This is a genomic window from Acidisoma sibiricum (assembly GCF_057837225.1).
In genome coordinates this window covers 3,798,467-3,913,809 of record NZ_CM174445.1, presented here as the reverse complement: position 1 = coordinate 3,913,809, position 115,343 = coordinate 3,798,467, and the positions used below count along the sequence as shown (strand labels likewise).

Below are 115,343 nucleotides of genomic sequence, written 5' to 3'. Positions count from 1 at the left end.
CTTTGGGTGATCGGTTCCTATCACAACATCTTCCGCATCGGTGCGGCGCTGCAGGACCTCGGCTTCTGGATGCTGAACGACATCATCTGGCGCAAGTCGAACCCGATGCCGAATTTTCGCGGCCGGCGCTTCACCAATGCGCATGAGACGCTGATCTGGGCGGCGCGCGGCCGCGATTCCCGCTATCGCTTCAACTATCAGTCCATGAAGACCTCGAATGACGACCTGCAGATGCGCAGCGACTGGTTCCTGCCGATCTGCAACGGGTCGGAACGGCTGCGCAACCAGCACGGCCTGAAGCTGCATCCGACCCAAAAGCCGGAAGCCATGCTGCATCGCATCCTGCTGTCCTCGACCGCGCCCGAGGATATCGTGCTCGATCCCTTCTCCGGCACGGGAACCACCGCGGTGGTCGCCAAGCGCCTCAACCGCCATTTCATCGGCATCGAACGCCATCCGGCCTATGTCGAAGCGGCCTGGGCGCGTCTGGCCCAGACCAAGCCGCTGGAGAGTGACGCGATGGGCATCACGCCGTCGCGCCGGGAAGTGCCGCGCATCGCCTTCGGCTCTCTGGTGGAAGCGGGGGCGCTTGCGGCCGGCACGGTCCTCTATGACAAGCTCCGCCGTGTCTCCGCCGTGGTCGGGCCTGACGGCAGCGTCAGTGCGGGCGATCTGCGCGGCTCGATCCATAAGGTCGGCGCAGAGCTGCAGAACGCTCCTTCCTGTAACGGCTGGACCTTCTGGCATTTTGAGCGTGACGGCCGGCTGGTGCCGCTGGATGTGCTGCGCAAGTCGTGAAGCACCGCGCTTCGCCCAATCATGATGCCCGGCCGGCGGACGAGCCGGTTGATATCCTCGTCCTGCATTATACGGGCATGCAGAGCGGGCAGGCGGCGATCGACCGTCTCTGCGACCCCGAGGCCCGCGTCTCCGCCCATTATGTGGTCGAGGAGGACGGCACGGTCTGGCACTTGGTGCCGGAGGATCGGCGTGCCTGGCACGCCGGAGTTTCCTTCTGGCGCGGACATGAGGTGCTGAACGGCCGCTCCATCGGCATCGAAATCGTCAATCCCGGCCATGAATGGGGCTACCGTCCGTTCCCGGAGGCGCAGATGGCAGCGGTCGCGGATCTTTGTCAGGGCATCGTGTCGCGCCACCCCATTCCGCCGCGCAACGTTGTTGCCCATTCCGATATCGCGCCTGACCGCAAGGACGATCCGGGGGAGCTGTTCGACTGGCCCTGGCTTGCGGCGCAGGGGATTGGATTATGGCCTGATTTTGGCACTGTGCCTGTGTCATCCACGATCGACGAGGCGTGCCTGCGCGCCGATTTGGCCGCCTTCGGCTACCCGGTGCCGGAAACGGATCAGGGTGAGGCGGCCTTCGCGACGTTGCTCCGCGCCGTCCAGCGCCGCTGGCGTCCCTCGCGCGTGACCGGCGCGGCGGATGCCGAAACCGCCCACCGCGCGTCCGTGCTGGCGAGCCTTGTGCGGAACGGCGGTTGACCGCGCGGTCTGGCAGGCGCAAGCAGCCCGCCGCCAGACGGTTGGACGGCCGCTGTCATGCCTTTCGGGGCATGGTGGAGGAAAGTCCGGGCTCCACGGAAATACGGTGCCGGCTAACGGCCGGCGGGGGCGACCCCAGGGACAGTGCCACAGAAAGCAAACCGCCTGTGCAAAGGCGCAAGTCTTTCCGCAGGCAAGGGTGAAAGGGTGCGGTAAGAGCGCACCGCCGCTCCGGTAACGGCGCGGGCAGGGTAAACCCCACCGGGAGCAAGACCGAATAGGGGCGGCCGGCGGCGCGTCATGGCAACATGGCGCGTGACGCGAGGGCATTTCCGCCCCGTCGCCCGGGTTGGTCGCGTGAGGCGCTCTGCAAAGGGCGTCCCAGAGGAATGGCCGTCCACGGCCGCGCAAGCGGCCCGGACAGAACCCGGCTTACAGACCGTCTGGCGCTTATTTCCCCCGTCATGGGCTGGCATGGGCGGATAGGCTGCCCGATCATGGGAGATCATGGGTCAGCGCACCCCCGCGGTCTGAAAATGGGCCCCGGTCGGGTTCTCGTTACGATCTCGGGCAGGGGATGACACGTTTTTGTGTCCCCGATACGGCGACCCGGTAAAGCCGGGATCTCACTGTTTTTAAGGAAAAATCTGGATCTTTTTCCAAGTCGTGAGCGTAAATCCCTTTGACGCCCACAGGCACCCATGATAACCCACGGTATCCCATGAGGTGATGGATGCGGAAGCCTCGCGCCTCATCATGATGCCAATGGAGACGCTGCGGCCAGCGCGAATGTGAAGGGGGCCCGATGACGCATTTTCTCGGGAGCCACCTTAACCGGTTGGACGCCAAGGGGCGGGTATCGGTTCCCGCCGCCTTCCGTGGTGCGCTCCGCGCTCTGGATGCGACGACCGAAGGCAGCGTCACCATGATCCTGCGTCCGTCCCACAAATTCCCATGCGTCGAGGCCTGGCCCCAGGCAGTGTTCAACAAGCTGGCCCAGCAACTCGACCGCTATGAGCTGTTCAGCCCTGAATACGACAATCTCGCAGCCGCCATCTATGCCGACGCCTATCCGATCGAATCCGACAAGGAAGGCCGCATCATCCTGAACGAGATGCTGGTGACCCATGCCGGCATCTCGGACAATGTCGTCTTCATGGGAACCGGTCCGACCTTCCAGATCTGGGAGCCGGAGGCCGCCCGCCGCCGTGCGGCCGAAGCCCGTCAGGTCGTCAATAGCAGTGGTCTCACCTTGGGCGGCGGCGCTTTGCCGCGTGTCGCCGTACCGGCGGAGGCGCCGTGATGCAGGCGCAAACCCCCGGCCATATCCCGGTCTTGCTGCATGAAGTGCTGGATGCCTTGAACCCGCAGTCGGGTGAGGTCTATCTCGACGGCACCTTCGGCGGCGGCGGCTATAGCCGTGCCATTCTGGAGCGCGCCGATTGCACCATCTGGGCGATCGATCGCGACCCGCAGGCCATCGCCCGCGGCGCGGCGCTCGCAGCCCATTTTCCGGGCCGTCTGCATCTCGTCGAAGGCCGCTTCGGCGATCTTGTGGAACTGCTCAGCGCCCATGGCGTGGCCGGGCTCGATGGCGTCGTGCTCGATCTGGGTGTCTCCTCGTTCCAGATCGATGACGCGGCGCGCGGCTTCAGCTTCCGCAATGACGGGCCGCTCGACATGCGGATGAGCGCCAGCGGTCCCAGCGCCGCCGATCTCGTGGCGACGCTGCCGGCCGATGAACTGGCCGACATCCTGTATCAGTTCGGGGAAGAGCGGCAGTCCCGCCGCATCGCGCGCGCTATTGTCGCGGCCCGCGCGGAAGCGCCGATCACCACCACGGCGCGGCTCGCCGATATCATCCGCGGCGTGCTGCCGCCCGATCGCGCGGGCATCCATCCCGCCACGCGCAGCTTCCAGGCGCTCCGCATCAAGGTGAATGACGAACTGGGCGAAATAGAGCGCGCTCTGGCGCAGGCGGCACGCATTCTGCGGCCGGGCGGGCGATTGGTCGTGGTGTCCTTCCATTCCCTCGAAGATCGGATCGTCAAGCGCTTCATGACCGAGGCCGCGGGCCAGGCGCCTGGCCCGTCGCGCTACGATCCGCGCGGCCTGCTGCCCTCGGCGGTGGCGGGTTTTTCCCTTCTGACGCGCAAAGCCGTGCGTCCCGGCGCGGCCGAGACGACGGCTAATCCGCGGGCGCGCTCGGCGCGGCTGCGGGCTTTGCGCAGACTTGATGCGCCGGAGATTGCGGCATGATCAGACCTTTTACCTGTATCTGCCTCGTGCTCGCTGCGGGCTCCGGCCTCTACCTTTACCAGGTCAAGCAGCGCGCCTTCGCGCTCGACGCCGATCTGCGCAGCACCTTCCATCAAATCGATATGGCGCGGGAAAAGACCCGCATGCTGCGGGCCGATTGGGCGCTCATGAATGACCCCGAGCGTCTCCAGGCGCTGTCGACCCAGTATCTGACTCTCAAGCCGATGGGCCCGTCCCAGCTGGTGACGCTGGACCAGCTGGCCGCGACGCTGCCGCCGCCGATCCCGCCCGGCACCAAGATCGAACCGACGGTGCCTGACTTGGCGGTGCCGGCTGCCGATCCGACGCATGGCGTGCCGATGGCCTCTGCCGCACCTGCCACGCCCTCGGATGCGCAGGCCGGTGGCACGGCCGTCGCCCTGCTGCAGCCGGCGGCGCCGGTGTCTGCTCCTGCGGCGGACGCCACCGATACGGCTGACAGCGGCACGGATGCGTCGTCCATCTCTTCGTCGGATACGAATCCCGCCGTCGCTCCTGCTGCCCCATCTCATCCGACAGCGGCGGCGCTACCGAAGGTCGCCGCCGCCGTCGTCGCGCCGCGCGTGGCGCATCGCGCGACCAAACGTATCCAGACGGCCGTGGCCAAGCCGAATGGCGGATCGTCCGGCACGGCCCTGGCGGATGCCGCTGTCATGGCCGCGCCGCGACCGCTGCCCCATCACGCGCACCACGCCAAGCCGGCGGCGCCCAATGGTGGCACGCAGTATTTCGCCGCGAATGATACGCCGCGTCAGTCCTATGCCAGTGAGCGGATAACGCCGCCGGCCGCGACCGTCATGTACACGCCGGTCGGTTCCTCCCTCGGCATGGCCTCGGCGGCATCGCTGGCGCCGCCCCGCCCGCTCTATTCCTCCAGCCAGTAGGCGCGCCCCGGCATGAGCGACGCGCCCCCGCCCAATTCAACGCCGAACAACCCATGGGGTCCGCGGTCCCGCAACGGCCACGGCCCGCAGGGAGAGACGGTGCGCGTCACCTCGCCGGACCTCCGCCAGCGGGCCGCGCTTGAGAAAAGCCGCAACCGCCTCATCGCGGTGGCGGCGGTTTTCCTGATGCTGTTCTTCGCGGTCGCGGCGCGCCTGTCCTTCGCGACCATCATCGACCCCATGAAGCCGGCGCCGCGCGTGGTGCAGCAGTTCACCCCCGAACCGGCCGCCGCCGCCACGGCGCCTCCGCCGGGCCGCGCCTCCATCGTCGATGCCAACGGCCAGATCCTGGCGGTGTCGCTGCCGGTCGCCAGTCTCTATGCCGACCCTCGGCAGATGATCGATACCAATTCAGTGGCGCTCGCGCTCAAGAACATCCTGCCGGATATCGACGAGGGTGACATCGCGCGCCGCCTCGCGTCCGCCAAGGCCTTCGTCTATATCGCCCGGCGGGTGTCGCCGGCTCAGGAAATCGCCATCAATAATCTCGGCATTCCGGGATTGTCCTTCCAGGTCTCGTCAGAGCGTCGCTATCCGCTGGGCGATACCGCGGCACAGATCCTGGGCGGCGTCGATATCGACGCCAACGGCATCGCCGGCGTCGAGAAGTATTTCAACAAGCGTCTCAATGACGATACGACGCCGCTCCGGCTTTCCATCGACGTGCGCGTGCAGGCCATCGTGCGGGACGAAGTCGCAAGTGCCGTCCAGATGTTCCAGGCGGTGGGCGGCTGCGGTATTGTTGAGGATGCAAATTCCGGCCAGATCCTCGGCATGGTCAGCATCCCAGACTATGACGCCAACAATCTCGCCCAGGCGACGGATGCGCAACGCTTCAACCGTTGCGCCACCGGCACCTACGAACCCGGCTCGGTCTTCAAATTGCAGACCGCAAGCATGGCGCTCGATGCCAACGTCGTCCACCCATGGGACTATTTTAACACGACGCATCCGATTCCGATCGGCCGTTTCCACATCACCGATTTCGAGCCCCAGCACGCCTGGATGCAGCTCGGCGACATCATGCGTCTCTCCTCCAATATCGGCGCGTCGCGCATTTCCATTCTTGTCGGCAAGGACCGTCAGCGCGCCTGGCTGCAGAAGCTGGGCCTGATGTCGCGTGAGCCGATCGAGCTGCCTGAGGCGGCGATGCCGCAGGTGCAGCCGGCCAGCGTCTGGGGCAAGGCGACGCTGATGACCGTTTCCTTCGGCAATGGCATCGCGGAAACCCCGCTGCATATCGCGAATACGGCCGTCGCCATCGTCAATGGCGGCACGCTCTACAAGCCGACGCTTCTGGCCTCGAATGCCGGTGACCCGCCGATCCAGGGCACGACCGTGATGCAGCCCACCACCTCCGACATGATGCGGCGGATCATGCGTCTGATCGTCACCAGCGGCACGGGTGAATTCGGCGATGTGCCCGGCTACTTCGTCGGCGCCAAAACCGGCACCGCGCAGAAAGTGTCCGAGCATGGCGGTTACAAGAAGCACACCAATTACAGCTCCTTCGTCGCGGCCTTCCCGATCTACGCGCCGCGCTATGTCGTCTATGTCGCGATCGATTCCGGCCATGCGACGGCCCAGACCCATGGCTATACGACGGGCGGCTGGATGGCCGGTCCTTCGGTCAGCCATATTATTGCCCGCATCGGGCCCATGCTGAACGTGATGCCGCGTTTCGACAATGTCGCTGAAATCGACCAGCAGCTCGCCTTGCCGCGTCCCTATCCGACTCCGCCCGGCGCGGTCGGCTACGGCCCCAGCAATCCGGGTGAGCCTGACGATATCGGCGCGCCTGACAAGCCGGCACGGCCGGCGAAGCGCGGTGGCACGGCGCGGGTCGCGCAGGACACGCAATGGGCGGCACCGGCCTCGACGATCAAAACCCTGCGGCATGACGCGATGTATCGTGTCGCGGCGCCGGCATCCTCTGATGCGACTCATTGATCTCATGCAGGGCGCGTACGCGCAGCCCACCCTTCGCCCCGCACGCCCGGCCTATGGCGATGCGCCGCGCGGACCCTGCGACGTGGAGGTGACCGGCATCACCGCCAATAGCCAGGATGTCGGCCCCGGGTTCATCTTCGCGGCCTTGCCGGGCACCAACCGGGACGGGCGCGATTTCATCGCTGACGCCGTGACGCGCGGTGCGGCGGCTATTCTCGCACCCCCCGATACCGCCTGGCCGGCCGGCGTGCCGCCACGCCCGATCATCTTTGACGCGCAGCCGCGGCGCCGCCTGGCGGTGCTGGCGGCAAGCCTTGCCGGCGCGCAGCCGAAACGGATCGCGGCTATTACCGGCACCAATGGCAAAACCAGCTCGGCGGATTTCCTGCGCCAGCTCTGGACGCTGAGCGGGCATCCCGCGGCCTCGCTGGGCACGCTCGGCCTGGTCGCTCCAGGCTTTCCGCAAGGCGCCGGTCTGACGACGCCGGACCCGGTGTCGATCGCCCAGACCATGGCGGCCCTCGCGCGCGCCGGTATTCAGCATGCCGCGGTCGAGGCCTCGTCGCATGGGCTCGACCAGTTCCGGCTTGACGGGCTGCGGCTTTCGGCTGCGGGCTTCACCAATCTGACCCGCGACCATCTGGATTATCACGGCAACATGGAGGCCTATCGCGCGGCCAAGCTGCGGCTGTTTACTGATCTTCTGCCCCGTGACGCCCCGGCCGTGGCCGCCATGGCGCTCGACGAGGAAAGCCGCCATCAGCTCGCCCGCATCAGCGTGCAGCGCGGTCTCAATTTCGGCACGGTGGGCGAGGGCGGCAGTCTTATTCAGCTGCATCACACAGCGCCTGAGCCGGACGGCCAGCGGCTTGACCTCTCGGTCGGGGGCCGCCGGTTTGACGTGAAGCTGGCGCTGCCGGGCCGCTTCCAGGCCGATAACGCCCTGGTCGCTGCGGCCATCGTCCTCCTGCTGGGCGACACGGCGGTCTTCGACCGGCTGCCAAACCTTGTCGGTGTGCGCGGACGCATGGAAGTGGCGGCGACGCTGCCCAATGGCGCGGCGGTTTATGTCGACTATGCCCATACACCGGACGCGATCACGCGCGTGCTCTCGGCGCTGCGCCCGCATACCGCGGGCAAACTCGCCATCGTCTTCGGCGCCGGTGGCGACCGCGACCGCGGCAAGCGCCCGCTGATGGCGCAGGCAGCGGCGAATGGCGCCGACCATGTCATCGTGACGGATGACAATCCGCGCACCGAGGATGCGGCCGCGATCCGCGCCGAAGTCATGACCGGCGCAGCCGGCGCCATCGAAATCGGCGGCCGCGAAGCCGCCATCGCAGCCGGCCTCGCTTTGCTCGGTCCCGGCGACGTTCTGGTCGTCGCCGGCAAGGGCCATGAACAGGGCCAGACCATCGGCCGCGACGTCCTGCCCTTCGACGATGTCGCAGTGGTTCGCCGCCTCGTGGGCGGCTCGGCATGACCGATCTCTGGACCGCCGAAGAACTCGTCGCGGCGACTGCCGGCCGTATGACGCATGCCTTTGCGGCGAACGGCATTTCCATCGACACGCGCACGGTCGCGGCGGGTGATCTCTTTGTCGCCCTGCATGGGGAAAACCGGGACGGCCATGCCTTCGTGCCCGCAGCCCTCGCGGCGGGTGCGGCGGGCGCCCTGGTCGATCATGACGTGCCAGATGCGGGGGCTTCGGCTGCCTTGTTGACGGTCGGCGATACCTTGACAGGGCTGACCGCCCTCGGCCGCGCCGCCCGGGCGCGCTTTGCCGGCAAGCTCGTGGCCGTCACCGGCAGCGTCGGCAAGACCACGACCAAGGAGATGCTGCGGCGGATTCTCGCGGCCGCAGGCCCGACCCATGCCGCCGTCGCCTCCTACAACAACCATTGGGGCGTGCCGCTGACGCTCGCCCGCATGCCGCGGGACAGCCGCTTTTGCGTCGCTGAGATCGGCATGAACCATCCGGGGGAGATCGCGCCGCTGGCCCAGCTCGCCCAGCCGCATGTCGCCGTCATCACCAATGTCGCGCCGGTTCATATCGGCCATATGGGCAGCCTTGCCGCTATCGCGGCGGAGAAGGCTTCCATCCTATCGGGGCTGGCGCCCGGTGGCGTCGCCGTGCTTCCCGCCGACAGTGCAGAATTTTCAATCCTGGCCGATGCGGCGTCAGGTCATCGGGTGATCCGCTTCGGCCGGGCCGACACGGCGGAAGCCCGCCTTTTGGACGTGACCAGCGATGCCGAGGGCGCGTCCATCTCCCTCAGCCTGGATGGCGTGCCGCTCAGCCTGCGTCTTGCTGCCCCAGGCGAGCATATGGCGCTCAACGCCGTCGCGGCCATCGCCGCGGCGGTGGCCTTGGGCGTGGATGCCCACCATGCCTCGGCCGCGCTCGACGGGTTCTCGGCGGTCAGTGGCCGTGGTGCGCGCCGCCATTTGGCGCTCGCCGGGGGTGAGGCGCTGCTGCTCGACGAGAGCTATAATGCCTCCGGTCCTTCGGTGCGGGCAGCCCTTGCCGTATTGGCCCTGCAGCCGGCCCAGCGCCGTATCGCAGTGCTCGGCGATATGCGTGAATTGGGCGAGGCTTCGGCGGCCGAGCATCTGGGACTCGCCCCCGACGTGACCGCCCATGCCGATCTTCTCTTCGCCTGCGGGCCGGAGATGAAGCGCCTTTTCGATATCGTGCCGGAGTCAAAACGGGCGCGCTATGCGGTTGATTCCGTAGCCCTCGCCCCGCTCGTGCTGGCTGCCCTGCGCCCGGGGGATGCAGTTCTGGTCAAGGGCAGTCTTGGCAGCCGCATGGCCGCCGTTATCAACGCGCTCCCTGTCAGAGCCGAGACGGAGGAGCCCCGGTAATGCTCTATAACCTGCTGCTGCCTTATGCGGATCATCTGCATATCCTGAACCTCATCCGCTATTTGACCTTCCGGTCCGGCGCGGCCTGCCTCACGTCGCTCGTCTTCAGCTTCGTCATGGGGCCGCGCGTCATCCGCATGCTGCGCGGCCTGCAGAAGCAGGGCCAGCCGATCCGCCTTGATGGGCCGGAGCGTCACCTGGTGGAGAAGAAGGGCACGCCGACCATGGGCGGCGTTCTGATCCTCAGCGCGCTCACCTTGTCGACCCTGCTCTGGACGGACCTTGCCAATCCTTACGTTTGGTCGACCCTCTTCGTGACGCTGGGCTATGGCGCTCTGGGCTTTGCGGATGACTACCTGAAGGTCTCCAAGCGCAACACCAAGGGTCTCTCCGGCCGGCTGAAACTGGTCGGCCAGGCCGGTATCGGCCTGCTCGCCTCCATCTGGATCATGCTCCATATCGGCGGCCCGCTCGGCAGCGGCATTTCCATCCCTGACTTTAAAAGCGTGCTGATTCCGCTCGGCATTTTCTTCCCGCTCTTCGGCATGCTGGTAATGATGGGCGCGTCCAATGCGGTGAACCTCACGGACGGTCTCGACGGCCTCGCCATGGTGCCGACCATCATTGTGGCAGGCGTCTTCGCCCTCATCGCCTATCTCGTCGGCAACCGCATTTTCGCGGGCTATCTCGAACTGCCCTTCGTCGCCGGGTCTGGTGAGCTGACCGTCTTCTGCTCGGCGCTGATCGGGGCGGGCCTCGGCTTTCTCTGGTTCAACGCGCCGCCCGCGGCCGTTTTCATGGGCGATACCGGCAGCCTCGCGCTCGGCGGTGCCGTCGCCTCGGTCGCGGTCGCGACCAAGCATGAAATCGTCCTCGCCATCGTCGGCGGGCTTTTCGTGGTCGAGACGCTCTCGGTCATCATCCAGGTCTTCTGGTTCAAGCGCACCGGCCGCCGCGTCTTCCTGATGGCGCCGCTGCACCATCATTTCGAGAAGAAGGGTTGGGCCGAGCCTACGATCGTCATCCGCTTCTGGATCGTCTCCATGATCCTGGCGCTGATCGGTCTCGCGACCTTGAAGATCCGATGACCGGATTTCCGGCAAACCTTTTCGCGGGCGCCCGCTACGCGATTTTGGGTCTTGGCAAGAACGGCCTTCCCGCGGCGCGCAGCCTGCGCGCCATGGGAGCTGACGTCACTCTGTGGGATGACGGCGAGGCCGCGCGAACCGCCGCCGCCGCCGAAGCCTTCACCCTCCGCGACCTCAGCACGGGTGATTTCGCTTTCGACGCACTGGTACTGTCGCCGGGCATTCCGCATGACCTGCCTAAACCGCATCCGGTGGCCGCGCGCGCCATCGCTTCCGGCGTTCCGATTCTCAGCGATGCGGAATTGCTTTTTCGCGCCGTGCGTGCCGCCGGCAGTCGCGCCCGATTCGCCGGCATCACCGGCACCAATGGCAAGTCAACGACGACCGCCTTGCTCGCGCATATTCTGCACACGGCCGGTGTGCCGGTCGCGGCCGGCGGCAATCTCGGTCCGGCCTCGCTCGCGCTGCCGCTGCTGCCCGATAACGGCGTCTATGTTCTCGAAATGTCGTCTTACATGTTGGAGCGAATCGCGAATCTCCGCTTCTCTACAGCGGCAATGCTGAATCTGAGCCCCGATCATTTCGAGCGCCATGGCAACATGAGCCGCTACGAAGCTGTAAAGCGTGCAATTTTTGCGCGCCAGACGGCTGACGACGTCGCCGTGGTGGGCATCGATGATGCGCGTTCGGCGGCAATGGCCGACTCGATTGAGTCTCAGGGGCCCATGCGCGTGGTCCGAATCAGCGGTAACGGACAGACGACGGGTGCGATCGCGTTGCCGGGTGAGCACAATGCCCAAAACGCTGCCGCCGCGACCGCGATGGCGCGTGCGCTCGGTCTGTCGGACGCGGCGATCGCCGCCGGCATAGCGACCTTTCCCGGCCTGCCGCATCGTCAGGCGTGCGTCGGCACGCGCGACGGCATTGTCTTCATCAACGACAGCAAGGCAACGAACGCCGATGCGGCTGCCCGCGCGCTCGGCTGCTACGACCGCATCGTCTGGATCGCCGGCGGCATGGCCAAGCCCGGCGGTATCGTGCCGCTTGCTGAGTATTTCCCGCGCATCGCCCATGTCGAACTGATCGGGCGCGACGCACCGCAATTCGCTGAAACCCTGGCGGCCCATGGCGTGCGCTATCACATGGCGGAAACGCTGGATGCGGCCGTGCCGGCAGCCTTCGCGCAGGCGAAGGCGCTGGGCGCGCCGGTCGTGCTGCTGTCGCCCGCCACCGCCAGCTGGGACCAGTTCGCGAGCTTTGAGGCACGCGGTGACCGGTTTGCCGCGCTCGTCGCGGCTCTGCCGGACACGGCGGCGGCTACCACCGTCCAGAACAGGGAGACGGTGTGATGCTGGCGCTCTCCCGCACCGATACCTCGCTTCTCGGCCGCTGGTGGTGGACGGTCGATCGCTGGACGCTCGTCTGCATCGGCACGCTGATCGGCTTCGGCTATGTTCTCGTGCTCGCCTCCAGCCCGGCGGTCGCGCACCGCATCGGCGATCCGCGCGACATGCTGATTTTGAAGCAGGTCGCCTTCCTGGCGATTGCCGGTGGCATCGTCATCGGCGTTTCCATGCTGCCGCCGAAAGGCATTCGCTGGCTGGCGCTGATCGGCACGCTGGCCGCCGTCATGCTGACGGCCTTCACGCTCGTGCATGGGACAGAGATCAAGGGCGCGCGGCGCTGGATCAATATTCCGTTTCTCTCGCTGCAGCCCAGCGAATTTCTGAAACCCTTCTTTGCCGTCGTCACGGCAGGGCTGCTCGTGGAAGCCCGCAAGACGGAGAAATTCCCCGGCCGGTTGCTGGCCGTCGCCCTTTACGCGGTGATCGCGCTGCTGCTGAAGTCTCAGCCCGATATCGGCATGCTGGCCGTCGTCAGCATCGTCTTTCTGGCCCAGCTTTTCCTCGACGGTCTCAATCTGGGCGTCGTCATTGCCGCCTTCGCTATGCTGATCGTGGGCTTCATCGCGGCCTTCTTCCTGATGCCGCATGTCCATATCCGGGTGGAGCGCTTTCTGCATCCGACTCAGCAGACGGCCTATCAGGCGCTCACCGCCTTGCAGGCTTTTGGCAATGGCGGGCTGCTCGGCCGCGGGCCGGGAGAGGGCATGGTCAAGGACATTTTGCCCGATGCGCATGCCGACTTCGTCTTCGCGGTCGCGGGGGAGGAGTTCGGCCTCGTCGTCTGCCTCTTCATCCTCTTCATCTTCGCGGCCATCGTGCTGCGCGGCCTGCTGCGGCTGGTCGCGGAGAACGATCAGTTCGTGCTGCTCGCCGGCGCCGGCATTCTCATGAGCTTCGGCCTGCAGGCCTTCATCAACATGGCCTCGTCCCTTGAACTCATTCCGACCAAGGGCATGACGCTGCCCTTCATCTCCTATGGCGGCTCCTCGGCGCTCTCCGTCGCATTGGAAATGGGCATGCTGCTCGCGCTGACGCGCCGGCGTGTCGCGGGAGAGCGGACATGAGAGGTCCGCGCGTGATTCCCGTGGTGATTGCCGCCGGCGGCACCGGAGGCCATTTCTTTCCGGCCGAGGCGCTGGCGCATGCGCTGGCGGGCCGCGGCTATCGTCCCGTGCTGATGACCGATGGCCGTTCGGCCGGCCGCGGGTCTGAGGCTTTCGCGGACGGCGACCGGCATGTTCTGCCCGGCGCCGGCATCGCCGGGCGTGGCCTTGTGAAGGGTATCCAGGCCACGGTGGCGCTCGCAGCAGGCACCATCGCGGCCGCCAGACTTCTCCGCAGCCTGCAGCCCGGTGCCATCGTCGGCTTCGGCGGCTATCCCTGCGTGCCGCCCATCGCGGCGGCGCGGCTCTCAGGCATGAAGATGCCGGTCATCCTGCATGAGCAGAATGCCGTGCTCGGCCGCGCCAATCGCAGCCTGGCCAAGCGCGTGACGGTGCTGGCCCTCAGTGCTGCCGGCACCACGCGTGTGCCTGCAGGGATTCGCACGGTCGTCACCGGCAATCCGGTGCGGCCTGCCATCGCTGGCCTGGCGGATGCGCCCTATGAGGCGCCGACGCCGGATGGACCGATCAACCTTCTCGTCACCGGCGGATCGCTCGGCGCGCGCGTGCTCAGTGACATCGTGCCGCAGGCGCTCATCGCCCTGCCGGCGGAATTCCGCACGCGTCTCCGCGTCGTGCAGCAGGCGCGGCAGGAAGACGGCGCGCGGGTGCGCGCGGCCTATCAGGCGGCAGGCATCGCGGCTGAGGTCGCACCCTTCTTCGCGGATATGGCGCAGCGTCTGGCCACAGCCCATCTCGTCATCGCCCGCGCCGGCGCGTCCACCACCGCCGAACTTGCCGTCACCGGACGGCCCGCGCTGCTGGTGCCGCTGCCCTCGGCCATCGACGATCATCAGTCGGCCAATGCCGCTATTCTCGAGCAGGCTGGTGCGGCCTGGGTTCTTCCGCAGCCGCTTTTCACGGTGGATGCCGTGACGGCTCAGCTCGCGGCCCTTTTTGCAGATCCCGCGGTGCTGACAGCCGCCTCGCTTGCGGCACGCCGCATCGCGCGCGCCGATGCGGTGGCGCTGCTCGCGGATCTGGTTGAACAGTCTATGGTGCGGGAAACGCAGTCATGAGGGCGCTTCCGCTCACGATCGGGACTATCCATTTCGTCGGCATCGGCGGTATCGGCATGTCCGGCATTGCCGAGGTGCTGCACAACCTCGGCTATTCCGTGCAGGGCAGCGATATCGCGGAATCGGCCAATGTGAAGCGGCTGCGCGGCGAGGGGATCGAGGTTTCGATCGGCCATGACGCGAAGAACCTGCGCCGCGCCCAGGTTGTTGTCGTATCAACCGCCGTGAAGGCCGACAATCCTGAAGTCCAGGCGGCGCGGGCGAAGCTTATTCCCGTCGTGCGGCGTGCGGAAATGCTCGCCGAACTCATGCGCCTGCGCTGGTCGGTCGCCATCGGCGGCACGCATGGCAAGACCACGACGACAAGTCTCATCGCGGCCGTCTTGGAAGGCGCGGGGCTTGATCCGACCGTCATCAACGGCGGCATCATCAATGCCTACGGCACCAATACGCGCCTCGGCGCCGGCGACTGGATGGTGGTCGAGGCCGATGAAAGTGACGGCAGCTTCCTGCGCCTGCCGGCAGTCATCGCGGTCGTCACCAATATGGACCCCGAGCATCTCGATCATTGGGGCAATCAGGAAGCGATGGAGGCCGGCTACCGCCAGTTCGTCAGCAATATTCCCTTCTACGGTTTCGCCGTGCTCTGCGTCGATCATCCGGCCGTGCAGCAGATGATTCCGCGCCTCGCCGATCATCGCATCATCACCTATGGGTTCAGCCCCCAGGCCGATGTGCGTGGCGAACGTCTGGTGATGGATAAGGGCGGCGCCAATTTTGAGGTCGTCGTCACCGACCGGCTGCGCAACCGCCAGCGCCGCATGGGGCCGTTCCGCCTGCCCATGCTCGGCCAGCACAATGTGCAGAACGCACTGGCCGCCATCGCGGTCGGCATCGAAATGGAAATAGGTGAGACCGCGCTCCGCCAGTCGCTTGCCGCCTTCCGTGGCGTCAAGCGCCGCTTCACCAAAACGGGTGAGGTCGGTGGCATCACCGTGATCGACGATTACGGCCATCACCCGGTCGAAATCGCGGCGGTGCTGACGGCGGCGCGCCAGGCCGGCGGCCGCAATGTCATCGCGGTCGTGCAGCCGCATCGCTACACGCGCCTGCAATCGCTCTTCGAGGATTTCTGCGCCTGCATGAATGACGCGGGCACTGTCATCGTGGCGGACGTCTATGCGGCCGGTGAAACGCCGATCCCCGGCATTGACCGCGATGCCCTGGTGGACGGGCTGCGCGCCCGTGGCCATCGCAGCGTTGTGCCTTTGCCGTCGCCCGATCATCTGGCGGAGATGGTCCATGCCATGGCGCAGCCGGGCGACATCGTCGTCTGCCTCGGCGCCGGCAATATCACCGCCTGGGCCAATGCTTTGCCCGCGCAGTTGCAGGCTTTGCAGGGCCCGCCGGCCCAGAACGGCTATCGCGCCGCTTCGGGGGGCGCATGAAGGTCGCGATGAACGCCACAGCAACCGGGGCTTTTGCCCTGCCGGCGCTCAAGGGCCGGGTTGAGGCGCAGGCGATGCTCGGCCCGCTCACCTGGTTCCGTGTCGGCGGCCCGGCCGAATATCTCGTGAAACCGGCTGACGCCGCCGATCTCGCGCAATTTCTGGCTGCGCTGCCGGAAGAGATGCCGCTGACCGTCATCGGCGCGGCATCGAACCTCATCATCCGCGACGGCGGCATTCAGGGCGTGGTCATCCGCCTGGCGCGCGGCTTCTCTGCCGTGACAATCGAGGGCAACGGCGTGATCTGCGGCGCTGCGGCGCTGGACGCGACGGTGGCTGAGCATGCGGCCGCAGCCGGTCTCGGCGGTCTCGAATTTCTCTCGGGCATTCCCGGCAGCATCGGCGGCGCCGTCGCCATGAATGCCGGCGCCTATGGCAGCGACATCAAGGCCTGCCTGGATTGGGTTGAGATCGTCACCCGGCAGGGTGAGCTGCGGCGTCTGGCGCTGGAGGAGCTGCATCTCTCCTATCGTCATTCGCAACTGCCGCCCGGCAGTGTCGTGACCCGGGCGCGGCTGCGCGCCACGCCCGGCGACCCGCGCCTGATCGCCGCCCGTATGGCCGAAATCCGCGACAGCCGCACCAAGACCCAGCCGGTCCGCGCCCGCACCGGCGGCTCCACCTTCGCCAATCCGGCCGGTCAGAAGGCCTGGGAACTGGTCGATGCCGCCGGCTGCCGGGGCCTCACCCGCGGCGGCGCGCAGGTCAGCGATCTGCATTGCAACTTTCTGCTCAATACGGGCGGTGCCACGGCGGCCGATCTGGAAGGTCTGGGCGAGGAAGTGCGGCGCCGCGTCCTCGCTGCGACCGGCGTGACGCTCGATTGGGAAATCAAACGTATCGGGCAAACCCTGCCGCGGGCAGAGGTGGTGGCATGAAGCGCGTCGCAGTCCTTTACGGTGGTATTTCGGCCGAGCGTGAAGTCAGCCTCGTCTCTGGTCAGCAGGTGGTCGTGGCGTTGCGTGAAGCAGGCTATGACGTGGTGCCGGTGGACGTTGGGCCTGATCTCAGCACGCTGATCGCCGCGCTCGACCCGAAGCCGGACGCGGTCTTCAACGCCCTGCACGGTCGCTTCGGCGAGGATGGCGCTATCCAGGGCGTGCTCGACTGGCTGGGCATTCCCTATACCCATTCCGGCGTGCGGCCCTCCGCCATCGCCATGGACAAGGTCGCGGCCAAGGCGGTTTTCGCGGCGGCCGGGCTGCCTGTCGCCCGCCACAAGCTCGTGGATGTGGCAGCGCTGGAAGAGGCAGACCCGATGCCGCGCCCCTATGTCATCAAGCCGCAGAACGAAGGCTCCTCGGTCGGCGTCCACATTATGAAGAGTGGCGACAACCGTCGTGCCGAGATCGCGCGCGGCTGGACATTCGGCACCACGGCGATGATCGAGGAATTCATCCCCGGCCGCGAAATCACCGTCGCCGTCATGGGCGACCGCGCGCTGGCCGTGACCGAAATCAAGGCAGCGCACGAATTTTATGACTATGAATCGAAATACGCCGCCGGCGGCTCGACGCATGAAATCCCGGCGCAGCTGCCGGAAGTGATCGCCGAGCAGGCGATGGATGTCGCCCTTCGCGCCCATCAGGCGCTGGGCTGCTCAGGCGCCTCGCGCTCGGATTTCCGCTATGATGATACGCAATCATCGCCCGGCCGCCTCGTGCTGCTGGAGGTGAATACGCAACCCGGCCTGACCCCGACTTCTCTGCTGCCTGAACAGGCGGCCTATAATGGCATCGACTTCCCGGCGCTCTGCGCCTGGATGGTAGAGACGGCCCAATGCCGCGCGTAGGCAAACGCCCCCCCATCGTCGAGGATCAGGCGCGCGTCGCCCATGCGCGCATGATGGCGAGCGCCTCCGTGGTCGATCGGCCCAGCCAGCGCGACTTCATGATGCGGCGCATCCGGCGCATGACGCGGCCGGCAATCGGCGCCGGGTCCTTCATCCTCGTCATCTTCATGGCGAGCCTGATGCTGCGCGGCGCCAATGAAGGCAGTTCCATGAACGGGCTGCGCACCGCACTCGGGGATATCGGCTCCGTCATGGGGCTCAATGTCCGCAACATCATCATCGACGGGCGCGAAAACACGCCCGAACCCGTCCTGCGCCGGGCGCTGGGCGTGATGATCGGGCAACCGATCCTCGGCTTCTCGCTGAATGACGCGCGGGGCCGCTTGCTCTCGCTCGGTTGGGTCGCGGATGCGGTGGTTGAGCGTCGGCTGCCGGATACGGTGGTCGTGCGGCTGATCGAGCGCGCGCCTTTCGCGGTCTGGCAGGATCACGGCCAGTTCCGTCTGATCGATCGCAGTGGCGAGACGATGGGCGAGCAGGATGTCGGCCGCGCCTCGCAGGAATTGGAATTGCCACTGGTCGTGGGCGCCGGCGCGCCGGAAGCGGCGACCGAGTTGTTCGATGAGATGAAGCCCTATCCCGATATCCGCTCGCGCCTCGTCGGTGCGGTGCGGGTCGGGCAGGAGCGCTGGAATCTCGCGCTGAAATCCGGTGCCACCGTAATGCTGCCGGGCCAGGATCAGGAATCGGCTTTGGCCCGCCTGGAAGCCTTGCAGACCCGCATGCAGCTTCTGGATCGTCCGGTGCAGGTCGTTGATTTGCGCCTGACCGATCGCGTCGTCGTGCGTCCCAAGCTTGTCCCGCCGCCCAGTGCGACGGGCAAGGATGGTTCTAAACCGGCAGCCGATTCCGGCGCCGCGAACAAGCATCCTTGAGGGAGTGAGGACCGTGAACGATATGGCGCGCCGCTCCCTGCCACCGGTTTCGACTGATATCGCCCCGCGCGTGCGCACGCTGCGCACGGGCATCTTTGGTGCGCTCGACATCGGCTCGACCAAGATCACCTGCATGATCGGCCGGGCCGAGGCAGACGGCACGCGCCGCATCCTCGGCTTCGGCTGGCAGAAGGGACGCGGCATCCGTCATGGCGCGATCACCGATCTGGATGAGGCGGAGCGCGCCATTCGCGCGGCCGTCGGCCAGGCGGAGGACATGGCCGATACCAGGCTGCGCGCCGTCACCGTCAATCTCGGCTGCGGCCAGCCCGAAAGTCGTCTCTTCAACGTGCAATGGCCGGTCGGCGGACGCGTTGTCAGCGAAGACGATATCCGCCACGTCGTGCAGGAAGGTCGTCATCGCGCCGAATCGGAAGGGCGCGATACGATCCATATTCTGCCTTTGTCCTTTTCGGTTGATGAAACCATGCGAGTCGAAGATCCGCGCGGCCTGCATTGTGAGACGCTGACGGCGCGGCTGCATGTGATCGATGCGGTCTCCTCGGCGCTGCGCAACCTGCAAACCTGTCTGCACCGCTGTGATCTGGAGATTTCGGAACTGGTATCGGCACCCTTTGCCGCCGGCCTCGCGACTCTGGTCGAGGATGAGCGGGAACTCGGCACGACGGTAATCGACATGGGCGGCGGCGCCACCAGCTTCGCCGTTTTCGCGGAAGGTCAGCTGCTGCATACGGGCAGCACCCTCGTCGGCGGCATTCATGTCACCAATGACATCGCCCGTCTGCTTTCTACCCCGGTCGCCCATGCCGAGCGGCTAAAGACGCTCTATGGCAGCTGCCAGGCGAGCCCGGATGACGACCGGGAGATGCTGCCCGTGCCGCTGGTCGGCGAGGAAGAGCATCAGATCGCCAAGGTGCCGCGCAGCATGGTTGTCAGCATCATCCGGCCGCGGCTGGAAGAGATTTTTGAAATCGTGAAGGACAGGCTGGAGAATTCCGGCCTCGCCCGCGTCGCCGGGGCACGCGTCGTGCTGACCGGCGGAGCCTGCCAGCTTGCGGGTGCCCGCGAGCTTGCCGCTCAGATCCTGGGCAAGCAGGTGCGTCTCGGCCGTCCCGTGGGCTTGCGCGGGCTGCCCGATGCCGCCTCCGGCCCGGCTTTCGCAACCGGGGCGGGCCTGCTCGCCTGGGCTTCGGGCGAAGGCCGCTCGATGCAGGATATCGACCTCGAGACACGGCGTGCGGGTGGCCCGCTCCGCCGTCTGATCTCTTTCCTTAAGGAGCGTGTCTGATGCCGCTGCACAGTCGCGTTGCTTTCACCGCGTTCCCCTCATTCCATGAAGCGCCGGACGGACACGCTCTGCCGGGCACGTTTTTCCAAGGAGACCGCCCATGACGCTGAACCTGACCGTTCCGCAGCAGACCCACTCCGACTTCACGCCGAAGATTTGCGTCATCGGCGTGGGCGGCGGCGGCACCAATGCCGTCGACAACATGATCGCGCTCAACCTGCCGGGGGTTGAGTTCATCGTCGCCAATACCGATGCGCAGCAGCTCATGCGCTCCCGCGCTGACCGCCGCATCCAGCTTGGGCCGACCATCACCCAGGGCAATGGCGCCGGCGGCAAGCCGGAAGTCGGCCGTCTCTCGGCCGAGGAGGCCGAGGCCGATCTCGAGCGGCACCTCGAAGGCGTGCACATGGTCTTCATCACCGCCGGCATGGGTGGTGGCACGGGCACGGGTGCGGCACCGGTCATCGCCCGCCTTGCCCGCAAGCATGACATCCTGACCGTCGGCGTGGTGACGAAGCCCTTCTCCTTCGAGGGCATCAAGCGCGCGCGGTCGGCCGAGGCCGGCATCGCTGAGCTGCAGCAATATGTCGATACGCTCATCATCATCCCGAACCAGAACCTGTTTCGGATCGCCAATGAGCACACCAGCTGGAAGGAAGCCTTCCAGATGGCCGATAACGTCCTCTACATGGGCGTGCGCGGCGTCACCGACCTCATGGTCGTGCCGGGCCTGGTGAACCTGGATTTCGCCGATATCCGCACCGTCATGTCCGAAATGGGCAAGGCGATGATGGGCACGGGCGAAGCCGAAGGCGAAGGCCGGTCGGTCCGCGCGGCCGAAGCCGCCATCAGCAACCCGCTGCTGGAAGACACCAATATGGCCGGCGCCCGCGGCCTGCTGATCAACATCACCGGCGGCGAGGATATGACGCTGTTCGAGGTCGATCAGGCCGCCAACCGCATCCGCGAGGAAGTGGACGAGGAAGCCAATATCATCTTCGGTTCGGCGATCGACTCCACGCTGAACGGCCGCATCCGCGTGAGCGTGGTCGCGACCGGCATCGATTCCGCGGCCATCGAATACCGTCCGAAGCTGGAACTCGCCGCCAGCAACGACCGTCCGTCCCAGCCGGCCCAGGTCTCCGCCCCGGCGGTCGCCGAGATGCCGCTCCAGGCCACAGGCACCACCGGCCTCCAGGCATCGGGCGGCTTCACGCCCGCCTTCACCCCCGCCACGCCGGCCACCTCGCTATGGGCCCAGGGGCAGCAGGCGTCGCCCGTCGCCCAGGCGCCGATGCAGAGTGTGACGCAATCCGCGCCACCGCCGTCTTCCGCACCGTCCCTGCGCTCTCCGGCCGGTCTGCCGCAGCGCCCGGCCAGCACGCGCAGCCTCTTCGCTGAGCCGGTTTCCCGGCAGAGCGAGCCGGCGGCACCGGCCCCTTCGGTCGGCACCAGCCTCTTCAACCGCGTGACCGGCGCCATCGGTAAGCGGGCCTCCGCGCCCGCCGCCTCTGCCGCTCCGGCGCCGGTCGAGCGGATGGAGCCGACGGCGGCGGCTGAGCCGCGCCCGGATGCCCCGGCCGCGCGCCCGTCCCGTCCGGCAGCGGCGGATGAGATGGGGGGCTTGGAAATTCCGGCCTTCCTGCGCCGCCAGCAGTCCTGACACGCGTCCCTGGATCTCGTCATGCGCGGCCTTGAGCCGCGCATCCACCCGATCGAACGCCCGAACGGGTAGGCCCGCGGAACATATCCGCGGGTGACGGCACAGGGAATTCCTGCGGTGAACACGACGACGATGTCTCATCGGCTACCCGCCGCGCGGCTTTCCACGCGGCTGTTTTTTCTTCTGGCGGGCTTCGCGAACGCGGCTTGGGCGCCGATGGTGCCTTTTGCCAAGGCGCGCACGGATCTGGGCACCGCCGCCTTCGGCCTCGTTCTGATCGGATTGGGCATCGGTGCGGCAATCGCCATGCCCGCCATATCCTGGGGCCTCGGACGCTACGGCTCCCGCGGGGTCACCACCGCCGGCGCTCTCCTCGTCGTGCTCGTCCTGCCGCTGCTCGGCTGGGTATCTGACCCGGTCGCGCTCGCCGGCGCGCTGATCGTCTTCGGCTTCGGCATCGGGGCGCTGGACGCTGCAATGAACGCCCAGGCGGTGGAGGTCGAACGGCTCAGTGCGCGGCCGCTGATGTCGGGCTTCCACGGCATGTTCAGCGTCGGCGGGCTGATCGGCTCGCTCGGCCTGACGCTTCTGCTCGGGGCGGGTCTCGCGGTCAGTCTCGCCGCTCTGCTGACGGCCGGTGTCGTGCTGCTGGTCACGCTATGGCGCAGTGGTTCTTTGCTCCGCGGGCTGGAGTCGCCATCGGCCGGCCGGGCGGCTGGGCAGACGGCAAGTCAGCGGGCGCTGCATCCTTTGGTTCTGCTCATCGGTGGGCTTTGTTTTATCGGCTTCCTCGGCGAAGGGGCGGCGCTCGATTGGAGTGCGCTCTACCTGCATGGCAAGGGCCTGCCGGCAGCCTATGGTGGCCTGGGCTATGCGGCCTTCTCCGTCACCATGGCCTGCGGCCGTCTGTCGGGGGATTATCTGACGCGCCGCCTGGGCCGGTTGCCCTTGCTGCGGCTCAGTGCCCTCATCGCGGCGGCCGGCTGGGGGGCTGTGGTACTGCTGCCCGGGCCGGTCGCCCTGCTGGGCTTCGCCCTCATCGGCATAGGTGCGTCCAATATCGTGCCCTTGCTGTTCAGCGCGGCGGCGCGGGTGCCGGGCGTGCCTGCCAGCATCTCCATCCCCGTGATCACCGCCGTCGGTTATGCGGGCATGCTGCTGGGGCCGGCTCTGGTCGGCTTTGTCGCCAGCGCCACCTCCCTCGGCATCGCTCTGCTTATCGTCGGCGCGCTGACCTTAACGGTGTTCGGAGCGGCTCACCGGGTCGGGCGTGAATAGGACGGTATTGCGCCCCGGCTCATCCCAGTGGTGGCGGATGATGTAAAGCGGGCGGCATTTCGTCTCCTCATACATCCGGCCGATATATTCTCCGATCACGCCCAGCGCGATCAACTGGGTCCCGCCCAGGAACAGAATGGCGACCATCAGTGACGGATAGCCGCTGACCGGATTGCCAAGGAACAGCGTGCGCAGAACCAGAAACAGCGCATACAGCAGCGAGGGCAGGGCCACCGCCACCCCGACATAGGAGGCCAGGCGCAGCGGCACCTGGCTGAAGGACGTGATGCCCTCCAGCGCGAAATTCCACAGACGCCAGTAGGTCCAGTTGGTCTGACCGGCATGGCGCGCGGCGCGGCGATAGGGAATGCTGGCGGTCGGAAAGCCGATCCAGACGAACATCCCCTTCATGAAGCGCCGGCGCTCCGGCATCTGCCGCAAGGCATCCAGGGCGGTGCGGGACAGCAGACGGAAGTCGCCGGTATCGGCCGGTATGGCGATATCGCTCAGCCGGTTCAGGCAGCGGTAGAACAGATAGGCGCATGCACGCCTGAGCCAGCTTTCGCCCTCCCGCGCCACGCGCACGGCATTGACGATCTCGAACCCCTCCCGCCATTTCGCGATCAGCGCCGGGATCAGCTCGGGCGGGTCCTGCAGATCCGCGTCGATCGGGATGATCACGGTGCCCCGCGCATGATCCAGCCCGGCGGTGAGCGCCGCTTCCTTGCCGAAATTGCGTGAAAGATCGATGACGCGAAGGTGTGAATCCGTCGCCTGCAGGCGGCGCAGCAGGGCCAGGGTGTCGTCCCGGCTGCCGTCATTGACGCAGATCACTTCCCAGGCCTCGCCGGTCGCCTGCATCACCGGCCGCAGCCTGTCCAGAAAGTTCCCGATCGTGGCTGCCTCGTTATGGCAGGGGGCCACAATGGAGGCGAAGGGAAAGGGCTGGTCGCTGGGCGCGCTGATGCGGGTCATCGTGGGTCACGATCCGGTGGGCCTCTGTCCAGAATTGATACCAAATCATAACGTTCTGGTAAAGAACTGACCTGAGCCTTGGCGGCGGCCGGTTTCATCCCATCTAGGGGGCGATCATCATGTATTGCCGGATGGAGTCCCCCCCTTGGTCGAACGTCTGAACGCGCGTCTTCGTGAAGGCCTGCCGCATCCGCGTGGTGCGACCTGGGACGGGGAGGGCGTCAATTTCGCGCTCTTCTCGGCCCATGCCACCAAGGTGGAGGTCTGTCTTTTCGATGCCGAGGGCGGAGAGGAGATCGCCCGCATCGAACTGCCCGAATATACCGACCAGATCTTTCATGGCTGGATCGGCGATATCGGGCCGGGCCAGGTCTATGGCTATCGCGTCTACGGCCCCTACGAACCCGAACAGGGCCACCGCTTCAATCCGAACAAGCTGCTGCTGGACCCCTATGCCCGCGCCCATACCGGCGAACTGGAATGGAATCCCGCCATCTTCGGCTATCAGATGGAATCCGGCGACGACACCACCTTCGACGAACGCGACAGCGCGCCCTTCGTCCCCAAGAGCGTCGTCGTCGATCCCAACTTCGACTGGAAGGGCGAGCCTGACCGCAACCCCATTTCCTGGGATCACACCATCCTCTACGAAACCCATGTGAAGGGCTTCACCAAGAAGCATCCAGAGGTCCCCGAGGCGCACCGCGGCACATATAAGGGTCTCGGCCATAAGTCGGTGACCGACTACATCCGTTCGCTGGGCATCACCTCAGTGGAATTGCTGCCTATCCACAGCTTCATCAATGACAGCCAGCTGCTGGAGAAGGGCCTCACCAACTATTGGGGCTACAACACCATCGGCTTCTTCGCGCCCGATCCGCGCTACGCGCACGAGCGTGAGCAATCTTTGCGCGAATTCAAGGAGATGGTGGCCCGTCTGCATGAGGCGGGGCTCGAGGTCATTCTCGACGTCGTCTACAACCACACGGCCGAGGGCAATGAGCTGGGACCGACCCTGTCCTTCAAGGGCATCGACAATGTCAGCTACTACCGCCTCCTGCCGGATCAGAAGCGCTACTATATCAACGATACCGGCACCGGGAACACGGTCAATCTCAGTCATCCCCGCGTCATCCAGATGGTGACGGACAGCCTGCGCTACTGGGTAGGGGAGACGCATGTCGACGGTTTCCGCTTCGATCTCGGCACCATTCTGGCGCGTGAGCCGCATGGTTTCGACGAGCAGTCGGGCTTCCTCAAGGCCTGCGGGCAGGACCCGCTGCTGCAAAGCGTCAAGCTGATCGCCGAGCCCTGGGATTGCGGGCCGGGCGGCTATCAGGTCGGCGGATTTCCGCCCGGCTGGGCTGAATGGAACGACAAGTTCCGCGATACGGCGCGGGATTTCTGGAAGGGTGAGGCGTCGGCCTCGGCCCTGGCACCGCGTCTCTGCGCCTCCGGCGATATGTTCGACCGGGACGGCCGCCGTCCGTATGCCTCGGTCAATTTCATCACCGCGCATGACGGTTTCACGCTCAATGACCTCGTGACCTACAACGACAAGCATAACGAGGCGAACGGCGAGAATGGCCGCGACGGCAGTTCGGACAATCGTTCCTGGAACTGCGGCACCGAAGGTCCGACTGATGATGAGGCAATAAACGACCTGCGCAGCCGGCAGCTGCGCAATATGCTTGCGACCCTGATCCTGAGCCAGGGCACGCCGATGCTGCTCGCAGGTGACGAATTCGCTCGCACCCAGCAGGGCAACAACAACGCCTATTGCCAGGATAGCGACATCAGCTGGCTGAACTGGGACATCGAAGACAAGGGCAAGTCGCTCATCGCCTTCGTGCAGAAGCTCACGCAGCTGCGGCATGACTATGCCATTCTGCGCCGCAACCGCTTCCTGCGCGGTGTCTATAACGAAGAGCTTGGCATCAAGGATCTCACCTGGATCAACGCCGCCGGCATCGAAATGGAAGACGGGCACTGGCAGGATCAGGGCACGCGCTGCTTTGGCATGCTGATCGACGGCCGCGCGCAGCCGACCGGCATCCGCAAGCGCGGCGGTGACGCGACCATCCTCATCGTCTTCAATGCCGCGTCCGACGGCGTCAATTTCACCCTGCCGGATTGCGCGGGCGGGGAGGAATGGACCCTTGTCATCGACACCAACCTGCCCGAGGCTGATCCTTCGGTGTTCAAGACCGGCGATGTCTATACCGTGACCGGCCGCTCGCTGCTGGTCTTTGGCCATCCCAACAGTGAAAGCGAAGCCGCATGACCACGCGTGCCCATGCCATGCCCTTCGGTGCGGAACTTCGTGGCGATGGCGTGCGGTTCCGCCTCTGGGCGCCAGGCGAGGATCGGGTGGCGATCGCAATTGACGGGCGTGGGCCCGTGGCCATGGCGCGGCAGGATGACGGCTGGCATGAGTTTGCCGCCATCGGCGCCAAGCCCGGCGCGCTCTACCACTATGTTCTGGCGAGTGGGTTGCATGTGCCCGATCCCGCCTCGCGCTTCCAGCCGCAGGATGTGCATGGGCCGAGTGAGGTCATCGCACCCGACGGTTATGACTGGCAGGACGCAGACTGGCGCGGCCGCCCCTGGGCCGAGGCGGTTATCTACGAGCTGCATATCGGCACTTTCACGGCGGAAGGGACCTTCCGCGCGGCCATCGGCAAGCTTGATCACCTTGCCGGTCTCGGCGTGACCGTGATCGAGATCATGCCGGTCTCGGATTTTCCGGGCACGCGCAACTGGGGCTATGACGGCGTTCTGCCCTTCGCGCCTGACAGCAGCTACGGCAGGCCGGAAGATCTTAAGGCCTTGGTCGATGCGGCACATGCCCGCGGGATCAGCGTCATGCTTGATGTCGTCTACAATCATTTCGGGCCTGACGGGAATTACCTGCCCGTCTATGCACCGCAATTCTTCACCGAGCGCCATAAAAGCCCCTGGGGGGCCGGCATCAATGTCGATGGCGCCGACAGCCGCCCGGTGCGCGACTTCTTCATTCATAACGCGCTGTACTGGATAGAGGAATTTCATCTCGACGGCCTGCGGCTCGATGCCGTCCATGCCATCCAGGATGACGGGCCGAAACATCTGCTTATGGAACTGGCCGAGACTTTGCGCACGCAAATCACCGACCGTCCGCTGCATTTGGTGCTGGAGAATGAGGACAATCGGGCGAGCTACCTGGTGCGCGATCAGAACGGCGTGCCGCGCGATTACTCGGCCCAGTGGAATGACGATGTCCACCACGTGCTCCATGTTGCGGCAACGGGCGAGGATGTCGCCTATTACGCCCCCTATGCGCATGATCCAGGCCTGCTCGGCCGGGCGCTGGCGGAAGGCTTCGCCTTTCAGGGTGAGGCGATGGAATATAGCGGCAAGCCGCGGGGGGAGCCTTCAGGTCACCTGCCGCCCTCGGCCTTTGTCGCCTTTGCCCAGAACCACGACCAGATCGGCAATCGCGCCATGGGTGAACGTCTGACTCAGATTGCGGCGCCGGCGGCAGTGCAGGCCGTCTCGGCTGTTTATCTGCTGCTGCCGCAGGTGCCCATGCTCTTCATGGGCGAGGAAATAGGCGCCACCTCGCCCTTTCTGTTTTTCGCTGATTTTGAGGGCGAACTCGCGGAAAAGGTGCGGGAAGGCAGGCGGGAGGAATTCGCCCGCTTCCCGGAATTCAGCGACCCCGAGACGCGCGAAAAAATTCCCGATCCTCTCGCCGAGACGACCTTCCTGGCGTCGAAACTGCACTGGGATGCGGCAGACCCCGCACGGCAGGACTGGTACCGGCGCATATTGGCGGTGCGCCGGGAAAAGCTGCTGCCGGTCCTGGACCAGATCGGCCAGGGCGGACAGGCTGAGAATCTCGGCGGCCGGGCTATCCGGGTCAGCTGGGCGGTCGGGGAGGGGCGTGCCCTGGTGCTCCTGGCTAACCTCTCCGCACACCCACAGGCAGCTACCGTCTCACAAGACGTTGAGCTGATATGGCAGGAGGGCACCGCGCCGGAGAATGGCCAGCTGCCGCCCTGGTCTGTTCGCTGGATGTTGTCCGCCTGACGGCGAAGCAGCAGAAGCACGGCCGGGTTGCCACGCGATCGTGTGGGTGCCGAGACGATGTAACGTTGCAACACAAGGGTCACATACTGGTCCTGATCCGCCGGAATGGGGATGGATGTGGTGATATTACTGGTCGAAGACGAAACGCTGATTCGCGAGATTATGGCCGAAAGCCTCGCTGAGGACGGATTTGACGTCATTCAGGCGGCAAGCGGTGATGAGGCTATTGCCTTGGCGGACAGTGACTGCGTGCCGATCGATGCGCTGGTGACGGATTTCCATATGCCCGGCGAAACCGATGGGGCAGAGGTGGCCGCTCATCTGCGCATCCTCCACCCGGCCCTGCCTGTGATCATCGCCTCCGGCCGGCCGGACGTCATCGCCCGCTCATGGGACCCTGAACTCGGTTACCGCTTCCTCGGCAAGCCCTATCTGCCGCGCCATCTGCTCGCCATGCTGCGGGATGTTTTGCCCGCCGCCTGAACTGCCGTATCCGGGTTCCGCACCCTCTGCGGCGCCTGGTCCGACTGCCTCGTCACATGTAGCCATCCGGTCACCGCGCAGCAACAATTGGCGACGGCGGCTGGATCAAGACAGGAACAGGACGCGTCCAAAGGTTTCGTTCTGTGACGGATTGCAACATCCGCTCACGAAGCGGAGAGAAAGGCGAGGAAGGCCTCGCAGACAGTCACCTATTCGCCTAGCTGCACTCCCTACGGCATGAGGAGGGGGAGCCAGATGAACCGGTTTATCCGCAGGTCCGGTGAATGTCTCGCTGCGCTTGGCATGGGCCTGGCCATTGCGCATGGCGCTTTTGCGGCCCAGGCCGTCCCCGTAACGGTCACCAAAGCAGAGACCCGAAACGTTCCCGTCTATCTCGACGGCCTGGGCAATGTGCAGGCCTATAACACGGTCGCGATCAAAGCCCAGGTTGGCGGCGTCATTGTCGATCTGCCGGCCAAGGAAGGGCAGGAGGTCAGGAAGGGTGACATCGTTGCCCGCATTGATCCCTCTGCCTATCAGGCATCGCTCGACCAGGCTCTGGCCCAGCGCGCTGAGGATCTCGCGTCCCTGCAAAGCGCGCAGCTGGACTTGGCGCGCTATACCAAGCTCGCGAGCAGCAGCTACGCCCCGGTTCAGCAAGTCGATGATCAGCGCGCCACGGTAGCCAAGGATCAGGCGACGATCCAGGCGGACAACGCCATGATCGAGACGGCCAAGATCAATCTCGGCTATGCCACGCTTCGCGCGCCTTTTGACGGCCGGGTCGGTCTCTACCAGATCGACATTGGCAATCTCGTCCAGGCGAACGGCACCAGCCCTATCCTCACCATCACCCAGGACAAGCCCATCGCGGTGGTCTTCACCCTGCCCGAGGACCAGTTGCCGCAGGTGCAGGATGCGCGCGCCAGGGCGACGCTCACGGTTCTGGTAACGGACAAGGATTCAGGCGCGCCCATGGCCACCGGCACCCTGATGACGCCAGACAATACGATCGCGGCCGCGACCGGCACCATCGCGCTCAAGGCCCGCTTTGCCAATGATGACGATCATCTCTGGCCCGGCCAGTTCGTCAATACGCGGCTGGCGGTAAGGGTCCTGCAGAATGCCGTCACGATCCCCTCCATCGCCGTGCAGCACGGGCCGGACGGGCTTTTCGTATTCCTGGTCAAGCCGGACGCCTCCGTGGCCCAGGTGCCTGTCACCGTGTCCTATCAGGACAGCGGCATGAGCGTGATTTCCAAAGGCGTCGCGGCGGGCGACACGATTGTTGTCTCCGGTCAGTCGCGCCTCTCTGCCGGCACCAGGGTTCAGGGCAAGGCTGTCGACGCGGCCAAGGTGGAGGCTGCCGGTGCGACCGATGACGGCGGCTTCCCCGGATGAGCCGCCGCCCCGGCTGCGTCCTGTCCCGCGCCTGTCCGCCAAAGGGTCCTGAGCTTCGATGAGCATTTCCACGCCTTTCATCCGGCGCCCCATCGCGACCTCGCTGGTGGCCGCAGCGATTTTCCTGGTCGGCCTGGCCGCCTATCCGCTGCTTCCCGTCGCCCCCCTGCCGAACGTGACCTTCCCGACGCTCACCGTCTCCGCCCAATATCCGGGAGCCAGCGCGGCCACCATGGCCTCGACCGTGGCGACGCCCCTGGAGACCGAGTTCGGGCAGATGCTGCCGGGTCTGGCACAGATGACCTCCGTCAGCGTCTACGGCAATACGCAGATCACGCTGCAGTTTGATCTCAGCACCAATCTCGGCAATGCCGAGACCCTGCTGCTGGAGGCGATGAATGCGGCCCAGGGCTCTCTGCCCGCGGATATGCCCAGCCCGCCGACCTTCCGGGCCATCAACCCCTCCGACAGTCCGATCATGATCCTGGCGATGCATTCGGATCAGGCGCCGATCACGGAAGTCGACAACTACGCTGAAAATATCGTCGAGCAGCAGCTGTCCCAGCTGCCGGGCGTCGGCCAGGTCCTGGTCGGCGGCCAGCAGACGCCGTCCATCCGGGTGCAGGTGGACCCGGCGCGCCTCGCCGCCATGGGCATGACCCTGGAGGACGTGCGCAGCGTTCTCGCCAATGCGACGGTCGATGACCCCAAGGGCAGCATCGACGGGCCCAACCGGTCCTTCACCATCTACAATAACGACCAGATGACGACGGCCGCGCCCTATAACGACCTCATCATCGGCTACAAGAATGGCGCGCCCATCCGCATCGGGGATATCGGGCGGGCGGTCGCCGGGCCGCAGAACCGCGAACTCGCAGCCTGGGTCAACAACAAGCACGCCGTGCTGCTGCTGATCTTCAAGCTGCCGACCGCGAATGTCATTTCAACGGCCAATGGCATCAAGGCCAAGCTGCCAGCGCTGGAAGCGTATTTTCCGCCCGACGTGCATCTCGATGTCGTCTCGGACCGCACGCTGACCATCCGCGCTTCGGTCGATGACGTCGAGTTCACGCTCGTGCTCGCCATCTGCCTCGTCGTGGCGGTCATCTTCCTGTTTCTGCGCAATGTCTGGGCCACCATCATTCCGAGTATCACCATTCCCGTGGCCCTCGTCGGCACGCTCGCGGTGATGTATGCGGCGGGCTTCAGCCTCGACAACCTCTCCCTTATGGCGCTGACCATCGCCGTCGGTTTCGTCGTCGACGACGCCATCGTCATGCTCGAAAACATCGTCCGCCATATGGAAGAGGGGATGGGACCGTTTGAAGCGGCGCTCAAGGGCGCGGGTGAGATCGGCTTCACCATCATCTCCATCAGCCTGTCGCTGATCGCGGTCTTCATCCCGCTTCTGCTCATGGGGGGTATCGTCGGGCGCCTGTTTCGGGAATTCGCGATCACCGTTTCCATCACCATCGTCATCTCGGCCGTCGTGTCGCTCACGCTGACGCCGATGATGGCCTCGCGCTTTTTGCGGCATGAGGCGAAGACGCACGGCAGAATTTACAATGCCATCGAACGCATCTTCGACGGGATGGTGAGCTTCTATAGCCGCACCCTCGATGTCGCGCTCCGTTTCCGCTTCATCACCCTGATGATCTGGGTGGCGACCGTCTCGCTGACGATCTTCCTCTACATCATCATTCCCAAAGGTTTCTTCCCGACCCAGGATACCGGCACGATCATCGGGATCTCGGAAGTGGCGCAGGACGCGTCCTACCGGCAGATCTCGCGGCTGCAGCAGCAGTTGAACGCTGTGGTCCTGCAAAACGCCGCCGTGCAGGCGGTGACATCGACCGTGGGCTCGGGCGTCGGCGGTCAGGCGCCCAATGACGGCCGCATGTATATCTCGCTGAAACCCTGGGATCAGCGGAAATACACCGTCATGCAGGTCATCGATCAGCTGAACAAAGCGACGGCGTCACTGACCGGCATTCGCCTCTATATGCAGGCGGCGCAGGATGTCAGCGTCGGTGCCCGCCTCTCGAAGACGCAATACCAATATACGATCCAGGATTCGAACTCGGCCGAGCTTAACCACTGGGCGCCGAAGGTGCTCGCCGCCATGCAGAAGCTGCCGATGCTGCAGGACATTACGTCTGATCAGGAGAATGGCGGCACCACCGTTTCAATGGTGATTGACCGCGAGCGCGCCGCGCGTTTCGGCATTCAGCCTGCAGCAATCGATGCGATTCTCTATGATGCATTCGGCCAGCGTGAGGTTGCGCAGTATTTCACCGGCAACAAGGCCTATTACATCATCCTGGAAGCCAAGCCGAACGAGTTCGGCAAGCTCAGCACGCTCGGCAAGCTTTACGTCAAATCGACCACCGGCGCCGTGGTGCCGCTCTCGACCTTCGTCTCCGTGACCACGGCGCCGGTGCAGCCGCTTGCGGTCAATCACCAGAGCCAGTTCCCCTCGGTCACCATCTCCTTCAATCTCAAGGGCAATGCCTCGCTCGGCGATGTCGTCGGCCAGGTCGCCAAGATGAAGAGCCAGATCGGTGTGCCCGATACGGTGCAGGGCAATTTCCAGGGCACGGCGCAGGCCTTTCAGGCCTCGCTCAGTTCCGAGCCCATCCTGGTCGCGGCCGCTCTCGTCGCCGTCTATATTATCCTCGGCATTCTGTATGAGAGTTACATCCTGCCGCTGACCATCCTGTCGACCCTGCCGTCGGCGGGCGTCGGCGCGCTGCTCATGCTGATGATCTTTGACTATCAGCTGACGGTCATCGCGCTGATCGGCATCATCCTGCTCATCGGCATCGTCAAGAAGAACGGCATCATGATGGTGGATTTCGCAATCCACGCCGAGCGGCAGGAAGGGCTCTCCCCGTTGGAGGCGATCCGTCAGGCCTGCCTTCTCCGCTTCCGGCCCATTCTGATGACGACGATGGCGGCCATCCTCAGCGGCGCGCCGCTGATGCTGGAAAGCGGGGCGGGTTCGGAACTGCGCAAGCCGCTGGGCTTCGCCATGGTCGGCGGCCTGCTGCTCAGCCAGGTACTGACGCTGTACACCACCCCCGTCATCTATCTCTATCTCGACAGGCTCCAGGACGTCCTCTCGCCGAAGCGGAAGCGGCGCCTGCCGCGTCTGGCGGAGAAAATGGCGCCGGTGGCCCAGGCCGGGGAATAGCGGCCATGCCGGGTTGATGCCTCTACCCGGTCGTGGAGACCCTGACCCGGCGGCGGAACCCGTGTTCCCTGACAAGCCGGTATTCGTGCCAGATCAGCCACATCACGCCGAGATCGAAGATCGTCAGCAGGATCATGCCCGGACTGGGCAAAAGCAGAACGCGATAAAGCTGGTAGAGGATGAACAGACTGAGCACGGCGAGCGAGGCCGGATAGGCCCAAAGCTTGCCGCGCAGCAGAGCCGCGACCAGCACGATCTTGGTGAAGCCGTGGCTGAGCAGATAGAGGGCGAAGAAGGTCTTGTTTCCGCCTGAGAAATGATCGGCCCACCGCGTCAGATAGGTCGCGATCATATCATGCGGATCTTCGGCCAGCTCTGCCTGCGTCAGCAGGCCGACTAGGCGCGTGACGGCCTGGGTGCTGATGAGGCTCAGCGCAAGGCCGCCGAGACATTCGACCACGCCATGCAATCCCTTAAGCAGCATGCTGGCCTGGAAAATCTGGTGTATCTGCCGTTCGCTCATGGCTGTCCTTGCTCCGCCCGGCGCATTGCAACGCTCGGGCAGGACAGGTCATGGCAGCGCCAGCTTACCATCGCCTGACATGGTTTCGGGGTGGGTGCGGCCGATCCCTTCATGAAATGGTTTGCCCGGTGCGATATCTCGGAGATGTCGACATTCTGTAAGGTAAACGAAAGCTAAATGAGCCTAAGGACGTTCCAATGACCGTGGGAATGCGCCAATGGCACAGTATGAGGCGAAACGGCTGACCTTCACGCGGGACGTGGCCCTGCCCCTGTCCCAGGTCGCGCCACTCTGTATCCCGCAAAACCTTCTAACAGACCCTGACCCTATCGACGCCGCGGAGGCTGAGGACGCCGAGATCGCCGCGGCCCGGCTGGGTGGCGTGGCCCGGTTCGACTGATCTTACCTGGGACCCCCGACGCAAAAATGCGATAGGCGCGCTCTGCTTGTAAGCAGCCGTCCAGTCTGGGCGCAAAGAAAGGCCGGCGGAATTGCTTCCGCCGGCCTTTTTGTCATCCGCAGAGACCTGAAGCTCAGCCGGCCTCGGCCAGGCTTTCCTTCGCGGCGGCAACCACGGCGTCGGTGGTGATGCCGAACTTCTTGTAGACATCGCCGATCTTGCCGGACGCGCCGAAGCTGTGCATGCCGACAAAGCGGCCGTAATCGCCGATATAGCGTTCCCAGCCGAGTTCGACCGCCGCTTCGACCGCGACGCGGGCCTTGTTCGTGCCGATGACGGACTTCTTATAGGCCGCGTCCTGCAGCTCGAAATGCAGGCGGCTCGGCATCGACACAACGGCCGTCGGGATGCCTTCGGCCTGCAGCACGGCGCGCGCCTCGACGGCGAGATGCAGCTCGGAACCCGTGCCGATCAGCGTCACCTGGCGCGGGCCGCCTTCGGCCTCCAGCAGAACATAGGCGCCCTTGGCGGACTTGTTCTCGGTGCCAGCCTCTTTACGCAGCAGCGGCATCGGCTGGCGGGAGAGCGCCAGGAAGGCCGGACGATGCGGCTGTTCCAGCACCATTTCCCAGACCTCGGCGGTCTCGACCGGGTCACCCGGACGATAGACGCCAAGATTCGGCATGGCGCGCATGGCGGCCAGATGCTCCACCGGCTGATGGGTCGGGCCGTCTTCGCCCAGGCCGATGCTGTCATGGGTCATGACGAAGATCGAGCGGATCTCCATCAGCGCGGACAGGCGGATCGAGGGGCGGCAATAGTCGGAAAAGCACATGAAGGTGCCGCCATAAGGGATCAGGCCGCCATGCAGCGTAATACCGTTGATGGCCGCCGCCATCCCGTGCTCGCGGATGCCGTAATGGATATAGGACCCGATGAATTCGCCCGGATGGATCTCGGTCTGATTCTTCGCCTTGGTATTGTTGGACGGCGTCAGGTCGGCCGAGCCGCCGAGCAGTTCGGGGATCGCGTCGAACAGGTGGTTCAGCACCGCGCCGCTTGCCGCCCGCGTCGCCAGTTCCTTGCCGCTGTCGATGAACTCCTTCCGCGCGGCGGCAATGGCATCGCGCCAATCGGCCGGCAGCTCATTGTTGACGCGACGCTGGAATTCGGCCGGGGCCGACTTGAAGCGCTCTTCCCAGGCGGCACGCTCTTTCGCGCCGCGGGCGCCGATCTCGCGCCATTCCTTCAGCAGGTCCTCGGGGATGACGAAGGGCGGGGAGGGCCAGTTCAGCATCTTGCGGGCGCCGGCGATTTCTTCCTCGCCCGGGGCATCGCTATGCGCCTTGTGGGTGCCGGCCTTGGTCGGGAAGCCGAAGCCGATGATGGTCTTGCAGGCGATCAGCGTCGGGCGGTCGGTGACGGACTGCGCGGTCTTGATGGCTTCGCGGATGGCGTCCGTGTCATGGCCGTCGATTTCCAGCGTGTGCCAGTTTTCGGCTTCAAAGCGCTTGATGACGTCTTCGGAGGTCGAGAGGCTGGTGTCACCGTCGATGGTGATGGAATTGTGATCCCAGAAGCAGATCAGGTTGCCGAGCTTGTAATGGCCGGCAATCGAAATCGCTTCCTGGCTGACGCCTTCCTGCAGGCAGCCGTCGCCGAGGAAGACATAGGTGTGATGATTAACCAGATCGCGGCCGAACTGGGCGCTCAGGATGGCCTCGGCAAGCGAAAAGCCGACGGAATTGGCGATGCCCTGGCCCAGTGGGCCGGTCGTCGTCTCAATGCCCGAGGCATGGCCGTATTCGGGGTGGCCGGCGGTCTTGGAGCCGACCTGGCGGAAGGTCTTCAGATCTTCGATCGACATGTCCTGGTACCCAAGCAGGTACAGCAGGCTGTAGAGCAGCATCGAAGCATGGCCGTTCGACAGGATGAAGCGGTCGCGATCGAACCACTTCGGATCGGCGGCGTCGAACTTCATGAATTCCTTGAACAGGACGACCGCGATATCGGCCATGCCCATGGGGGCGCCGGGATGCCCGCTTTTCGCCAGCTGCACGGCGTCCATCGAGAGGAAGCGGATGCAATCCGCGAGGTCGCGCAGGTGCTGGTCTTTCGGAACCGGAACGGTCTTGATCGCTGAGCCCGGGGTGGCGTCTGCCATGGTTATAAAATCCTTCTTCGCGAGGTCGTCTATGCATGGGTATGGCATGGCTCGGCCTGCGCTGAAACCGGGGGCGCAGGTTTTGCACAATCTTCACAGACACATCTGCGGCCCGGCCTGACGGCCTTGTGTCGCGGTCAGGTGCGGGTTCTGCCGAACAAGCGCCATTACATAAGCACGATTGCCGTCAAGCCGTCTCGCCCCGTGGCGGACCGTATGCAGAGAGCGGGGACGACATTTGCGCTGATCACATATTTTTGTGCTGCGCGGGCGCCTCAAAGCGGGCCCGTCATCGACAGTGCAGACGCCGTGGCGGTGGCGACCGCCCTAAAGATTGCTTGAAATGCGCGGCGGTGAGTTAGTGGCGCCCTCGGCGCCGTCCGGCGTGTCTTTCGAGAACCGGAGCGGAGCGGCTGGGCGAGGCCGTGAGCACCGGACGCGCCGAACGGCGCACCGGATGATCACCGCAACAGCGTTTTGAAAAGTCTCTTAGTTTTCTGGCGTCAGGGTCACCATCGCGAGACCCTGGCGTTGGATGCCAAGGCGCTCGGCGGCACCTTCCGAGAGATCGATGATACGGTGGCTGGAATAAAGGCGATCCGTAATGGTGACGACGACCGAGCGGTCGGTGCCCGGAACGCGCACCAGCACCTTGGTGCCGAAGGGCAGGGTGGCGTGGGCGGCCGTCATTTCATGCATATTGAAGATGCGGCCGCTGGAGGTGCGCCGGCCATTATGCCGGCCACCGTAATAGGAGGCGACACCGGACTGGATCGCGGCGGTCTCAATCCCTGAGGCCGTAGCGGTGCTCGCATCCTGGGGCTCGGTAAAGCTCGTCAGATGGACGGAGGAGCCGATCGTCTTGCCGCTGGACGGATAGGAAATGTCAGCGACGGCTGGGTTCCAGCCATCGCTATCCGACCCATGGGCAACGGCGACTTGATGCCCGTGGACATGGCGCATGGCCAGGTGCCGAAACTTCACGTGGCGATTGTGGCGCAAGGTGGTCATGGCGACGCGGGTCTTGGCATGGCGGGTAACCGCGGCCGTCGTCCGGGCGTGATGCAGGTTTTTCTCCTGCGTCGTCGCGGCATGGGCGACTTGATGGCCGAAAGTGATCATCAAGATCGGGGCGAGAGAGAGCGCAAAGCGCGACTTCATCCCAGGTCTCTCCTTTTTGGGGGAAGCAGCAGGACGCACTTCCCCATGAGATCCGGTGGCATCGCAAAGCGGCGATACGGTGCGGATCAATCTTGTGCGACCCGTTAAGGTCGTCTCGAAGGAATTTCCGCTAAGGCCTTGTGAGTAAAACGAATCGCGGAATCGAGAGTGAAAAGAATTGTCAGTCACGTTCGTGATAATGCGTAATTTTCTCGACGATGCAAGCGAAACTCGGCGAATGAACGCGAGCAAGGTGATCAATAATGCCGACCACCACGCTAAGTTGTTCTTGTCAAAGGGCAAGTTTACCTCGCCACATTTCCGCCTTGATTGATTGGGCGTTAATTAGATTTTGATTTGACTGGTCAACAGTCTGTCACATTTGTGTCAGATCTCGATCTTTGCCATGCGACTGTTCGCCAATGCTGCTCAAGTGCTGCGCGATGCTGCCGCGCGCCGGCCGGCATTGCCAGCCAAGTCCCAGAAGGGCAGAAAGTCGCGGTTTTATTGTGCTAATCTGCTCGTTTAGTTCCGCTTTGTTCTGCAGGCTCACTGATGAATATCGAGTTCGATTCCGCCGCCGCTGACCTGCGCACGGCAGCCCTCGCGGCCCGCAATGCCGCCCGCCTGCTGGCCCGTTCCAGCCATGAGGCGCGCATCCGCGCGCTCCGCGCGGCCGCGGCGGCCTTGCGGGTGCGCATGCCGCAGATTCTCGATGCCAATGCCCTGGATCTCGCGGCCTATGAGGGCGCTGCCTCTCTGCGGGATCGCCTGCGCCTCGATGCGAAGCGCGTCGAAGCCATGGCGGTGGGCCTGGAGGAGATCGCGGCACTGCCCGATCCGCTCGGCCGCGTGCAGACGCAGTGGACGCGCCCGAACGGCCTGCAATTTCAACGCATATCCACACCGATCGGTGTTATCGGCATGATCTACGAAAGCCGGCCGAATGTCGGCGCCGATGCGGCAGGGATATGCATTGCCTCGGGCAATGCCGCCATCCTGCGCGGCGGATCGGACAGTTTCCATAGCGCCCAGGCGATCCATGCTGCCATCGTCGATGGTCTGCGCGACGCCGGCCTGCCGGAAGCGGCGGTCCAGATCGCACCCAATACCGACCGCGCCTTCGTCGCGTCCATGCTCAGGGCGGCCGGGCTGATCGACCTCATCATTCCGCGCGGCGGCAAGGGTCTGGTGACCCGCGTGCAGGCCGAATCCCGCGTCCCCGTGCTCTCCCATGCCGAGGGCCTGTGCCACACCTATATCCATGCCGCCGCCGATCCCGCGATGGCGCGGGCGATTCTGAAAAATGCCAAGATGCGCCGCACCGATGTCTGCGGCGCGACCGAAACCCTTCTCATCGATGCTGCCATCGCGCCCAGCCTTCTGCCCGCAATCGTGGCGGACCTCGCTGCCCTCGGCTGCGGCTTCCGGGGCGATGAGCGGGCGCGGGCGATTGTGCCGGGCCTGACGCCTGCCAGCGAAGACGATTTCAGGACGGAATGGCTCGACAAGATCCTGTCCATCGCGGTCGTCGATGGGGTCGAGGCGGCGATCGACCATATCGCGCGCTTCGGCAGTGAGCATACCGAGGCGATCATCACCGAAGACGCTGTGGCCGCCGAGCAGTTCCTGGCCGGCACGTCCAGCGCGGTGGTGCTGTGGAATGCCTCCACCCAGTTCTGCGACGGCGGGGAATTTGGTTTTGGCGCCGAAATCGGCATCGCCACGGGCCGCCTTCATGCCCGCGGACCGGTCGGCGTCGAGCAGTTGACCACCTTCCGCTATCAGGTGCGCGGATCGGGCCAGGTGCGGCCCTGATTCAGCGTCCGATGCGGGGCGAGCGGGACGCCGTGCCGCAGCACGGCGACCGGCGGCGCATGCGCGTCGGTATCCTGGGCGGGTCCTTCAACCCGGCGCATGAGGGCCATCGTCATGTCGCAAAGCTCGCACGCCGCCGCTTCGCCCTCGATCAGGTCTGGCTGATGGTGTCCCCCGGCAATCCGCTCAAGCCCGCGCGGGGCATGGCGCCTTTTGCCGAAAGGCTGGAATCCGCCCGGGCGATTGCCGATGGCCGCCGCATTGTCGCGACCGCGATCGAGGCAAAGCTCGGCTCCCGCTATACCTGGGTGACGCTGCGGCGCCTGCACCGACTGTTTCCGCGGGTAGATTTCGTCTGGCTGATGGGGGCGGATAATCTCGAGGATCTGGCGCGCTGGCAGCGCTGGAAGACCATTGCCGCCGATACCGCCCTTGGGGTCCTGCCGCGGCCGGAGCATAATATGGAGGCTCTGGCAGGACGCGCCGCCCATCGCCTGCGCCGCGCGCGCCTGCCGTCCCGCGCCGCCTCTCGTCTTGCCGCAGCCCAGACCCCTGCCTGGATTTTCTTGCCTGCCGCGCAAAATGCGCTATCCGCAACAGCGCTACGTGCGGCGAAGTCAGCAGCCTCCGCCACAGGGGCTGTCACAATCGATGCTGCGACGCGCAGCGCCACAAATGGAGAAGGCCAATAGCCCGCAATCCGACCACCGACCCGGCTGCACCGCGCCGCCGCGTCGCTGCCCCCAAGGTCACGGTGACCCCCGGGACCCCGTCCGCGCCGGCGACGCTTCGCAAGAAGGCCGTCATCTCGGGTCCGCGCGCGAAAAGCCGCAAGCTTGCCGCCCAGCCGTCAGACCTCGATCGTCTCCAAGCCCTCATCGTCACCAGCCTGGAAGACGACAAGGGTGAGGACGTCGTGACGCTCGATCTGGCCGGAAAGGCGAGCTTCGCCGACCGCATGATCATCGCGAGCGGCCTCGCCGACCGTCAGATCAGCGCCATGGCGACCCATTTGCAGGAAAAGCTGCGCGACCAGGGTTTCGGCCGCGTGCGCATCGAAGGCGAGGGCGGTTCCGACTGGGTGCTGATCGATGCCGGCGATATCGTCGTCCATCTCTTCAAGCCGGACTCGCGTGAGCTGTACGGCCTGGAAAAAATGTGGGGCGCCGAGCTGGACGAGGCGAGCGAGGGCTGAGCCCGCCGATCGTCCCGTGATGCGCGTCATGGCCATCGGCCGCCAGTCCCGCGGGCCGGAGGCGGAGCTTTTCGCGCGTTATGCCGCCCGTCTGCGGCCGCCGCTGGCGCTGACGGAACTGCCGGACGGTCGCGGCGCGCCGGTCGAGATCAAGCGGCGCGAGGGCCAGGCGCTGCTCGCGTCCCTGCCGCCCCAGGCTTTTGTCGTCACCCTTGATATGGATGGCGCCACGCCGGACAGTCCGGGCCTCGCGAAGCTGCTTTCCGGCTGGCAGCAGCAGGCGCGTCCGATCTGCTTTCTGATCGGGGGCGCGGAAGGGCTGGATGGCAGCGTCATCAGCCGCGCCGATGCCACGCTGTCTCTGGGCCGGCTGACCTGGCCGCATATGCTCGTGCGCGTCATGCTCGCCGAACAGCTGTTCCGCGCCCATAGCATCCTGACCGGCCACCCCTACCATCGGGAGGGACGGCCATGATACCAGCAGCCGAAGTCTGACAACGGAGATCTGCCCCATGACCGACCACCTGCCGCGCCCGGTAATGCTGGTGATTCTGGACGGATGGGGATGGCGTGAGGCGAACGAGGACAATGCCGTGCGCCTGGCGCACACGCCGACCTTTGACCGGCTGTGGGGCAATGGACCGCATACCTTTCTCAGCACCTCGGGCGAGGATGTCGGCCTGCCGGAAGGCCAGTTCGGCAATTCCGAGGTCGGCCATCTGAATATCGGCGCCGGTCGCGTGGTGATGCAGGATTTGCCGCGCATCACGCGCGCGACGCGCGACGGCTCGCTCGCTCAGAATGCTGAATTGCTTGCTCTGATCGCCAAAGCCCGCGCGGGCTCGGGCACCGTTCATCTCCTCGGACTGATCTCCCCCGGCGGTGTGCATGCCCACCAGGACCATGCCCTGGCGCTCGCCAAAATCCTCACCGATGCGGGGCTTTCTGTCCTCATCCATGCCGTCACCGACGGGCGCGACACGCCGCCGCGCTCGGGCGCCGGCTTCGTCGCCACCTTCGAGGCCGCGCTGCCCCAGGGGGCTCGGATCGCGACCCTCAGCGGCCGCTATTACGCCATGGACCGCGACAACCGGTGGGAACGCGTGAAGCGCGCCTATGACGTCATCATCGCGGCCCAGGGTCCGCATTTCGGCTCCGCCGCTGAAGCCATCGCCGCCGGCTACGGCGAGGATCTGGGCGACGAATTCCTTCTCCCCGCGGTGATCGGTGACTATAGCGGCGTGCAGCCGGGCGATGCCCTCCTGACCTTCAACTTCCGCGCCGATCGCACCCGCCAGATCCTGATGGCGATCCTCGATCCGGCTTTTGACGGGTTCGACCGCGGACCGCTGCCGCCCTTCGTGGCTGCCGCCGGCATGACCCAGTACAGCACCGCGCTCGATGCCTTTCAGCGCACGCTTTTCGCGCCGATCGGCATGGATGACCTGCTCGGCCAGGTCGTGGCCCGCGCCGGCCGCCGCCAGCTGCGCATGGCCGAGACCGAGAAATACCCCCATGTCACTTACTTCCTGAACGGCGGCAATGAAGTCCCAAATGAGGGTGAGGAGCGCATCCTCGTCCCCTCTCCCAAGGTCGCGACCTATGACCTGCAGCCCGAGATGTCGGCGCCGGAACTGACCGCGAAGGCGGTGGCGGCGATCGACAGCGGGCGCTTCGATCTCATCATCCTTAATTTTGCCAATCCCGATATGGTCGGCCATACCGGTATTCTGGAAGCCGCGATCAAAGCCGTGGAAACGGTCGATACCGGCCTCGGCGAGATCGTCGCGGCCGTCGCCCGCCAGGGTGGCGCGCTTTTCGTGACCGCCGATCATGGCAATTGCGAACTGATGCGCGATCAGGTGACGCATGTGCCGCATACCGCGCACACGCTCAATCCGGTGCCCGCGATGTTGTTCGGCGCGCCGGCGGGCACCACGCTCGCCGCCGGCCGGCTGGCCGATATCGCGCCCACCCTGCTGGCGCTGATGGACATCGCGCAGCCTCCGGCGATGACCGGCGTCAGCCTGCTGCGGAGCGCGGCCTCTGCCACGAGCCCGTAGCATTTCCATCCGCCCAAGCTTCGGTCTGGTTCTGCCGGTCGCCGGCTTGCTGGCGGCCAGCCTGATTATGCCGGTGCTGGCGGCCAGCCCGCCGTCCCAGGCGGATGTCAAACGGGCGCAGGCGCAGCGTGCCTTGCACCAAAGCCAGGCGGAGGCGGCGCGGGCCCGCGCCGCAGCCCTCGCCGCCATGCAGGCCAGCCTGTCGCAGCAGCGGGTGCAGGCCGCCGCCCGGCTGCGCGCGGCGGAGGAGGCGACGGCGGCAGCGGCAGACCGCATGTCCGATCTCGCCGCGCAAAAGAAAAAGGTGGCGACTGCCTTGGTGGCGCGGGCCGCTGCCTTCGCGCCCATGCTGCCGCTGATCGAGCGGCTGGCGCTCTATCCGTCCGAAACGCTGCTCGCGGTGCCGGCACCCCCGCAGAATACCCTGCGCGGGCTTCTGGTCCTGCAGGGCCTGTCGCGAGAAATCGGCCGCCAGGCAACCGCCCTGAAGGCGGAGCGTGACCAGCTCGACAGCCTGACCGCCGCTATGGAGGCGGCCGCGCCGGCTTTGGCCCAGGCGGAATCGGTGCAGGCGGCCCAGGAAGCGGCGCTTGATGCGCAGATCGCGAGCGCCGCCGCCGATCGTCAAAGTGCGGAAAGCGACGCCGCCGCGGCCGATCAGGCGGCGGCCCAGGATGCGACGCGCGCGCAGACCCTGCAGGACGCCATTCAGCGCATCGCCGCCGCCCGCGCGGCGGCAGCGGCGCGGGCCGCGCGTGCGGCGCGCCTGGCCGCGCGGGCCGGCAAGGCGGCGGTGGCGGCGCGTGCCCAGGCCCAGGCGCAAGCGCTGGCGACGTCGGCCGGCAACGGCCTCGGCAATCCCAGCGGCCAGATCATGGCGCCGGTCGCGGGCAAGCTCGTGCGCGGCTGGGGTGATCAGACCCTGGCGGGTCCGGCGACCGGGCTGTCCTACGCGACACCGCCGGGCGCCCGTGTCGTTTCTCCCTGCAGCGGCAACGTTCTCTTCGGACAGCCCTTCCGCAGCTATGGCTTGCTCATCATCGTCGATTGCGGCAAGGGCTATGACTTCGTGCTCGCCGGCCTTGACCGGCTCGACGTCAGCGTCGGACAAAGAGTGCAGTCGGGCGAGCCCGTGGGTATCATGGGCGGGTGGAACCCTTCCCAACCCGCGGTCAGGCCGAAGCTTTATATGGAATTACGGCGGGATGGGACTCCGGTGAATCCTACGCCATGGCTGCGGGCGCAGGGTTGATTGTTGACCGATTTCCTCCCCACACTAAGCCCATCTATGGTGACGACCGACGCCCTCCGTTGCGCTAGTCTGTCGTCTCTCCGCCCCACCACCGCGCCCCTGGGGGCGGCTTTAGGAAAGTTCGGATGAAGTTTCGCTCTGGCTTGCTGATCGGTTCGGCGTTTGTGGCGGGTCTCGCTCTGGCACCCGCGTCCAACGTTCTTCTTCATCGCTTCGGGGCCGATCTCGGCATGTCCCGCGCTCTGGCTGCGGAGGATAATGCCTCTGGCACCTATCAGCTGCTCAGCCTGTTCGGCGATGTGTTCGAGCGCGTGAAGGCGGATTACGTCACTCCGGTGAACGATCAGTCGCTCATCGAGAATGCCATCAACGGCATGCTGGCCGGGCTTGATCCGCACAGCGCCTATATGAATGCCCAGCAGTATCGCGACATGCAGGCGCAGACCGATGGCGCCTTCGGCGGTCTGGGCCTTGAGGTGAGCCAGGAAAACGGCTTCATCAAGGTGATCAGCCCGATCGACGGCACGCCGGCGGCCAAGGCCAATATCAAGCCGAACGATCTCATCATCGCGATCGACGGCAAGTCCGTGCAGGGCCTGTCGCTCGATACGGCGGTCGATGAAATGCGCGGGGCCCCCGGTTCTAAGATTTCGCTGACCATCAAGCCGGCCGATAAGCCCAAGCCCGTTGTCATGACGCTGACCCGCGAGGTCATCAACGTGCCGGCGGTGCATTCCGAGCTTTACGGCGATGTCGGCTATATCCGCCTCTCGGTCTTCAGCGAGAATGCCGATCAGGGCATCCGCGACGCGCTGAAGAAGCTCAATGCCCAGTCCAAGGGCAAGATGCGCGGCTATGTTCTGGACCTGCGCAACAATCCTGGCGGCTTGCTCGATCAGGCGGTGGCCGTCGCCAATGACTTCATGAATACGGGCGAGATCGTCTCCACCCGCGCCCGCCACCCTGAGGACAGCGAAGTCTGGAGTGCGAAGCCCGACGGCGACGTTGCGGGCAACCTGCCCATGGTCGTGCTGATCAATCCGGGTTCGGCCTCGGCGAGTGAGATCGTCTCCGGCGCGCTGCAGGATAATCGCCGCGCCATCATCCTGGGCGAGCGTAGCTTCGGTAAGGGATCGGTCCAGACCGTCATCCCGCTGCCCGATAACAGTGCCATGCGTCTGACGACGGCGCGCTACTTCACCCCCTCCGGCCGGTCCATCCAGGATCTGGGCATCACGCCTGATATTCAGGTGGCCGAATCGGCTGAGGCAGCGAACGCCATGCAGCCGCTGCGCGAAAGCGATCTGCAGCACGCCATGCTGAATCCCAACAGCAAGCAGCTGCCGCCGCTGCCGCCGCGCACCGACCTGCCGTCGATCGCGAAATCGATTCCGAAGCAGCCGCCCGCGAACTGGCCGAAATTCGACCCCACCAAGCCCACGACAGACTTCCAGCTCCAGCAGGCGCTGAAAGTGGTCGACGCGATGCGGCCCCAGGACAGCGCCGCGAACTGACCACCGCCACCGACCGAGGATCGCCGATGCGTCCCGAAGATCTGCCCTATCGTCCGAATGTCGGCGCGGTCCTGTTCAATCGTGCGGGGCGCATCTTCGTGGCGCGCCGTGCCGATTTCCCGAATGCCGAGGGGCCGCCCGGTGGCTGGCAGCTGCCGCAGGGCGGGATCGACGAGGCGGAAGATCCCCGCGTCGCGATCTTCCGTGAACTGGGCGAGGAAATCGGCACCGATCGTGCCGAAATCCTCGGCGAGCATCCCGACTGGCTGCAATATGACCTGCCCGATCATCTGATCGGCAAGGCGCTCGGCGGCCGCTACCGCGGGCAGCGGCAGCGCTGGTTCGCGCTGCGCTTCACCGGCGAGGACAGCGATATCCGCCTGGACCTCGATCCGCACCCGGAATTCGACGCCTGGCGCTGGGATGATTTGGTCAACCTTCCGTCACTTGCGGTTGGCTTCAAGCGAGATATTTATGCGGTGCTCGCGACATCTTTCGCGCGCTTCGCCACCCCGGCCTGATCCTCTCCCGCAAAGGATAGAACGCTCATGAGCATCGTCACGCTTACCGCGGCCGACGGCCATCAACTCTCTGCCTATAAGACCGGCCCCGCCGACGCCACCATGGGCCTGGTCGTGGTGCAGGAGATTTTTGGCGTCAACAATCACATGCGTTTCGCGAGCGATACGCTGGCAAAGGCCGGTTTCGCGGTCATCACCCCGGCGCTGTTTGACCGTGTCGAACGCAATGTGGAGCTGGGCTACACGGCCGAGACCGTGCAGAAGGGTCTCGACCTCCGCGCCGGCATCTCCGAAGAGCAGGTCATGCTGGATATCGAAGCCGCCGCCGCCGCGCTCGGCGTCGCCGCGATCGGCATCATCGGCTATTGCTGGGGCGGCACCATCGCCTGGTGGGGCGCGACCCGCAGCAAAAGCTTCAAGGCCGCGGTCGGCTGGTATGGCGGCGGCATCGCCGCGACCAGCAGCGCCACCCCGCATTGCCCCGTGCAGCTGCATTTCGGCGCCGAGGATCACGGCATTCCGCTGACCGATGTGGACGCCATCCGCAGCGCCCAGCCGGGCGTCGAGATTTTCGTCTATGATGGCGCCGATCACGGCTTCGGCTGCGAGGAACGTCCGAGCTTCAATCAGGCTGCTTTTGACCTCGCCCAGGCCCGCAGCCTGGACTTCTTCCGCAAGCATCTGGCCGGTTGAAACACTGTGTCCCGTCATGCCCACGCAAGTGGGCATCTTCTTGACTGCCACAGGCCATAACGCGCTGCGAATGGCACTCCGCCGTCAGAAGATACCCGCTTTCGCGGGTATGACGGTGTCGAAGGCGTTGTTTTTGACGCCTGATTGGCTTAGCCCCTGCGTTTAGGCTGCGGATCGGCGGCCAGGCAGGAGCGTCAATGAGACTACCCCGTGTCGTCATGTGGCAGCGGATCGCCGAGATCCTGACGGCTGAGATCAGCGCCGGGCATTTCCCGCCGGGCTCCCGTCTGCCGACGGAGACGGCGCTGGCAGACCGGTTTGGCGTCAATCGCCACACCCTGCGCCAGGCGATCGGTGCCTTGTCGGATGCCGGTCTCGTCAGCGTGCAGCATGGCCGCGGCACCTTCGTGCGGCCAGCGCCGGTCATCGAATATCCGCTGGGCACGCGCACGCGCTTCAGTGAAATCCTGTCCCAGCAGAGCCGCCTGGCCGATGGCGAATTGCTGTCGTCGCGCGAAGGGCCGGCCAGTACCGAGGTCGCGGCGGCGCTGGGCCTGGCACCTGACAGTCCGGTTGTCATCCTCGAAGTCCTGCGCCGGGCGGACGGGCAGCCGGTCAGCCTGAAGACCGCCCATCTCTCGGCCGACCGCTTCCGCGGCATCGACGCCGCGTTTCGCGAGACCAACTCGCTGACGGCCGCTTTGCGCCGCTTCGGCGTAGCGGACTATACACGGCGCAGCACGCGCATCTGGACCCGCCTGCCGAGCCCGGAAGAGGCCGTGCTGCTACACCAGAAAAGTTCCGAGCCGGTTCTGGTCATGGAGACGGTCGATCAGGATACGGACGGTCAGGCCATCGAATTCGGCCTGGCGCGTGCAGCCAGCCAGCGGGTGCAGATTATCGTCACGACGTGACCCGCCGCGTCATGGTGTGAGGCGACCGATCGCGGGATAAGCCAGCCTGACAGTGCAAAGCTTTAGGGGTCACGATGAGCGAGCCTAATCCCGCGGCGCTTGCCCCTGGCGAACTGCCGAAACAGCCTGAACGGCCGAAGCTCTTCGAGATCATGGGGCCAGGGCTCATCACCGGCGCATCCGACGATGACCCAAGCGGCATCGCGACCTATTCCCAGGCCGGGGCGCAGTTTGGCTACAGCCTGGGCTGGACCCTGGTGCTGACCTATCCGCTGATGTGCGCCATCCAGCAGATCAGCGCGGAAATCGGGCGGGTGACGGGCCGGGGCCTCGCCGGCAATCTGCGCCGTCACTACCCCGCTTGGCTGCTCAACGCCGTGGTCTTTCTCTTGGTCGTCGCGAATACCATCAATATCGGCGCTGACCTTGGCGCCATGGCGGCGGCTCTGCGCCTGCTGATCTCGGGTCCGCTGCTGGTCTATGTGGCGGGTTTCGCGTTGCTCTCGGTGGGTATGGAGATCTTCCTCCGCTATTCGCGCTATGTCTCGGTTCTGAAATGGCTGACCCTGTCGCTGTTTGCTTATGTCGCGACGGTATTCGTGGTCGGCGTGCCCTGGGGCACCGTGCTGCTCCATCTCGTCGTGCCGCATATTTCGCTGCGGGCGGACTACCTCACCGTCGTCGTCGCGGTCTTCGGCACCACGATCAGCCCTTACCTGTTCTTCTGGCAGGCGGGGGAGGAGGTCGAGGATATGAATGAGCGGTCGGACAGCAGCTCTCTGCTGGACACGCCGGCCGCAGGCCCGCGCGAAATGCGGCGCATCCGTATTGATACCTATGTCGGCATGGGGATTTCCAACCTCGTCGCGCTCTTCATCGTGTTGACGACGGCCGCGACGCTCAATGCCCATGGCATCACCAATATCCAGACCTCCGCGCAGGCGGCTGAGGCGTTGCGGCCCTTAGCCGGCCGTTTTGCCTTCATCGTCTTTGCACTGGGGATCATCGGCACCGGCCTGCTGACGGTGCCGGTTCTGGCGGGGTCTGCGGCCTATGCGGTGGGGGAGGCGCGGGGCTGGCCCATCGGCCTTGCCCGCCGGCCGCTCAAGGCGCGGGCCTTCTACGGCACCATTGCCGCCGCAACCCTGGTCGGTGCGCTGCTCAACTTCACCTCGCTGGACCCGGTCAAGGCGCTGTTCTGGAGCGCCGTGGTCAATGGCGTGGTTGCCGTGCCGATCATGGTCATGATGGTGCTGATGGCGGCGCGCCGGGATGTGATGGGTAACTTCGTTCTCGGGCCGGTGCTCAAGGCCTTGGGGTGGCTCGCGACCGCCGTCATGGCACTGGCGGCTATCGGCATGTTCGCGACCTGGGGTGCCTAGAGGCTTGCTTCTACGGAACCGTCCATACCGCTTGGAGCAGATCCTGGCCGGATGGAATCATCCGACCAGGTAAAGATGCTCGTAAAAACAATAATCTAGAGTGTTTTCCCTGAGCGTAAGCGAACAGGAAGCGCTCTAAGGCGTTTCGACCTTCGGTCGACCATCGTGCGGACCAAGCGGCCGGTCGGGAGGATTAACCCAGCGTTCAGGGATAGTCGCCTCATAGGTCGCGTTCAACGGATAGCGTATCCGGTTCTCGGTCGTTGGCTCACCGATGACGAGCAGCCGGACTTCAACGGGCGTGTTGTTCAGGAATGTGTGCGAGATTCCCGTTCCGGGCGGGAAACCGACCGCGTCACCGGGCCGCAGGCGAACAAGGTGGCCGTCGATCCAGGCGTCTGGGGTGCCCTCCAGAACATATACGAACTCTTCCAGCGCGCTTTCGGCATGTGGATACGAAGTCCGGCGGCCGGGAGGAAGACGCTCGTGGTGGATTCCGATCCGTCTCAGCCCGAGCTTTCTGCCCAGAGGTGCATTGATCGCGAACAGCTCGTCATTGTCCGGGTAGTGAGCGTCGTCAGGCCCCTCCAACTCCGACCAGTGCCGGATGAAGTCTGGTCGGTCCATGGATGTTCTCCGCCGATAAGGCTCGTCCTGAGCCCCACGCCTGATTATGAAAGTCTATCTCAACAGACATCAGAGACGTATATTGCGGCCTCGCGGTCGTCAAACACCGGGAGGCTAAGCGAGGCTTCGTGTGCCTGCGTCGGCCTTGGGTCGTCGCGCATCCTTCGTCTGGGCCACCCGGTTGCCGCATCTGGTGCGCGGCTACGAACACCTGCCTGCCATCGTCCGCGGCCTCCATCTTGTTGCATTCGTCTGCATCTCGCTCTGCGGACAAACTTTATTTGTTTAATCAGGATCTGATTCGCGGTTTGGTTCGATCGTTGACGCGGTTCAATCCAAGCCGATCAGACCCTGAACCTTTTCACCGTCATGGGCGGATGACCATGAACCATGGTCCGGTTTTCATCTTCGGCACGCATCGGTCAGGCTCGACGATGGTCGAGCGGTTGTTGAATTGCCATCCCGATCTGGTGATCTGGGGTGAACATGGAGGCATGCTTAATCACCTGCTGGCGCTCGATACGGCCATGCAGTGCTATCCCCCTCTGGTCACCCCGATTGCGGAGAGGGGGCTGGACCGGTTTCTGAAAAACAAGACGGCGACTGCCTTCAACCCCTGGCGCACCACCGTCTCCCACCACGCCACGCGCACCATGCTGCGCGACTGGCTGATTGAGACCTTCACGCGCGGCCTGACCCCTGCCCAGCGCTGGGGATTCAAGGAGATTCGCTATGGCGGAGAGACGATCACCCGGTTTTTGATGGATCTGTTTCCCGAAGGTCGGTTTCTGCTTCTTCACCGTGACCTCACAAGCCTCTGCATCTCGAATATCCTGTGTGAGTGGTCACTCAAGCGGCTGCAGGCAATGGGGTCTTTCACGCAGGAGGTGGAGGCGAGGCAGGTCGTGGCAGACTGCGCCTATGCGATCGCGGCCATGGAGGCGCGCCTGGCCGCATCCCGTCGCGCCGCCGGGCCTGCCGCATTAGCCCTCGATATCGCGGACCTTCCTGGTCAGACTGAAACACTATTTGCGTTCCTAGGACTGGTGATGACAGATCAAGTCAAGTGGGCGTGCCGGGATGTCCTGGATACCCGCATAGGCAAGACCAATAAAAACCGCGCGCTGGGCCTGCTTGACCGATCCTTCATCGCGCAATGGGCGCAGACCTATCTGGCTGACGCACAGCGATCAATCGCGGCGCAGGGCCTGAATCCTGGCCGGCTAATGGCCCAGACAGGCCCTGGCCGATATTGCTTTCTGGTCGGCGATCACGACATGCGCGGCAGCGGATTGAGCAGCATGGGCTGGGCTCTTTAAACAACACCGTCAAGTGACACTGTCACGCCGGGCCACAGCACCTGCGCCTCCGCCCGCGTGTAATAGCCGCGTGCGATGTCCCGTTCCACGAGGGAAGCGGGCCGAAGCCGCGGGTCGCCGTAACCGCCACCACCCGGCGTCATCACCTCTACCCGATCCCCGGCCGTCACGCGGATATTCTGATCCTTCGACAGATGCTCCGGCACATAGACCTCGCCATCGCGATGCACGCGCACCACGTTGCGCGCGCCATCCTGGCCGCCGAGTGCGCCGGGAGGGCCGAAGCGGCCATGATCCATCACGAAACTCGCCGTCGCCTCTCCGCGCAGGATTTCGATCTCATAATGCACGCCGAAGCCGCCGCGATGCTGCCCGGCCCCGCCCGAGCCCTCGCGCAGCGCGAAGCGGCGGAACAGGATGGGGAATTTCTGCTCCATCACCTCCACCGGCGCGGTCTTGGAAATGCCGATGGTGGAACAGCCGTTGGTCAGCCCGTCATGCAGCAAATTGCCGCCATAGCCGCCGCCGGAGATTTGATACATCACATAGCCCGCGCCCTGTTTGGGGTCGAAACCGCCGAGCGCGAAATTGCCGGAAGAGCCTGCGGGTGCGGCCGTCACCTTGTCCGGTATGGCCTGCACCAAAGCCAGGAACACCGCCTCCGCGATGCGCTGGGAGACTTCCGCCGCGCAGCCTGAGACGGGGCGCGGATAGCGCGCATCCAGGAACGTGCCTTCGGGACGCGGCACCACCAGGGGTGCGAAAGCGCCGGCATTCAGCGGCACATCGGGAAAGATATGCCGCACAGCCAGATAGACGGAGGAGAGCGTCGTCGCGAAGACCGAATTCATCGGCCCCCGGCAGGGCGGGCTGGATTTCGAGAAATCGAAATGCAGCGTGTCGTCCGCCTTGGTCATGGTCAGCGCGATGCGCAGCGGCTCATTCACGATGCCGTCGGAATCGACGAAAGCTTCGCTCGCATAAACCCCGTCTGGGATCGCGGCGATCTTGGCGCGCATCAGGTCGGCGGCCCGCGTCTTCATTTCGGTAATGACCCCGGTCACCGTGCGCAGCCCGTGCCGCGCGATCAGCTCCGCCAGCCGCCGCTCGCCGATCTTGAGCGCGGAAACCTGGGCCTTGATATCGCCGATGCGTTGGTCGGCGACGCGGATATTGGCATTGATGATGGAGAGGATTTCCTGGTCCATCTCGCCGCGCTTGAAGAGTTTCACGGGCGGCAGGCGCAGCCCTTCCTGCTCCACTTCGGTCGCATGCGCCGAAAAGCCGCCCGGCGTCATGCCGCCGGTATCTGGCCAATGGCCGGTATTCTGCAGCCAGCAGAGCAGTTTTCCGTCATGGAAGAAGGGCATGGCGAAGCGCACATCCATCAGATGCGTGCCGCCGAGATAGGGATCGTTGACGATATAGATATCGCCCGGCTCGGGTGCCGCGACCCGGCCTTCCCGGATCAGGCGGGTGATCTCTCCGGTCGAATACTGCATGACGCCGACAAAAACCGGCAGGCCGAGTTCCCCTTGCGCAATCAAGGCCCCGGTTTCGGCGTCGTAGATGCCGTCGGACCGGTCATCCGCTTCCGCGATCACGGGCGAGAAGGCCGCGCGTGAAAAGGCCAGATCCATTTCGTTGCAGACTTGCTGCAAGCCGGCTTCGATCACGGCCAGCGCCAGCGGGTCGGTGCTGCTCGTCTCGGCATCTGCTGCGGCCGGGCTCGCGGGGGCGATGCGCAGATTGCCGATCCCATCCACCCGGAGCTTCGCACCCGGCTCGACGAAAATGGTGCAGTCCGCCTGTTCCAGCACGGCGGGCCCGGTCAGTTCCGCCCCCAGCGGCAGGGCATCGCGGGCATAGAGCGGACAATCGACCCATGCGCCGCCGGCAAAAACCGGGCGGCTGCCGGTGCGGGCGCTCGCCACATCGGCGACCCGCGCCTTGGGGTTCAGCAAGGCCGCGACAGGAAAAGGCTTCCGCCGCCCGGTGACGGAAGTATTGAGGTTGACCAGCGTCGCGCGGATCTCCGGCATGCGGATCTCGAACCGCGCGAAATAGGCCTCCTCGAACAGGCTTTGCAGCGTCTCGCGGCTGACCGCGGCATCAGGAATATCGACCCGGATGAGATGTGTCTGGCCACGGAACTGCATATCCGCGGAATGACGGATTTCGGTCGCCTCAATCTCTCCCTGCTGGGCGGCATTGATGGCAATGCCGCGGGCGCTCTGCTCGGCGAGCAAACGGTGAACCTCCGTCATCTCTACCGCATCCAGCGGCTGGTTGAGCGTATTGACGAAATCCTGGCGCAGGTCGGCCACCAGACAGCCCAGCGCATTGGTCAGGCCCGGTCGCGCCGGGATGAGCACATCAGGGATGCCGAGGTCGGCCGCAAGGGCCACGGCATGCAGCGGCCCGGCGCCACCGAAGGCGAACAGGGTCAGCGCGCGCGGGTCCCGCCCGCGCGAGAGCGACACCATGCGGATCGCGCCCGCCATATGGACATTGCCCAGCGCGATGACGGCGGCCGCGGCCTCGTCGACGGAGAGGCCAAGCGGCGTCGCCAGCTTCTCCTGGAAGATCGCGCGCACATCCGCGACGCTCACCCGGTCGGCCCCGGCAATGCTCAACTTGGCCGGGTCCAGCCGGCCAAGGATGAGATTGGCATCGGTGATGGTGGGCTCGCGCCCGCCGCGGCCGTAGCAGATGGGGCCGGGGGTCGATCCCGCGCTATGCGGTCCCACCCTCAGCATCCCGGCCGCATCCAGCCAGGCGATGGACCCACCCCCGGCGCCGATGGTGCGGACATCGACCATGGGCACATGAATGGGGAGGCCGTAATCGATCGTCAGTTCCGCCGAAACTTCCGGCAGGCCGCCGCTGATCAGCGCGACGTCGCTCGAGGTGCCGCCCATGTCATAGGTCACGGCATCGCCCACGCCGGATTGCAGCAGAGTGGTCGCCGCCGCAATCACGCCCGAAGCCGGACCCGACATCACGGTCTTGGCGGCGTCGCGCGCGGCAAGGGGGGCGGCAATGGTGCCGCCATTGCCGTTCATCACCAGCAAATCATGCTGGAAGCCTTCCTGCCTTAACCCTTCGGTCAGTCGCTCCAAATAACGATCGAGGACAGGCTGCACGGCGGCATTTACCGACGCCGTCGTGCCGCGCTCATACTCCCGATATTCGGACAGCAGGGCATGGCCCAGCGTAATATAGGCATTGGGCCAGAGATCGGCGGCGATGCGGCCGGCCGCCAGTTCATGGGCCGGATTGGCATAGGCATGCAGGAAATGGATGACGAGGGCTTCGCAGCCCGCGTCGCGCAGCGCGATGACGGCGCGGGTGACGGCCGCCTCATCCAGCGGTGTCAGAATCTCGCCCGCGGCATTCAGGCGCTCCGGCACCTCCAGCCGCAGCTCCCGCGGCACCAGCGGCTCGAAAACGCCGAACAGACCATAGGCATGGGGTCGCGTGCGGCGGCCTACTTCCAGCGTATCGCGGAAACCCTGGGTGGTAATCAGGCCGACGCGCGCCACTTTCCGCTCCAGCACGGCGTTCGTCGTGACGGTGGTGCCATGGATCAGCAGGTCGAGTGCGGCGGGCGTGGTGCCGGCGGCCCGGATGCCCTGCAGCACGCCCTCCGCCTGATTGGCGGTGGTCGACGGGACCTTTGCGAAATGGACTCGGCTGCCGCCCGCATCCTCCTCAAAGAGCAGCACGTCGGTGAAGGTTCCCCCGACATCGATTCCGGCCACCCGTCGCGTCATCGGCCACTCCAGATCGTTTGTATGCGAACGATTAAAAGCCAGCTGAAGGGCGGGAGCAAGGGCTTTGTCTGTCAACGGTCAGCAGTGTCCAATACGCCGTTGTCCCGCTTCTTTAGTTTGGCTAAAGCCGCGCCCCATGCCCGACCTTAGAACCCTCTTTCGCCAAAGCGGCAAACGTCAGCGCGAGATCGCGGAAGCGGTCGGGCGGAGCGAGGGTGCGGTCAGCCAATGGGTCAGCGGCGATCGTGAAATTCCGGCCGAACTGGTGCTGCGGGTGGAGCTTTTCACCGGCATTCCGCGTCACCATCTGCGACCCGATCTGTGGGAGAAGACCATGCCGAACGCCGTCACCGCGGCCACTCTGGCGGCGCCGGACCTGACCCATCTCCAGCGATTGGAAGCCGAGAGCATCCATATCATGCGGGAAGTGGCGGCCGAGGCCGAGCACCCGGTGATGCTCTATTCCGTCGGCAAGGACAGCGCCGTGATGCTGCATCTGGCCATGAAGGCCTTCGCGCCCGGCAAGCCGCCCTTTCCCCTGCTGCACGTCAACACGACCTGGAAGTTCCGGGAAATGATCGCCTTTCGCGACCAGCGCGTGCAGGAACTCGGCCTTGAACTGCATGAATGGATCAACCAGGACGGCGTCGCGCGCGGCATCAACCCCTTCGACCATGGCGGTTCCTATACCGATATCATGAAGACCGAGGCGCTGAAGGCCGCGCTGGATCATTTCGGCTTCGACGTCGCCTTCGGCGGCGCCCGGCGTGACGAGGAGAAAAGCCGTGCCAAGGAGCGCATCTTCTCCTTCCGCGCGCCCGGCCATCGCTGGGACCCCAAAAGCCAGCGCCCCGAACTTTGGAATCTCTACAATACTCGCAAGAACAAGGGGGAGACGATCCGCGTCTTCCCGCTCTCCAATTGGACCGAGCTGGATATCTGGCAGTATATCTACAAGGAAAGCATCCCGATCGTGCCCCTCTACTATTCGGCGCTGCGGCCGGTCGTGGAGTATAACGGCATGACCGTCATGGTCGATGATGATCGCATGCGCATCCCTCCGGGCCAGACGCCCGAGATGAAAAGCATCCGCTTCCGCACCCTTGGCTGCTATCCGCTGACCGGTGCGGTCGAAAGCCGGTCGGATACGCTGCCCGAGATCATTCAGGAAATGCTGCTGACCACGACAAGCGAGCGCCAGGGCCGGGCGATTGACCGCGACAGTGCGGCCAGCATGGAAAAGAAGAAGCAGGAGGGGTATTTCTGATGGATATGCAGAACGACCTCCTCGCGACCGATATCGAGGCCTATCTCCGCCAGCATGAGCATAAAAGCCTGCTGCGCTTCATCACCTGCGGCTCGGTCGATGATGGCAAGTCAACCCTGATCGGCCGGCTTCTCTACGACAGCCGCATGATCTTCGAGGACCAGCTCGAGGCTCTGGAGGCTGATTCCAAAAAGACGGGCACGCAGGGCGCGGGCATCGACTTCGCGCTTCTGGTGGACGGTCTCGCCGCCGAGCGCGAGCAGGGCATCACCATCGACGTCGCCTACCGCTTCTTCGCCACCGACAAGCGCAAGTTCATCGTCGCCGACACGCCCGGCCACGAACAATATACCCGCAACATGGTGACCGGCGCCTCGACAGCCGATCTGGCCGTGATCCTGATCGACGCGCGCCGCGGCGTACTGACGCAGACGCGGCGCCATTCCTACCTCGCCTCGCTGGTCGGCATTCGCAATATCGTGCTCGCCATCAACAAGATGGACCTCGTCAATTACAGCCAGGAGGTCTTCAACCGCATCCTGGGCGACTACATGAGTTTCGCGGCCGGCTTGTCGCTTGAGAATATCGTCGCCATCCCGATGTCGGCCCTGGCCGGGGACAATATCACCGAAAAAAGCGGCAATACGCCCTGGTACAGCGGCCAGCCTTTGCTCGCACATCTGGAAACGGTCGAGACCACAACAGCCGATCGCGGCGGCGCCTTCCGCATGCCCGTGCAATGGGTCAATCGCCCCAACCCCGATTTTCGCGGGTTCTCCGGTCTCATCGCGGCGGGCGCGGTGAAGGCGGGAGACGTGGTGCGCGTCATGCCATCGGGCCGGGAAAGCCGCGTGTCGCGCGTTTTCCTCGACGGCGACATGGCGGTGGCCGTCGCCGGCCAGTCCGTCACGGTCTGTCTGGAAGACGAAATCGACTGCAGCCGTGGTGACGTGCTGACCGGTGTGGACGATCCGATTGAGGTCTCCGACCAGTTTGAAGTCACCATCGTCTGGATGAATGAGACGGCCATGCTGCCCGGGCGCAGCTATCTGCTCAAGCTCGGCGCCCGCACGGTCGTCGCCGCCATCACCACGCTGAAGCACAAGGTCAATGTGAATACGCTGGAGCAGGTGGCGACCAAGCAGCTGGTGATGAACGAAATCGGCCTTTGCAATGTCAGTCTCAGCCAGCCCGTCGCCTTCGACCCTTATGCGAAAAACCGGGAGACGGGCGGCTTTATCCTGATCGACCGCTTCACGAATGAGACGGTCGCCGCCGGCACCATCCATTTCGCCCTCCGCCGCGCCCAGAACATCCACTGGCAGGCGATGGAGATTGATCGCAGTGTGCGGGCCACGCAGAAGGATCAGAAGGCCTTCGTGCTGTGGTTCACGGGCCTTTCGGGCGCCGGCAAGTCCACCATCGCGAACCTGGTGGAAAAACGCCTGTTTGAACTCGGCAAGCATTCCACCCTGTTGGACGGCGACAATGTCCGCCATCGCCTGAACCGGGATCTGGGCTTCACTGACGGCGACCGCGTGGAGAATATCCGCCGTGTCGGCGAAGTGGCGCGGCTGATGACGGATGCCGGGCTGATCGTGCTGGTCTCCTTCATCTCGCCCTTCCGGTCGGAACGGCAGATGGCGCGAGAACTGATGCCTGAGGGTGAGTTCCTGGAGGTTTTCATCGACACGCCGCTCGCCTTGGCTGAGGCGCGTGACCCGAAGGGCCTCTACAAGAAGGCGCGGGCCGGGCAGATCAAGAATTTCACCGGCATTTCCAGCCCCTATGAGGCGCCGGAGAATCCTGAACTGCATATCGACACCACAGAACTGACCTCGGAACAGGCGGCTATCCGCATCATCGACGCGCTGGAAGAGCGCGGCCTGCTGCGGGGCAATGCGGCATGAGCGGGCTTGTGGGGGACACGCTCTCGCTCACGGACCTGCTCGCGTCCCTCCGGCCGGTGGCTGAAGCGGCTGGGCGCGCGGCGCTCGTCTTCTATGGTGACCGTGCCGGCGTGCGGGAGAAGGCCGACGGCAGCCCGGTGACGCTGGCGGATGAGGCGGCGGAAGCCGTCATCCTGCCGGCGCTGCGGGCGCTGACGCCTGATATCCCCGTGGTCTCGGAGGAGGAAGTGGCGCAAGGGCTCGGGCCGTCCCGTGTTGGGGCGCGCTTCTGGCTGGTTGATCCGCTGGACGGCACCCGCGAATTTATCAGCGGCAATGGCGAATTCACCGTCAATATCGCGCTCATCGCGGATGGCCGTCCGGTGCTGGGCATCGTCGTCGCCCCTGCACTGGGCGAGACCTATGCCGGCGCCGAAGGCCGTGCCACGCTGACGGATGCCAGCGGCGAACGCCAAATCGTCTGTCGCCCGGTGCCCGCGGAAGGGCTGACGGTGGTGGGCTCCCGTTCTCATGGTGACGCCGCGGCGATGGAGGCTTTCCTGAAAGGTCGCAAGGTCACGTCCTTCCGGGCTGCGGGCAGCTCCCTGAAACTCTGCCTCATCGCGCGCGGTGAGGCCGATCTCTATCCGCGCCTCGGCACCACCATGGAATGGGATATCGCGGCGGGCCATGCCGTGCTCGTGGCGGCCGGCGGCGGTGTCAGGACGACGGACGGTAAGCCCTTCCTCTATGGCAAGCCGGATTTCCGCAATCCGCATTTCGTCGCCCATGGCGCTGCCGGGGTTTAAGACCACGGAAAGCCGTTGACAGGGAATTGACCCCCGACCCATGATCGTATGCATACAAACGATCAAATGCGGGCAGGGTCATGCGGCGGGGCGGCGGAACAGGATCGCATTGTAGCGAGGATCAGCGCCCTTGCGGCCGCTGACGCTCCAGGTCAATGGCCAGCGCCACGTCCTGACGGTCGCGGATGACACGCCGCTTCTCTTTATTCTGCGCAACGATCTGGGTCTGAACGGTCCCAAATACGGCTGCGGCCTGGGCGAATGCGGGGCCTGCACGGTGCTGGTCGATGGTGTCGCGGCGCGCGCCTGCTGTCTGCCCGTAGGGCTGGTCGAGGGCCGCGCGATCACCACGCTCGAAGGTCTCGGCACCGCCGAAAACCCGCATCCCGTACAGGCCGCCTTCATCGCCGAGGAAGGCGCCCAATGCGGCTATTGCCTGAACGGCATGATCATGACGGTGACGGCCCTGCTGGCGCGCAACCCAAGCCCTGACGATCACACGATCGCTGAGGCGCTGCGCTATAACCTGTGCCGCTGCGGCGCCCATGTCGAAATTCTCCGCGCCGCCAAACGCGCGGCCCAGATGATGGCCGCCCCATGACGGAGAAGCGCAGAACGGCGGACTACCTCGCGGACGCCCGCCAGCTTGTCGTGGTGCGCGACAAGCCGGCTGCCACCGGCCCCGATGATGTCGAGATCTTCGTCATCGTCGCGGCCGACGGCCGCGTCACCGCCTTCAACGGCCATGTCGATCTCGGCACCGGCATCGGCACCGCACTCGGCCAGATCGTGGCGGAGGAGCTGGACGTCGCGTTTCCACGCGTCTCCGTGGTGCTGGGCGATACGGCGCGCACGCCCAATCAGGGCCCGACGATCGCGTCAGAGACCATCCAGATCACCGCCAAGCCGCTTGCCCGTGCGGCCGCCACCGCGCGCGCCGTTTTGCTCGCCCGTGCCGCCGAGCGCCTGGATGTGCCGGCCAGCGACCTGAGCATCACCGATGGCGTCGTGACCCCGCCGGCGCCAGACAATCGCGCGCTCTCCTATGGCGATCTGATTGGCGAGGACCGCATTGTGGTGCGGTTCGACAGGGAAGCCCCGCTCAAGCCTGTCGCGGACTATCGCGTCGTCGGGCAGAAGGCCGCGCGGGTTGATCTGCCGGCCAAGGCCACCGGCGGGCTCGTCTATGTCCATGACGTGCGGGTGCCGGGCATGCTGCACGGCCGCGTTGTGCGGCCACCCTATGCCGGCGTCGATGCCGGGGATTTCGTCGGCACCAGCCTCATCGAGGTTGACAAGGCCTCCATCGCCGATCTGCCCGGCATCGTCGCGGTCGTCGTCATCGGTGATTTCATCGGCATTGTGGCCGAGCGGGAAGAGCAGGCGGCGCGTGCCGCCGAACGTCTCCGCGTCCTCTGGAAACAGACGCCGCATCTGCCGGACCTCACCGATATTCCGACCGCCCTGCGCGCCAATCCCAGCACGCCGCGCGAACTCATTCATCGCGGCGATGTCGAGGCTGCCCGCGCCCAGGCTGCGCAACCGATGGACCGGACCTATGTCTGGCCCTATCACCTGCATGGATCGATTGGGCCGTCATGCTCGGTCGCGGACTGGCGGCCGGATGGGCTGACGCTGTGGTCGGGCACGCAGAATCCGCACATGCTGCGCGCCGATCTCGCTAAGCTCATGGGGCTGCCAGAGGCCCAGATCGACATCATCCGTCTGCAGGCGGCCGGCTGTTACGGCCGCAACTGCGCCGATGACGTCGGCGGCGATGCCGCACTGCTGTCCCGCGCCGTCGGACGGCCGGTGCGCGTGCAACTCACGCGGGAGCAGGAAACGGCGTGGGAGCCGAAGGGTACCGCGCAGCTCATGGAGGTGCGCGGCGGTTTGACGGCCACGGGTGATGTCGCTTCCTATGACTTTTCCACCCGCTACCCCTCCAATGGTGCGCCGCTGCTCGCCTCTCTGCTGACCGGCGTGGTGCCGCCGGTGCCGCTGGTGCTGACCATGGGGGACCGTACCGCGATCCCGCCCTATCAGTATCCCGCGCTGCGTGCGACGGCTCATGACATGGCGCCCATCGTCCGCGCCTCCTGGCTGCGCGGCGTGTCCTCCATGCCGAATTCCTTTGCACATGAAAGCTGGATCGATGAGGCGGCGGCCGCGGCAAAGGCCGATCCGATCGAATACCGCCTGCGTTACCTGGCAGATCCGCGCGCCGTCGATCTGGTCAAGGCCATGGCCGCGCGGGTCGATTGGGTGCCGCATACCGAACCCGGATCGTTGGGCGGCGAGGGCGACATCCTGCGCGGTCGCGGCTTCGCCTATGCGGTCTATGTCCATGGCCAATTCCCGGGCGTGCCGGCGGCATGGTCCGCCTGGGTCGCCGATGTCGAGGTCAATCGCGTGACCGGCGACGTTGCACTGACAAAGGTGACGGTCGGCCAGGATTCCGGGCTGATGATCAACCCGGCCGGGGTGCAGCACCAGATCCACGGCAATGTCATCCAATCCATCAGCCGGGTGATGAAGGAAGAGGTGAGTTTCAACCAGATCGCGGTTGAAACGCGCGAATGGGGTGGCTACCCCATGATCACCTTCCCCGAAATTCCGCCCATCGACGTGCTGATGATGGACAAGCCGGAGGAACCGCCGCTGGGCGTGGGGGAATCAGCCTCCGTCCCCAGCGCCGCCGCCATCGCCAATGCCATCTACGACGCAACCGGCGTCCGCTTTCGGGAGCTGCCCTTTACGCCGGAACGGGTCCGCGCCGGATTGGAAGCGGCTGGTGTCGCACCGCCGCCATTGCAGGCCGCTTTGCCCGCGCTGCCGCCCGCGAAGAAGCGCGGCTTCTGGGCCGGTCTCGGCCTGGGGCTCGCCGGGCTGATCGGTGTTGGCACGCTGGCACTGCCGCTGCGCGCGGCGATCGATCCGATCGCGACCCCGGACCCGACGCTCTATTCGCAAGCGACCATCGCGCGCGGCAAGACGCTAGCGGCTGTGGGCGATTGCGCGGTCTGCCACACGGCGCCGGGCGGCCAGCCCTTGGCCGGCGGTCTCGCGCTCGAAACGCCCTTCGGCACGGTCTATAGCGTCAACCTGACGCCAGACGTGAAGACGGGCATCGGCGCCTGGTCCTTCGAGGCCTTCCGCCGCGCCATGCGGGACGGCATCGGGCGGGACGGGCGGCATCTCTACCCGGTCTTTCCCTATGATCACTTCACCAAGACGACGGACGACGATCTGGAAGCGATCTACGCCTATCTGATGGCGCAGCCGCCGGTGGTCGCAAAAGCGCCCGCGAACAGACTGTCATTCCCGATGAATATCCGGCCGCTGATGGCGGCTTGGAACGCGCTTTATCTCAAGCCCGGCGCCTACCAGCCTGACCCCGCGCGCTCCGCGGATTGGAACCGCGGCGCTTATCTGGTCGAGGGCCTGGGCCATTGCAGCAGCTGCCATACGCCGCGCAACGCTTTGGGGGCTGAGATTGCAAGCCGGCGTTACGCCGGTGGAGAGGCAGAAGGGTGGGAGGCACCGGCGCTGTCCACCCTGTCGCGCGCGCCCATCCCCTGGAGCGAAGCTGAGCTGTTCACCTATCTCCGCACTGGCTTCTCGCCCCTGCACGGGCCGGCGGCCGGACCCATGGCGCCGGTCATCCATGAATTGCAGGCGCTGCCCGATGCCGACCTGCGTGCCATGGCGCATTATCTGGCAAGCGATCTACCCCCGGTCTCGGCTGAAGCGGAGAAGACAGCGATGGAGGCGGCGGACGCGCGCAATGCGGGTGCCATGCTGGCCTCCGCCGGCCCCGGCGGGCGCATCTTCCAGGGCGCCTGCGCCGTCTGCCACGCGCCATCCGCGCCGCCGCTCTTCGGCGTGAAGCCGAACCTTGCCTTCAACAGCAATCTGCACAGTGACCGGCCGGACAATCTGATTCGCATCATCCTGGGCGGCGTGCCGCAGCCGGCGGTGGCGAGTACGGGACCGATGCCGGCCTTTGGCCCGGTTCTGTCGGACAGCCAGATCGCCGATCTGGTGCAGTTTCTGCGCCGCCAATATGCGCCCGGCCAGCCGGCATGGCCTGATCTTGACCAGACAATTTCGAAACTGCGTGCCAGCACTGCCCATGCCGGCCCGTGAGTAGGAATGAACGAAACCATGGCTGATCCTGCCGCCACCATTCGCTGTGATGCCTGCCCGGTCATGTGCAATATCCGCCCTGGCCTCGCCGGCGCCTGTGACCGCTACGCCAATGCCGATGGCTTGCTCGTGCGTGTTGACCCGCTCCTTCTTCTGGAAGCGGCCGAGGCCCATGGCACGCCGATGGTCTCTCTCCAGGCGAGCGAGGATTGGGACGGCAGGCTGGTGCGTGGCGCGGATACCTTCGTCACCGCCATCGGTGCCGGCACTACCTATCCTGATTACAAGCCCGCGCCCTTCATCGTCTCTACACCGGTGGACGGTGTCGATATGGTCACCGTCGTAACGGAAGGCGTGTTCAGCTATTGCGGTGTCAAGGTCAAGATCGATACCGACCGGCATCTGGGCGATGAGCGTGCCATCGTCCGCGCCCAAGGCGAGCCGGTCGGCCATGTCACCACCGGCGAATACGGTTCACAAATGCTGTCCTTGGGCGGGGTCGGGCATCTGACCGGCGGCAGCAAGAAGGAAGGCCGCGTCACGTGCGAGACGCTGCTGGCTCTGTCGAACAAGCAGGCGGTCGAACTCACCATTGATGATGGCGCGACCGTCGTAGTCCAGGCGGGGCAGGCGCCGATCGTCAATGGCGTGACCGAGACGCGCATGCGCGTCGGCTGCGGTTCGGCCACCATCGGCATCTTCGCGCCGCAATGGATCGACAAGGTCGATGAGGTCGTGGTCGTCGATGACCATATCACCGGGGTATTGTCCGAGCATCAGGGCGGCAAGCTTCTGGGCGTGCAGCCCACGGGCATTCGCATGCGCGGCCGCCGTTCCACCCCCGGCCGTTATTTCCAGGTCGCCCATCCCGGTACCGGCTGGGGCGGCACCGATATTTCAGACCCGCTGTCGATCCTGGACCCCTTCGATCCCAAACATGCGCGCCCCGGCATCCGCATGCTGATGGTCAGCACCACCGGCGAACATGCGGGCTATTACGTGCTTGATGATGCACTCCACCCCGTCCGGCAGGACCTGCCGCCCGAGGTGCAGGATTCGGTCGCGCGCATTGCTGAGAATTGCGAGCCCGCGCTCTGCAGCGTGCTCTTCATCGGCGGTGCCGGCGGGTCTTTGCGCGCGGGGGTCACGGATAATCCCGTGCGTCTCACGCAATCGGTCGGCCGTAGCATCACGCGCCTCACCTGCGGCGGCGCGCCGGTCTATCTCTGGCCCGGTGGCGGCATCACCTTCATGGTCGATGTCCTGAAGCTGCCGGACAATGCCTTCGGCTATGTGCCGACGCCCGCACTGGTGGCCCCTATCGAATTCACCCTGCCGCTGGCCGATTACGCCGCCATGGGCGGCTATATGGATCATGTGCGGCGGGCGAGTGAGATTGACGCCGCAACACCGCATCGCTTCGTCCCGCAACTGCCGGAGAATCCGTGGCCGCTATTGCCGCTGACACAGCACTGACGGTGCCCGGTCGTGCGGTGGCAAAGCTCCTGCCGCCGTCCGCCGCCGGCGCCATCCCGCGCCTGCATCTGCAGGACGGGCCGATCGACCTTGTCATCATGGCGGAGGCCGATCCGGCAGCCGTTGAACTGGCCTATCGTGCGGCCCGAGACCGTTTCACAACTGTGCTGGACGAGCTTTGTGCCGAACTGCCTCTGCTGCGGGCAGGCGTGTCAGCCGACAGTCCCTGGCCTGCGGGCGCCGTCGCGCGCCGCATGCGCGCGGCCGTCGCGCCGCTCGCGGGTTGGGGCTTCATCACCCCCATGGCCGCCGTCGCTGGTGCGGTCGCCGAGGATATCCTCGCCGCCATGTTGGCGTCCGCATCGCTCGACCGGGCGGCAGTGAATAATGGCGGGGATATCGCGCTTCACCTCGCACCCGGCCAATCCATCGCCGTCGGCATGGTGGCGAAGCCGGAACTGGGTGCCATAGACCTTTTCGGCCGCTTCACGCTGACGCATCGCGATGCGGCGCGGGGCCTGGGCACCAGCGGCCGTCATGGCCGCAGCTTTTCGCGCGGCATCGCGGATGCCGTCACCGTGCTGGCCCGCACTGCCGCCATGGCGGATGCGGCAGCGACGGTCATCGCCAATGCGGTCGATCTGCCCGGTCATCCGGCGGTGCAGCGACTGCCCGCGCATAGCATTCAGCCTGACAGCGACTTGGGTGATATCCTGGTCACGCGCGATGTCGGGCCGCTGTCACGTTCGGACGTGTCAGACGCCTTGGCGCGTGGCCTGGCTGTGGCGGACAGGCTGCGGGCCGAAGGGCTGATCGAACGGGCCGCTTTACATCTGCAGGGCGAAACCTGCGCGACAGAGGAAACCAACCATGGCTGACATCGAATTGCGCAAGCGTCTTCTGACGGTGGAGGAGATTTTCCACGAGGGCGGTCCGGTCGCGGCGGTGCCGCTGAAACGCGCGGCGGCCATCAGCGTCATCGCCAATCCCTTCGCCGGCCGCTATGTCGAAGATATTGCTTTCTTCATGAAGACCTTGGAGCCGCTGGGCGTCGAGATGGCGCAGGCACTCGTGGCCGCCCTGGGGGGCGATCCGGCGGCCGTGCAGGGCTACGGCAAAGGCGCCATCGTCGGTGCCGCAGGTGAGTTGGAGCATGGCGCGCTCTGGCATGTGCCCGGCGGCTACGCCATGCGCGCGGTGCTGGGGGACGCGAAAGCTATCGTGCCCTCGGCCAAAAAGGTCGGCGGCCCCGGCACCCGGCTCGATATTCCAGTGACCCATATCAACGCTTCCTATGTGCGCAGCCATTTCGACGCGATCGAGGTCGGCGTGCCGGATGGTCCGCGCGCCGACGAACTGGCGCTGGTGCTGGTCATGACGACAGGCGCGCGCATCCATGCCCGCGTCGGCGGCCTGGCCGCGGCCGAGATTCGCGGTGAGGATGGCCTGCGATGAGCGATCCCGGCAGCACGCGGCTCGCCATCCGCAAACTCGTCACCATCACCGATGAAGTGCTGGTGGAGATGGGACAGCCCGTCAGCCCGCCCACACGGCGCGCGGCGGCCATCGCCGTCATCGCCAATCCCTTCGCTGAAGGCTTTCAGACCGAGTTGACGGACCTGTTCGATATCGGTGCCGAACTCGGCCGGATGTTGACGGAACGCGCGGTCGCCGCGCTCGGCATCGCGCCGGACGCGGTCGAGAGCTACGGCAAGGCTGCGATCGTGGGGGAGGCGGGGGAGATCGAACATGCCGCCGCCATCCTGCACCCCAAGCTGGGCGCCCCGATGCGCAGCGTGCTGGGCGGCGGCGCTGCTTTGGTGCCCTCGGCCAAGAAGCGCGGCACCCTGGGCACGGTCATCGACGTGCCGCTCGGCCATCGCAATGCCGCCTATGTGCGCAGCCATTTCGACGCGATGGAGGTCAGCATCGCCGACGCGCCGCGGGCCAATGAAATCCTGGTGGCGGTGGTGGTGACCGATAGCGGCCGGCCGCTCGCCCGCGTCGGTGGTCTGGCCGCCGCCGATATCGTCGGCCAGGACGGGTTGCGTTAGCATGTCAGACGCTGCGGTCGCGGCTGCCTATGTGCTGGATGAGCAGATCGGTTTTCTGCTGCGGCAGGTGACGCAGCGCCATACCACGATCTTCGCGCAGCGGATCGGCGACGGGCTGACGCCGATGCAATGGGCGGTGCTGGCGAAACTCCATGACATCGGCCGCATTTCGCAGGCAGCCCTCGGGCGGGCGGTCTGCATGGATGCCGCAACCGTCAAGGGCACGGTGGATCGGCTGGAGGCGCGAAGCTTGGTCGTCCGCCTGCCGGATGCCGAGGATCGGCGCAAGCTCCTGGTTGATCTGACACCGGAGGGGCGGGACGTCGCATCCCGCAACCTCGCCGCCGCCGCCACCATCACGCAGGAGACGCTGGCCCCGCTGACTGCGGACGAAAGCGATCGTCTTTATGCGCTATTGGCGAAACTCGTTTAACCATCACACGTAAAGGGCGGCCATTTCGCGCCACGCCCCGGCGCGGTGCGCTCGCCCGTCCCAGAAATGCAGCTGGTGATGGACATGTTTCTCACCCAGCAGACGGCTGAAATGGAGATTGTTGTCGAGGAACGGGTCAGCCCGGCCGATGGCGAGCGTAATATCCAGCCGGCGCAGCTGATCAAGCCGCCAGTCGCAGGCGAGGCCCGGCAGGAAATGCGTCGGCGTATGGAAATAGATCGTGTCGTCATAATAGCCGTCGAACAGGTCTCCGAAGCTTTCAACCTGCATCGTCAGATCATAGCGGCCGGAAAAGGCCACAAGCTTGCGGAACAGATGCGGGTGTCGCAAAGCGAGGCTCGCGGCCTGGAAGGCGCCCAGGCTGCAGCCCAGCGCGATGGTGCAGTCATGGCCATTATTCCAGGCCATCATCGGCAGCACTTCGTGGAGTATGTAGTCCTCGTAGGCGGCATGGCGGCGGATGCGCTCAGCCGGATGCCTTCCCTGATCGTAAAAGGTCTCCCGCGCCAGCCCCTCGATGCAATACAGCTGCAGATGTCCGGCATTGACCTTGTCGGCAAGCCGCCCGACGAGATTGAGCTGCTCGTATTCCCAGAAGCGGCCATCCCGGGTCGGAAACATCAGCACCTTTGCCCCGGCATGACCGAAGATCAGCAGCTCCATGTCCCGATGCAGCCGTGGACTATACCAGCGCCGGTAATCTCGCTTCATGCCGCCCCAAAGAACTGCCTGACTGTGTCAGTGAGGAGGGCTTGTTGCTCCTCCATGCCAGGATAGTCGCAATGGCCGGCATCCAGAATAAATGTTTCATGATGCTTTGAGGTGGCCAGTGCATTCGCCACCGCAAACTGGCAGGGCGGTGCGACGGCGGGGTCGAAGCGGGCGACAGCCGTCAGCATGGGCCCGGTGATGCGGGTGGCGGCCGTCGCCGCATCAAAGAAAGCGAGCGTCTCCGCCACCTCGGGATGGGTCTTGCGGTAGGTCTGCACGGCAGTCGCGCTGCCGGTCGTGGGCAGCGCCAGCCAGAGCGGCATCGCGCCGAAGGTCGGCACTCTCAGATGCCCGCGGACGATGCGCCGGTCGAAGGGGATGGCGAGCGCGCCGATGCCGCCGCCGAAGCTGATGCCGCTATAGCCGATCCGGCCTGCGGTCTCGGGATAGAGCCCCGTCAGGACAGTGACGGCCAGCCACAGATCCTCGACGCAGCCACCCAGGATATAGCGGTCCGGCTTGTCGATATCATGCAGCACATGCCATTGCGGATCGCTCGAGATCGGTGGCCGGCTGCTGCGCGACAGGCCGCGGAAACAGGGAAACAGGATTGCCGTCTCCGTCACTGGAATGTCGAAATCCGGCTGGTCGCGACCGCCGTAGCCGTGGCCCACGATCAGGCCGCGCCTGACCGCGCCTGTGCGCGGCAGCAGCAGCCAGCCGCCGATGGGGAAGGCGCCGGTCGAGGTATAGGTGATGTCGAAGACACGCCAATCGGGGTGGCGTGTGGCGCTTTCGCTTAGGCGCGGCTGCGGGTCGAGCGCCAGGGCACGGGCATAGCGCGCCTGCCAGAAGGCGTCGAAGCCGGGTGGCGCGGCCGGCGGCATGACCGCCCGCAGCGCCGCAAGCGTAAACCCATAGGTCGGGTCGAAAGGGTAGGGGTGGCTTGTCGGAATGCTCATGAGCGGGTGCGGTCACCATGCGATGGACAGGCTCAGCCTCTCGGCTAAGCCTACTCCGGCGATAGCATGGTCAATGCGGAATCATCCAGGTGAAGACATATTGCTGCAGGAAGGCGAGGATGCCGACCAGCAGCGTGAGGAAGACGCTATGCTTGAAGGTCCGGGCAAAGACCTCGCCCTCGCGGCCGACAAGATCGGTGACGGAGACGCCGGTCGAGATATTCTGCGGCGAAATCATCTTGCCCATGACGCCGCCCGACGAATTTGTCGCGGCAAACAGGATCGGATTGAGCTGCAGCTGATTGGCGGCCACCACCTGCAGATTGCCGAACAGCGCATTGCCGGATGTATCCGACCCCGAGAGAAAGACCGCGATCCAGCCCAGAAAGGCCGAGGCGATCGGGAAGAGCAGGCTGCCGAGCGACGCGACACCCTTGCCGAGCGTATAGGTCATGCCGCCGTAATTCATGACATAGGCCAGGGCGATGATGCACATGACGGTAAAGATCGCGAAGCGCAGCTGGATGAAGGTGCGGCCGAAGCAGCGCAGAAAATCACTGAAAGATACCCGCAGCAGCAAGGCAGTGATGATCGCCGAGACCAGAATGGCGGTGCCGGTCGCGAGTGGCTGAAAATCCCAGATCGCCGCATAGGGTTTGTTATACAGCGTGATGAAGATGGCGTTGTTCAGTCCCGGCCAGGGGATCTTCATCTCGCCGATATGGAAGATCTTGAAGCTCGTCCAGATGATGACGACGGCCGAGACCAGCGCCCAGGGCAGCCAGCCTTGCCAGCCGGAAATATGCGTCAGCCGTCCTTGCGTCGCCGCATGCTGGCGCATGGTGAAGCGGGCGTCTGGCGCCGGCTTCCAGACCTGCAGGAAGGAAATGGAGATGATCAGCGAGACGAGTGAGGCGAGCACGTCGGTCAGTCGGTAATCAAGAAAGTTCGAGGTAAAGAACTGCGTCACGGCAAAGCTGCCGCCGGCCACCAGCAGAAGCGGCAGCAGCGCGCGGACGGAGCGCCATCCCCCGAAGATGAACATGACATAGAAGGGCAGAAAGAACGCAAACAACGGCAATTGCCGCCCGACCATGGCGCCGAGCGAGACGTCATGCAGATGCGTCACCTGGCCCAGCACGGTGATCGGCACGCCGAGCGCGCCATAGGCGACGGGCGCGGTATCGAAGATCAGCGTGTAGGTCAGCGCTTCCAGCGGGCTCCAGCCGATCATGATCAGGATGGAGGAGATGATGGCGACGGGCGTGCCGAAACCCGCAATCCCTTCCAGCAAGGCGCCGAAGCAGAAGGCGAGCACGATGAGCACGACGCGCCGGTCATCCGGCAGATGCTCCAATATCCAGTCGCGGAAGGCATCGAAGCGGCCGGACAGGACTGCGATATTATAGATCGTGAGTGCGGCGACGACGATCCACATGATCGGCCACAGCGCGAAGACGCCGCCCGCGATTGCCGAATTCACCGCGAGTCCGGTCGGCACCTGCCAGAAGATGATCGCGACCAGAATGCCGACGATCAGCCCGGCGAGCGCCGCCTGCCAGCCAGGGCGGCGCAATACTCCCAGCAGCACCAGGACAACCAGAATGGGCAGCGCCGCGACCCCGCATGATGCGGCAAGGCTACCACTGATAGGCGTGAGCAGTTGGTGGAACATCGCCCTGGCGCTCCCGTGTCGCGGCTGTTGGATCAGCCGCTGTGATTTTCATTACAGTGTGTTTATTAAAATACCTTTGCAAGTCATCCGGCGGACGGCAAGTGATATATTTTTACTTGCTCAGATGTGACCCGGTCAGGTTTGACCGAGCAGGTTTCGCTCCGCCAGATTGCGCATCAGGGCGCCGATGCCGAAGGTCCAGGGTGCGGCGGCTTCGGCATAGGTGACGGTGTTGACCAGTCTGCCAAGCTGCGGGGCGGAGATGTCCACCCGGTCGCCCGTCTTATGCGTGAATCCCTGGCCCGGCGTGTCGCGGTCCTGAATGGGTGCGAAGAGTGTACCCAGAAACAGCATGAAACCGTCCGGGTATTGGTGATGTGGCCCTGTGGCGTGGCTGACCAGTTCGGCTGGGTCGCGGCTGATTTCGCTCATGGAACTCGCGCCCTCAAGCACATAGCCGTCGGACGCGCCAGTAACGCGCAGCGCAATCTCAAGCTGCCGCACGTCATCAAGCGAAAAACCCTCATCGAACAGGCGGATGAAGGGGCCGATGGCGGAAGAAGCGTTGTTGTCCTTGGCTTTGCCCAGCAGCAGGGCGCTGCGGCCCTCGATATCGCGCAGATTGACGTCATTGCCGAGTGTGGCGCCCAGAATCTGCCCACGGCTGTTGACGGCGAGAACCGCTTCAGGCTCGGGATTGTTCCAGCTCGACTTTTGCAGAATGCCGATCTCCGAGCCCAGGCCGACAGAGGCGAGGACCGGAGCCTTGGTGAAAACCTCGGCATCCGGGCCGATGCCGACTTCCAGATATTGTGACCAGTAGCCCGCCTCCATCAGCACCTCCTTGGCGCGTGCCGCCTCAGTCGAACCGGGCTTGAGGTCGCGCAACTGGCCGCCGATGGCATTGCTGATCTGGACGCGGATGGTCGCCGCGGCGCGGAAATCGCCGCGGGCGCGCTCTTCGATGACGCGTTCCAGCATGGAGCGGGCGAAGGTGACGCCACAGGCTTTCACCGCCTGCAGATCGCAAGGGGCAAGCAGGTAGGGCGCATCCCGCCGGCCCGCCAGGCTATTGGCGATCACCTCGGCGACCGGGAAGCTGCGGGCGGTCGGTACCTCGCGCACCGCGCTCAGCAGGTCGTCGCGCTCCAGCAGGGCAGAGACGGTGGGGCCGGCCGCCGTGATATCGGCCAATTGGTCGCCGCGCAGATGCACGATGCAGGGGCCGCCAATGCTGGGGTCATAAACGCGGCCGATCAGCGTCGCGCTCTCGTGGTCCTGGGGCAGATAGTCGTCGTCCGTCATCGCTCGTTCCTCCCGGTAGCGCTACCTTGGGCAGCCTCTCTTGCCCCAGAGCTTGGGAGTCTTGGGCGCCGCTGGCAAGCCTCCGGGGTCATGAAGGCTTGCGCAAACGTGCAATACGCCAGGACCGCATGCGCATAAGTGCGGCATCATATGCCGAATATATTTGACAAAGGTAGGGTTACGGGCTGTCCCTCTGGAAACCTTTATGGTTTGCTGATTGCATCAGACGCAGGTCATGCGCAGAGGCACGAGGAGGACGTCGGCCATCAGAGCCGAGCAGATGGGGCGGGCATTAGCATCGGGCGGGTCCGTCCGTGCCGCGCGACTGTCCATCGCGGCAGGACTATAGATCAAGAATAATAAAAGACGCCTAGAAGTAAGAAACGGTCAAAAGATCAGAGAGGGACGTCAATCATGAAGAAGATCATCACGCCCGTATTGGGACGCCGTCAGGTGGCAGGACTTGTCGGCGGTGGCCTGCTTGCCGCAGCGCTGCCCAAAGCCAGCTTCGCCGATACCGAAAAAGTCATGGCGACCGTCGTCAAGATTCAGGGCGTGCCCTGGTTCAACTTCCTGCAGAAGGGCCTGATCGAAGGCGGCGAGAAATTCCACCTCAACACCTCCATGGTCGGGCCCGTCACGGTCGATCCCGCGCAGCAGGTGCGTCTGGTGGAAGATCAGATCGCCAAGAAGGTCGACGTGCTCGGCCTCGTGCCGCTGGATGTGAAGGTGCTGGCACCGGTGCTCGCCCGCGCCCAGGCCGCCGGCATCATCGTCATCACCCAGGAAGGCCCCAATCAGGACGGCCGCACCTGGGACGTGGAACTGCTCGATTCGGTTGTCTTCGGTGAGATGCAGATGAAGGCGCTCGCCCAGGATATGGGAGAGAAGGGCGAATACGTCATCTATGTCGGCACGCTGACGACGCCGCTGCACAACAAATGGGCCGATGCGGCGATCGCCTATCAGCTCAAGAACTATCCCAATATGAAACTCGCCACTTCCCGCTTCCCTGGCGCGGATGAGATCGACACCTCGGAACAGGTGACGCGCGAAGTGCTGCAGGGCTATCCGAATGTGCGCGGCATTCTGGGCTTCGGCTCCAACGGGCCGATCGGTTCCGGTAATGTCGTGCGTCAGCGGCATCTGCAGAAGAAAATCTCGATCGTCGGCACCGTCATCCCATCCCAGGGCAAGCCGCTGATCGACGCGGGCGTCATTCGCCAGGGCTTCCTCTGGAGCCCGAAGGATGCCGGCTACGCCATGGTGGCGGTCGCAAGCCTGCAATTGCAGGGCGCCAAGTTCGAGACCGGCATGGATATTCCGGGCATGGGCAAGGCGACCGTAGACTCGGCCAATAAGCTGATCAGCGTGGATCGCATTCTGTCTTTCGACAAAAGCAATATCGACAGCATCATCGCCTCCACCGGGCTCTAAAGATCGCCACACGTGCCTTGTACGACGTCGCCCCCGGGCTTGACCCGGGGGTCTACTCGCCTCGGTAGATGCCCGGGTCATGGCCCGGGCATGACAGGGTTTGGCTGGACGGTAGGAGTGGACGCTTGCCCGATTTCATAAGCCTGACGGGAATATCGAAGCATTTCGGGGGCGTCACCGCGCTGGACAGCGTTGATCTGACGATTGCCGCCGGAGAGGTGCATTGCCTGGCGGGTGAGAACGGCTCCGGCAAATCCACGCTGATCAAGATCATCTCCGGCGTGCAGCCCCCGGATGCGGGGGGTGAGATCGTCATTGACGGCGAGCGTCACACGCATCTGACGCCGGCGGAGAGTACGCGCATCGGCATTCAGGTCATCTATCAGGATCTTTCGCTTTTCCCGGATCTCACGGTCGCCGAGAATATTGCTTTCGCGCAGCATCTGCGTGGCTTTCGCGGCGCCAGCCACCGGCGCCTGCGCGCGCGGGCCGAGGCGGTCATCGCCCGGCTTGGCGTCTCGCTCGATCCTGAAGCCTTGGTCGGCGAACTCTCCATCGCCCAGCGTCAGCTCGTCGCCATCTGCCGCGCGCTCGCCGCGGAAGCACGGCTTGTCATCATGGACGAGCCGACCGCCTCGCTCACCCGCTCTGAAGTCGATACCCTGCTCGAGATCACGCGGGAATTGAAGCGCCGCGGCATTGCCGTCGTCTTTGTCAGCCACCGGCTGGATGAGGTGATGGAAATCGCCGAGCGCGTCACGGTGCTGCGCGACGGCCGCAAGCTTGGCACCTGGGATGCTCAGGAAATCACGCCCAAGCGGCTCGGCACGCTCATGACCGGCCATGAGTTCGACTACAAGATCGATGTGCCGGATCTGTCGCAGGCGCCGGTCGTGCTCTCCGTCAAAGGCCTTTCCCGACGTGGGGATTTTGAGGATGTCAGCCTCGATATCCGCAAGGGTGAAATCCTGGGCGTCATCGGCCTGCTCGGCTCCGGCCGAACGGAGCTGGCGCTGTCGCTCTTTGGCATGCGCCCGGCTGATCGCGGCGAAATCCGTCTCAACGGCGCGCCCGTGCACCTCACCTCCAATCGCGCGGCGATCGACCAGGGTATCGCCTATGTCTCGGAAGACCGGCTCTCGCTCGGCCTGGTGCTGGAGCAGCCGATCGCCGCGAATATCGTGCTCTCGACGCTGGACAAGCTGACGGGCGGCGGCGGCTTGCTGAGTGGGGAGCGCACGCGTACAGCCGTGCGCCAGGGGATCGAGCAACTCGGCATCAAGGTCTCGGACCCGGAAAATCCGGTGCGGACATTGTCGGGTGGCAACCAGCAGCGCGTCGTCATCGCCAAATGGCTGGCGACGCAGCCGCGCGTGCTCATCCTCGACAGCCCCACTGTCGGCGTTGATATCAATGCCAAGGACGGCATCTATGCCATCGTCAAGCGCCTCGCGGCCGAGGGCATGGCGGTGATGATGATTTCCGACGAAATCCCCGAAGTGCTCTACCATGCGCATCGCATCCTGGTCATGCAGGGCGGGCGCGTGAAGGGTGAATTCCATCCGGCCCAAATATCCGAAACCTCTCTAAGGGAGGCGATCGATGCCTGACCTGTCCAAGCGCCTTCTGCACAGCCACGAAGGCAAGCTGCTGGTCGTCGTGCTCGCGCTCTTCGTCTTTCTCTCCTTCGCGACGCGCTCCTTCTTCAGCCTGCAGAATATGATCGATCTGCTGACCTCCTATTCCTTCTCAGGGATGCTGGCGGCCGGGCTGCTGGTGGTGCTGATTTCAGGCGGTATCGATATCTCCTTCACCGCCTCGGCCTCGGTCGCGCAATATGTGGCGATGACGATCGCCAACCACTATCATATCGGCTGGATTGACGTGATCCTCATCTGCGCGGTGGTCGGTATCGCTTGTGGCATCATCAATGCCGTGCTCATCGGCACGCTGGGCCTCTCCAGCATCATCGTCACCATCGCGACGCTGAATGTCTTTTTCGGGCTGTTGATGTTTGTCACGCACGGGAATGAGATTTTTGCGCTGCCCGACTGGTTCACCAATGGCGCCAGCTGGGTCGTCTATACCGACGCCCAGGGCAATCCCTATATCTTCAATCTGCAGATGATCGGTCTGATCGGCGCTTTTGTGGTCACCGCGCTGCTGCTGACACGCACCAATATCGGCCGGCAGATCTATGCGCTGGGCAGCAACAAGGACGCCGCCCAGCGCGTCGGCATCAAGGTCTTCCGGCTCAATCTGCTGGTCTATGGCTATATGGGGCTGATTGCCGGCATGGCCTCGCTCATCCAGGCGCAGGATGCGCAATCGGTCTCGCCCAATGCGCTGGTGGGACGCGAGCTGGATGTGCTGGCCGCCGTCGTGCTCGGGGGCGCCAGTCTCACGGGTGGCGTGGGCACGGTCTTCGGTACCATCCTCGGCGTCATGCTGCTCGCCTTTTTGCAGAACGGCCTGCTGCTGCTCGGCGTGCAATCCTATTGGTCCGAATGCTTCACCGGCGCCGTCATCCTCATCGCTGTCAGTGCGCTCGCTTTGGAACGCCAGCGCCAGCGCGCCGGCCAGCGCCGGGTGATGGCATGAGCGAGGGGTCCGTGACGACGCGCAAACCCCCCGTGGCCGCCGCCATTCCGCGCTGGAAGCCGAGCCCGGTTCTGGTCCGCCTGACAATCCTGTTCCTGCTGCTGATGGTGCTGTTTGCGGTGCTGCTCGGCCATCGGCTGTTCAATGGCGCGGCCATCCGCTCCATGGCCTTCCAGCTGCCTGAGCTTGCCATCTTCTCGCTCGCCATGATGGTGCCGCTGCTCTCCGGTGGGCTTGATCTCTCGATCATCGCCACCGCCAATCTCTCGGCGCTCGCGGCCGCCTATGTCTTCACCCATTTCGGCCTGGGCGGCAGCGGTGCCAGTCTTCTGCTGTGGCATGTCGCCGCCATCGCCGCCGCCTTCGGGGTGGCGGCGGTGATCGGCCTGCTCAACGGCACTGTCATCGCCTATCTCGGCGTCTCGCCCATTCTGGCGACACTCGGCACCATGACCATGGTCAAGGGCGTGGCGGTGGGTCTCACCCATGGCGGTGTCATTGCGGGCTTTCCCGCCTTCATGGTCTTCGTCGGCAACGGGTCGGTGCTCAGCGTGCCGGTGGTGCTGGTGGTCTTCGTGGCCATCGCCATTCCGATGAGCGTGCTGCTGACGCGCACGCCCTTCGGCCAAAAAGTCGCCATGCTCGGCTCCAACCTGCAGGCGGTGCGCTATTCCGGCATCGACACGCGGCGCGTGCAGCTGGGCGTCTATCTGCTGTCGGCGCTGCTGGCAGCCTTGGCCGGGCTGCTGATGATGGCGCGCTTCAATTCCGCCAATGCCGCCTATGGCGAGAGCTATCTGCTCATCACCATTCTCGCCGCCGTTCTCGGCGGCATCGACCCCGCCGGCGGCTTTGGCAAGGTCAGCGGCCTTGTTCTGTCTCTGATCATCCTGCAGCTGGTCTCAACCGCCGCCAACCTGCTCAATATCAGCCAGTTCCTGAGCCTCGCCCTCTGGGGCGCGGTGCTGCTGGGTGTCGCCGGCACCGGCCGCGTCTGGGCCTGGGCGCGGCCATTTCTGGCCAGGGGGCGGCCGGGATGACGCGCCAGGGCGCTAGGCCGCCCGCGCGAACCGCTTGCGATATTCGGCCGGGCTGATGCCGACCTGCCGCGCGAAAGCGCGGCGCAGCGTGTCGGCATCGGCAAAGCCGCACCGGGTCGCGACCTGCTTGGGCGCGGCATGGCCGGCCTCCAGCATCTGCCGCGCGGCACTCACACGCGCTTCCTCGACCCAGGTCGCGGGGGTGATGCCGACCTCGCTGCGAAACAGGCGGGCGAAGTGGCGGGGGCTGAGCGCCATCCGCTGCGCGAGATTGGCGACACTGTGGTCCAGCGCCGGATTGGCCGCGACCCAGCGCTGAAGCTCCTGCAGCGCCGCCCGCCCCGCCGGAGCCGCTTCCCCTTTGCGGCTGAACTGCATCTGCCCGCCCGGACGCTTGAAAAACATCACAAGCTGGCTCGCGACCCCCATGGCAATCTCATGGCCGAGGTCCTCCTCGACCAGGGCCAGTGCCAGATCCAGTCCGGCGGTCACGCCGGCCGCCGTGCGCAGCGGGCCGTCGCTGACATGAATCGCATCCTCGTCGACCGTCACCTTCGGAAAGGCCCGCGCCAGCCGCTCCGCGACTGCCCAATGCGTCGTCACGCGCCTTCCATCCAGAAGCCCGGCGGCGGCCAGGAAAAAGGCGCCGCTGCAGACCGAGCCGAAGCGTCTGGCCGTCGGCACAGTTTGCCGCAGCCAGGCGATGACATTGTCTTCGGCCGGAACATCGGCGGCGTTCGGACAGCCCGCCACCAGCAGCGTATCGATCGGCTCCCCCCAGTCCTCGCCGATGATCCGGTCGGACATCAGCCGCACCCCGGATGAGCTGCGGACCGGTCCGGCTGTGCCGGCCGCCACCACAAGCCGGTAAGCCTCCCGGCCCAGCTGGACATTGGCTTCGGCAAAGACGTCCAGCGGGCCGGACACGTCCAGCAGCTGCACACCCGGCAGCGCCACCATCACGATCGTTTTTGCCGTCTGCTTCATGGGTGTCCGTCTCGGTCTGGATACGTCCGTATATGACGTATTACGACAATTGAAGACATATCGCCAGAGTTTTACGGTGGTGAACAATCAAGTTCACAGGAGACACCCATGGCTCTCATCGCAGATGGCGCCGGCATTCCCGACAGCAAGCTGGCGCGCACCATCACCGAGTATATCCGTGCGACCGAGACGGACCTGCTCTTCAACCATTCCAGCCGCGTCTACCATTTCGGTGCGCTGGCCGGCGTCAAGCGTGGCCTGAAATTTGACCGCGAGCTGCTCTATGCGGGTGCCATGTTCCATGACATCGGCCTCATGCCGAGCCATAGCAGCGCGACCGAACGCTTCGAGGTAGACGGCGCTCATGCCGCGCGGGACTTCCTGCGCAGCCACGGCATCGCCGAAGAAGACGCTTTTACGGTCTGGACCGCGATTGCGCTGCACACTACGCCGGGCGTCCCGCAGCACATGCAGCCAGTGGTGGCGCTCGTTACCGCGGGCGTTGAGATGGATGTGCTCGGCCTGACCTATCAGCAGTATTCCGATGCGGAACGCGAAGCGGTGGTCGCAGCCTTTCCGCGCACGCCGCAGTTCAAGGAAGATATCATCCAGGCCTTCTATGACGGCATCAAGCACAAGCCGGACACGACTTTCGGCAACGTCAAGGCGGACGTGATCGCAGACAAGGAGCCGCATTTCCATCGCGGCAACTTCTGCAGCGTCATCCGCTGCTCGCACTGGCACGGCTGACCCGCATCGGGCCGCTGCGGTAGATCAGGCAACAAGGCCGCGATAGAGGTCGGCGTAGCGCGCGGCGGACCGCGTCCAGCCGACCTCGGCCGCCAGCGCATTCTCCTGCATCCGGGTCCAGGCAGCGCGGTCGCGCCATACGGCCGCCACGCGCTGCAAGGCAAGGTCCAGGCTCGTGCTGTCGGCCCGCTCCATCTGAAAGCCGGTCGCGACGCCCGCGTCGCGCGCCGCCTCATTCGCGTCGATGACGGTATCGGCGAGGCCGCCGACGCGCGTCACCACAGGCAGGCAGCCGTAGCGCATGGCGCAAAGCTGCGTCAGGCCGCAGGGCTCGAAGCGGGACGGGATCAGCAACGCGTCGGCGCCGGCATAGATGAGATGGGCCAGCGCCTCGTCATAGCCGATGAACAGCCCCATCTCGCCCGGCCGCGCGGCCTGGGCATAGGCGCGTTCCAGATCGGCCGACCCGGCGCCGAGGATCACCACCGAAGCACCGATGGCGCGCAGCGTGGCAAGGCTCGCGGGCAGCAGATCCAGCCCCTTTTGCGTCGTCAAGCGGCTGACGATGCCGAACAGAAGCCGGTCGGGCTCCAGCCCGAAGCGGGCGCAAAGTGCGGCCTTATTGGCGGCTCGGTCAGTAAGGGTTGCGGCCGAGAAGGTCTGCGGCAGCACCGCATCCGTCGCCGGATTCCAGACCGCGGTATCGATGCCGTTCAGAATGCCGGACAGGGCCGTGCCGCGGCTGCGCAGCAGCCCGTCCAGACCCATGCCGCCTTCGGGCGTGCAGATTTCCCGCGCATAGGTGGGGGAGACGGTGGTGACATGATTGGCCAGGCGCAGGCCGGCCTTCAGAAAACTGATGCGGCCGAAATACTCGACCCCCTGGATCGAATAGGCCTGGGCCGGCAGCCGCAGGGCAGACAGCAGGCTGGCGTCGCACAGGCCCTGAAAGGCCAGGTTGTGGACAGTCATCACGCTCGGCGGCCGTGTGGTGCCGGAATCCGCGGCGTCGCCGTCGAAATGCAGATAGGCGGGCAGCAATCCGGCCTGCCAGTCATGGCCATGCACGACATCGGGCAGATAGCCCGGCATCAGGCCGCGGGCGATGGCCGCGGCCGTGAAGCTCAGCGCCGCGAAGCGCTGCGGGTTGTCAGGCCAATCCTGGCCCGCGCCGTCCAGATAGGGATTGCCAGGCCGGTCGAACAGATGACCAGCCTCGATGACAATCAGCGCGGCCCCGCCGCAGTGCCCCCGCCATAGCCGTGCCGGGCCGCCGAACAGATCGGTGATGTTATGAACAGGCGCCGCGTCCTGCAGCCCCTGCATGACCGCCGGATAGCCCGGCAGCAGCGTCGTGACCCGGATGCCTTGGCCCGCGAGCGCGCCGGGCAGGGCACCCGCGACATCGGCCAGGCCTCCCGTTTTCACAAGCGGAAAGAATTCCGAAGTGACGGAGAGAACGTCAAGCTGTCTCATAGACCCAGCGCATCGATCATAGGTTGCGTAATCAAGGAAATGCCGCTCTCGCTGCGGCGGAAGCGTTGCGCGTCATGCACAGGGTCCTGGCCCACGACCAGGCCTTCGGGGATCGTCACCCCGGCATCGACGATGACATTGGTCAGATGCGCGTTCCGGGAGATCCGCGCATAGGGCAGGATGACGCCGCCTTCGACGGTGGAGTAGGAATGCGCATGCACGCCGGTCGATAGCAGCGAGCGCCGCACCCGCGCGCCGGAGACGATGCAACCACCCGCGACGAGAGAGGCGACGGCCTCGCCCCGGCGCTCGCCCACGTCATGGACGAATTTTGCAGGCGGCGTCAGTTCGGAATAGGACCAGATCGGCCAGCTCGCATCGTAAAGATCGAGCGGCGGGATGACATCGGTCAGATCGATATTGGCCTGCCAATAGGCATCGATCGTGCCCACGTCACGCCAATAGGTTTCGGCATGTTCAGCCGAGCGGATGCAGGATTGCGTGAAGCGATGTGCGAAGGCACGGCCATGCTCCACCAGATGCGGAATGATGTCCTTGCCGAAATCGCGGCTCGAATTTTCGTCCGCCGCATCGCGCCGCAGCTGCTCGAACAAAAACTGCGTGCGGAAAACATAGATGCCCATGCTGGCGAAGCACATGTCCGGGTTGTCCGGCATCGGCGTCGGGTCTTTGGGTTTCTCGATGAAAGAGATGATGCGGTCTTCGCCATCTACGGCCACAACACCGAAGCCGGTGGCATCGGCCTTGGGCACTTCCAGGCAGGCAACGGTGACATCGGCACTGTTGTCCTCATGCTGTTGCAGCATGAGTTCGTAATCCATCTTGTAAATATGGTCGCCCGCAAGGATCACGATATGTTCCGGGCGATAGTCGCGGATGATGTCGATATTCTGGAAGACGGCATCGGCCGTGCCGGCGTACCATTGCGTTTCGCTGACGCGCTGGCTGGCGGGCAGGATGTCGAAGCTTTCGTTGCGCTCCGGGCGCAGAAAGTTCCAGCCGCGCTGCATGTGCCGGATCAGGCTGTGGGCTTTGTATTGCGTTGCAACAGCAATGCGGCGGATGCCGGAGTTCAGCGCGTTGGAGAGGGCGAAATCGATGATGCGCGATTTGCCGCCGAAATAGACCGCGGGCTTCGCGCGCCGGTCTGTCATCTCCATCAGACGGCTGCCGCGGCCACCGGCCAGAACATAGGCCATGGCGGTACGCGACAGGGGCGAGACGGCCTTGGATTTCTCGATCATTGTGTTCCTCCCTTGGTATCAAGCTTAACCAAGGTTGAAGAGGAACAGAAGGGCTGCACTCAGCCCGGCTCGCCCGCAAACGCCATGGTGATCACGCTTTATCGCATCGCACGTGTCAAACGGGCGCCTGCACCGTCATGTGCAGCTTGGACAGATCATAGCCGAAGGACTGAACGCGGGATAACAGCAGCGCGCGCAGTTCAGGCGAAGGGTGCGGATCGCGCGTCAATATCCACAGGTAGCGGCGGGTGGCTTCGCTGACGATGGACCATGTGTAGTCCTCCGCATGATCCAGCACCCAGTAATCGCCCCAAAAGAGCGGTCCGTAGAAGGCGACCTTGAGCTTGGTATTGTCGGAACCCGGCACCGGCCGCGCCTTGGCTTCCGCCCAGCGCAGAGGTCCCTGCGGGGCGCCCTGATGGCCTGTGTTCACGACGCGGATGAGGCCGTCAGGCCGCCACGAATACTCCGCCGTAACCCCTTCCAAGCCGCGCTCGAACCAGGCGGTGTAGCGCGCGAATTCGTGCCATCGGCCCAGATAGCGGTCCAGATCGACCGGTTTGCGGGGCTTGGGTGGGGCCAGGCGTTTGCGCGCGTGCGGCACGGCGGTGATCACACCCAAGCCCGCCACCAGCAGCGCCAGACCCGCGACAGCGAGCCGGGCCACACCTGGCCGGGCCATGCCTGCCCGCGGCCAGGCGTGGCCCGGTTCGTCTTTGACGCGCGGCCGCGGGGTGGCTCTGGTCATCACACCGGCTGACAGCGGTGGGCCAGAAGCTTCGCAGTATCGCCATCGATAATCAGCCCGCGGATCAGGCCGCTGCGCAGCACCGCCTCCAGCGCGTCGATCTTTTCCATGCCGCCACAGAGCAGCACCACATCGCGTCCGCGCAGAGCCTCGATATTGACGGCGATCGTGCGGTTGTTGATGTCATGCTCGATCGGCCGTCCGTCGAGCGCGAAAAGCTTGCCCATGGTGTCGCAGACCGCACCGGCTTCCACCGCCTGCTGCAGCTCCTCGGACGAGATCATGTTCTGCGTGCGCAGAGACGAGTTCTCGGACAATTCGCCCAGGCTCGCGATATACAGATCCGCGCTCTCGGCCATGTCTAAAGCATCGACGACGCTGCGCTGAGAGGCCAGCACGTCACGGTCGGCCTGCGAATCCGCGATGAAGGGAACGGGGATGAAATGCCCTTCGCCGCCGGTGCGCGCGGCCAGGGCCTGCACCACCTCGAATGGGTTGGAGGCCGAATTGCGCGTCAGCGAGCCCATGAGGGACACGAAACGGGCTTCCGGGTTGCGCACGCCGGACAGATGGAGCGCCACCTGTTCGATGGTGCGGCCCCAGCTGACGCCGACCGTGATCGGCCCCTGCGCCAGCTTGCCGCGCAGGAAATTGGCGCCGGCGCTGCCCACGGCGCGGCGCGCGATCAAGCCTTGGGCGGCGGTCAGCGTCGGGTTGCCGCGGACGTCCTCAAATCCGATCAGCGGCGTCGCCAGGCAGAAATCCAGCCCGTAGAACTGGGCGATCACCTGTTCGGTCGCGAGTTCGCGGGCGCTTTCATGCTGAATGGTGATCGTCACCAGGCCGCGTTCGCGGGCTTCCGCCAGCAGACGGTTGACGCGGGTGCGGTGCAGGCCAAGCTTCGCCGCCGTCTCCTCCTGATTGAGGCCAGCCATGTAATACAGCCAGGCCGTGCGGACGATCAGAGCGTCATCTGATTCATGTGCGAGGTTGATGGCCAGCGGGGCTGCTTTCCTGGTGTCGCTCTTCATTTCACAATCTTTACAAATGGCTTAGCCAATCCGCCAGAGGGTTCTACGCCCTCCGATTTTTATGGGGACCTTTTTGGCTGTCCGGCCGCTCCTATCACAGCGCGGAGGCTGGGCGATAGGCCAGCCTCGCGATCGTCCGCACAATCGTGACAGCTTGAAGCCTTTTGTTCAATGCGTGGCCGGAGATCAGCCCGGCGCCTGCGGTCAATCCGCAGCGGCGCGCGGTGCCAGGCTGGTGCCGACGCCCGCGTCAGGCCAGTCGTCGGGCGTCAGTTCCTGCTCCTGGTAGCCCAGCAGGCTGAGGTAATGCGCTTCGGCATCCTCCAGGAAGAAATCCCGGCAGATGGCGTTCACCAGCCGGCGGACGCCAAATTTCAGCCCACTGATCGACGCCCCGGACAGGCCCATGCTCGGCATGGCGCCGAATGTGAAATTATATAGCTGTGCCAGCGCCGGGGTCGTGCCGGGCTCGCGCTCCGTAAAGGTGAAGCTGCGGGTCAGGTAGGGGTAGCTGGCGAGCACGGCATCCTCCTCGCCCTCGGGCGGGGTGAAGCGGTCGGACCAGCGCGCAATGGCGGGCGCGAAATGGGCAAGCTCGGGGCGCCGCGACGCATCCATCACGAAGCCCGCGCCGATCACGACATAGTCGAAGGCAAGCTCCCCGCCCGGCGTCGTGATGCGGATCTCCTCGCCCTCCATCCGCGCATCCAGCCAAGGCGTGCCGGGATGGGCGGAAAATTGCGGGAAGGCCGCGCAGCGCGCCACGGTATCCGGCGGGGGCGGCTGGTTCATGGTGAAGATATGCCGCATGAACCGCCAGCGCATCAGATCCGGCAGTTCCGCGAACTGGCTGAGGAAGCCGGCCTGCTCCATCCAGCGATAGGGGTTCACGCGCGGCAGCAGGCGCCGCCGCACGCACAGCTGCACGCGGGCCGCGCCCGCCTCCAGGGCGGTCGCGGCATTGTCGAAGGCGGAAGCCCCGGCTCCCAGCACGCCGATCCGCTTGCCGGCGAGGGCGGCGAAGTCGATCGCCTCCGACGTATGCCCGTAGCGGTCACGCGGCAGGTTGTTTTCGATGAAGTCCGGGATCAGCCAGGCGCCTGACCCGGCGATGCCGGTCGCGAGCACGATCTTGCGGGCGAGCAGAACCTCGCCGCGGTCGGTGGTGGCGGCCAGGACTGCGCCGCGCTCTTCGATGCCCACGATGCCGGTGTCGTTACGCACCGGCAGGTTCAGCACGTCGCGATACCAGTCCAGATAGGCCTGCCAGAGGTCGCGGGGAATCTTGCCCAAGGCGGCCCAGGCCTCGGCGCCGAAACGCGCCTCGTACCAGGCCCGCGGCGTCAGGCTGGCAACGCCCAGATCAGGGCCGGAGACGTGTTTGGGCGTGCGTAGCGTGATCATGCGGGCGAAGGTCGTCCATACCCCTTCGCCACCGCGCGGCGCCTGATCCACCACCAGGATATTGCTGATCTTTTCCCGCAGCAGGCCGAAAGCCGTGGCAAGGCCCCCCTGGCCCGCGCCGATGATGAGCACATCCAGCACCGGCTGACCGTTCAGGCTTTGCGGCACCAGCCACGGCTTGGCCGGATAGTCGAGACAGGCGAGGTCTGCCCGCACACGGGCGTCCAGTTCGGTCAAACTCATTGGCGCACCTCGGGCGATCACGGCCTGCATTAAAGCCATGTTGCCCGTGCTGCAGCGCGAAAGGCAACTGCCTTTCACGCTGCAACCGCAGCCGCTCAGCCGCTGATCATAACGATGATCGGCACCGCCGGGTCCAGCCCGCTTCCGCCGCCGGCGGCACTCAGCACCGGCCGCCAGGCCTGGCCTTTCGGTGGCAGCGGCAGATCCGCCGGCACCTCGGCTGTGACCGCCTCCAGAGGCAGGATCACCAAAAGGCTGCCGCTGGCATGGTCGCGCCGGAAGCCGAGCCAGGGATGCGGCAGATCGAGCGGTGTATAACTGCCATCGACGAACATATCCGGCCGCGTCTGGCGCAGGGACAGCAAGGTGTGGGTCACGAAAAGCTTCGTCAGCCCCTGCTTGTCCGCGGTCAGGCGCGGCAGGCTGGGAAGGTCCAGGGCCGCGTCCCGTGCTGTATAATCGACCGGACGGCGGTTATCGGGGTCCACCAGGCTGAAGTCCCAGAATTCGGTGCCCTGATACAGGTCAGGCGTGCCCGGGAGCGTCAGTTGCAGCACGGTCATCGACAGCGCGGTCAATCTCGCCCGCAAGTCCAGCTCGGCGACGAGCTGGCCCAGGGCGGTGCGGAAGCCCGCGGCGCGCTCGTCCCGCAGAAGGCTGGCGGCAAAGGCCTGCACCGCCGCCTCATACGCCTCATCGGGATGGTCCCAGAAGCTGTGGCGCTTGGCCTCCCGCATGGCCTTGGTGAGATATTCGGCCAGCCGCTCTTCCGAAATCGGCCAGGTGCCAACCAGCGTCTGATAGATCAGCCATTCGTCGATCGGGTCGGGCGCTTCATGGCCGTCAACATCCTGCCGCAGACCCTTGTTCAGCGCGTGCCAGGCCTCGAACCGGGTAATCCACCCGGTCGCATCCATCGACAGCGCCGCGATGCGGGCGCGGGTCTCGGGTCCACGCTTGGTGTCGTGCGTCGCGAGCGGAATCAGATCGCGCGCCCGCGCCGCAGCGCGGCCAGCATAGATCGCATGGAAATCGGCCGGGCTGCGCCAAGGCTGCACGATATCGCCGCCCACCTCGTTGACGGCGGTCAGCGTCACGCTGCGGTAGAATTCGGTATCCTCAAGCCCCTTGGCCATGGCCGGACCGCTGAGTTGCTGGAAGCGGCGCATGAACTCCTCCCCGGGCGACCCCGGTTCGGTATGGCGCAGGATGCCCACCAGCGCGCGGGCGGCTTCAAAGGTCCAGGGGTTGTCGTGGGCCTCAACGCCGGCCAGCGCCGTCTGCCACAGCTGGGCATCGACGGGGTCGGATTGCGTGTCGGCGCTGTAGCCGCGATAGACCGGAAAGCGCACCAGCAGCGCGATCACCGCCTCGCGCAGCGTGCCCAGGCCATATTCGACATGCTCCGGCAGGCTGCGTGTGACCGTATGGGCCAGACCGGTGAGCGTATCGACCTCGCCCAAAAAACTGGTCCGCAGCATGAAGGATTTGGCACTTGCCAGCCGCTCGCCGCGGTCAGCGCCGAGCAGCCTCTGGCGCACCAGGTAGGAGTCCAGCGTCTCAAACCCTTCCGGGTTGACGAAGACACCCAGGATGTCGTTCAGCCGCTCGTAGCCGGTCGTGCCCGTAATCGGCCAGTCGCGCAGGGCCTCATGCCCTTCCAGGATTTTTTCGACGAGCAGAATAGCCTCCGCCCCGGCCTCGCGGCGCAGGCGCGCGCAATAGCCGGTCGGGTCCGCCAGGCCATCGACATGATCGACGCGCAAGCCTTCCACCAGCCCTTCCTTGAGCAGGCGCAGCGGCACGGCGTGGATGAAGTCGAAGACCGCCGGGTCCTCAACCCGCACGCCGATCAGCCCGGTGATATTGAAGAAGCGGCGATAGGTCAGGCTGTCGTTTTCGGTGCGCCAATGATTGAGGCGCCAATGCTGCCGGTGCAGCACGGACGCGACGTCCATGCGGGCAAGCGCCGCCTCGACCAGAGCGCGATGCGGAGGGGTCAGATCGGACAGCGCCTCCCGGGCGGCCGTCACCGCCGGCCGGTCCTGAGACCCGGCCCGTTCCAGCGTCAGGAAACGCTGCGACAGGCCGGCGAGCGAGCCTTCGTCATGCGCATCGGCCATTTGCAGCGCGGCGGCGACCGCTTCCGGGCGCAAGGGCCAGGCATTGTCGAAATAGCGGGCCACGAGGCGGCCCTGCTCCCAATCGGCGGCGAGCGTAATGTCGCCGTCGGCGATCGCGCTCGCCTGGGTCTTGCCCAGCGCCGGAATGATCACCTGTCCCTTATGCCAGGCGATGTCGAACAGATGTCCGGCCGGTCCTTCCGCGCCGAATTCCAAAGCCTCCATCCAGAAGGGGTTGAGGCTGTCCACCGCGAGATGATTGGGCACGATATCCAGAATGATGCCAAGGCCCGCCGCCCGGGTCGCCGTGGCCAGTGCCCGGAACCCGTCTTCACCGCCCAGTTCGGGGTCGATCCGGGTCGGGTCGATACCGTCATAGCCATGGGTCGATCCGGGGCGCGACATCAGAATGGGGGAGGCGTACAGGTGGCTGACCCCGAGACGCTTCAGATAGGGCAGCAGCGCCTCCGCGTCGGCGAAGGTGAAATCCTTGTGGAATTGCAGCCTGTAGGTCGCACGCAAGGGAACAGCCATGGGTCGCATCTCATCTGATTACGGGGGATCGAAGCGGAACGGTTTGGGCAGCACGCCCGCGGCGAGCCGCCATCGGGGTCTGGCGCATAGATGGGGGCGTGGGAAGGTTCAACCAGAGGGTTTCGCCAAACTTCCTGTTCCGCGAACGAGGGCTGCCGAACCTGTCTGGCTGAGGTTTGGACCGACGCCAGTTCGTCATGCTGCGACCGCGGAATGCCTCTTTCCTTCGTCCGCGATCATGCGCAAGCTGTGAACAATCGCCCCGTCTGTCCCGAAACGGAAAAGGCCGGTGGCAGGCCAGAAACTGACCTGAAACGGCCCTGGAGCCGCAATTGTTGAGGAGAGACCCCTGGTGACGTTAGACCATGACGCCCCGTCCGCCGCTCCCGCCACCCGCGCGCCCTATAGCGACGAAACTCCGGCCGAGGCGCTGGCCCGCGACGTCGCCGCGATGCGCGATAGTATCGAGCAGAAGCTCTACTATCAGGTCGGCAAGATCCGCATCGCCGCCAACAACCGGGATTGGTATGTGGCGACGGCGCTGGCGCTGCGCGACCGTGTCGTGGACGGCTGGCACCGCAGCACGGATTCGACCTACGCCTCGGGCGCCAAGCGCGTCTATTACATGTCGCTGGAATTCCTCATCGGCCGCCTGCTGCGGGACAATCTCGCCAATCTCGGCCTTTATGACGTGGTCAAGGCGGCGCTGGATGAGCTGGGTGTCGATTTCGACGCCATCCGCCAGATGGAGCCCGATGCCGCCCTCGGCAATGGCGGCCTCGGCCGTCTGGCCGCCTGCTACCTTGAAAGCATGTCGAGCCTCGCCATTCCGGCCATCGGCTACGGCATCCGCTATGAACACGGCCTGTTCCGTCAGATCGTCAAGAACGGCTTTCAGCAGGAATATCCCGAGGACTGGCTGGAACTGGGCAATCCCTGGCAGTTCGAGCGGCCGGAAATCTCCTATGACATCGGCTTCGGCGGCGAAGTCGAAATGGTCTCGGACTCTGATTCGGAATCCCAGCATGAATGGCACCCGGCCGAACGGGTCTCGGCCATCGCCTATGACATCCCGATTGTGGGCTGGCGCGGGCGGCATGTGAATGCGCTGCGCCTGTGGTCGGCGCGCGCGGTCGATCCGATCAGGCTCGATGCCTTCAATCAGGGCGACCATGTCGGCGCACTCAGCGAACGCACCCGCGTGGAAGCCATCTCCCGCGTGCTCTATCCCAGCGACGAGACCCCGGCAGGGCAGGAACTGCGCCTGCGGCAGGAGTATTTCTTTGCCGCCGCCAGCCTGCAGGATCTCATCCGCCGCCATCTGAAATCCTTCAAGACCATCGAAACGCTGCATGAGAAGGCGGCGATCCAGCTCAATGACACGCATCCGTCGATCGCCGTGATCGAACTCATGCGCATCCTGGTCGATGTCCATAAGGTGCCCTGGCAACAGGCCTGGGACATTACGCGTAAGACTTTCTGCTATACCAACCATACCCTTTTGCCTGAGGCGCTGGAAACCTGGCCGGTTCCGCTGATGGAGCGGCTGCTGCCGCGCCACATGCAGATCATCTATCTGCTCAATCTGATGTTCCTGGATGAGGTGAAGCATCGCTTCCCGGACGATGTCGCGATGATGACCAGCCTCTCGCTGGTCGATGAAACCCATGGCCGGCGCGTGCGCATGGGCAATATCGCCTTCCTCGGCTCGCACAAGGTCAACGGCGTCTCCGCGCTGCATACCGATCTGATGCGCAAGACCGTCTTCCATGACTTTAATGCGATGTATCCAGACAGGATCAACAACAAGACCAATGGCATCACTTTCCGCCGCTGGCTCTACCAGTCCAATCCGGGTCTGACGCAGCTCATCGTCGATGCGGTGGGGCCGGGCATCCTCGATGACGAGACGCAGTTCATCAAGCTGGCGCCCTTCGCCGATGATGCGAGCTTCCAGGAGAAGTTCGCCGCGGTGAAGCAGGACAACAAGGCGGCTCTGGCCCGCCTGGTACGCGAGCGGGTGGGGGTCAGGCTCAACCCGCAGGCGCTGTTCGATGTCCAGATCAAGCGCATTCACGAATATAAGCGGCAGCTGCTCAATATTCTGGAGACGATCGCGCTCTACAACGCGATCCGCGCCCAGCCGATGCGGGACTGGACGCCGCGCGTCAAGATTTTCGCCGGCAAAGCCGCGCCCAGCTACCATCGTGCCAAGCTCATCATCAAGCTCGCCCATGACGTGGCGCGCGTCATCAACAGCGACCCCACGCTGCGCGACGCCCTCAAGGTTGTGTTCCTGCCGAACTACAATGTCAGCCTGGCCGAGGTCATCATTCCCGCGGCCGATCTCTCCGAGCAGATTTCGACGGCCGGCATGGAGGCGTCGGGCACCGGCAACATGAAGTTCGCGCTCAATGGCGCGCTGACCATCGGCACGCTGGATGGCGCGAATGTGGAGATGCTTGAAAGGGTGGGCAGCGACAATATCTTCATCTTCGGCATGACGGCCGAGGAGGTTGAAGCCCGCCGCCGTCAGACCATTGATTCATCCGATTTCATCGCCAAATCAGACGTGCTTCAGGAGGTTTTGACGGCTGTCGAGAACGGCAATTTCAGCCCCGACGATCCGGGTCGTTATCGCGGGTTGATCGATGCCATCCGTCATCATGACTACTTCATGGTCGCGGCCGATTTCGATGACTATTATCAGCGCCAGCGCGACGTCGGGTCTGTCTGGCGTCGCCAGCCAGACTGGCGGCGCTCGGCCATTCTCAATACAGCCGGCATGGGTTTCTTTTCCTCGGACCGATCGATCCGGGAATATGCGTCCGAACTTTGGAATGTGCCGACTTGGCCGAACAGGTAGAGCAATAACGTGACGACCATCGAACGCGAAAGGGGCGGCCTGCGCCGCGTCTTGGATTGGCGGGTTGCCCAGGCAGACCTTCAGGCCATTCTGGGCGCGCGGCATGGCGATCCCTTTGGCGTTCTGGGCCCGCATAGGACGGATGCCGGGCCGGCGGTGCGGGCTTTCGTGCCCAATGCCGAAAGCCTGGCGGTGATCGGGCCGGATGACCGGCTTTTCGTCAACCTGACCCGCAAGCACGCCCATGGCTTCTTTGAAGGCCTGGTGCCGGATCTTCAGCCCGGCACGCTCTACAAGCTCCGCGCGCAGAATGCGGGTGGCGTCTGGGAATTGTATGACCCTTACGCCTTCCCGCCGGTGCTCGGCGCGCTCGACGATTACCTCTTTGCCGAAGGCACGCATCAGCGCGTGTTCGAGCGTCTCGGCGCCCATGTCATGACCCATGAGGGCGTGCCCGGCGTGCATTTCGCCGTCTGGGCGCCCAATGCGCGCCGCGTCGCCGTGGTGGGGGATTTCAACAGCTGGGATGGCCGCCGCCATCAGATGCGCCGCCGCCCCGGCAGCGGCGTGTGGGAGATTTTCGCCCCCGAAGTCGCGGAGGGCGCCGCCTATAAATACGAAATCGTCGGGCCTCAGGGCGAGCTGCTGCCGCTGAAAGCCGATCCGGTCGGGTTTTCAGCCGAGATGCGGCCCTCGACGGCCTCTGTCATCGCGCGGATCGACAACTTCGCCTGGGATGACGCGGCGCATCGCGCGGCCCGCGGCACGGGGGACGCCCGCCGCAAGCCGATGACCGTCTATGAAGTGCATCTCGGCTCCTGGGCGCGGGGCGACAATAACCGCTTCCTGACCTATGACGAACTGGCCGACCGGCTCATCCCGTACGCGTACGAGATGGGCTTCACGCATCTTGAGCTGATGCCGATCACCGAGCATCCGCTCGATGCCTCCTGGGGCTATCAGCCGGTGGGGCTTTTCGCGCCCACCCGGCGCTTCGGTGACCCGGCGGCTTTTGCCCGTTTCGTCAACCGCGCGCACCAGTATGGATTGGGTGTCATCCTGGACTGGGTGCCCGCCCATTTCCCGACCGATGCGCATGGCCTGGCCCGCTTCGACGGCACCCATCTCTATGACCATGCCGACCCGCGGCGCGGCTACCACCCGGACTGGAATACGGCGATCTATAATTTCAGCCGCAACGAAGTCTCGGCGACCCTCGTCTCCAACGCCATCTACTGGCTGGATGTCTTTCATCTCGACGGGCTGCGCGTCGATGCCGTGGCGTCGATGCTGTATCTGGATTATTCGCGGAAGCCCGGTGAATGGATTCCGAACGAGGACGGCTCCAACGACAATCGCGAGGCGGTCGCCTTCCTGCGCCGCGTCAACGAACTCGCCTATGCCAATTTCCCTGGCACGGCGATGATCGCTGAGGAGTCAACGGCCTGGGCCGGCGTCTCGGCGCCCACCTATAGCGGGGGCTTGGGCTTCGGCTTCAAGTGGAACATGGGCTGGATGCACGACACCCTGGACTATATGGCCCAGGACCCTGTGCATCGAAAATGGCACCATGACCGCATGACCTTCGGCATGGTCTATGCCTTTACCGAGAATTTCATGCTGCCGCTGTCGCATGATGAAGTGGTCTACGGCAAGAAATCCATCCTCGGCCGCATGCCGGGCGATGAATGGCAGCGCTTTGCCAATCTGCGCGCCTATTACGGTTTCATGTGGGCGCAGCCGGGCAAGAAGCTGCTCTTCATGGGCCAGGAATTTGGCCAGAGCGGGGAATGGAATTTCGAGCGCAGCCTTGACTGGCATGAGACGGAGCAGGCGCCGCATGCCGGTGTGCAGCGTCTGGTGCGTGACCTTAACCACCTCTATCGCGCGACGCTCGCGCTGCATCGGCGCGACTGCGAGCCCGAGGGCTTCCGCTGGATCGTCTCCGATGATGCCGAACAGTCTGTCTTCGCCTGGGTCCGCATGGGCGGTGAGGAGGGTATCGCGCCCGTCGCCGTCGTCTCCCATTTCACGCCGGTGCTGCGCGAAGGCTATCGCATCGGCCTGCCATTTGCCGGTCGCTGGCGGGAAATCCTCAATACCGATGCCGGTCTCTATGGCGGCGGCAACCAGGGCAATGGCGGCGCTATCCTGGCCGAAGACATCCCAAGCCACGGCTTCCCGGCCTCTGCGGCGATCACCATTCCTCCTCTGGCCACGGTCTATTTCGCATATGATCCAGAATAACGGATGCTTGGACGGGTCTGAGCCGGTGCAGCGGTCGTGAGGAGCGCTGTCTCCGTTCTGTCCGTCGTCTCAGAGCTTTTCCCGCTCATCAAGACCGGCGGCCTCGCGGATGTTGCGGGGTCATTGCCGCTTTTCCTGAAGCCCGAAGGCATCAAGATCACCTCGCTGATCCCGGGCTACCCCAAGGTGCTTGCGAAGGTGTCGGGGGCTGAGGCGATCCATCATTTCGACGATCTCTTCGGCGGACCGGCACGGCTGCTGCGGGCGGTCGTCGGCGGGCTTGATATCCTCATCATCGACGCCCCCCATCTCTATGACCGTCCGGGCACGCCCTATACGGATGAGGACAAGGAAGATTGGCCCGATAACCCCATCCGCTTTGCTGCCCTCAGCGCGGTGGGGGCGGCCATTGGGCTCGGCGAAGTTGCGGCCTTCCGGCCCGATATCGTCCATGCCCATGACTGGCAGGCTGGATTGACGCCGGCCTATCTGCATTACCGGGCGGCAGACCGGCGGCGTCCGTCGTCCGTCATGACCGTGCATAACCTCGCCTTCCAGGGTCAATATGCGCCGGAACTATTGGACCGGCTTGGCCTTCCGCCCGATTCCATGGGCGTCGATGGCGTCGAATATTATGGCGGCATCGGCTTCCTGAAGGCGGGGCTGCAATTTGCCGATCGCATCACCACGGTCTCGCCCAAATATGCCGAGGAAATCGCCACCCTGCAGGGTGGCATGGGGCTGGGCGGATTGGTGCGAGACCGCATCGGTGATGTGCAGGGAATCCTCAATGGTATCGACGAGGATGTCTGGGACCCATCCACCGACAATCTCATCGCGGCAAAATTCGACCGGCTGCATATCAAGCCGCGGCGCATCAACAAGCTGACCTTGCAACGGCGGGTCGGCCTGCGTGAAGATGCGGATGTCTTGCTATTCGGTCTCATCAGCCGGCTGACCTGGCAGAAGGGCATCGACATGGTGCTCGATGCCCTGCCGCTGATCCTCGGCACCGGGGCGCAGGTCGCCTTCATCGGTCAGGGTGACCGGGCGATGGAGCGCGCGGTGCGCGACGCGGTGACAGCCTATCCCGGCCGTGTCGGCTGCGTCATCGGCTATGATGAGGAACTGGGCCATCTCATGCAGGCGGGGGCGGATGCGCTGCTACTGCCCTCCCGGTTTGAGCCCTGCGGCCTGACCCAGCTTTATGCGCTCCGCTACGGCTGCATCCCGGTCGTCGCCCGTGTCGGTGGCCTGTCCGACACCGTCATCGACGCGAATGAAATGGCGCGGGCGGAGGGCATCGGCACCGGCGTGCAGTTCCATCCGCCGACGGTCGAGATGCTGGAATCGGCCGCGCTGCGCGTCGCCGCGCTCTGGCGCAAACCGGCGCTTTGGCGCCGTATCCAGCGCAACGGCATGCGCACCGATGTGTCCTGGCGGCGTTCCGCGCGGCTCTATGCCCAACTATACCGGGAAATGGCCGACGGCCGCCCGGACATCACTGAGACTGAGGCTTTGCGCGCATGACCCTGGCGATCAAGGCGGACGGCTCGTCGGAGCCGCTCGGCGTGACGCTGACGGAGGGCGGCATCAATGTCGCCGTCTTCTCGGCCCATGCGACGGCGATCGAGTTCTGCCTGTTTGATGAGACGGGCGAGACCGAGATCGAACGCATCCTGCTGCCGTCGCGTACCTTCGATATTTTTCATGGTGAGATCGCGGGTGTGGGCGTCGGCGCGCGCTACGGCCTGCGTGCCTATGGTCCCTGGGCGCCTGCGGAGGGGCATCGCTTCAACCCCACCAAGCTGCTGATCGATCCCTACGCAACCCGGCTGGACCGGCCGTTCACGCTGCATGCGAGCATGTTCGACTGGCCGCCTGGTACCTCAACGGGCGCGCCGCCCAACCAGGATGACAGCGCACCTTTTATGCCCAAGGCGATCATCGAAGCGCCGGATGACGCCGTGGCCCTGCCGCCGCTCTCCTGGCAGCGGCAGGTCATCTATGAGATGCATGTGCGCGGCTTTTCCAAGCTGCGCGAGGATATCCCGGAACAGCTGCGTGGCACCTATGCGGCGATCGCCCAGGCGCCGCTGCTCTCCTATCTCACCGGTCTCGATATTGGTGCTGTGGAATTTCTGCCCTCCTCGGCCTGGCTGGAGGAGCGGCACCTGCCGCCGCTCGGTCTGACCAATTACTGGGGCTACAATCCCGTCACCTATATGGCGCCCGATCCGCGTCTGGCGCCCGGCGGCTTCGCGGAAATCCGCGCGACTGTTGAAGCCCTGCATGAACGCGGCATCGCCAGTCTGCTCGATGTCGTCTTCAACCATACGGGTGAGGGCGATGCGATGGGCCCCACCGTGTCCTTCCGTGGCCTCGACCATCGCAGCTATTATCGCTTCGTCCCTGGCCAGCCGGGCGTGCTGGTCAATGATACCGGCTGCGGCAATACGCTGGCAGTCGATCATCCGATCGTGCTGCGCATGGTCATGGACAGTCTCAGGCTCTGGGTTCGCCGCGCCGGCCTTTCGGGCTATCGCTTTGACCTGGCACCGGCAGTCGCACGCAACCCGTCGGTCTATGATCCGCGCGCGCCCTTCCTGCAGGCGGTGGCGCAAGATCCCAGCCTGCGCGGCATCGCCATGATCGCCGAGCCCTGGGACGTGGGGTATGGCGGCTATCAGGTCGGCGCCTTTCCGCACCCCTGGGGCGAATGGAACGACCGCTACCGGGACACCCTGCGACGCTTCTGGCGCGGGGACGCCGGGATGCTGGGCGAGACGACGACGCGCTTCGCGGGCTCGTCCGACATTTTCGGCCAGAGCACGCATCAGCCCTCGCGCAGCATCAATTTCATCACCGCGCATGACGGGTTCACCCTCGCCGATCTCGTCTCCTATGCGGGCAAGCATAATGAGGCGAATGGCGAGCAGAACCGCGACGGCACCACGGACAACCAGTCCTGGAACCATGGTGTTGAGGGGCCAAGCGCGGATGAGGGCGTTGTCATCGCGCGTCAGGCCGATATCCGGGCGCTGCTGGCAACCCTTCTGCTGTCGCGCGGCACGCCGATGCTGGCCGCCGGTGATGAACTCGGCCGCACGCAGCAGGGCAATAACAATGCCTATGCGCAGGATACGCCGATTTCATGGGTCGATTGGCACGCGGCCGATCATGGCCTTGCGCGTTTCACGGCAAAACTCATCGCGGCCCGCCGCGCCTGCCCGGCGCTGACGCATCTCGCCCATCTGACCGGCGATCCGGCGGATGACACATTGCGCCCCGATGTCGTCTGGCGGCGGCCGGACGGGGAGGGGATGCGGGTCGAGGATTGGCAGAATGCCGATAACCGGACGCTCATCGCTGATCTCTACCGGCCCGCAGCCTCGGGTGGTGGAGAGACCGGCAGCCGCGCTTTGGTCGTGCTGCATGCGGGCTGGTCCGGCTTTGTCCTCACCGTGCCGGCGCCGCGTCCGGGTTTCGTGTGGCGCCGCGCCATCGACAGTGCGGAGCCCGAGGCCGAAAGCGTCGTGGTCGATGCCGCGCTGCATGTGGAGGCGCGGACCGCGCTTTTGCTGATCGAGGAACCCTCGCTGACGGCGGCGCAGATCGTACCGGCGGAAAGTCTGGCACTCGCCCGGCGTGACCCGGCCGGCCGGCTCGCGACACTCACCCAAGCTGCAGGTCTGGCACAGGATTGGTGGGATATTGCGGGCACGCTCCATCATGTCCCCGATGACAGCAAGCGGGCCTTGCTGCGGGCGATGAAGCTTGCGGCGGACAGCCCGGCCGATATCGCGGAAAGCCTCTATCGCCTCACCAATCTGCGCGATTTCGCGTCTCTGCCGCCCAGCCTGGTGGTGCGTGAAGGGCATTCCATCACGCTGACGCTGGGGCCGGCGCTCGCCGCTTTGCCGCGGGCGATCGCCCTTGTGCTGACGCGCGAGGATGGCAGCCGGGCGCGTTTCGTGGTGCTGCCGGATGATGCCGGACGCGCGCCGGTGACAGGCGCTGACGGGCGTGTCGGTCATGTGCGCCATGTCTCCCTGCCGCCGCAGCCTATCGGCCGTCATCGGCTGGTCTGCGAGGATAGCGCAGAGCATGGCGAGATGCAGCTGACGGTCGCCCCCCAGCGCTGCTACCTGCCGCCGGCGCTGGCCGCAGGCGGACGCCGTTTCGGTATCGCGACTCATCTCTACAGTCTGCGCCGCGCGGGCGATCAAGGCATCGGTGACTTTTCAACCCTCGCCGCGGTTGGACGGCAGACGGCCGGCGTCGGCGGCGCGATCGTCGGCCTTAATCCCCTGCATGCCTTGTTCCCGGAAAACCGAAGCCTCGTCAGCCCCTACTCGCCGTCGGACCGGCGTTTTCTGGACCCGCTCTATATCGACGTCGCAAATCTGCCCTATCTCGGCGATCTGCCGGCGGTGCAGGCGGCACTGTCGGCCGAAGGTGGCGCCTTCGCGGGGTTGCACGAGCGCAGAGCCGTCGACTACCCCGGCGTCTGGGCTGCCAAGGTGCGGGTGCTGCGCGCGGCCTTCGCTGTCCTCACGGCACTGCCTGCCAGCCATCCGGCAGCGATCGCCTTTGCGCGCTTCCGGGCTGCCGGCGGCCGTGCCTTGACCCATTTCGCGACGTTCCAGGCCATCAGCGCCACCTACCCGGATGTCTCCTGGCAAGGCTGGCCCGCTGCTCTGCGTGACCCCGAGAGCAAGGCAGTACAGGATGTCACCCTTGCCCAGGCGGAGAGGGTCGATTTCTTCGCCTTCCAGCAATTCGTCGCCGACCATCAGCTGGCTGCGGCCGATGCGGCCTCCCGCGCGGCCGGCCTCTCGCTCGGCTTCTACCGGGATCTGGCGGTCGGCACGGCGCCTGTCGGTGCCGAAGCCTGGTCCGAGCAGGATTTGCTGATGACCGGGGTCTCAGTCGGCGCGCCACCGGACCCGTTTTCGGTCGAAGGGCAAAACTGGAACCTGCCGCCGCCCAACCCCTGGGCGATGCGCGCGCAAGCCTATGCCGGGTTCGGCGCGCTCTTGCGGGCCAATATGCGTCACGCCGGTGCGCTCCGCATCGATCATGTGCTGGGGCTGAACCGGCTGTTCCTGATCCCCGAGGGCGGCAAGCCTGCGGAAGGCGCCTATCTCGCCTATCCGCTGCAGGACATGCTGGGCATCACGGCACTGGAAAGTCAGGCCGCACGCTGCCTGGTGGTGGGCGAGGATCTAGGCACGGTGCCCGACGGCGTGCGGGAGGCGATGGCGGAGTCCGGTCTGCTCGCCTATCGCGTCTTCTGGTTCGAGCGCGAGGGCCAAGGCTTCCGTCCGCCCTCCGCCTATCCCGCCCTGGCCGCTGCCTGTGTCTCCACCCATGATCTGCCGACGCTCGCCGGCTGGTGGGAAGCCGCCGATATCGTGGAACGGCGCACGCTGCATCTGTCGGATGATGCGGCAACGGAGCAGGCGCTGGTGCAGCGGGCGGAGGAGAAACGCATCGCGCTTGCTGCGCTCGCGGCGCAGGGCCTGCTCGCGGATGTGGCGTCGATCGATCCCGTGGCGCCGATGTCCGATACCGTGGCAGCGGCCTTCCACGCCTATATCGGCCGCACGGCCTGCGTGCTCGATCTTGTCCAGGCCGATGATCTCGGGCGGGAAACCGAGGCTTTGAATTTGCCGGGAACCGATATGGAACGTCCGAACTGGCGGCGAAAAGTCATGCTGCCGGCCGACGCCTTATGGCAGACGCCGCTGGGCATTTTGATCAGAACCGGTCTTGCGGAACGCACAAGCACGATTGCGTGACAGAACACCTATAACCTGATCGTTGCTATTGCTGATGCGAGGGACGTGGATAAGGCTATATTTGTCGTAATTCGGATGTAATGTGTAAAGATGATGATACCGGAAAATCGCACTGGTCACAGTCGTCTGCGGCGCTTTACCGTCCCGCTTGCCATGGGGGTACTGATCGCGGCCAGCTTTGCCGCATCTCATCATGCCTTGGCGCAGACGCAGACGCAGCCGCAGACGGCGGCGCTTCCACCCGCCGATGACGGCAGCATCTATACCATTCGCATCGAAAACGATGTCACCGGAACGACGGACGAATACTATACCAGCGGCGTGCAGCTTGGCTGGACGGGGCCGACTGGCGAGGTGCCGGATTTCCTGGCCAATTTTGGCCATGCGCTGCTCGGCTCCGGCAATCAGCGTGTCAGCATCGATCTCAGTCAGCAGATGTACACGCCGTCGAATACGCAGCTTAACCCGCCCGATCCGAATGATCGTCCCTATGCGGCGACGCTGATGCTGACGGGACAACTCATTCAGGATACCGACACCAGCCGCACGCGGCTTGGCATGCAGGTCGGCGTGTTAGGGCCCGATGCCGGGGGTGAAATCGTCCAGAACGGTTTCCATGCCATCATCGGCGACACCCAGAACCGGGGTTGGGGCTATCAGCTCGACAATCGCCCTGAGCTGAATTTCTTTGCAGACCGCACCTGGCGCGTGCCGTTGCTCACGGTCGCCTCTCTGCCGGCGCTGAACGATGCGCCAGTCGGCGTCGATTTTCTGCCCGACGTCACGGGTTTCGTCGGCACCGAGCAGATCTACGCCCAGGCCGGCGGTGTCCTGCGCATCGGTCAGGGGCTTGAGGATGATTTCGGCGCCGGGCGCATCATGCCGGGCATCGATGGCGGTGACGCCTATCTGCCCGATTCCGGTTTCGCCTGGTATGTCTTCGGCGGGGCCGACGGGCAGGCGGTCGCCTATAACACCCTGCTTGCCGGCAATTCCTTCGCCAACGGGCCGAGCGTTGATACGGCCCCGCTGGTGGGCGAATTCGAGGTCGGCGTCGCGATGATCTGGCACGGCGTGCGCGTCACCGCCAGCCAGACCTGGCAGACGCATGAGTTCACATCCCAGCAGGGCGGCCTGTTCGACTTCGGCTCGGTTGCGGTCTCGGCGCGGTTCTAAGCGCCGCTCCGGGCGCGTCAGGCGGCTTCGGCGGCGATCCGTTCCAGAGAATCCTGCACTACGTCCTGGAACATCGCCTCGGTCAGCCGTCCCGTATTCGTGTTGTAGCGCGACACGTGATAGCTGTTCGCGAGGATCAGCCCGTCCGGCAGCTCATGCAGCGCGCCGTGGCGGAAGCGGACATGGCTTTGCTTGATGCCGCAGGCTTTCAGCACCGCCGTATGGGCCAATACGCCAAGGGCGATCGCGACCCGCAGCCCGGGCATGCGCTGCAGCTCATAGGTCAGGAAACGGTTGCAGGTCGCGGTCTCGGCCGGGGTCGGCAGATTGGCCGGCGGCACGCAGCGCACGGCATTGATGATGCGGCACCCGACCAGCTGCAGCCCGTCATCCGGCCTGGCGTCGAAGGCCCCCTCGGCCAGGCCGAACTGGATCAGCGTATTGTACAGCAGGATGCCGGCATGATCGCCGGTGAAGGGGCGGCCGGTGCGGTTGGCGCCGCGCACGCCCGGGGCCATGCCGACAATCGCGATGGGCGCGTCGATCGGCCCCCAGCTCGGCACCGGACCGTTGAACCAGTCGGGATGCGCCAGCCTATTGGCCTCCCGGTAGTCCACAAGCCGCGGGCAGAGCGGGCAGTCATGTGGCGGTTCGGTCCATTCGGGGGATTGCTGCATCCTGCTTCCTTCGGCGCTCGGCACAACCTGTGCGTGCATCAGTGTCTCCCTTGTGGCATAGCCTGGACGGCCCGCCTACGCATCATCACCCGGATTGCTTGCTACGGTCTTGCGCAAGCCTGTTCTCTCCGGCAGGGAGCGGTCCCATGATTCTGATCGCATTCGGCGCCAATCTGCCCGGGCAGGACGGCGCGCCCCCGCATGAGACCTGCCGGCAGGCTGTGATGGCGGTCGCTGCCCTGCCGGGGCTGCGGCTGGAGGCGGTCTCGCGCTTCTATGCCACCGCCCCGGTCCCCGTCTCAGACCAGCCCTCCTATATCAACGGCGTCATGCGTCTGTCCGGCATGGTCGATCCGGTCTGGCTGCTGGCCGAGATTTTGGCCATCGAGGCCCGGTTCGGCCGCACCCGCAGTATCGCCAATGCCGCCCGCAGCCTCGACCTCGACCTCATCGCCGTGGATGATCTCGTCCGCGAACCGCCCCAGCCGGACCCGATTCTGCCCCACCCCCGGGCGCATGAGCGGGCTTTCGTGCTGGTCCCGCTGATCGACGTGGCGCCGGACTGGCGCCATCCGGTGCTGGGCCTGACGCCCGCTGTCCTGCTCGCGAACCTGCCTGATCAGGCCATGGTCCTGGCCGAAATCCAGCCCTTCGCCGGGGGCTGGGATGCCAGCCATGCCGCGGGCCGGACGTAGAATCCTTGCGCTGGCCGGCCTGACGGGTTACTCACCGCGTTCTCTCATCTTTCACACGGAGATTGAGCGGATGGCGCGTGTCACCGTTGAAGATTGCATTGTGCAGGTCCCGAACCGCTTTGAGCTGGTTCTGCTGGCCTCTCAGCGGGCGCGCAATATCGCCCGCGGCGAGGAGCTGACGCTGGACCGCGACAATGACAAGAACCCTGTCGTCGCCCTGCGCGAAATCGCCGAGGAGAATGTTGATCTGGACCGCCTGGAAGGCGATCTGGTCCGCACGCTCTCCCGCGCGCCCGAGCCTGAGCCGGCCGACGAGGAGGTCATGGACCTCATCCCGACCGATCAGAACATTTTCGGCTTGCAGGACGTCTCTGCCGAGGAGGAGAATGCCCATATGGGGCGCGATGATTCTTCTCTCGACATTGAAGCGGCGATCGAGGCTGAACTCGGCGGTCGCGGTCGGCGATAAAACGCCATGGGTGATGGACGACGGTCTTACGCCGTCCACGCCTTGATAGGTCTGACGCGCGCGCCGCCTGACGGTGTGGCGTCCGGCCGGGGGGACCCACCGGCCAAGGGGCAGGGTATCGACAGCCTGCCGTTCTCGGCGCTTGAAAAGGCGCTGATCCTTAAAATCCAAAGCTACGATCCGAAGGTCGATGCCGGTCAGATCGACCGCGCCTTCGTCCTCGCCTCCACCGCGCATGCCGGCCAGCAGCGCGACAATGGCGACCCCTATATCACCCATCCGATCGCGGTCGCCGATATCCTGGCGGGCTACCGGCTTGATCCCGGCAGCATCATCACCGGCCTGCTGCACGATACGATCGAGGATACCGGCGTCACCCAGGCGCAGATCGAAAGCCAGTTTGGACCGGATGTCGCCCTGCTGGTCGATGGTGTCACCAAGCTCACCCGGCTTGAACTGCAATCCGACCGCACCAAACAGGCGGAGAATTTCCGCAAGCTGGTGCTGGCGCTGAGCAAGGACATCCGCGTCCTGCTCGTGAAGCTGGCCGACCGTCTGCATAATATGCGGACGCTGCATTTCATGGACAGCCAGACCCGCCGTCAGCGCATCGCGCGGGAGACGATGGAGATCTACGCCCCCCTTGCCGGCCGTATCGGCATGGACGCGATCAAAAGCGAGTTGCAGAATCTTGCCTTCGCGCAGCTGGAGCCCGAGGCCTTCGACAGCATCCAGGCGCGCCTCAACTTCCTGCGCGGCCAGGGTGCCGATGTCATCGAGGAAGTCCGGCGTGAGCTGATCCGCGTCTGCCGTGCCGCCGGCCTCACCCATATCGAGGTCACGGGCCGCGAGAAATCGCCCTTCTCCATCTGGGAGAAGATGCAAAAGCGTAATGTCGCGTATGAGCAGCTGTCCGACATCATGGCCTTCCGTCTTCTCGTGAAGACGCGGGACGAATGCTATATCGCGCTCGGCGCCATCCACTCGGCCTTTCCCGTCATTGCCGGTCGCTTTAAGGATTACATATCAACGCCGAAGGCCAACGGCTATAAAAGCATCCATACGGGTGTCACGCTGCGCGAGCCGCGCAATCAAAAGATCGAAGTCCAGATCAGGACGTTCGACATGCATGATATCGCTGAAAACGGTGTCGCCGCGCATTGGCTCTACAAGGATCGTGATCCGCAGGTGGCCGCCGACCTGCAGCGCTTCCGCTGGGTTCAGGATCTGCTCGAGATCCTTGAAAACAGCCAGGCCGCGGATGAGTTCCTGGAAAATACCAAGCTCGAACTCTATCACGATCAGGTCTTCTGCTTTACGCCCAAGGGCGAGCTGATCCAGCTGCCGCGTGGCGCCACGCCGGTCGATTTCGCCTATGCCGTGCATAGCCAGGTGGGTGACACCTGTGTCGGCGCCAAGATCAACGGGCGCCTGATGCCGCTGCGCTACGAGCTGCAGAACGGCGATCAGGTGGAGATCATGACCGCCCGTGGCGGCACGCCGTCCCCGCAATGGGAACGCTTCGTCGTCACCGGCAAAGCCCGCGCCCGCATCCGCCGCTTCGTCGCCCAGCAGCAGCGCACCATCAATCGCGAGCAGGGCAGGGCGGTGCTGGCAAAGGCCTTCCGCCAGGAAGGGCTGGACGGGTCGGAACGCGCGCTGGAACCCGCGCTCAAAACCCTCAAGCTGCTCACCGTCGATGATCTGTATGTGGCGGTCGCCAGCGGCCATGTCGGGCCCAAGGATGTCGTCCACGCGGCCTATCCCGAAATGCGCGAGACGGCGCGTGCGCCGCGTCTGCTGCCTGGCATGGGCCTGCCGCCGCGCCCCGCAGGCCGCGCCGGGTCGAAGTCTGACGACAGTGCTGCCGGTCCGCCCATCCGCGGCCTCATCTCCGGCATGGTCGTCAGCTACGCGGGCTGCTGCCATCCGCTGCCGGGTGACCCCATCGTCGGCATTGTCGCGACCGGCCGGGGTGTCACCATCCATACCCGCGATTGCCCGCAGCTGCAGAGTTTTGCCGCGACCCCCGAGCGCTTTCTTGATGTCGAATGGGATGACACGCTGCCCGCCTCCGCCCGCGGTGGCCAGGCCTATTCCGGCCGCGTCAGCGTCATCGCGACCAATGAGCGTGACCTGCTGCCCAATATCTCAAACGCCGTCACCAAGCATGACGGTTCGGTGCTCAATCTGCGCGTCGTCAGCCGGCAGCAGGATTTTTGCGAAATCCTGCTCGATGTGGAGGTGCGCAACCTGCGCCATCTCTCGACCGTCATCGCGGGGCTGCGCGCCACCAGCGGTATCACCCAGGTGGAGCGGGCGAAGGGCTGATGATCATCGGTATCGGGTCCGACCTTTGCGACATCCGCCGGGTTGAGAAGGCGATGGCGCGCTTCGGCAATCGCTTTTTGGAACGCGTGTTTACGGAGACCGAACGGCGCAAGGCGCTGCGCCGGACGGAGAAACTGCAGGCGCCGACCTTCGCCAAGCGCTTCGCCGCCAAGGAGGCCTGCGCCAAGGCGCTGGGCACCGGTTTCAACGCCGGCGTCTTCATGTCCGATCTCGGCGTGGTCAACCTGCCGTCCGGCGCGCCGACCCTGAAATTGACCGGCGGCGCCGCGCGGCGTCTGGCCGCGCTGACCCCGCCGGGCATGGTGGCACAGGTCGCGCTGACCATGACGGACGAATATCCTTACGCCTTCGCTCAGGTCATCATCTCGGTGGTGCCGAGCCAGGACGGGTAAGACTCACGCGGCGAGGCCGCCCAGATAGGCGCTGGCCTCTGCCCATTGGCCGGCCTTGCCCGCGAAGCCGATATAGCCGTCGGGCCGGACCAGCAGAACAAGGCCCGGTTCCGGTGACGGGCGGGCCGCGTCCTCCAGCAGGGCCGGAAACTGCGTCAGCAGCGCCGCGCTCTCCGGCCCTGCCTCGGCATACAGCACGAAGCGCGGCCGATTGCCCGCGCCAGGTGGGGCGCCAGCGTAATGCTCGGGCGGCAGGCGCGCCCCCGCCGTCAGCCCATGCGCGCCACGTTTCGCCCCGGCTGAAAGCGGGCTCTCCGCATAGGCGATTTCGATCTCGCTCATTTGCAGCGCCATCCGGTCGCGGATCGGGGCCAGGCCCAGGGCAAAGCGCAGCACCAGGTTGCGCACCCCCTGGGCGGCCGGATGGGCGAGCGTCGCCATCTCCGTCATGCGGCCGGCATTGCGCAGCACCATCTCACCCACGGCGCTGCGCTCAGGGCTGTAGCTGAGCAGCAGATCCGGGTCGGCCACGCCGTGGCGCACCATGGCGAGCTTCCAGGCGAGGTTGATCGCATCCTGCATGCCGGTATTCATGCCCTGGCCGCCGGCGGGGCTATGAATATGGGCGGCGTCCCCCGCCAGGAAGATGCGGCCCTGCCGGTACTCGGTGACCTTGCGTTCATGCACCCGGAAATTGGCGAGCCATTGCGGGTCTTCGGCCGTGAAGCCGCCGCCGGTGCGCCCATCAATCAGGGCCTGGATCGCGTCCAGGCTCGGCTCCGGCCGTGGCCTCGCGGGGTCCGTGGCACCCAGCGTCGCGACCACGCGGAAGCGCGGCCCCGGCATGGGGAAAATCACCACCAGCCCGTCCCGATGCAGATAGAGGCTGACCTCGTCGGCGGGCGGCGCCGAAGGGCCCGTGAGCATCACATCGGCCAGCACCCAGTCATTCGGTTCGGGCGCGCCCGCGAATTCAACACCGAGGCCATGGCGCACGGTACTATGCGCGCCGTCGCAGCCCACCAGCCAATGGCAGTCGATCGTCTCTGCCCTGCCGTCGCCATGGCGCAGCGTGGCGCGGACATGGTCTCCCTGATCCGCGAAGGAAGTCAGTTCCACGATGCGGTCCACGCTGACGCCGAACTGCGCCAGATGGGCTGCCATCAGCCGTTCGGTGTCCCGCTGCGGGATCATCAGCGCGAAATTATAGACGCTCGGAATGGCGTCCAGCCTGGCATGGCCCAGGATTTGGCCGCCGCTGCGGATCGAGGCGCCATGGCCATGGATACCGGCGGCCAGAAATGCTTCCGTGCAGCCCATGCGGTCGAAAAGCTCCAGGCTGCGGCTCCAGATCGCCAGCGCCTTCGACGTCGTGGTCGGATGGGCCGCCTTGTCCACGATCCGCACCGACAAGCCGTAGCGCGCGAGTTCTGCTGCTAATGTAAGACCGACAGGGCCGGCTCCGACCACGAGAACATCCAGCATCAAGACCTCCCGATTTCGTTGCGGTTTTAGGACGATACGGCTGTTGGCGCCCAAAACGAAAGCGGCGCGCAAGGTGCCACAGGCTTGCTTACGAAAGCGTGATCTGGGGGCGGACTGCAATCTCGATTTCGGTGTTTTCGATCCTTACGCCGGACAGGGCGCAGGCTTGCCGAATCTGCTGTTTTTCCGGTCTCACCGGGCGGATTGACTAAGCTGGCCCTGCGTCCCATCGCGGGCGGACTTGCCATTCGATTTTTGGCCGGGCGCGCGCCTTGCCACATCGCAAGCCGGCACCTAATTACAGAGTGTTCATCTTTGTGAGGTCATGTCATGGCTTGGAAAAAACCCCGTATCGTTGAAGTGTCGCTGGGTGCTGAGATCAACAGCTACGTCTGCGCGTCGAAGTCCTGATGTTCATCCGCTCCTGAAAGGGAGCGGATTTTTTTATCCATGATAGCAATCACCGTCCTCGGGGCGGCGGCCGGTGGCGGCTTTCCGCAATGGAATTCCAATGCGGAAGCCTGCCGTCGCGCCCGCGCCGGCGATCCTGCTTGTCCGCCGCAAAGCCAGGCCTCTCTGGCGATCAGCGCAGATGAGACGGATTGGTTTCTGGTCAATGCCTCGCCGGACCTGCGTCAGCAGATCCTGGCCACGCCCGCGCTGACACCAACGGCCGGGCTGCGCTCCTCACCGCTGCGCGGCGTTGTACTGACAGCCGGTGAGGTCGATACCATCGCTGGCCTGCTGTGTCTGCGCGAACGGCACAGATTTTCCATTTTTGCAACGCAGACCGTGCTCGATATCGTCGGAATAAATCCGATTTTTGACGCGCTGGCGTCAGACTTCGTGGACCGCCACAGCATCCCGCTCAACACGGGTTTCGATCTCGCACATGCAGGCGGGCAGCGGCTGCGCGCGACACTCTTTCCGGTTCCGGGCAAGGTGCCGCTTTTTCTGGAGCAGGATGGCGCCCCGACTGCATCCGATGACGATGTCTGCGGTCTGGAAATTTCCGATGGAGACAAGCGCGTCGTCATCGTTCCTGGTTGTGCCCACATCACAGATGTGCTGAAAGATCGGTTGTCCGGCGCTGACTTGCTCTTCTTTGATGGCACGCTTTGGCAGGATGACGAGATGATCGCGGCCGGTCTTGGCCCCAAAACCGGCCGCCGCATGGGGCATATGCCGGTCTCGGGTCCCGGCGGCACGCTGGAAGCCTTTGCCGATGTCCCCCTGTGCCGCAAGATTCTCATCCATCTCAACAATTCCAATCCCATTCTCGATCGTAGCTCGGCAGAACATGCGGCCGTGCGTGCGGCAGGCTGGGAGATCGCCTTCGATGGCATGAGGGTGAGGCTATGACGGATACGGTCCTATCTGCCGCAGAGCTTGACGCCGCACTCCACGCAATCGGTGCCGAGCGCTACCACAATCTGCATCCCTTTCACCGCCTGTTGCATGACGGCAAGCTGAGTCGCGGCCAGGTTCAGGCTTGGGCGCTCAACCGCTACTACTATCAAAGCCGCATTCCGGCGAAGGATGCGAGCCTGATGGCCCGCCTGCCAACGGCTGAACTGCGCCGCGAATGGCGCTCCCGCATCGTCGATCATGACGGTGACGGCCCCGGTACCGGCGGTATCGCGCGCTGGCTCAAGCTCGCCGAAGGTGTCGGCCTGGACGCTGACTATGTTGAGTCCGCCACAGGTATTCTTCCCGGCACGCGCTTCGCGGTCGATGCCTATGTGCGCTTCGTGGCGGAGCGCTCGGTTCTGGAGGCGATCGCCTCCTCCCTCACCGAGATGTTCTCGCCCTCCATCATCAGCGAACGTGTCGCCGGCATGCTGCAGCATTATGATTTCATCAAGCCGGAAACGCTGGCCTATTTCACGCCGCGTCTGACCCAGGCGCCAAAGGATGTGGCTTTCGCACTGGACTATGTGAAACGTCATGCGACGGACGCCGAGAAGCAGACCGCCGTTCTCGCGGCATTGCGCTTCAAATGCGATGTGCTGTGGTCGCAGCTGGACGCGCTCTATTTCGCCTATGTCAGTCCGGGTTTCGTTCCGCCGGGCAGTTTCCTTCCGGCAGAGGCTTGAGCGTGATCGGGCCCGCCAGCGTGCCGGCTTTTCCGCGCGGCGTGAAATACCGCTTCGATGCGGCGCGCAATGTCTGGGTATTGCTGACACCCGAACGCGCCATGATGCCGGATGACGCCGCCCAGGCGGTTCTCGGTGCGATCGACGGCACGCGAACCGTCGCCGCCATCGTCGCCGATCTCGCCGCGCGGTATGAGGCGCCGCAAGCGATCATCGAAGCGGACGTCGTCGAGATGCTGGGCGATCTGGCGGCCCGCGGCGTCATCGTCGATCGGGGGGAGGGCGCATGACCGCCATTCCACTGCCCATGGCCCTGGTCGCGGAAGTCACGCATCGCTGCCCTTTGCGCTGCCCCTACTGCTCCAACCCGCTGGAAATGGCCCGTGCCAGTGAGGAAGTCTCGACCGCCGACTGGTCCCGGCTTTTCAGTGAGGCCGCCGATCTCGGCGTCTTGCATCTGCATCTGTCGGGCGGTGAGCCCATGGCCCGCAGTGACTTGGCCGAACTCGTGCGTGCGGCTTCGGCCGCTGGTCTTTATGTCAACCTCATCACCTCCGGCGTCATGCTGGATGCGGCGAAAATGGCCGAGCTGGCGGATGCCGGGCTCGATCATGTGCAGCTCTCCTTCCAACATGCGGACACAGCGGAGGCCGAGCGTATCGGCGGCATGCGCGGTGCCCAGGCGCGCAAGCTTGCGGCCGCCCACCTGGTCACCGCCGCCGGCCTGCCGCTCACCTGCAATTTCGTCATTCATCGCCAGAATGCGCGCGAGGTGACTAGGATGATCGCACTCGGCGCTGCACTCGGCGCACAGCGGGTCGAGATCGCACACACGCAGTATTACGGCTGGGGCCTCATCAACCGGGATGCGCTTCTGCCGTATGAAGATGATCTGCGTCACGCGACAGCGGCGGTCGATGCCGGGCGCACGCTCCATGCCGGACGCATGGCGATCGACTATGTCACGCCCGATTATTACGGCGACCAGCCCAAAGCCTGCATGGACGGCTGGGCGCGCCGTTTCATCATTGTCGGCCCGCGCGGACAGGCACTGCCCTGCCACGCGGCCGAAACCATTCCCGGGCTCGTCTTCCCCGATATCCGCGCGCGTTCGCTCCGCGATATCTGGCATGACGATCCCACCTTCCGGCGTTTCCGCGGCACGGACTGGATGCCAGATCCATGCCAGAGTTGCGCCCTCAAAGAGAAGGATTGGGGCGGGTGCCGCTGCCAGGCTTTGGCCCTGGCAGGCGATGCCGCCGCCACCGATCCCGTATGCGCCCGGTCACCCAAGCATGACGTCATGCAAAGCCTGATCGAGGCGCGCGCGTCCGAGCCGCCGGACTTCATCTTCCGGCACAACGCCAAACCTGCAAGCCCCTGAAGGAACGCAAGGCGATGACCGCGACCGCGCGACCACCGATCATAGTGATCATAACAAGTCTTATCCTGGCTGTTGTCGGCCTGTATCTCGGCATTGGCGGCGCCTGGCTGCTCGCCCTTGGCGGCTCACCCTATTACCTCATTGCCGGCATCGCCATCCTGGTGACCGCCGTTCTCGCCTGGCGCCGTCAGGCGGCAGCCTTCTGGCTCTATGCGGCCGTGCTGCTCGGCACGCTGATCTGGGCGATCTGGGAAGTCGGTTTCGATTTCTGGCAGTTGGCACCCCGTGGTGACGTCATCGCCCCACTCGGCGTCTGGCTGCTTCTGCCCTTCGTCTCCCGCCGTATCGCCACCCCCGCTGTCGCGGGCAAGGCGGCGCTGGCGATCACCGTGGTCCTCGCCATCATCGCCCTCGGCGTCGCCCTCCCGCGGGATAGCCACGCAACCCGCGGCGTCGCGCATAATGCCGGCCAGCCTGCCGGCACCGTCGCCGCGACCGACTGGACCGCCTATGGCGGCACCAATGCGGGCGACCGCTTCTCGGGTCTGGATCAGATCACGCCCGCCAATGTCGGCAAGCTCAAGCTTGCCTGGCAGTTCCGTACCGGCGACATGCAGGGTCCGAACGACCCGGTGGAGACGACGGATGAGAATACGCCGCTCAAGATCGGCGACACGCTCTATGCCTGCTCGCCGCACCAGATCCTGTTCGCGATCGATGCCACTACCGGCAAGCTGAAGTGGAAGTTCGATCCCCAGATCAAGGACAACCCTACCTTCCAGCATCTCACCTGCCGCGGCGTCTCCTATCATGAGACGGTAGCCGGTGCGACAACGGTGGACGGCCAGCCTGCGCCCACCTCCTGCCCGCGCCGCATCTTCCTGCCCACCGATACCGGCTTTCTCTATGCCATCAACGCTGATGACGGCTCGCTGTGTGATGGTTTCGGCGATCACGGCCGCGTCGATCTGAAATATGGCAGTCCCTATGAGACGGCGGGCTTCTATGAAGGCACCTCGCCCCCGGCGGTCGGCTCTCAGGTCATCGTCATGGGCGGCTCGGTCATCGACAATTGGTCGAAGAAGGTGCCATCAGGCGCCATCCGCGGCCTCGACGTCTATTCCGGCAAACTGCTCTGGGTGTTCGATGCCGGCAATCATGACCCCAACGAAATGCCGTCCGCCACGCATGAGCTGACAGCGGGTTCGCCGAATTCCTGGGCGCCCTCGGTCATCGATGAAAACCTCGGCATGGTCTATGTGCCACTCGGCACCGGCGCCGATGACATCTGGGGCGGTAACCGCACGCCGGATGAGGAACGCTACGACAGCGCGCTGGTTGCGCTCGATATCAAGACCGGGAAGCTCATCTGGTCCTTCCAGAACGTGCATCACGATCTTTGGGACATGGATGTCCCGGCGCAGCCGAGCCTCGCTGATGTGCAGACGGCGGACGGCGTCGTGCCGGCCATCTATGCGCCTGCCAAGACCGGCAATATCTTCGTGCTCGACCGCCGCAACGGCCATCTGATCGTGCCGGCGCCCGAAACGCCGGTGCCGCAGACGGCGGCTCCCGGCGATCATGTCGCGGCCACCCAGCCCTTCTCCGATCTCTCCTTCCGGCCGCGCCAGAAGCTGACGGGCGCCAATATGTGGGGGGCCACCACCTTCGATCAGCTCGCCTGCCGCATCATGTTCCATTCGCTGAACTATGATGGCCCCTTCACGCCGCCCTCCGTCCGCGGGACGCTGGTCTTCCCGGGCGATCTCGGCATGTTTGAATGGGGTGGCATTGCGGTCGACCAGAAGGATCAGCTGGCGATCGCCAATCCCATGGGCATTCCCTTCGTCTCGCGCCTCATTCCGCGTGGCCCGAAGAACCCGGCCGAACCCTCCGCCAGCCTGCCGGCGGGGACCGAGACCGGCGTGCAGCCCATGTTCGGGGCGCGCTATGGCGTCAAGCTCGGCGCCTTCCTCTCGCCCATCGGCATTCCCTGCCTGGCGCCGCCCTGGGGCAATATCGCGGCGATCGATTTGCGCACCCATGCGGTGGTGTGGGAGCATCGCGTCGGCACCATCCGGGATGAGACGCCGATCCCGCTGCCCTTCGCGCTTGGCACGCCCATGCTGGGCGGACCGCTGGCGACCGCCGGCGGCGTCACCTTCCTGACGTCGACGATGGATTACTATATCCGCGCCTTCGACATGAAGGACGGCACGCTGCTCTGGCAGGACCGTCTGCCGGCGGGCGGGCAGTCGACGCCGATGACTTATTCGGTCGGCGGCAAGCAATACATTGTCACCGTCGATGGCGGCCACGGCTCCTTCGGCACCAAGATCGGCGACTATATCCGCGCCTATGCCTTGCCTGACGGTTCCTGATCCGCCGTCAGACTTCGGGTGACCAAAACGCCAGCCGGCATCTGCCGGCTGGCGTTTTCTGTTTCAGACGCTGTGGCCGATGATGGCGCCGACGGCGGCTGTCACGGCCATTGCCAGCGCCCCCCAGAACGCGACGCGCAGCGTCGGCTTCCAGATCGCCGCCCCGCCGGTGCGGGCGCCGATCGCGCCCAGCACCGCCAGCACGATCAGGGCGACGATGAAGATCACGGGCAGAATGGTGCCCTTGGGTGCGACCACAGCCGCGATCACCGGCAGAATGGCGCCGGCGGCGAAGGTCGCGGCTGAGGTCAGGGCCGCCTGGATCGGCCGCGCCGTCGAAATTTCCGAAATCCCCAGCTCGTCCCGGGCATGGGCGCCGAGCGCATCCTTGGCCATCAGCTGTTCCGCGACCTGCATCGCGAGGTCAGGCGCCAGTCCGCGCGCCACATAGATCTGCGCCAGTTCCTGGGTTTCGCCGCGGGGGTCGTGCAGCAGCTCGCGCTTCTCCCGGCCCAGATCCGCCGTTTCGGTATCCGATTGCGAGCTGACAGAGACATATTCGCCCGCGGCCATCGACATTGCCCCCGCCATCAGCCCGGCGATCCCGGCCGTCAGCACTTCGCCGCGGCTGGTGGCGGCCGCCGCCACGCCCAGCATCAGGCTGGCGGTGGAGATGATGCCGTCATTGGCGCCCAGCACCGCGGCGCGCAGCCAGCCGATCCGGGAGATAAGATGGTGTTCGGCATGGCGGCGCGGCATGGATCTGGTCCCTTGTGAGTAGCGGCACCTATGTGCAACGGCGGCGGTGGGGCGGGCGTGACGGCTTGATGACGCTCGGCCCGGCGCCCTGCGTTCAGGCCGCCCCGACCTGATTGCGGCCTGCGCTTTTGGCGGCATAGAGCGAAGCATCAGCCGCCGCAATCAGGGCTCGGATTGTGGTCCGTGGCCCCGCCAAGGCGATACCGATGCTGACCGTGACGTAAGACGCCGTGGGACTATCCGGGTGGTGCAGCCCCAGCTCGCGCACGGCATTCAGGATCGCCTTTGCCCGGGCTTCGGCCATGGCGGGATCGGCGCCGGGCAGGATGACGGCGAATTCCTCACCGCCGAAGCGTGCGGCAATCTCGCCCGGTCCATGCAGGGCCCCCTGCACCGCCTGGGCGACGCGATACAGACAGTCGTCGCCGGCCAGATGGCCCAAGCTGTCATTGTAGCGCTTGAAATGATCGACATCGATCAGCAGCAGGCTAAGCCGTCTCCGGTGGTCTGCGGCTTGGTCAAGGCTGTCGGCCAGCACATGGTTGAAATAGCGCCGGTTGAACAGCGCGGTCGTGGCATCGACATGCGCCTGCTCGGCAAGCCGCTGGTTCAGGCGCATGACGCGGGCATGCAGCCAGGTCAGTTCGCGCAGATAGATGGTCAGAACGGGCAGGGCGCAGGTGATGGAGAAGGCGCGGCCGATATACCATCCCATGGAGTAGCGGGCGCCGGCCATCAGCGTCAGCACGACGTCGATGGTCGCCGCCAGCACCGCAATGAACAGGCCAAGGTCGATCACGCTGCGGCCGCGGGTGACGAGCACCACGGCGGCCAGAGCACCGATATTCAGCAGCAGCACCGTCCCTCCGGTCGTGGTCAGGGTCAGGTTGCCGTAGCTATGTCCGGTGAGCAGCACCGGCAGCAGGGACTGGAAGCGGGTGACGAGGATTTCGAGGCCGATGACGATGCCCAGGATGAAGGCTGCGATCAGCAATCCGTCATAGGCGCGAGGGGCGCCTGCCGCGGTATCGTGCTCGCGCCGCCAGCGCATCGCCATGGCGATGCCGATCAGGCAGGGAAAGCCGCCATGCCAGAAGACCCACAGCCATATGGCGCTTTGCGGGCCGGCGTGAAACAGGCCGGCGGCGCTGGCGATTCCGGGAAAGACAAGCGCCTGACCCGTCGCGACCGAGCCGCTGAACAGATAGGCCCCGCCCAGCCACAGCAGATCATAGCGGCGGGCGAGTGACGCGTGCATCAGCAGCAGCGCGGCCGTGATCAGGTCGGCGACCACGATGATGGCCAGAAAGGCCGGAATGAAGCCGGGCAATATATCCCAGGGCCGGCTGGCATGGGCGGAGACGCCGAGGAAGATGCCGATCAGGAGCGCGCCCATGGCGCCGGAGACCCGGACGCTGAAGACCGAGGCTGCCTCGCTGCCCAAGCCTGTCGAGAGAACCATATCCTGACCCGTCAGGCCGTCCGACCGGGCAGGGCCTTGGCCTGCAGGCGGCGCGACGTTTGGCAATTTCTGGCGCTGCGTCATCCGTTCTCATTTGAACCGTTTAATTTCCTTTCCTATGGCGGATCGGAAATGTCCACTGTGGCGCGGTTGCAGTCGCCGCTCGGCCTGGCCGGTGCGGCGCAACAATCTGCCCCTTCGCCGAAGGCCCGCGCAGCATCGGTCCATCGATGCGGATGCCGGAACCAGCATTCTTGCGAATTTGCCCTGGCCGGCTATCGATGGTGGTGCAGGGGTGAAAATTAGTCAATAATACTGACGTTCTTCAGGAGCGATGCCGATGACATCAGGTCCCATCACCGCCGTCGATGACGCCCGCTACCGGCGCGGGGCGGCTGTCCTGCTTGAAGTCCTGCGGAGCGAGGGCGTCGACTACATCTTCGGCAATCCGGGCACGACGGAACTGCCGCTGATGGATGCGCTCACCGGGGCGCCGGATATCGCATATATCTGGGCTCTGCAGGAGGCGAGCGCGGTCGCCATGGCGGACGGCTATGCGCAAGCGGCGCGCCGTCCCGGCTTCCTCAACCTGCATACCGCCGGGGGCTTGGGCCATGGCATGGGCAATCTGCTCAATGCCCAGGTCTCGCAGACGCCCCTGGTCGTCACCGCCGGCCAGCAGGATTCGCGCCATACCATCACAGACCCGCTGCTCTTCGGCGATCTGATCCAGATCGCGCGTCCGGCCGTGAAATGGGCGCAGGAAGTGGCGCATGCCGATCAGCTGCCCATCCTCATCCGCCGCGCCTTTCATGATGCGAATGCCGCCCCCGCGGGCCCTGTCTTCCTGTCGCTGCCCATGGATGTGATGGAGGAGATGAGCGCGGTCGGCATCGCCGCACCCTCGGTCATTGACCGCCGCACCGTTGCCGGGTCGCTGGATGATCTGGCGCGGCGGCTGGCCGCCGTCACGCCCGGCCGGCTTCTCATCATCGCGGGTGACGAGGTCTATTCCAGCGACGCGGCGGCTGAGGTCGCGAAACTTGCCGAGACGCTGGGGGCCGAGGTCTATGGTTCCTCCTGGCCCTCGCGCCTGCCATTCCCCACCGCCCATCCGCTCTGGGCCGGCAATATGCCCAATAAGGGGCGCGAGATTTACGACAAGCTGACCGGGTATGACGCGATCTTCGCGCTCGGCGGCAAGTCGCTCATCACCATCCTCTATTCTGCCGGCCCGATCATTCCTGCCGGTTGCGTGGTCTATCAGATGTCGACCGACGTGCGCGACCTTGGCCGCACCTATCAGACTGAGCTTTCGGTGGTGGGAGATATCCGCGCCTCGCTCCGCGTGCTGCAGCCTTTGCTTGAACAGGCAACCGCGCCGCGCCGTAGCGTCTATGACGGGCTGGTGGCCAAAGCCGCTGACCGGCGTGCCCAGCATCGGGCAAGCCTCGCGGCGCGAGCGGCGGCGGACTGGGACGCGCCGCGCATCACGCCGCTGGTGGCCGCTCAGGAAGCCGCGCGCGCCATCGGCCCCGATATTTCTATTGTTGATGAGGCGATCGCGACATCGGTGCATCTGCGAGAGTTCCTTGATAGCAACTCGGCCAGCCAATATTCCTTTCTGCGCGGCGGCGCGCTGGGCTGGGGCATGCCGGCGGCGGTCGGCTGCTCGCTCGGTCTCGGGCGGCAGCCGGTTGTCTCTCTGGTGGGGGACGGTGCGGCGCTCTATTCCCCGCAGGCGATCTGGACGGCGGCGCATGAAAACCTGCCCGTCACTTTCGTCGTTATGAACAATCGCGAATACAATATTTTGAAAAACTTCATGAAAGGGCAGGAGGGGTATCTCTCCACCCGCAGCAACCGTTATATCGCCATGGATATCGAGGCACCGGCGATTGACTATCTGGCGCTGGCCGCATCCTTCGGCGTGCCCGCGCGCCGGGTGACGCGCGCGGCCGATATCGCCCCCGCCATCGAAGCCGGCATCGCGTCGGGCACTGCGAACCTTGTCGAGATCGTCATCGGGATTGAATGAGGTTCCCACCATCATTCGCCCAACTGCGACCGTCATTCGCGGACGTGTTCCGCGAACCTACCCGCTGCGGCGCCCAAACAACGATGCCCTGCCGGGTAGACCCGCGTGACGAGCGCGCGGGTGACGAGGCTGGTGCGTGCTCTTGATCGAACCTAAACCGATCGAGGCCTGGCGAAGGCCGAGCCTTGTCTCGCTAGATTGCCCACAGCCGTCTCAAGGGCAGTGAGACGCAGCTTCACTTCCCGCATGTCCTCGCGCACAGTCGTCAGGTCGCTCCGCATGGCGCGGAGAAGTTCCAAAACCAGATTGTCAGACACGTTCCGACTCATTGGCCATACCCTCCGGCGTCCTGGTATCAGGACCTCTTTGGCTAGGTCGCTCAGCTTAGGGGTAGATACGAGTCCTTCCTAAGGGTGCCATATCATCTCTGATGAGCTGGCCGAGAAGCTAATCCGCTCTTACAGCCTTTGCTATATCTGCAAATTCGACTTCCACGGCG

The 115,343-nt window shown here is 65.0% G+C and carries 90 protein-coding genes and 1 other RNA gene (2 of these 91 running past the window's edge); 69 read left to right on the top strand and 22 right to left on the bottom strand.

Features of this window, described 5'->3' with window-relative positions; genetic code table 11:
* From AC3G7M_RS18430 to AC3G7M_RS18335, 20 genes are all read left to right on the top strand, one after another.
* Window positions 1-798 carry the 3' portion of a site-specific DNA-methyltransferase gene (locus AC3G7M_RS18430; RefSeq protein ID WP_489213604.1) on the top strand. 282 nt of this gene lie to the left of the window's left edge, so 798 of the gene's 1,080 nt are visible here — the last part of the coding sequence; the start codon falls outside the window, past its left edge; the stop codon is at window positions 796-798.
* Window positions 795-1,505: an N-acetylmuramoyl-L-alanine amidase gene (locus AC3G7M_RS18425; protein WP_489213603.1), complete on the top strand. Its 711-nt coding sequence runs from the start codon at window positions 795-797 to the stop codon at window positions 1,503-1,505. Before AC3G7M_RS18430 ends, AC3G7M_RS18425 begins: the two co-directional genes overlap by 4 nt.
* Window positions 1,506-1,538: 33 nt before the next feature.
* Window positions 1,539-1,956: RNase P RNA component class A (gene rnpB, locus AC3G7M_RS18420), an RNA gene on the top strand.
* Between the two features lie 354 nt (window positions 1,957-2,310).
* The gene (gene mraZ / locus AC3G7M_RS18415) at window positions 2,311-2,808 is read left to right on the top strand and encodes a division/cell wall cluster transcriptional repressor MraZ (RefSeq protein WP_489213601.1); all 498 of its coding nucleotides are present in this window, start codon (window positions 2,311-2,313) and stop codon (window positions 2,806-2,808) included.
* Window positions 2,805-3,764, top strand: coding sequence for a 16S rRNA (cytosine(1402)-N(4))-methyltransferase RsmH (gene rsmH / locus AC3G7M_RS18410; protein WP_489213600.1), 960 nt, complete (start codon window positions 2,805-2,807; stop codon window positions 3,762-3,764). The genes mraZ and rsmH overlap by 4 nt, the downstream gene beginning before the upstream one ends.
* Complete coding sequence (gene ftsL / locus AC3G7M_RS18405) at window positions 3,761-4,687, top strand: cell division protein FtsL (RefSeq protein WP_489213599.1); 927 nt, start codon at window positions 3,761-3,763, stop codon at window positions 4,685-4,687. The genes rsmH and ftsL overlap by 4 nt, the downstream gene beginning before the upstream one ends.
* A gap of 12 nt (window positions 4,688-4,699) precedes the next feature.
* A complete protein-coding gene (locus AC3G7M_RS18400) occupies window positions 4,700-6,697 on the top strand; it encodes a peptidoglycan D,D-transpeptidase FtsI family protein (protein WP_489213598.1) in 1,998 nt (665 codons plus the stop codon).
* Entirely contained in the window at window positions 6,684-8,180 is a 1,497-nt protein-coding gene (locus tag AC3G7M_RS18395; RefSeq protein ID WP_489213597.1) for a UDP-N-acetylmuramoyl-L-alanyl-D-glutamate--2,6-diaminopimelate ligase, read from the top strand. Before AC3G7M_RS18400 ends, AC3G7M_RS18395 begins: the two co-directional genes overlap by 14 nt.
* Window positions 8,177-9,565 carry a UDP-N-acetylmuramoyl-tripeptide--D-alanyl-D-alanine ligase gene (locus tag AC3G7M_RS18390; protein WP_489213596.1) on the top strand — a complete coding sequence of 463 codons (1,389 nt, stop codon included), beginning with the start codon at window positions 8,177-8,179 and terminating at the stop codon, window positions 9,563-9,565. The genes AC3G7M_RS18395 and AC3G7M_RS18390 overlap by 4 nt, the downstream gene beginning before the upstream one ends.
* Window positions 9,565-10,653: a phospho-N-acetylmuramoyl-pentapeptide-transferase gene (mraY, locus tag AC3G7M_RS18385; protein ID WP_489213595.1), complete on the top strand. Its 1,089-nt coding sequence runs from the start codon at window positions 9,565-9,567 to the stop codon at window positions 10,651-10,653. Before AC3G7M_RS18390 ends, mraY begins: the two co-directional genes overlap by 1 nt.
* Window positions 10,650-12,002 carry a UDP-N-acetylmuramoyl-L-alanine--D-glutamate ligase gene (gene murD / locus AC3G7M_RS18380; RefSeq protein WP_489213594.1) on the top strand — a complete coding sequence of 451 codons (1,353 nt, stop codon included), beginning with the start codon at window positions 10,650-10,652 and terminating at the stop codon, window positions 12,000-12,002. The genes mraY and murD overlap by 4 nt, the downstream gene beginning before the upstream one ends.
* Window positions 12,002-13,123 carry an FtsW/RodA/SpoVE family cell cycle protein gene (locus AC3G7M_RS18375; RefSeq protein WP_489213592.1) on the top strand — a complete coding sequence of 374 codons (1,122 nt, stop codon included), beginning with the start codon at window positions 12,002-12,004 and terminating at the stop codon, window positions 13,121-13,123. The genes murD and AC3G7M_RS18375 overlap by 1 nt, the downstream gene beginning before the upstream one ends.
* Window positions 13,120-14,241 (top strand): undecaprenyldiphospho-muramoylpentapeptide beta-N-acetylglucosaminyltransferase, encoded by a 1,122-nt coding sequence (gene murG, locus AC3G7M_RS18370; protein WP_489213591.1) that lies wholly within the window; start codon window positions 13,120-13,122, stop codon window positions 14,239-14,241. The genes AC3G7M_RS18375 and murG overlap by 4 nt, the downstream gene beginning before the upstream one ends.
* A complete protein-coding gene (gene murC / locus AC3G7M_RS18365) occupies window positions 14,238-15,689 on the top strand; it encodes a UDP-N-acetylmuramate--L-alanine ligase (RefSeq protein WP_489213590.1) in 1,452 nt (483 codons plus the stop codon). Before murG ends, murC begins: the two co-directional genes overlap by 4 nt.
* An 8-nt stretch (window positions 15,690-15,697) precedes the next feature.
* A complete protein-coding gene (murB, locus tag AC3G7M_RS18360) occupies window positions 15,698-16,627 on the top strand; it encodes a UDP-N-acetylmuramate dehydrogenase (protein WP_489213589.1) in 930 nt (309 codons plus the stop codon).
* Window positions 16,624-17,541 carry a D-alanine--D-alanine ligase gene (locus AC3G7M_RS18355; protein WP_489213588.1) on the top strand — a complete coding sequence of 306 codons (918 nt, stop codon included), beginning with the start codon at window positions 16,624-16,626 and terminating at the stop codon, window positions 17,539-17,541. The genes murB and AC3G7M_RS18355 overlap by 4 nt, the downstream gene beginning before the upstream one ends.
* Window positions 17,529-18,476 carry a cell division protein FtsQ/DivIB gene (locus tag AC3G7M_RS18350; protein WP_489213587.1) on the top strand — a complete coding sequence of 316 codons (948 nt, stop codon included), beginning with the start codon at window positions 17,529-17,531 and terminating at the stop codon, window positions 18,474-18,476. Before AC3G7M_RS18355 ends, AC3G7M_RS18350 begins: the two co-directional genes overlap by 13 nt.
* Window positions 18,477-18,489: 13 nt before the next feature.
* Window positions 18,490-19,785, top strand: a complete 1,296-nt coding sequence (gene ftsA, locus AC3G7M_RS18345) for a cell division protein FtsA (RefSeq protein ID WP_489213586.1) — start codon at window positions 18,490-18,492, stop codon at window positions 19,783-19,785.
* Window positions 19,786-19,885: 100 nt separating this feature from the next.
* Window positions 19,886-21,448 (top strand): cell division protein FtsZ, encoded by a 1,563-nt coding sequence (ftsZ, locus tag AC3G7M_RS18340; protein ID WP_489213585.1) that lies wholly within the window; start codon window positions 19,886-19,888, stop codon window positions 21,446-21,448.
* A gap of 117 nt (window positions 21,449-21,565) precedes the next feature.
* The gene (locus AC3G7M_RS18335; RefSeq protein ID WP_489213584.1) at window positions 21,566-22,726 is read left to right on the top strand and encodes an MFS transporter; all 1,161 of its coding nucleotides are present in this window, start codon (window positions 21,566-21,568) and stop codon (window positions 22,724-22,726) included.
* Here AC3G7M_RS18335 and AC3G7M_RS18330 read toward each other — a convergent pair.
* On the bottom strand, window positions 22,685-23,701 hold the full coding sequence (locus AC3G7M_RS18330) for a glycosyltransferase family 2 protein (protein WP_489213583.1): 1,017 nt from the start codon (window positions 23,699-23,701) through the stop codon (window positions 22,685-22,687). The genes AC3G7M_RS18335 and AC3G7M_RS18330 overlap by 42 nt on opposite strands.
* Before the next feature lie 145 nt (window positions 23,702-23,846).
* On the opposite strand from AC3G7M_RS18330, the gene glgX (AC3G7M_RS18325) reads away from it, so the two are divergent.
* The 5 genes from glgX (AC3G7M_RS18325) (at window position 23,847) to AC3G7M_RS18305 (ending at window position 32,849) form a co-directional block, all read left to right on the top strand.
* Window positions 23,847-25,985 carry a glycogen debranching protein GlgX gene (glgX, locus tag AC3G7M_RS18325; protein ID WP_489213582.1) on the top strand — a complete coding sequence of 713 codons (2,139 nt, stop codon included), beginning with the start codon at window positions 23,847-23,849 and terminating at the stop codon, window positions 25,983-25,985.
* Window positions 25,982-27,772, top strand: coding sequence for a malto-oligosyltrehalose trehalohydrolase (gene treZ / locus AC3G7M_RS18320; protein ID WP_489213581.1), 1,791 nt, complete (start codon window positions 25,982-25,984; stop codon window positions 27,770-27,772). The genes glgX (AC3G7M_RS18325) and treZ overlap by 4 nt, the downstream gene beginning before the upstream one ends.
* Before the next feature lie 111 nt (window positions 27,773-27,883).
* Entirely contained in the window at window positions 27,884-28,255 is a 372-nt protein-coding gene (locus AC3G7M_RS18315) for a response regulator (protein WP_489213580.1), read from the top strand.
* Between the two features lie 255 nt (window positions 28,256-28,510).
* Complete coding sequence (locus AC3G7M_RS18310) at window positions 28,511-29,656, top strand: efflux RND transporter periplasmic adaptor subunit (RefSeq protein WP_489213579.1); 1,146 nt, start codon at window positions 28,511-28,513, stop codon at window positions 29,654-29,656.
* Window positions 29,657-29,714: 58 nt separating this feature from the next.
* Window positions 29,715-32,849 (top strand): efflux RND transporter permease subunit, encoded by a 3,135-nt coding sequence (locus AC3G7M_RS18305; RefSeq protein WP_489213578.1) that lies wholly within the window; start codon window positions 29,715-29,717, stop codon window positions 32,847-32,849.
* Window positions 32,850-32,871: 22 nt separating this feature from the next.
* Here the strand turns inward: AC3G7M_RS18305 and AC3G7M_RS18300 are convergent, their stop codons facing one another.
* Window positions 32,872-33,372, bottom strand: coding sequence for a DUF2127 domain-containing protein (locus tag AC3G7M_RS18300; RefSeq protein WP_489213577.1), 501 nt, complete (start codon window positions 33,370-33,372; stop codon window positions 32,872-32,874).
* A gap of 217 nt (window positions 33,373-33,589) precedes the next feature.
* On the opposite strand from AC3G7M_RS18300, the gene AC3G7M_RS18295 reads away from it, so the two are divergent.
* Window positions 33,590-33,772 (top strand): hypothetical protein, encoded by a 183-nt coding sequence (locus AC3G7M_RS18295; RefSeq protein WP_489213576.1) that lies wholly within the window; start codon window positions 33,590-33,592, stop codon window positions 33,770-33,772.
* Between the two features lie 133 nt (window positions 33,773-33,905).
* On the opposite strand, the gene tkt is transcribed toward AC3G7M_RS18295, so the two are convergent.
* Together tkt and AC3G7M_RS18285 are read right to left on the bottom strand one after the other, a co-directional pair.
* Window positions 33,906-35,936 (bottom strand): transketolase, encoded by a 2,031-nt coding sequence (gene tkt, locus AC3G7M_RS18290; protein WP_489213575.1) that lies wholly within the window; start codon window positions 35,934-35,936, stop codon window positions 33,906-33,908.
* Window positions 35,937-36,425: 489 nt separating this feature from the next.
* Window positions 36,426-37,097 carry a septal ring lytic transglycosylase RlpA family protein gene (locus AC3G7M_RS18285; protein WP_489213574.1) on the bottom strand — a complete coding sequence of 224 codons (672 nt, stop codon included), beginning with the start codon at window positions 37,095-37,097 and terminating at the stop codon, window positions 36,426-36,428.
* Between the two features lie 555 nt (window positions 37,098-37,652).
* Here AC3G7M_RS18285 and AC3G7M_RS18280 point away from each other — a divergent pair.
* From AC3G7M_RS18280 to AC3G7M_RS18230, 11 genes are all read left to right on the top strand, one after another.
* Window positions 37,653-38,915 (top strand): glutamate-5-semialdehyde dehydrogenase, encoded by a 1,263-nt coding sequence (locus tag AC3G7M_RS18280; protein ID WP_489213573.1) that lies wholly within the window; start codon window positions 37,653-37,655, stop codon window positions 38,913-38,915.
* A gap of 11 nt (window positions 38,916-38,926) precedes the next feature.
* A complete protein-coding gene (locus AC3G7M_RS18275) occupies window positions 38,927-39,607 on the top strand; it encodes a nicotinate-nucleotide adenylyltransferase (RefSeq protein ID WP_489213572.1) in 681 nt (226 codons plus the stop codon).
* A gap of 62 nt (window positions 39,608-39,669) precedes the next feature.
* A complete protein-coding gene (rsfS, locus tag AC3G7M_RS18270; protein WP_489213571.1) occupies window positions 39,670-40,110 on the top strand; it encodes a ribosome silencing factor in 441 nt (146 codons plus the stop codon).
* Between the two features lie 19 nt (window positions 40,111-40,129).
* On the top strand, window positions 40,130-40,585 hold the full coding sequence (locus AC3G7M_RS18265; protein WP_489216100.1) for a 23S rRNA (pseudouridine(1915)-N(3))-methyltransferase RlmH: 456 nt from the start codon (window positions 40,130-40,132) through the stop codon (window positions 40,583-40,585).
* Window positions 40,586-40,622: 37 nt separating this feature from the next.
* Entirely contained in the window at window positions 40,623-42,173 is a 1,551-nt protein-coding gene (gpmI, locus tag AC3G7M_RS18260; RefSeq protein ID WP_489213570.1) for a 2,3-bisphosphoglycerate-independent phosphoglycerate mutase, read from the top strand.
* A gap of 46 nt (window positions 42,174-42,219) precedes the next feature.
* Window positions 42,220-43,425, top strand: coding sequence for a murein hydrolase activator EnvC family protein (locus AC3G7M_RS18255; protein ID WP_489213569.1), 1,206 nt, complete (start codon window positions 42,220-42,222; stop codon window positions 43,423-43,425).
* Between the two features lie 125 nt (window positions 43,426-43,550).
* Window positions 43,551-44,939 (top strand): S41 family peptidase, encoded by a 1,389-nt coding sequence (locus tag AC3G7M_RS18250; protein ID WP_489213568.1) that lies wholly within the window; start codon window positions 43,551-43,553, stop codon window positions 44,937-44,939.
* A gap of 26 nt (window positions 44,940-44,965) precedes the next feature.
* The gene (locus AC3G7M_RS18245) at window positions 44,966-45,460 is read left to right on the top strand and encodes an RNA pyrophosphohydrolase (RefSeq protein WP_489213567.1); all 495 of its coding nucleotides are present in this window, start codon (window positions 44,966-44,968) and stop codon (window positions 45,458-45,460) included.
* 27 nt (window positions 45,461-45,487) lie between these two features.
* Window positions 45,488-46,153 (top strand): dienelactone hydrolase family protein, encoded by a 666-nt coding sequence (locus AC3G7M_RS18240; protein ID WP_489213565.1) that lies wholly within the window; start codon window positions 45,488-45,490, stop codon window positions 46,151-46,153.
* A 197-nt stretch (window positions 46,154-46,350) separates the two neighbouring features.
* Window positions 46,351-47,067, top strand: coding sequence for a phosphonate metabolism transcriptional regulator PhnF (gene phnF, locus AC3G7M_RS18235; RefSeq protein ID WP_489213564.1), 717 nt, complete (start codon window positions 46,351-46,353; stop codon window positions 47,065-47,067).
* 74 nt (window positions 47,068-47,141) lie between these two features.
* A complete protein-coding gene (locus AC3G7M_RS18230) occupies window positions 47,142-48,449 on the top strand; it encodes an NRAMP family divalent metal transporter (protein WP_489213563.1) in 1,308 nt (435 codons plus the stop codon).
* A gap of 135 nt (window positions 48,450-48,584) precedes the next feature.
* On the opposite strand, the gene AC3G7M_RS18225 is transcribed toward AC3G7M_RS18230, so the two are convergent.
* Window positions 48,585-49,076, bottom strand: a complete 492-nt coding sequence (locus AC3G7M_RS18225) for a cupin domain-containing protein (protein ID WP_489213562.1) — start codon at window positions 49,074-49,076, stop codon at window positions 48,585-48,587.
* A gap of 239 nt (window positions 49,077-49,315) precedes the next feature.
* Here AC3G7M_RS18225 and AC3G7M_RS18220 point away from each other — a divergent pair, with 239 nt between their 5' ends.
* Window positions 49,316-50,395: a sulfotransferase gene (locus AC3G7M_RS18220; protein ID WP_489213561.1), complete on the top strand. Its 1,080-nt coding sequence runs from the start codon at window positions 49,316-49,318 to the stop codon at window positions 50,393-50,395.
* Here AC3G7M_RS18220 and AC3G7M_RS18215 read toward each other — a convergent pair.
* The gene (locus AC3G7M_RS18215) at window positions 50,392-54,171 is read right to left on the bottom strand and encodes a hydantoinase B/oxoprolinase family protein (protein ID WP_489213560.1); all 3,780 of its coding nucleotides are present in this window, start codon (window positions 54,169-54,171) and stop codon (window positions 50,392-50,394) included. The genes AC3G7M_RS18220 and AC3G7M_RS18215 overlap by 4 nt on opposite strands.
* A 136-nt stretch (window positions 54,172-54,307) precedes the next feature.
* On the opposite strand from AC3G7M_RS18215, the gene cysD reads away from it, so the two are divergent.
* The 10 genes from cysD to AC3G7M_RS18165 all read left to right on the top strand — a co-directional run bounded on the left by cysD (window position 54,308) and on the right by AC3G7M_RS18165 (window position 66,248).
* Window positions 54,308-55,438: a sulfate adenylyltransferase subunit CysD gene (gene cysD / locus AC3G7M_RS18210; protein ID WP_489213559.1), complete on the top strand. Its 1,131-nt coding sequence runs from the start codon at window positions 54,308-54,310 to the stop codon at window positions 55,436-55,438.
* Window positions 55,438-57,348 (top strand): sulfate adenylyltransferase subunit CysN, encoded by a 1,911-nt coding sequence (gene cysN / locus AC3G7M_RS18205; protein ID WP_489213558.1) that lies wholly within the window; start codon window positions 55,438-55,440, stop codon window positions 57,346-57,348. Before cysD ends, cysN begins: the two co-directional genes overlap by 1 nt.
* The gene (gene cysQ / locus AC3G7M_RS18200) at window positions 57,345-58,136 is read left to right on the top strand and encodes a 3'(2'),5'-bisphosphate nucleotidase CysQ (RefSeq protein WP_489213557.1); all 792 of its coding nucleotides are present in this window, start codon (window positions 57,345-57,347) and stop codon (window positions 58,134-58,136) included. The genes cysN and cysQ overlap by 4 nt, the downstream gene beginning before the upstream one ends.
* A gap of 130 nt (window positions 58,137-58,266) precedes the next feature.
* The gene (locus AC3G7M_RS18195) at window positions 58,267-58,737 is read left to right on the top strand and encodes a (2Fe-2S)-binding protein (protein WP_489213556.1); all 471 of its coding nucleotides are present in this window, start codon (window positions 58,267-58,269) and stop codon (window positions 58,735-58,737) included.
* Window positions 58,734-62,285, top strand: coding sequence for a molybdopterin cofactor-binding domain-containing protein (locus AC3G7M_RS18190; protein WP_489213555.1), 3,552 nt, complete (start codon window positions 58,734-58,736; stop codon window positions 62,283-62,285). Before AC3G7M_RS18195 ends, AC3G7M_RS18190 begins: the two co-directional genes overlap by 4 nt.
* Window positions 62,286-62,303: 18 nt before the next feature.
* A complete protein-coding gene (locus AC3G7M_RS18185) occupies window positions 62,304-63,761 on the top strand; it encodes a 6-hydroxynicotinate reductase (protein WP_489213554.1) in 1,458 nt (485 codons plus the stop codon).
* On the top strand, window positions 63,731-64,639 hold the full coding sequence (locus tag AC3G7M_RS18180; RefSeq protein ID WP_489213553.1) for a UPF0280 family protein: 909 nt from the start codon (window positions 63,731-63,733) through the stop codon (window positions 64,637-64,639). Before AC3G7M_RS18185 ends, AC3G7M_RS18180 begins: the two co-directional genes overlap by 31 nt.
* A complete protein-coding gene (locus tag AC3G7M_RS18175; RefSeq protein ID WP_489213552.1) occupies window positions 64,632-65,216 on the top strand; it encodes an amino acid synthesis family protein in 585 nt (194 codons plus the stop codon). Before AC3G7M_RS18180 ends, AC3G7M_RS18175 begins: the two co-directional genes overlap by 8 nt.
* Window positions 65,213-65,815, top strand: coding sequence for an amino acid synthesis family protein (locus AC3G7M_RS18170; RefSeq protein WP_489213551.1), 603 nt, complete (start codon window positions 65,213-65,215; stop codon window positions 65,813-65,815). Before AC3G7M_RS18175 ends, AC3G7M_RS18170 begins: the two co-directional genes overlap by 4 nt.
* 1 nt (window position 65,816) lies before the next feature.
* A complete protein-coding gene (locus AC3G7M_RS18165; RefSeq protein ID WP_489213549.1) occupies window positions 65,817-66,248 on the top strand; it encodes a MarR family winged helix-turn-helix transcriptional regulator in 432 nt (143 codons plus the stop codon).
* Between the two features lie 3 nt (window positions 66,249-66,251).
* Here the strand turns inward: AC3G7M_RS18165 and AC3G7M_RS18160 are convergent, their stop codons facing one another.
* The 4 genes from AC3G7M_RS18160 to AC3G7M_RS18145 form a co-directional block, all read right to left on the bottom strand.
* Window positions 66,252-66,980 carry an esterase family protein gene (locus AC3G7M_RS18160; RefSeq protein WP_489213547.1) on the bottom strand — a complete coding sequence of 243 codons (729 nt, stop codon included), beginning with the start codon at window positions 66,978-66,980 and terminating at the stop codon, window positions 66,252-66,254.
* The gene (locus AC3G7M_RS18155) at window positions 66,977-67,942 is read right to left on the bottom strand and encodes an acetylxylan esterase (protein WP_489213545.1); all 966 of its coding nucleotides are present in this window, start codon (window positions 67,940-67,942) and stop codon (window positions 66,977-66,979) included. Before AC3G7M_RS18155 ends, AC3G7M_RS18160 begins: the two co-directional genes overlap by 4 nt.
* A 70-nt stretch (window positions 67,943-68,012) precedes the next feature.
* Complete coding sequence (locus AC3G7M_RS18150; protein WP_489213544.1) at window positions 68,013-69,617, bottom strand: L-lactate permease; 1,605 nt, start codon at window positions 69,615-69,617, stop codon at window positions 68,013-68,015.
* Window positions 69,618-69,752: 135 nt separating this feature from the next.
* Window positions 69,753-70,922, bottom strand: a complete 1,170-nt coding sequence (locus AC3G7M_RS18145; RefSeq protein WP_489213543.1) for a fumarylacetoacetate hydrolase family protein — start codon at window positions 70,920-70,922, stop codon at window positions 69,753-69,755.
* Between the two features lie 414 nt (window positions 70,923-71,336).
* On the opposite strand from AC3G7M_RS18145, the gene AC3G7M_RS18140 reads away from it, so the two are divergent.
* From AC3G7M_RS18140 to AC3G7M_RS18125, 4 genes are all read left to right on the top strand, one after another.
* Window positions 71,337-72,359: a substrate-binding domain-containing protein gene (locus AC3G7M_RS18140; protein ID WP_489213542.1), complete on the top strand. Its 1,023-nt coding sequence runs from the start codon at window positions 71,337-71,339 to the stop codon at window positions 72,357-72,359.
* A 125-nt stretch (window positions 72,360-72,484) separates the two neighbouring features.
* Window positions 72,485-73,969 carry a sugar ABC transporter ATP-binding protein gene (locus AC3G7M_RS18135; RefSeq protein WP_489213541.1) on the top strand — a complete coding sequence of 495 codons (1,485 nt, stop codon included), beginning with the start codon at window positions 72,485-72,487 and terminating at the stop codon, window positions 73,967-73,969.
* Window positions 73,962-74,960 (top strand): ABC transporter permease, encoded by a 999-nt coding sequence (locus tag AC3G7M_RS18130; RefSeq protein WP_489213540.1) that lies wholly within the window; start codon window positions 73,962-73,964, stop codon window positions 74,958-74,960. Before AC3G7M_RS18135 ends, AC3G7M_RS18130 begins: the two co-directional genes overlap by 8 nt.
* On the top strand, window positions 74,957-76,000 hold the full coding sequence (locus AC3G7M_RS18125; RefSeq protein WP_489213539.1) for an ABC transporter permease: 1,044 nt from the start codon (window positions 74,957-74,959) through the stop codon (window positions 75,998-76,000). Before AC3G7M_RS18130 ends, AC3G7M_RS18125 begins: the two co-directional genes overlap by 4 nt.
* A 12-nt stretch (window positions 76,001-76,012) precedes the next feature.
* Here AC3G7M_RS18125 and AC3G7M_RS18120 read toward each other — a convergent pair whose 3' ends face one another.
* Window positions 76,013-76,987, bottom strand: a complete 975-nt coding sequence (locus AC3G7M_RS18120; protein ID WP_489213538.1) for a GlxA family transcriptional regulator — start codon at window positions 76,985-76,987, stop codon at window positions 76,013-76,015.
* A gap of 108 nt (window positions 76,988-77,095) precedes the next feature.
* Between AC3G7M_RS18120 and AC3G7M_RS18115 the strand changes: the two genes are divergently transcribed.
* The gene (locus tag AC3G7M_RS18115; RefSeq protein ID WP_489213537.1) at window positions 77,096-77,737 is read left to right on the top strand and encodes an HD domain-containing protein; all 642 of its coding nucleotides are present in this window, start codon (window positions 77,096-77,098) and stop codon (window positions 77,735-77,737) included.
* A 24-nt stretch (window positions 77,738-77,761) separates the two neighbouring features.
* Here the strand turns inward: AC3G7M_RS18115 and glgA (AC3G7M_RS18110) are convergent, their stop codons facing one another.
* From glgA (AC3G7M_RS18110) to treY, 6 genes are all read right to left on the bottom strand, one after another.
* Entirely contained in the window at window positions 77,762-79,213 is a 1,452-nt protein-coding gene (gene glgA, locus AC3G7M_RS18110; RefSeq protein WP_489213536.1) for a glycogen synthase GlgA, read from the bottom strand.
* Window positions 79,210-80,478 carry a glucose-1-phosphate adenylyltransferase gene (gene glgC, locus AC3G7M_RS18105; protein WP_489213535.1) on the bottom strand — a complete coding sequence of 423 codons (1,269 nt, stop codon included), beginning with the start codon at window positions 80,476-80,478 and terminating at the stop codon, window positions 79,210-79,212. The genes glgA (AC3G7M_RS18110) and glgC overlap by 4 nt, the downstream gene beginning before the upstream one ends.
* 115 nt (window positions 80,479-80,593) lie before the next feature.
* Window positions 80,594-81,226, bottom strand: coding sequence for a lipocalin family protein (locus tag AC3G7M_RS18100; RefSeq protein ID WP_489213534.1), 633 nt, complete (start codon window positions 81,224-81,226; stop codon window positions 80,594-80,596).
* Window positions 81,226-82,257 carry a sugar-binding transcriptional regulator gene (locus AC3G7M_RS18095; protein WP_489213533.1) on the bottom strand — a complete coding sequence of 344 codons (1,032 nt, stop codon included), beginning with the start codon at window positions 82,255-82,257 and terminating at the stop codon, window positions 81,226-81,228. Before AC3G7M_RS18095 ends, AC3G7M_RS18100 begins: the two co-directional genes overlap by 1 nt.
* A 204-nt stretch (window positions 82,258-82,461) precedes the next feature.
* Entirely contained in the window at window positions 82,462-83,904 is a 1,443-nt protein-coding gene (locus AC3G7M_RS18090; RefSeq protein ID WP_489213532.1) for an NAD(P)-binding domain-containing protein, read from the bottom strand.
* Between the two features lie 95 nt (window positions 83,905-83,999).
* Window positions 84,000-86,561: a malto-oligosyltrehalose synthase gene (treY, locus tag AC3G7M_RS18085; protein ID WP_489213531.1), complete on the bottom strand. Its 2,562-nt coding sequence runs from the start codon at window positions 86,559-86,561 to the stop codon at window positions 84,000-84,002.
* 352 nt (window positions 86,562-86,913) lie between these two features.
* Between treY and AC3G7M_RS18080 the strand changes: the two genes are divergently transcribed.
* The 5 genes from AC3G7M_RS18080 (at window position 86,914) to AC3G7M_RS18060 (ending at window position 98,654) form a co-directional block, all read left to right on the top strand.
* Complete coding sequence (locus AC3G7M_RS18080) at window positions 86,914-89,427, top strand: glycogen/starch/alpha-glucan phosphorylase (RefSeq protein ID WP_489213530.1); 2,514 nt, start codon at window positions 86,914-86,916, stop codon at window positions 89,425-89,427.
* Window positions 89,428-89,436: 9 nt separating this feature from the next.
* Entirely contained in the window at window positions 89,437-91,674 is a 2,238-nt protein-coding gene (glgB, locus tag AC3G7M_RS18075) for a 1,4-alpha-glucan branching protein GlgB (protein ID WP_489213529.1), read from the top strand.
* A gap of 36 nt (window positions 91,675-91,710) precedes the next feature.
* Entirely contained in the window at window positions 91,711-93,204 is a 1,494-nt protein-coding gene (gene glgA, locus AC3G7M_RS18070; protein WP_489213528.1) for a glycogen synthase GlgA, read from the top strand.
* On the top strand, window positions 93,201-97,478 hold the full coding sequence (glgX, locus tag AC3G7M_RS18065) for a glycogen debranching protein GlgX (protein ID WP_489213527.1): 4,278 nt from the start codon (window positions 93,201-93,203) through the stop codon (window positions 97,476-97,478). Before glgA (AC3G7M_RS18070) ends, glgX (AC3G7M_RS18065) begins: the two co-directional genes overlap by 4 nt.
* A 90-nt stretch (window positions 97,479-97,568) precedes the next feature.
* Window positions 97,569-98,654 (top strand): lipid A deacylase LpxR family protein, encoded by a 1,086-nt coding sequence (locus AC3G7M_RS18060; RefSeq protein ID WP_489213526.1) that lies wholly within the window; start codon window positions 97,569-97,571, stop codon window positions 98,652-98,654.
* 17 nt (window positions 98,655-98,671) lie between these two features.
* On the opposite strand, the gene AC3G7M_RS18055 is transcribed toward AC3G7M_RS18060, so the two are convergent.
* A complete protein-coding gene (locus AC3G7M_RS18055; RefSeq protein ID WP_489213525.1) occupies window positions 98,672-99,331 on the bottom strand; it encodes a uracil-DNA glycosylase in 660 nt (219 codons plus the stop codon).
* 146 nt (window positions 99,332-99,477) lie between these two features.
* Here AC3G7M_RS18055 and folK point away from each other — a divergent pair, with 146 nt between their 5' ends.
* The 4 genes from folK (at window position 99,478) to acpS (ending at window position 103,239) form a co-directional block, all read left to right on the top strand.
* The gene (gene folK, locus AC3G7M_RS18050) at window positions 99,478-100,026 is read left to right on the top strand and encodes a 2-amino-4-hydroxy-6-hydroxymethyldihydropteridine diphosphokinase (RefSeq protein WP_489213524.1); all 549 of its coding nucleotides are present in this window, start codon (window positions 99,478-99,480) and stop codon (window positions 100,024-100,026) included.
* A 70-nt stretch (window positions 100,027-100,096) separates the two neighbouring features.
* Window positions 100,097-100,495: a DNA-directed RNA polymerase subunit omega gene (rpoZ, locus tag AC3G7M_RS18045; protein ID WP_489213523.1), complete on the top strand. Its 399-nt coding sequence runs from the start codon at window positions 100,097-100,099 to the stop codon at window positions 100,493-100,495.
* Window positions 100,496-100,501: 6 nt separating this feature from the next.
* On the top strand, window positions 100,502-102,826 hold the full coding sequence (locus tag AC3G7M_RS18040) for a RelA/SpoT family protein (protein ID WP_489213522.1): 2,325 nt from the start codon (window positions 100,502-100,504) through the stop codon (window positions 102,824-102,826).
* Window positions 102,826-103,239 carry a holo-ACP synthase gene (acpS, locus tag AC3G7M_RS18035; protein ID WP_489213521.1) on the top strand — a complete coding sequence of 138 codons (414 nt, stop codon included), beginning with the start codon at window positions 102,826-102,828 and terminating at the stop codon, window positions 103,237-103,239. Before AC3G7M_RS18040 ends, acpS begins: the two co-directional genes overlap by 1 nt.
* A 3-nt stretch (window positions 103,240-103,242) precedes the next feature.
* Here the strand turns inward: acpS and AC3G7M_RS18030 are convergent, their stop codons facing one another.
* On the bottom strand, window positions 103,243-104,724 hold the full coding sequence (locus AC3G7M_RS18030) for an FAD-dependent oxidoreductase (protein WP_489213520.1): 1,482 nt from the start codon (window positions 104,722-104,724) through the stop codon (window positions 103,243-103,245).
* A gap of 330 nt (window positions 104,725-105,054) precedes the next feature.
* Between AC3G7M_RS18030 and pqqA the strand changes: the two genes are divergently transcribed.
* The 6 genes from pqqA to AC3G7M_RS18000 are packed head-to-tail and all read left to right on the top strand — an operon-like array spanning window position 105,055 to window position 110,585.
* Entirely contained in the window at window positions 105,055-105,135 is an 81-nt protein-coding gene (gene pqqA / locus AC3G7M_RS18025; protein WP_489216098.1) for a pyrroloquinoline quinone precursor peptide PqqA, read from the top strand.
* Between the two features lie 39 nt (window positions 105,136-105,174).
* Window positions 105,175-106,086, top strand: a complete 912-nt coding sequence (gene pqqB, locus AC3G7M_RS18020) for a pyrroloquinoline quinone biosynthesis protein PqqB (protein ID WP_489213519.1) — start codon at window positions 105,175-105,177, stop codon at window positions 106,084-106,086.
* The gene (gene pqqC / locus AC3G7M_RS18015; RefSeq protein WP_489213517.1) at window positions 106,083-106,820 is read left to right on the top strand and encodes a pyrroloquinoline-quinone synthase PqqC; all 738 of its coding nucleotides are present in this window, start codon (window positions 106,083-106,085) and stop codon (window positions 106,818-106,820) included. The genes pqqB and pqqC overlap by 4 nt, the downstream gene beginning before the upstream one ends.
* A 2-nt stretch (window positions 106,821-106,822) precedes the next feature.
* Window positions 106,823-107,110, top strand: coding sequence for a pyrroloquinoline quinone biosynthesis peptide chaperone PqqD (gene pqqD / locus AC3G7M_RS18010; RefSeq protein WP_489213516.1), 288 nt, complete (start codon window positions 106,823-106,825; stop codon window positions 107,108-107,110).
* Window positions 107,107-108,204: a pyrroloquinoline quinone biosynthesis protein PqqE gene (gene pqqE, locus AC3G7M_RS18005; RefSeq protein WP_489213515.1), complete on the top strand. Its 1,098-nt coding sequence runs from the start codon at window positions 107,107-107,109 to the stop codon at window positions 108,202-108,204. Before pqqD ends, pqqE begins: the two co-directional genes overlap by 4 nt.
* A gap of 14 nt (window positions 108,205-108,218) precedes the next feature.
* On the top strand, window positions 108,219-110,585 hold the full coding sequence (locus AC3G7M_RS18000; RefSeq protein ID WP_489213514.1) for a membrane-bound PQQ-dependent dehydrogenase, glucose/quinate/shikimate family: 2,367 nt from the start codon (window positions 108,219-108,221) through the stop codon (window positions 110,583-110,585).
* Between the two features lie 63 nt (window positions 110,586-110,648).
* Here the strand turns inward: AC3G7M_RS18000 and AC3G7M_RS17995 are convergent, their stop codons facing one another.
* Both AC3G7M_RS17995 and AC3G7M_RS17990 read right to left on the bottom strand, forming a co-directional pair.
* Complete coding sequence (locus AC3G7M_RS17995; RefSeq protein ID WP_489213512.1) at window positions 110,649-111,344, bottom strand: VIT1/CCC1 transporter family protein; 696 nt, start codon at window positions 111,342-111,344, stop codon at window positions 110,649-110,651.
* Window positions 111,345-111,438: 94 nt separating this feature from the next.
* Window positions 111,439-112,890 (bottom strand): sensor domain-containing diguanylate cyclase, encoded by a 1,452-nt coding sequence (locus tag AC3G7M_RS17990; RefSeq protein ID WP_489213511.1) that lies wholly within the window; start codon window positions 112,888-112,890, stop codon window positions 111,439-111,441.
* A gap of 256 nt (window positions 112,891-113,146) precedes the next feature.
* Here AC3G7M_RS17990 and AC3G7M_RS17985 point away from each other — a divergent pair, with 256 nt between their 5' ends.
* Window positions 113,147-114,844 carry a thiamine pyrophosphate-binding protein gene (locus AC3G7M_RS17985; RefSeq protein ID WP_489213510.1) on the top strand — a complete coding sequence of 566 codons (1,698 nt, stop codon included), beginning with the start codon at window positions 113,147-113,149 and terminating at the stop codon, window positions 114,842-114,844.
* 447 nt (window positions 114,845-115,291) lie between these two features.
* Here the strand turns inward: AC3G7M_RS17985 and AC3G7M_RS17980 are convergent, their stop codons facing one another.
* On the bottom strand, window positions 115,292-115,343 hold the end of the coding sequence (locus AC3G7M_RS17980; protein ID WP_489213509.1) for a DUF5677 domain-containing protein. The gene runs 722 nt beyond the window's last position; the window shows 52 of its 774 coding nt (coding positions 723-774); the start codon falls outside the window, past its right edge; it ends in the stop codon at window positions 115,292-115,294.

Bases quoted from the DNA above. Each gene is read 5' to 3' on its own strand.
- mraZ (WP_489213601.1), top strand. From the start codon at position 2,311: ATGACGCATTTTCTCGGGAGCCACCTTAACCGGTTGGACGCCAAGGGG.
- ftsL (WP_489213599.1), top strand. From the start codon at position 3,761: ATGATCAGACCTTTTACCTGTATCTGCCTCGTGCTCGCTGCGGGCTCC.
- AC3G7M_RS18400 (WP_489213598.1), top strand. From the start codon at position 4,700: ATGAGCGACGCGCCCCCGCCCAATTCAACGCCGAACAACCCATGGGGT.
- AC3G7M_RS18395 (WP_489213597.1), top strand. From the start codon at position 6,684: ATGCGACTCATTGATCTCATGCAGGGCGCGTACGCGCAGCCCACCCTT.
- AC3G7M_RS18390 (WP_489213596.1), top strand. From the start codon at position 8,177: ATGACCGATCTCTGGACCGCCGAAGAACTCGTCGCGGCGACTGCCGGC.
- mraY (WP_489213595.1), top strand. From the start codon at position 9,565: ATGCTCTATAACCTGCTGCTGCCTTATGCGGATCATCTGCATATCCTG.
- murD (WP_489213594.1), top strand. From the start codon at position 10,650: ATGACCGGATTTCCGGCAAACCTTTTCGCGGGCGCCCGCTACGCGATT.
- AC3G7M_RS18375 (WP_489213592.1), top strand. From the start codon at position 12,002: ATGCTGGCGCTCTCCCGCACCGATACCTCGCTTCTCGGCCGCTGGTGG.
- murG (WP_489213591.1), top strand. From the start codon at position 13,120: ATGAGAGGTCCGCGCGTGATTCCCGTGGTGATTGCCGCCGGCGGCACC.
- murC (WP_489213590.1), top strand. From the start codon at position 14,238: ATGAGGGCGCTTCCGCTCACGATCGGGACTATCCATTTCGTCGGCATC.
- murB (WP_489213589.1), top strand. From the start codon at position 15,698: ATGAACGCCACAGCAACCGGGGCTTTTGCCCTGCCGGCGCTCAAGGGC.
- AC3G7M_RS18355 (WP_489213588.1), top strand. From the start codon at position 16,624: ATGAAGCGCGTCGCAGTCCTTTACGGTGGTATTTCGGCCGAGCGTGAA.
- AC3G7M_RS18350 (WP_489213587.1), top strand. From the start codon at position 17,529: ATGCCGCGCGTAGGCAAACGCCCCCCCATCGTCGAGGATCAGGCGCGC.
- ftsZ (WP_489213585.1), top strand. From the start codon at position 19,886: ATGACGCTGAACCTGACCGTTCCGCAGCAGACCCACTCCGACTTCACG.
- AC3G7M_RS18330 (WP_489213583.1), bottom strand. From the start codon at position 23,701: ATGACCCGCATCAGCGCGCCCAGCGACCAGCCCTTTCCCTTCGCCTCC.
- treZ (WP_489213581.1), top strand. From the start codon at position 25,982: ATGACCACGCGTGCCCATGCCATGCCCTTCGGTGCGGAACTTCGTGGC.
- AC3G7M_RS18315 (WP_489213580.1), top strand. From the start codon at position 27,884: ATGGATGTGGTGATATTACTGGTCGAAGACGAAACGCTGATTCGCGAG.
- AC3G7M_RS18310 (WP_489213579.1), top strand. From the start codon at position 28,511: ATGAACCGGTTTATCCGCAGGTCCGGTGAATGTCTCGCTGCGCTTGGC.
- AC3G7M_RS18305 (WP_489213578.1), top strand. From the start codon at position 29,715: ATGAGCATTTCCACGCCTTTCATCCGGCGCCCCATCGCGACCTCGCTG.
- AC3G7M_RS18300 (WP_489213577.1), bottom strand. From the start codon at position 33,372: ATGAGCGAACGGCAGATACACCAGATTTTCCAGGCCAGCATGCTGCTT.
- AC3G7M_RS18295 (WP_489213576.1), top strand. From the start codon at position 33,590: ATGGCACAGTATGAGGCGAAACGGCTGACCTTCACGCGGGACGTGGCC.
- tkt (WP_489213575.1), bottom strand. From the start codon at position 35,936: ATGGCAGACGCCACCCCGGGCTCAGCGATCAAGACCGTTCCGGTTCCG.
- AC3G7M_RS18285 (WP_489213574.1), bottom strand. From the start codon at position 37,097: ATGAAGTCGCGCTTTGCGCTCTCTCTCGCCCCGATCTTGATGATCACT.
- AC3G7M_RS18280 (WP_489213573.1), top strand. From the start codon at position 37,653: ATGAATATCGAGTTCGATTCCGCCGCCGCTGACCTGCGCACGGCAGCC.
- AC3G7M_RS18275 (WP_489213572.1), top strand. From the start codon at position 38,927: ATGCGGGGCGAGCGGGACGCCGTGCCGCAGCACGGCGACCGGCGGCGC.
- AC3G7M_RS18265 (WP_489216100.1), top strand. From the start codon at position 40,130: ATGCGCGTCATGGCCATCGGCCGCCAGTCCCGCGGGCCGGAGGCGGAG.
- gpmI (WP_489213570.1), top strand. From the start codon at position 40,623: ATGACCGACCACCTGCCGCGCCCGGTAATGCTGGTGATTCTGGACGGA.
- AC3G7M_RS18250 (WP_489213568.1), top strand. From the start codon at position 43,551: ATGAAGTTTCGCTCTGGCTTGCTGATCGGTTCGGCGTTTGTGGCGGGT.
- AC3G7M_RS18245 (WP_489213567.1), top strand. From the start codon at position 44,966: ATGCGTCCCGAAGATCTGCCCTATCGTCCGAATGTCGGCGCGGTCCTG.
- AC3G7M_RS18240 (WP_489213565.1), top strand. From the start codon at position 45,488: ATGAGCATCGTCACGCTTACCGCGGCCGACGGCCATCAACTCTCTGCC.
- phnF (WP_489213564.1), top strand. From the start codon at position 46,351: ATGAGACTACCCCGTGTCGTCATGTGGCAGCGGATCGCCGAGATCCTG.
- AC3G7M_RS18230 (WP_489213563.1), top strand. From the start codon at position 47,142: ATGAGCGAGCCTAATCCCGCGGCGCTTGCCCCTGGCGAACTGCCGAAA.
- AC3G7M_RS18225 (WP_489213562.1), bottom strand. From the start codon at position 49,076: ATGGACCGACCAGACTTCATCCGGCACTGGTCGGAGTTGGAGGGGCCT.
- AC3G7M_RS18215 (WP_489213560.1), bottom strand. From the start codon at position 54,171: ATGACGCGACGGGTGGCCGGAATCGATGTCGGGGGAACCTTCACCGAC.
- cysD (WP_489213559.1), top strand. From the start codon at position 54,308: ATGCCCGACCTTAGAACCCTCTTTCGCCAAAGCGGCAAACGTCAGCGC.
- cysN (WP_489213558.1), top strand. From the start codon at position 55,438: ATGGATATGCAGAACGACCTCCTCGCGACCGATATCGAGGCCTATCTC.
- cysQ (WP_489213557.1), top strand. From the start codon at position 57,345: ATGAGCGGGCTTGTGGGGGACACGCTCTCGCTCACGGACCTGCTCGCG.
- AC3G7M_RS18190 (WP_489213555.1), top strand. From the start codon at position 58,734: ATGACGGAGAAGCGCAGAACGGCGGACTACCTCGCGGACGCCCGCCAG.
- AC3G7M_RS18185 (WP_489213554.1), top strand. From the start codon at position 62,304: ATGGCTGATCCTGCCGCCACCATTCGCTGTGATGCCTGCCCGGTCATG.
- AC3G7M_RS18175 (WP_489213552.1), top strand. From the start codon at position 64,632: ATGGCTGACATCGAATTGCGCAAGCGTCTTCTGACGGTGGAGGAGATT.
- AC3G7M_RS18170 (WP_489213551.1), top strand. From the start codon at position 65,213: ATGAGCGATCCCGGCAGCACGCGGCTCGCCATCCGCAAACTCGTCACC.
- AC3G7M_RS18165 (WP_489213549.1), top strand. From the start codon at position 65,817: ATGTCAGACGCTGCGGTCGCGGCTGCCTATGTGCTGGATGAGCAGATC.
- AC3G7M_RS18160 (WP_489213547.1), bottom strand. From the start codon at position 66,980: ATGAAGCGAGATTACCGGCGCTGGTATAGTCCACGGCTGCATCGGGAC.
- AC3G7M_RS18155 (WP_489213545.1), bottom strand. From the start codon at position 67,942: ATGAGCATTCCGACAAGCCACCCCTACCCTTTCGACCCGACCTATGGG.
- AC3G7M_RS18150 (WP_489213544.1), bottom strand. From the start codon at position 69,617: ATGTTCCACCAACTGCTCACGCCTATCAGTGGTAGCCTTGCCGCATCA.
- AC3G7M_RS18145 (WP_489213543.1), bottom strand. From the start codon at position 70,922: ATGACGGACGACGACTATCTGCCCCAGGACCACGAGAGCGCGACGCTG.
- AC3G7M_RS18140 (WP_489213542.1), top strand. From the start codon at position 71,337: ATGAAGAAGATCATCACGCCCGTATTGGGACGCCGTCAGGTGGCAGGA.
- AC3G7M_RS18130 (WP_489213540.1), top strand. From the start codon at position 73,962: ATGCCTGACCTGTCCAAGCGCCTTCTGCACAGCCACGAAGGCAAGCTG.
- AC3G7M_RS18125 (WP_489213539.1), top strand. From the start codon at position 74,957: ATGAGCGAGGGGTCCGTGACGACGCGCAAACCCCCCGTGGCCGCCGCC.
- AC3G7M_RS18120 (WP_489213538.1), bottom strand. From the start codon at position 76,987: ATGAAGCAGACGGCAAAAACGATCGTGATGGTGGCGCTGCCGGGTGTG.
- AC3G7M_RS18115 (WP_489213537.1), top strand. From the start codon at position 77,096: ATGGCTCTCATCGCAGATGGCGCCGGCATTCCCGACAGCAAGCTGGCG.
- glgA (WP_489213536.1), bottom strand. From the start codon at position 79,213: ATGAGACAGCTTGACGTTCTCTCCGTCACTTCGGAATTCTTTCCGCTT.
- glgC (WP_489213535.1), bottom strand. From the start codon at position 80,478: ATGATCGAGAAATCCAAGGCCGTCTCGCCCCTGTCGCGTACCGCCATG.
- AC3G7M_RS18100 (WP_489213534.1), bottom strand. From the start codon at position 81,226: ATGACCAGAGCCACCCCGCGGCCGCGCGTCAAAGACGAACCGGGCCAC.
- AC3G7M_RS18095 (WP_489213533.1), bottom strand. From the start codon at position 82,257: ATGAAGAGCGACACCAGGAAAGCAGCCCCGCTGGCCATCAACCTCGCA.
- AC3G7M_RS18090 (WP_489213532.1), bottom strand. From the start codon at position 83,904: ATGAGTTTGACCGAACTGGACGCCCGTGTGCGGGCAGACCTCGCCTGT.
- treY (WP_489213531.1), bottom strand. From the start codon at position 86,561: ATGGCTGTTCCCTTGCGTGCGACCTACAGGCTGCAATTCCACAAGGAT.
- glgX (WP_489213527.1), top strand. From the start codon at position 93,201: ATGACCCTGGCGATCAAGGCGGACGGCTCGTCGGAGCCGCTCGGCGTG.
- AC3G7M_RS18060 (WP_489213526.1), top strand. From the start codon at position 97,569: ATGATGATACCGGAAAATCGCACTGGTCACAGTCGTCTGCGGCGCTTT.
- AC3G7M_RS18055 (WP_489213525.1), bottom strand. From the start codon at position 99,331: ATGCAGCAATCCCCCGAATGGACCGAACCGCCACATGACTGCCCGCTC.
- folK (WP_489213524.1), top strand. From the start codon at position 99,478: ATGATTCTGATCGCATTCGGCGCCAATCTGCCCGGGCAGGACGGCGCG.
- rpoZ (WP_489213523.1), top strand. From the start codon at position 100,097: ATGGCGCGTGTCACCGTTGAAGATTGCATTGTGCAGGTCCCGAACCGC.
- AC3G7M_RS18040 (WP_489213522.1), top strand. From the start codon at position 100,502: ATGGGTGATGGACGACGGTCTTACGCCGTCCACGCCTTGATAGGTCTG.
- acpS (WP_489213521.1), top strand. From the start codon at position 102,826: ATGATCATCGGTATCGGGTCCGACCTTTGCGACATCCGCCGGGTTGAG.
- AC3G7M_RS18030 (WP_489213520.1), bottom strand. From the start codon at position 104,724: ATGCTGGATGTTCTCGTGGTCGGAGCCGGCCCTGTCGGTCTTACATTA.
- pqqA (WP_489216098.1), top strand. From the start codon at position 105,055: ATGGCTTGGAAAAAACCCCGTATCGTTGAAGTGTCGCTGGGTGCTGAG.
- pqqB (WP_489213519.1), top strand. From the start codon at position 105,175: ATGATAGCAATCACCGTCCTCGGGGCGGCGGCCGGTGGCGGCTTTCCG.
- pqqC (WP_489213517.1), top strand. From the start codon at position 106,083: ATGACGGATACGGTCCTATCTGCCGCAGAGCTTGACGCCGCACTCCAC.
- pqqE (WP_489213515.1), top strand. From the start codon at position 107,107: ATGACCGCCATTCCACTGCCCATGGCCCTGGTCGCGGAAGTCACGCAT.
- AC3G7M_RS18000 (WP_489213514.1), top strand. From the start codon at position 108,219: ATGACCGCGACCGCGCGACCACCGATCATAGTGATCATAACAAGTCTT.
- AC3G7M_RS17995 (WP_489213512.1), bottom strand. From the start codon at position 111,344: ATGCCGCGCCGCCATGCCGAACACCATCTTATCTCCCGGATCGGCTGG.
- AC3G7M_RS17990 (WP_489213511.1), bottom strand. From the start codon at position 112,890: ATGACGCAGCGCCAGAAATTGCCAAACGTCGCGCCGCCTGCAGGCCAA.
- AC3G7M_RS17985 (WP_489213510.1), top strand. From the start codon at position 113,147: ATGACATCAGGTCCCATCACCGCCGTCGATGACGCCCGCTACCGGCGC.